Here is a 111,740-nt window from a genome sequence, read left to right on the forward strand (position 1 = left end):
AGCTCGGGAGCGGTCTCGAGCGGGATGAACGAGACGTTCATCACCCGCCCTTCCTGGGTGAGCACCAGCAGATCGTGCAGCAGCATGAACCAGCCCGCGACCGCCGGAGGCAGCGGCACCGCTCTGCCAGGTTTGTCGAGATCGTGCAGCTCGAGGATGTCGTCCTGGAAGTGCCGCAGGTGCAGCTCGGTGCGCAGCAGGGGGTACTGCTCGGTGCTCACCAGCGGGTGTCCTTCGACGCTCTGCGGAGGATGTGTGCTGGGAGCATGCCTGTCCGGCATCTGCCTGCTCCATTGGGGGTTCCACTCCAACACGTCGGACAGGGTGGTGCGCTTGAGCTTGCGCACGGGCTTGCCCGTGAGGTCCAGGACGACGCGGTTCAGGGTGTTGCGACGCATGATGCGGTTGAGGAGCTGCTCACTGGCCCAGGCCGGTAGCTCGCTCTCGTCGATGGCGGTGCGCAGCATTCCCTCGGCGACGTGGATGACCCGCTCCGCACAACTGGGGCATGGCACCTTGGCGTGGTCCAGCGTCTTCTGGCACTGCTCCTTCTGCTGGTGCGCGGCCTTGAGCGACTGCCAGAGATCCAGGGCGGTCCGAGCCGACAAGGTCAGGGCGAGCCTGGCCGCATAGGTGAAGATGGGCCCATCCTGCTCCGCGCTCCCCGTGCGGGACTGGCCGTCCGCTCCCTTCGCCCTTTGTTCGCCCCGCCCGTTCTCCGCCGATTGCTCTCGCAGGACGTCGAGGTACTCCGCTCGTACCAGGTCGCCGAGCCGCCCTCGGACATCGAAGAGGTCCGCGAAGTACTTCAGGTTGGGTGAGGCCTGGGTCCTGCCAGCCAGGTAGAGATCCTTCAGGAAGTCCGCGAGACACTTCGTGTCCTGGGCATCACCGCCGGCCAGGATGGGCGCGGCCCGGAACTCCCAGGCGGCCCTGGGGGTGACCGACGCGATCTGGATGCGATGGATGGGAGGAAGCACCCGGCGCATGGCGGCGGCGGCCTGGCGGCGGGCAATGGAAAGGGTCTCTTCTCGCGCCTTGGTCCCGAGCGGCGCGTGGCCGGACGAGGACAGCTCTGCCTGGAAGGTCCGCTCCAGGAAGAGCTGGAACTCGGCGCGCCCGGCGGCGAGGACGAACCAGAGCCTTCGACTGGCCACCATCCGCGTCAGCTTGAGGATGAGGTGCAGGTGCTGGATGCTGCGATCGACGTTGTCGATGGGCAGCACCAGCAGGACCCTTTTGTTCTCGCTGCCCTGACCGAAGCGCCGCGCGGCCAGGAGGCTGGAGACGGCATCCATGGCCTTGAAGAAGTTCTGGCGGAAGGTGGCGTAGATCTCCGCGGCCTTGATCTGCTGATCCGCGCGCTGGCGGGGATCCTGTCCCTGCGCCTGGATGTCCTCCCACATGAAGGTGGCATCCCGGACGAGCTTGTCGATCTTCCCATAGGGGTCATCCAGCCCCTCCTCGAGGAGCGAGGGAGGAGCCCATCGCTCCCGTCCTGGGACATTGCGACCGGAGTCCAGCGCATTGCGGACGCGGACCAGCAACGTGGCCAGCAGGTTGGCCTGCGCTGGGATGGGCTCCATGTCGAGGGCGTCCAACCAGACCAGGCGCTGATGGAGCTCACCGAGCTTGGTGCTCAGCAGCGAGAGCCGGGTGGGCTCCTTCTGTGGCTCGACCTTGAGGAACTCGTGGGGGACACGCAGGGCGTAGGAGGCCGACAGCAGGATGGTGGTCTTGCCAAAGCCCCGGTCTCCGGAGACGAGCGCGCTCGTGGCGAGCTGCTCCTCCTTCTCCTGGTGCTGGGGCGAATCGCCCGACACCGCCGTGCCGGAGGCCGAGTGCAGCCAGGTGATGAGCTCTTCCAGGGCGTCCTGGGTGGTCGGGAGGAGATCGTGCCACTTGAGCGCCGTGGCCTCGGGCCTGGGGCCCCGCTCGGTGCCAAACGCGCTCCGGGGCGAGCTGCTCGCAGTCGGATCCATTCCCGCGCCTCCTCCGTCTTCCATGAGACAGAGGTGGACCTGACGAAGTGCCGGAGAAAACGGCCCCAAGGGAGGAGCGACCGAGGTGGCGCGGAACTCGTTCGGATGGCCGCCGCCCCCTCCCTCGCGAACCCTTTCGTTTCCAGCTCCGAGGGGCCGCGCTTAACCTGCCGCCCATGACACCTTCCCTGTCTCGGCAGCGTTTCACCTGGAGCACCCTGCTCGCCCTCCTGGCCGCGAGCCTGCTCACCGCCTGCTTCGGCCGCGCCACCCACGACGATGCGGCCGCCAGCTGGTACGGAACCTGGAGCGTCGCGCCGCAGGACTACAACGAGCCGTTCCCTACCCCTCTCCCGCCGCTCGTCTTCAGCAACCAGACGATCCGACAGGTGCTGCGCACCTCGGCCGGCGGCAAGGAAGTGCGCGTGCGCTTCAGCAACGTGTTCGGCAAGGCTCCGCTCAAGATCGACGGCGCGAGCATCGCGCGGGCACAGAGCGGCGCCAGCATCGCGCCCGCTTCCAGCACCGAGCTCAAGTTCAACGGCCAGCCCTCCGTGTCCATCCCCGCCGGTGAGGAGCTGTGGAGCGACCCCGCGGCGCTCGCGGTGGAGGCGGAGACCGACTTGGCCGTGAGCCTGTTCCTCGCCTCGGACACCCCCGCGTCCACCCAGCACATGTTTGCCCTGCGGGACAACTATGTGGCCGCTGGCAACGCCCTGGCCACGGACACCCTCTCCAACCCCGAGACGCGCACTTCGTACTTCTTCATCACTGGCGTCGATGTACGGAGCAGCGCCAGGGCCAGCGTGGTGGTGGCCTTCGGTGACTCCATCACGGACGGGGTGGGTTCCACGCCCGGCAGCAACCGCCGGTGGACCGACTTCCTGGTCCGTCGCCTGCGGGCCGAGGGCAACATCGGCACCGTCAGCGTGCTGAACGCGGGCATCAGCGGCGGGCGGATCCTCACGGACGTGATGGGTCCCAAGGGCGTCGACCGCTTCGAGCGTGACGTGCTCGGCCAGAGCGGCGTCAGCCACGTCATCATCCTGCTGGGCATCAACGACATCGGCTTCGCCTCCTTCGTCCCGAACCAGGAGGTGAGCGTGGAGCAGATGACCGCGGGCCTCCAGTCGATGATCGACAAGGCCAAGGCCCGGGGCGTCAAGGTGCTCGTGGGCACGCTGCTGCCCTACAAGGGCGCGGCGGTCGCGGGCACCTCCTACTACCAGGAGGCCCACGAGCCCAAGCGGCAGGCCTTCAACGCCTGGATCCGCGAGAACAAGACGCTCGACGGGGTGATCGACTTCGCCGACATCATGAAGAACCCGGCCGACCCCCTGGCGATCCTGCCGGCCTATGACAGCGGCGACCGCCTGCACCCGAGCGATGCGGGCTACGAGGCCATGGCCAGGGCGATCGACCTCGCGCTGATCACCTCGAAGCCCTGAGGCCTCAGGCCTCCGCCACCGCGTCAGCCGGTCCCGCCAGCGCCGCGCGGATCTCCTCGCGCAGCGCCAGGAGCTCCGCGGGCATCGCCTCGGGCGCGAAGCCCGCGTCCATCTCCCGGGCCACGCCCTCCAGCTTGAGCCGCCACGCGGAGAGCTCCTCGACGGCGCTGTCCATCGGCCGTCCCCCCAGCACCTCGCGGCCCGCCCGAGCGATGCGCTGCGCCCGGGCCAGAGGGCCCGCGCTCGCCTCCAGCGCCGCCGCCGCGAGTGCCGGGTTCTCCGTGGAGGCCAACAGCTCGCGCAGCACCTCGCGCGCCAGCGCCTGCCCCTCCTTGGTGGGCACCGCGTAGATGAGCGGCCACAGGTCCGCCACGCCCGGCACCCGCCGCCCCGCCAGGGCCGCCGCCGCCGCGATGAGCCGCTGCACCTTCACCGCGCGCCGGTCCGACAGCCCGATTCCCGCCGCCCGCAGTGTGCGCAGTCCATGGGCCAGGTGGGGGCGCACCGGCGCCAGATCCGCCTCCTGCGCCGCTCGGGCCAGGACATCCAGAGACACCAGCGAGGCCGTGCGTGCCTCCGTGTCGCGCCACAGCGAGGCGCCTCCCGCCAGCAGCTCCTCCAGGCGCGGATCCGGCACGGACTCGACGAAGATGCGCGCCAGGAACCGGTCCGCGAACGCCGCCAGCGACTCCTCCTCGGGCAGCCCGTTGGAGGCGCCCACACACACGCGCAGGGGACACTTCATCCGGGTGTGGCCCCGACGGAAGATGCGCTCGTTGAGTACACCCAGCAGCGTGTTGAGGATGGCGGTGGAGCCGAGGAACACCTCGTCCAGGAAGGCCACGTCCGCCTCGGGCAGCATGCCGGCCGTCTCCGTCTCCACCAGCCCCTCGCGCAGCTTGCGCAGGTCCACCGGCCCGAAGATCTCCGACGGCTCGGTGAAGCGGCCGAGCAGGTACTCGAAATAGCTGCCCCCCAGGGCCCGGGCAGTGCGGCGCACGGCCTCGCTCTTGGCGGTGCCCGGAGGCCCGATGACGAGCAGGTGCTCGCCCGCCACGGCGGACAGGGCGACCAGCTCCACCATGGCCTCTCGCTCCACCAGGCCCCGGCCGGCGTCGGCGAGGGCATCCCGGAGCGAGGCGGCGGCGTCTTCGAAGGACAGGGACATGGACGCGCAGTGTATGAGGCCCGACGGGGGATTCGGAACGACGAGCCATACCCGAGGGGCGGTGGACCGGCCCCCGCCCCCGAGGGCTATGCTTCAGGGGTGATGCAACCTGTATCGAAGCTCGGAGTGTTGCTGGGGCTGCTGCTGTACGCGGGAGCGGCCCAGGCCGGAGAGTGGCGCGGGTACCTGTCGCTGGGCGCGGGGATGGCGCTGGACCACATGAGCGAGTGGGACGCCAAGGGCGCCGCCATCAACGCCTACTTTGGAGTGGAGGCTCCCGTAGGCCTGTCCCTGGGCATCTACGGCGAGGCGGCGGAGACATGGGGCCAGAAGCTCGATGAGCTGCAGCAGCGCTCCCCCGGGCGAATACAGCTCGACTATCGCCAGTACGGGCTGGAGGTCCGCATGCGGGTATTCCGCGAGCGGATGTTCTCGCCCTGGCTGGCGGTGCGGCTGGCCCGTAGCGAGTCCCACCCGCTGACACCGGACGAGTTCGGCCAACTGGTGCGCCAGGAGTTCCAGGCGATGAGCGCCGCGCTGCGCTTCGGCATCGATATGTGGCTGGGCAAGCACTGGGGCGCCACGGCGGCCACCTCGTGGCAGTGGTGTGACGTGCGCTACGAGCAGCAGGCCGCGCGCCAATGCGCCAAGCCCATCAACTCCATCCTCGTCGGGCCCACGCTGCGCTTCTGAGCCTTGCGCGCCCTTCCGACGCGCCGTGTCGAGCGCTAAGGTTCCGCGCATGAACCGCGAATACCACCGCTGGTACAGCCACCGTCTCGGAAGGGACATGGAGTTGCTGCTCTACGGGCACGCGGGCGAGCCGGTGCTGCTGCTCCCCACCAGCCGGGGCCGCTTCTACCAGAACGAGGACTTCGGGCTGGTGGGCGCCATCGCCGACCGCATCCAGGCGGGCCGCTACCTCGTGGTGTGCGCGGACGCCATCGACGAAGAGACCTGGCTCAACCGGCACATGCACCCGCACGACAGGGTGGCGCGGCACGCCGCCTGGGAGTCGTACCTCCTCCATGAGGTGGTGCCCCTGCTGATGAGCCGCAGCACGGGCGGGCGGCTGACGCTGGCCGGGTGCAGCTTCGGCGGCTTCCACACCTACAACATCGGCCTGCGCCACCCGCACGTGTTCCGCCGCCTCATCTCCATGGCCGGCAAGTTCGACACGGCGGACTTCCTCGACGGCTACCACGACGACAGCGTGTACTTCCATTCGTGTACGCAGTGGCTGCCGAACGTGTCGGACCACGCTCAGCTCTCCGCGCTGCAGCGGGTGGAGATGGTGCTGGCGGTGGGCGAGCACGACTTCTGCCGCCCCGCCAACGAGCAGCTCTCCAGCATGCTGTGGAAGAAGGACATCGGGAACCACCTGTCCGTCTGGAACGGTGGCATCCACGACTGGCCGACCTGGCGGCACATGCTGCCCACCTACCTGCCCTGGTAGCTCAGGGGCGCGCCAGGTCGAAGAGGAAGTCGAAGCTCGCGGAGTCGGCGTTGCCGCAGTCGGCCACCGTCACCTGGCCCTTGGAGGAGAGCACCACGCGACCCGCGAGCCGCGCCCGGGTGTTCTGCTCCAGCACCACCCGGCCCTCGAGCTGCTGAACGAGAGGGCCCTGGCGCACACGCGAGTAGCACCCCACGGTTGCCCACGCCGCGGTCACCACGGGCGAGTGGCCCGGGGCCGACGTGAATGCGGGGGACTCATCGCTGATCACCCGGTCGATCCGCGCCTCGCCGCCGATGGCCAGCGTCGCGGGCGCTCCCGCCGCGTCCAGGCCCGCCACATCCAGGTCGAGGAACAGGCAGAGGGTGGTCTCGTCATCGGCGAGCAGGGGCGTCGGGTCCTTGCTGCAGGTGCGGAGCTGCAGCGGATCCGTGCCCACCAGCTCCGAGTCGAACTCGGGGAAGCTCTGCTCGGTGCCACCCTCGGTGTTGGCCTGGAAGACCTTGGCCTCGGTGTCCGAGGAACCGCACGCGAAGAGCGACAGCCACAGCGGTACGGCGACCAGCGACAGGCGGGAGTGGATTCGTGTCATGCCCGCGACGGCTGCAAACCGGGTGCCCCTCTCGCGGCGCGGCGAGTCCCTGCGGAGAGGCTGTCCCCGTGGCCTCACGAGCCTCGAAATTCCGAGGCCCCGCGCCACTTCTCTACCGCGCGTCGCGCGCGACGAGGGCCAGCAGCAGCACCGTCGTGACACAGAAGATCTGGATGCCCAGAAGCGTCATGCCCAGGGCTTTGTGCAAAGCGGGTGCCGACCTCCCGAGGCGTGGAAACGGGGGGTGGTGTGGCCTGTGAGCCGCGCATCCCCGCGAAACCCCTCGGTGCGGGCCGGCCGGGACTCCGACAGGCCCGCCCCTACCCGCCGGGTTTCCGGGACACCGGCGCCATACCTCCGCTCAGGCGCCGCGACCGAGTCCCAGGCGGATGGCGCGCTCCACGGGGGAGTAGGCGCCATCCTCGCGATGAAGCTGAAACGGCTGAGCGGAAAGGAGCGGCGGCTGGGCCATGAAGCGCGGCCGGGTGCCGCGGTGCGGCTGGGCCGCGTGGACCAGGAAGGGATGACAGAGGTAGACGGTGCCTGCCTCTCCCGTGGCCAGCGCGACCGGGCGCTCCGCTGTCGTGTCGAGCCGCTGCGCCACCTCCATGAACGTCAACCCCGCCTCGCCCTCCGGCTCGAGCAGTCGGGCAATGTCCAGGTGGGAGCCCACTCGGATTCGGGTCGGCGCGTCGTCCTCGCCTACGTCCGAGAACAAGAAGAGCATCAACAGGGCGCGGTCTCGCGAGGCCACATTCGCCCGCCAGGAGAAGTAGGAGCTCGGGTCTTCTCCCGGGAAGCTGACGTCGATGTGCCACCCGTCATCCCCCGGAGCGTCGGGGCTCGGGAAGCGGATGGGAAACGTGCCGAGATCGCCGCGAGGCAGCCAGTACCCCGGCCCCACCAGCTCGTTGAAGGCGGCATGCAGCCGAGGGGTGTTCACCGCGCGGCGGAACGGCTCCTGTCCCTGGTAGCCCAGCCGGACGACGGCTTGGGTCCATGTCTTCGGGTCGCCCGGCTCGCACCCCGTGCCACGCCAGAGGAGCTCGCGGCCTTCATCCGCCAGCTCCCGGGGAAAGGCGTGCTCGAGCCGGAGGAAGCCCTGCTCGATGAACTGGCTGATCTGCGCATCCGAGAGTTCCGCCATCGTCTCATGCCTCCAGGGGGCGTAAGGTGCCCGCGCTCAAGCGGTGGAAGCGCCACAGCAGGGCGAGCGCCACGGAGATGAGGCCCCCGCACAGGCCCCACCAGATTCCCACGATGCCCTGGTTCAGCCCGAAGCCCAGCGCCAGCGAGAGCGGCAGGCCAATGCCGTAGTGCCCCACCATGTTGGCGAGGAAGGTGAAGCGCGTCTCCCCCGCCCCGCGCAGCACGCCAGCGCCCACGCCCTGCACCCCGTCGAACACCTGGAAGACGGAGCTGACGATGAGCAGCGGCACCACCAGCGGCACCACGTCCGGCTGCGCGCCGGCCAGGTCCGCCAGCGTCCGCGGGAAGAGGGCGAACACCAGTGCCGACAGCGCCATGAAGCCGGCGCCCCCCGCGAAGGCGATGAAGCCGCTGAGCCGCGCCTGGGGCGTGTTGTGCGCCCCCACCGCCCAGCCCACACGCACGCTGCCCGCGCTGCCAATGCCCAGGGCGATGGTGAAGGAGAGGCTCGCATAGGAGATGGCGATCTGGTGTGCCCCCATGCTCGCCGGGCCCAGCCTGAAGGCCAACGCGGCGGCGAGCGCGAACACGCCGATCTCCGCCGTGAGGTGGGCGCCGATGGGAATGCCGACCCGCGCGGCCTGCTTGAGGTCCGCCCCCACCGGGCGGCGCACGGGGAGCCCTCCCGTGAAGGAGATGGAGCGTACCGCGCTCAGGATGATTCCGAGCTGCAGCAGGGTACACAGCAACGTGGCCAGCGCCGCACCCTCGGCGCCCATGGCGGGGATGCGCCGCAGCGGGCCGAAGCCCTCGGGCAGGATGCCGCCGCCGAACACGAGCAGGATGTCGGCGCCCAGGTTGAAGACGTTGGCCACCACCGTGGCCACCACCAAGGCCCGGGTGCTCGCCGCCGACTGCAGGTAGGAGCGCACCATGAGGAAGGCCAGCATCGGCACGAGGCTGGGCGCGCGCCACAGCAGGTAGGCGCGCGTATCCGTCAGGTCCGCCTCCGCATATCCAACGAACGGCAGCAGGCTGGGAAGCGCCAGCAGCCCCCCCGCCAACACCACTCCCGCGAAGAGCGACATCCACCCGCCCTGCCACAACAGCGCCCGGGCCCGAGAGGAGTTCCGGGCTCCGAAGGCCTGCGACATGAGCGGGTCGAACCCCATCATCAGCCCCATGCCGAAGCCGCTGACGGCGAAGAAGAGGGCGTTGGCCAGGCCCACCGCGGCGAGCGCCGAGGTGCCCGCCCTGGCCACCACCAGCGTGTCGACCAGGCCCATGAGTGCCTGACCGCCCTGGGCGATGGCGATGGGGATGGCGAGCCTCAGCAGCTCGCGAAACTCCTCGCGAGGGGACTTCACGACGGTAGACATGGGCGAGCCGGCCTATAGCGTCTTCTGGCGCGGAATGCGCCTGGAAGACGACGGCCGACAGCTGTCCACCTTGACGGACAAAAAAACGGCCGGCCCGTCCCCCCGAGGACGGACCGGCCGGCCCTGCACCGAAGCCCGAGCGGGCTCCGGCTACGGAGTGAAGCTTGGCTGGAAGGACGTGCTGGCCAGCGGCACCTGCAGGTTGTCCACGTGGGCCACGCGCACGCCCGCGTCGCTGATGGCGTAAACGTAGTCATCGGCCATCACGCTGCGGCGCACGTTGGGCGTCCAGTACCAGGACCAGCCCCGGTAGCTATGCACCTGGTACTGGTCCGCCACGGAGATGGAGCCCAGCGGGGTGAAGCCCGTGGTGGTGTCCACCCGGAACACCTTCAGCTCGCTGCGGAAGCCGCTCCAGTAGTCCGGGCTGGGGGTGTAGTCCGAGAAGGGGATGGCCAGCAGCCCCTTGGCCGGGAAGTAGTTGAAGGCCTTGTGCTCGTAGAGCGCGTCGCTCCAGCCGTAGGCGGTGCCCACCACCTGCGTGAAGGTCTCCTGGGGGTTGGCCAGGTTGGACACGTCGAACATCGACAGCTTCACCGCGCGCGGGCTCGGGTCCGAAGGGTTCTCCGGCACGTGCATGCCGATGGTGATGAGGTGGCTGTCATCCAACGGGTGAATGTAGGTGGAGAAGCCCGGCACCTTCAGCTCGCCCACCTTGCGTGGATTCTCGGGGTTGGACAGGTCGAAGGTGAAGAGCGGATCCACCTGCCGGAAGGTGACGACGTAGCCCTTGTTGCCAATGAAGCGCGCGCTGAAGATGCGCTCACCCTTGGCCAGCTCCTCGCTCTGGCCCGCCTTCCGCAGGAAGCCGTCCCGCTCTCGGAAGGTGGTGAGGCGGTTGGTCGTCTCCGCGGTGCCCCAGGGGTTCTCCTCGGTACGCCGCCACGTGCTCAAAGTGGTGGCCACGCGCAGCACGCCCTCGTGCTCGTCCATGCTGAACTGGTTGAGCAGGTACCCGTCCACCCAGCCGCTGCCGGCGTAGCGCGTCACGCCCGGCTCGCGGATGTCGAACTTGTGCAGGTACGTGTAGTCCCGCTGCCCGTCCTCCGGCCACCACCACCAGTGGCGGCTGGCCATGTAGAGGGCGTCATGGCTCATGTACAGCTCGCCCGGCTCGGCCACCAGGCTGGTGCGGCGCACGGTGGACTCCTGCGCTCCGGTGTCCAGGTTCAGCGTGGCCACGGTGACGAAGCCCAGCTTGGCCGGCGTGTTGCTGCGGTGGAAGTCGCGGCAGTCATAGCCCACCTCCACCCGGGTGCCGTCCGGGCGCTTGCGCCAGCCCTTCGGCAGCCACTGGGCCAGCGAGCGGTCGCGGATGACCTGCTCGTTCTGGTCCATCAGCGCATCCACTGCCTTCTGCAGCCGCGCCTTGTCCTTCCAGAGATCCGGCTCGTAATCAGGCCACCAGCGCAGGCCGTCGGGGTAGCGGAAGTTGTCGTTGAGCACCAGCCGCACCGTGCCCGCCGTGCGGCGCGCGTTGGAGTAGCTGCCCGGCAGGTAGAGCTCATCCACCACCTGCGGCGAGGCCAGGTCGGCCACGTTCACCACCGTCACCTTGGTGGCGTTGCTGCCGTAGTAGCCGTAGCCGCCACAGCTCACGGGCGAGCACGGCGCGTCCATGCCTCCCCCCGGCTTGCTGCCACCGCTGCCCTGCTCCTGGTAGGTGACGGCGGAGAAGATGACGACGCGGTCCTGCTCGGCGAGGAACATCTGCTGCGGCCAACCCTCGAGCGTCAGGCTGCTCATGGCCTGGAGCGACTCGGCGGGCCAGGAGCGGTGCAGGTACAGCTTGTTGCCGGAGATGACGAAGATGCGCGTGCCGTCGTTCTTCACGAAGTCCGCCTCGTCCACCCCCTTCACCTGGTTGTTGGTGTCGGTGTAGTCGTTCGGCTTGCCACCCGGAGCGCCCGCGCCGCTGTCCTGGTTGGGGGGCGCGCCTGGCATGCCGGGAGCGCCGGCCTCGGGCATCCCGCCGTCATCGACGGGTATGCCACCGCCCCGGTCCCAGTAATCCATCATCCGCTTCTGCCAGGAGACCTGCGCGCGCATGTCGAGCACCGCGGTGTCCTCGATATAGGACTCCAGGTCCTCGCACGTGTCGAAGCTCTGCAGCCGCGCCTGCGTCTGCAGCGGCATGTTCCCCGGAAGGCCCTGCTGCTCCGGCCCGGTCTTGTCACTGTCACACCCCGCCACCACCAGGGCCAACCCAAGCCCTCCGAATCGCATCCACTTCATGGAATTCCTCCGTGTTCTCCGGCCCTGCCGAGCCGCCCTCGCCGGGGCGGCCGCGACCGCGTGTCGCGCCGACGTTGCCACCCGCGTGCCAGGAAGCGGCGCTGGGAAATTCAGGAGGTTGGAGGAGCCACGGCCTCTCAGAAAGTTGAGGGACGCGAGGGAAACGAGAGCGAAAAACCGAGAGCGCGCGGCATGACGCGCTGGAGCCGAGCCGCCAGCTCCGAGTCCACTCGCTCCAGGCGCAGCCCCATGCCGGTGGGCGCATGGAAGGCCGAGCCCTGACGCAGGGGGTTGGACCAGGCCACCTGCGCCTCCACGGTGGAGGCCTGGCGCTGGCCGGCCAGCGTCACGCGCAGCGACAGCCGGGTGCCCGTGCGCACCGGGGTCAGCGTGCGCACGAAGAGGCCCTCGGGGCTGGCGTCCGAGCTGAAGCCGGTGAGCAGGGGGCCGCAGCGCGAGGCGAATTCCACCACGGAGAAGAGCGGCACGCGCTCGGCGGCGCGCACCGAGAGCGCGGTGGGGCTGAGCTTCTGCATCACCCGCGTCACCAGCGTGTCGGGCGTCAGCCGCCTGCGCTCCAGCAGCGGCGAGCCGGTGAGCGCCCGCGCCCGTGCGTGGACCTCCGGGGGCTCCTCCACGCCGGCCACCAGCACCAGGGGCTTCCTCGGAAGGGCCGCGCGCAGCCGGTCCGCCAGCGACAGCCCGTCCTGGAAGGCGCAGGAGCGCGACAGGTCGAGGACGAGCCCTCCCAGGCGCGCGCCGTGCGCGGCCACGAGCGCCTCGGCCTCCTCGGCATGGCGCGCGTAGAGCAGGTGGAAGCCCTCGTTCTCGAGCGCTCCCCCGAGGAAGGCGCCCAGGGAGCGGCTGCCCTCCACCAGCAGCACGCCCAGACCCGGAGGCGCATGGCGCGCGTGCTCCCGGGAGGCGCGCACGGCGACCACCTTGGCGGTGAGCGCCTCCAGCTCCATCGGCTTGGGCAGGAAGTCATCCGCGCCCGCGCGCGAGCAGAGCATCACCTCATGGGGGGCGCTGGCGCTGGTGAGCATGACGACAGGCACGCCGCGAGCGGCCGGGTGCGCCTTCACGCGCCGGCACGCCTCGTCGCCCTGCATGCCCGCCATGCGCAGATCCATCAGCACCAGCGCGGGCACGCGCCGCTCCAGCTCGGCCAGGCACGCATTGCCACTCTCCAGGGGCACCGGCTCACAGCCCAGCAGGGAGAGGTGGTCACACACCATCTCTCGCGCCATGCGAGAGTCATCGACCACGAAGATCTCATCCCGCGAGAGCGCTGGTTCCATGGAACAGCCTTAGAGCTGATCCGCCGGGCGGACCATGTAAGGACCTGGGTGCTGTGCGCGGGAGGACGCCGCGAGCGTGCGCGGCGCGACACGGTGCGGCAAGACTGGTGGGCTTTCGGACAGTGGGCTCAGGCCGTGCGGCCGGAGAGCACCTGGGTGAGCTGACGTGCGACGAAGGCGCACTGCTCGAGGTTTCCCGCCTGGAGCGCGGCCTGACCGGTGTCCACCAGGCTTCGCACGGTGCCCACGGCGGCGTCCGCCTCGGGGCTGGGGTTCTCGCGCGCGCTGCGCTGGAGCAGGCGCGCCAGCTTCTCGCCGCGCTCCAGCAGCTTGCGGAACTTCTCCTCCGTCTGGCGCGCGTCCTCCTGGGCCCGGACGCTGGCGTACTCGGCCTGCTCCTGGGAGAGCTTCCGCGCCTCGGGCACCGGCAGGCTGGTGCGCGCCTCCAGCCGCACCTGCTCGGTCAGCCCCGTGCGCAGGTCCAACGCGCGCACCGAGAGGATGCCCTCGCTGGACAGAGAGAACGTCACTTCGATTTGCGACTCCGCGCGCTGGCCCACCTGCAGGTTGCGCAGCACCACCTCGCCCAGCTTGCGGCTGTCGTCCTGGTAATCTCCCTCGCCCTGGTAGATGGGGATGCGCGCCTCGGACTGGCCGGCCCGGCCCGGGAGGAACACGTCGCGAGCCACCACCGGCACCGCCGTGTTCTTGGTGATGAGCCGCTTCACGCGCCCGCCCAGCACCCCCACCCCCAGCGACTGGCCCGCCACGTCCAACAGCAGCGCCGCGCCCGACTGGCGCATCAGCTCGTCGGCCTGGACCGCGGCTCCCAGCGCCACCGCCTCGTCCGGGTGTACGTCCGTGGAGGGCGCGCGGCCGAAGAAGTCCGCCACCAGCCGGCGCACCAGCGGCACGCGCGTCATGCCGCCTACCAGCAACACCACGTCCACCGAGCGCGGATCCATCTTCGCGTCGCGCATCACCGCCTCGCAGACATTCAGGCAGCGGCGCGACAGCGGCTCGGACAGCGTCTCGAAGAAGGAGCGCGTGAGCACCGTCTCCACGCCCGTCAGGCGCTTGTTGCCCGGCAGGGTGTGGTCGCCCAGGTCCCCCACAGAGATGAGGGACTCCTCGAACTCGGTCAGCTCGCGCTTGGCCGCCTCCGCCGCCACCTTCAGCCGGCGCAGCGACGAGGCGTCCCGCGCCACCACCTCCCGCATCGACTCGTCCACCTGCGCCACCAGCCATTGGACGATGCGCTGATCGAAGTCCTCGCCGCCCAGCGACACGTCGCCGCCGGTGGCCCGCACCTCGAAGACGCCATCCTTCACCTCGAGGATGGACACGTCGAAGGTGCCGCCGCCCAGGTCGAACACCAGCGCATTGCCCTGGAAGCCGCGCGACAGCCCGTAGGCGAGCGCCGCCGCGGTGGGCTCGTTGACCAGCCGCAGCACCTCCAGGCCGGCGATGGAGGCCGCCTCACGCGTGGCCGAGCGCTGGTTGTCATCGAAGTTGGCCGGCACCGTAATCACGCAGCGGCGCACCGGCCGGCCGAAGTAGGCCTCGGCGTCCAGCTTCAGCTCGCCGAGGATCATCGCCGCCACCTGGGTGACGGGCAGCACCTTGCCCGCAAGGCGCACCCGCACATCCCCCGTGGGGCCGGGAATCAAAGGAAAGGGCACCTGCGCCTTGGCCTGCTGCACCAGCTCTGGCGTACACCGCCGACCCAGGAAGCGCTTGGTGGCCCACACCACCGCGTCGGGCTGTGCCTCTCCCAGGCGCTGGGCGGCGGTGCCCACCACGCGCTCCCCCTGGTCATCCAGGGCGACCACCGACGGGGTGAGCCGCCCTCCGGAGCGTGAGGGGATGAGCCGCACCCGGCCCGCCTCCACGGCGGCCGCGGCGCTGTTGGTGGTGCCGAGATCAATGCCAATGACGGGTTCTTGCATGGCCGGACGGGGTGCCACCGTAAGGAGCCTCCCACCCGCCGCCAAGACCTGCCCCGAAGGGAATGCCCGTCACAGGCTACCTCTCTTCCCCGGAGTCCATCTAGCCGTGCGATGGAGGATGGATCCACCGTCCGTACGGGCTTTTCGGAGATCCGTTGCCCGGACCCGGGGGCCGTGCTAAGGGCGCGGCCGCCATGGTGAACGTGTCCATCGCCCGCCGCTACGCCCGTGCGCTCCTCGATGTCGCCGCCGAAGGGCAGCGCATCGACGCCGTCGCCGAGCAGCTCCTCTCCTTCGTGACGGCCTTCGAGAAGAGCCGCGAGCTCTCGGACGTGCTCCTCAACCCCGCCTACACGCGCACCCAGCGCAGCCAGGTGGTGGAGGCGCTCATGAAGATGATGGGCACCGTGGAGCCCGCGCTGGCCAACACCCTGCGCCTGCTGGTGGACCGCAACCGCCTCATCTACCTGCCGGACATCGCCCGCGCCTACCGCGACATGGCCGATGCCCGCTCGGGCCGCGCCCGGGGCGTCGTCACCAGCGCCGCTCCCATGACGCCCGAGGCCCTGGAGGCGCTGCGCAAGAACCTCCAGCAGCTCACCCAGCGCAACGTCGTCCTCGAGACGCGCGTGGATCCGAGCCTGCTGGGCGGAGTCTCCGCGCAGGTGGGCAGCGTCCTCTATGACGGCAGCGTGCGCACCCAGCTGGAGCAGATGCGCCGCGAGCTCAAGCAGCTCTGACCCCCTGGGAAGGGGTCTCCCCAACACTTGGGGAGCCGACGCGTCAGGTCCTCTACACACCGGCGCTTCCCGCAAGGCCAGCATTTCCAGCAGGTCCCGGAACGGCTATACTCTTGCCGTAAGCCCGGACAGAAGTCTTTGATTCCTGGCCCACCTGCCCATGGCCCAGCCCGCTCTTCCGCGAATTCTTGCCGCCGCGCCGCCCTTCGCGGTGCCGGATGAAGCCAGGCCTTTTCTCCAGGCCCTACTGAACGCGCCAGGTTGGGCGGTGGGCTTCCTGGACCGGGAATTGAGGGTGCAGTGGGCCAATGACGCGCTCTCGGCGCTCATGGGCCAGCCGCTCTCGACGCTCCTGGGCCGGCCGCTGGCGGAGGCGTGGGCGGTGCTGGCTCCGGCGCTCTCTCCGCTCTGTGCGCGCGCGCTGGCGGGCGAGGCGGTCACCGGCGAGACGCTGTCGGGAGCCCTGAGCGGGCCATCCTCCACGGAGGGCATGCGCCACCTGCGGCTCAGCCTGATGCCGGCGATGACCGGAGGGCTGCTGGCCGGCGTCACCCTGATGGTCCAGGACGAGACGGAGCAGGTGCGGGAGGCGGAGCGGGCCCGGGAGGCCGAGACGCGCCTGAGCGCGCTGGTGGACCTCTCGTGCGACGGCTACCTCATCCACGATGGCAGCGTGGTGCTGGAGGCCAGCCGGGGCGGCGCCTCCCTGCTAGGCTGCACGCCGGAGGAGCTGAGCGGGCAGCCGGTGACGCGCTTCCTGTCACCCGAGTCGCGCGCGGCCTCGCTGGAGGCCCTGCGGCACATGCTGGAGGTGCCCTACGAGCTGACGGCGGTGCGCCGGACCGGCCAGCGGGTGCCGCTCCAGGTGCTGGCGCGCGAGGTGAACTACCGGGGACAACCCGCGCGACTGATGGCCATGTGGGACATCAGCGGGCGCAAGGCGGCCGAGGAGGCCGCGATGCGCACCGAGTACCTGCGCGAGCAGTTCCTGGGGCTGGTGGGGCATGATCTGCACAACCCGCTGAGCACGCTCCACCACGGGGTGCAGTCGCTGCAGCGCGACGGGAACCTGGTGGGCGAGCAGGCGCGCAACCTCTCCTACATGGCCAGCGCCGCCCGCCGCATGGAGCGCACCGTGCGCGAGATGCTGGACTTCACCCAGGCGCGGCTCACGGGCGGCCTGCGCGTGCAGCCCGCCCCGGTGAACCTGGAGGCGGTGGTGGACGCCGTGCTGGCCGAGCAGCGGATGACCCAGCCGGACCGCACCATCCTGGTGGCCACCGAGGGCGATCTGAAGGGCCAATGGGACGAGATGCGGCTGATGCAGCTCTTGTGCAACCTGCTGCAGAACGCCCTGTACCACAGCCCCAAGGGGGCCTCGGTCGCACTGGACGTGAAGGGCGCGTCCGACGGCGTCACCCTGTCGGTGCTGCACCAGGGCCCTGCCCTGCCCCCCGAGGACCGGGAGGCCGTGTTCGAGCCCTTCCGGCGAGGCAAGCGGGCCGGCGGAGGCGAGCTGGGGCTGGGGCTCTACGTCGCCCGGCAGATCGCCGAGGCGCACGGCGGGCGCATCAGCGTGGAGTCCTCGGCGGAGCGCGGAACGAGCTTCAAGGCGTGGCTGCCCCGACGGGTGACGGTTACCTATTAGCCCCCGTCCGGGCCCTTCCCCTTACCGAGGCGATAACGCCTCTCACACTTCCCCTGGCCGATCGCGTTGCGGCGCTGGGAGGTGCGTGGTAAGGGGGGCCCGTTTTCGCTTTCCTGGCGGCTGTGGGCCGCCCTACCCGAAGGACTCTGGACGCACATGGAAATCCGCGCCGACGAGATCAGCAGAATCATCCGGGAGCAGATCAAGGACTACGGCAAGAAGGTCACCGTCGCCGAGACCGGCTCCGTGCTCTCCGTGGGCGACGGTATCGCCCGCGTCTACGGCCTCGAGGGCGTGCAGGCCGGTGAGCTGGTGGAGTTCACCAACGGGGTGAAGGGCCTGGTGCTCAACCTCGAGGAGGACAACGTCGGCGTCGCCATCATGGGTGACTTCAAGGACATCCGCGAGGGCGACAGCGTCAAGCGCACCGCGCAGATCGCCTCGGTGCCCGTGGGCAAGGGCCTGCTGGGCCGCGTGGTGAACGCGCTCGGCGAGCCGCTGGACGGCAAGGGCCCCATCCAGGGCTCGGAGAACCGCCGCCTGGAGATCAAGGCCCCCGGCATCGTGAAGCGCAAGAGCGTTCACGAGCCCCTGCAGACGGGCATCAAGGCGCTGGACGCGCTGGTGCCGATCGGCCGCGGTCAGCGCGAGCTCATCATCGGTGACCGCCAGACGGGCAAGACGGCCGTCGCCATCGACACCATCATCAACCAGAAGAGCCAGGGCGTCTTCTGCATCTACGTGGCGATTGGGCAGAAGCAGTCCACGGTGGCGCAGGTGGTGGACAAGCTCACCAAGTTCGGCGCCATGGAGTACACCACGGTGGTGGCCGCCAACGCCTCGGACCCGGCGCCCATGCAGTTCTTCGCGCCGTACACGGGCGTGACGATGGGCGAGTACTTCCGCGACAACAAGATGCACGCGCTCATCATCTACGACGACCTGTCCAAGCAGGCCGTGGCCTACCGCCAGCTGTCGCTGCTGCTGCGCCGGCCGCCGGGACGCGAGGCCTACCCGGGCGACGTGTTCTACATCCACAGCCGCCTGCTGGAGCGCGCCGCGAAGCTGTCGGACGCCGAGGGCGCCGGCTCGCTCACCGCGCTGCCCATCATCGAGACGCAGGCCGGTGACGTGTCCGCCTACATCCCGACGAACGTCATCTCCATCACCGACGGGCAGATCTTCCTCGAGACGGACCTGTTCTTCTCCGGCGTTCGCCCGGCGATCAACGTCGGTCTCTCGGTGTCGCGCGTGGGCTCGGCGGCGCAGATCAAGGCCATGAAGCAGGTGGCAGGCTCCATGAAGCTGGAGCTGGCGCAGTACCGCGAGCTGGCGGCCTTCGCGCAGTTCGGCTCGGACCTCGACAAGGCGACGCAGGAGACGCTGGCGCGCGGCGCCCGTCTGGTGGAGCTGCTGAAGCAGGGCCAGTACGAGCCGATGCCCGTCGAGAAGCAGGTGATGCAGATCTACGCGGCGACGAACAAGGACGACGCGAACAAGCGCGGGTGGATCCGCCACGTGCCGGTGTCGGACGTGCCGCGCTGGATGCGCGAGTTCATCGAGTTCGTGGACGGCAAGCACCCGCAGCTGCCCAAGGACCTCGCCACCAAGCGCGAGCTGAGCGGCGACATCAAGACCGCGCTGAACAAGGCCATCGCCGAGTTCAACGAGGTGTTCCAGGCCACGGCGGGCGCCAAGGCCTAAGCACCGGCGCCTTCCCAGGCTGAAGTTCCATGAGGCCCCGCGCTCCCGAAAGGGAGGCGGGGCTTCGTGCTTCCGGGTGTTAGGCGCGCACCCGGGGGAGGATGGCGCGCAGGCTGCGGTCCACGCCACCCCGAGGGCCGAGCTGCTCCACGGCCTTCAGCTCGTAGGGCAGCGCGTTCTCGCGCGAGACGAACTGCACGTGCGCCCCGAGCGCGGCGGGCAGCGCCAGGTCCAGCTCGTAGATGTCGCCCGCCACCAGGGTGGCCTCGGGCTCGGTGCCCGTCTCCTTCCAGATGGAGCGCAGGGCCTCGTAGTACCGGCCTCGGCGCAGGTACACGGGACGGGGCAGCAGCCCCTTGTCGAAGGAGACCGTGTCCGGCACGGCCGAGAAGCGCGCGTCCACGGGCTGCGGCTCCTCGATGAGGTACTTGCGCGCATCGCCCAGCACCTTGAGCCGCTCGCGGCCCTTGGGGGCGAGCTTGGTGAGCTTGGCGTCCACCAGGTCGGTGTGCGCGTTGGTCACCACCCACACGGGCAGCTGCGTGGCGAGCAGCGCTTCCAGCACCTCCTTGGCCTCGGACTTGAAGGCCATGCCGGTGAGCTTGTAGGCCTCGCGGTACATCTCCTGGAGCGTCTCGTGGCGCTCGGAGGGGTCGGGCAGCACGCCGTAGCGGTCCATCAACTGGCGCGCCACGCAGTTGGACAACAGGTAGGGGTCCGCCGTGGCGGGAGCCACCACCCGACCGCCCACGTCCCAGCCGAAGGCCTGGGCGCCGGCGATGACCGCGGCCTCCTCTTCCTGCCAGGCCGCCTCCACGGTGCCCTCGTCCTGGCCTAGCACCCTGGCCAGGTGGCTCTTGTAGTGGCGAACGAAGGGGGCGCCCTCCGCGGCCACATCCGTGAAGGTCCCATCGAAGTCCAACACCACGCACCGAATGCCCATGCCTCTTACGCGCTCCTCACAAGTCGGGCGAATCGGATACCACGTCCTACCCTCTGCCGCGAAGAGGCCGGGGTGACGTGTACGGTTGGACGCGCCTCTCGACACACCGCGGCACGGACCTTCGCGCCTTGAGGCCCACCCCCGGAGAGCCGGTAGCGTTGGAACTCCAACAATCTGGAATGGAGGCCCGGCGTGGAACATGCCCCAAGCGCAGCGAAGCGGCGACGCCGGGCATGGCTGCCGTGGGCGCTGCTGGCGGGGACGGGCGTGGTGGTGGTGGGAGGGGGGTGGATGACCTCGCGCTCCATCTCCGCGCTGACGGCGCGCAACGCCCAGCTCGAGCAGGAGGCCATCGAGTCCGAGGCGCGGGTGGCCGAGCTCCAGGTGTTACGCTCCAGCATGGAGCGCCGGCTGCGGCTGTTGGAGCAACAACAGACGGGCGTCACCACCCAGCGCGACGGCGAGGCCCGGAAGGCGCGGGAGACGGAGGCGCAGATGCTCCGACGCGAGGCCGCCCGGCAGAGCCTGGTAACAAAGCTCAAGGACGAGCTGGCGGTGGGAGATGCCTGGCTCGACACCGTTCCCCCCGAGTCCCTGCGCCTGGAATTGTCCGAGCGGCTCCTCTTCGAGCCGGGCCAGTCGGCCCTGACGCCTCGAGGCGTGGAGGTGCTCACGCGCGTGGGGAACGTGCTGGCCGGAGTGGACGGGCACGCGGTGGCCATCGTCTCCCACACGGATGAGCTGCCACCGGCCGCCACCGCGGGCCCGGCGGGGACGAGCTGGGAGCTGTCCACCGCGCGCGCCACCACCGTGGTGCGCTCGCTCCTGGAGGGCCCCACGCGCATGGCTCCCGAGCGGCTGAGCGCCACCGGCCAGGCCTCCTTCCGGCCCGTGGTGCCTTCGGACTCGCCGCAGAACCGCCTGCGCAACCGGCGCCTGGAGCTGACGCTCTCGCCCATGCCCCTGCCTCCGGCGGCCCTGGTGGCGGCCACTCCTCCCGCCCCGCCCCCCGCTCCGGCCAAGGCGGAGGCGCGCGGCCAGGCGGGCAAGAAGACGGCGCGGCGCTGATCAACCGCTCAGCGGCCTCACGTCGTCGGGGCGGGCGATGCGGCGCAGCTCCGGGAAGAGCCACGCCCACAGCACCACCACGATGCCGGTGCCCACGCCTCCGAGCACCACTGCGGGCACCACTCCGAACCACTCGGCGGTGAGGCCTGACTCGAAGTCGCCCAGCTCGTTGGAGGCACCGATGAACACCATGTTCACGGCGCTCACCCGGCCGCGCATCTCCGGTGGGGTGGCCAGCTGCACCAGCGTCTGCCGCACCACCACGCTCACCATGTCCGCGGCGCCCATCACCCCCAGCGCCACGACCGAGAGGGCCAGGCTGCGCGACACCCCGAACACCACCGTGGCCAGCCCGAAGAGCCCCACGCACGCCAGCATCATCACCCCCGCGTTGCGCCGCAGGGGGAAGAGGGCCAGCGCGGCGGCGATGAGGGCCGCACCCACCGCTGGCGCGCTGCGCAGCATCCCCAGCCCCCACGGCCCGGTCTGGAGAATGTCCTGGGCGTAGATGGGCATCAGCGCCGTGGCGCCCCCGAGCAACACCGCGAACAGGTCCAGGGAGATGGCGCCCAGCACCACCTTCTGTCGCCACACGTAGCTCAGCCCCGCCAGCAGCCGCTGCCACGAGGGGGCGGCCTGCTCCATGCGCCCGGTGCGCACCCGCATCAGCGCCAGCATGGTGAAGGCCCCCACCATCATCACGGCGCACGTGGCGTACACGCCCTTGGCATGCACCACGTCATAGAGCAGCCCGCCCACCGTGGGACCGACGATGGTGCCCGCCTGGAAGATGGAGGAGTTCCACGCCACGGCGCTCGAGAGGTGCTGAGGGGGAACCAGGTGGGCCACGAGCGACTGGCCCGCGGGACCGGCGAACGCGCGCGCGGTGCCCACCAGCACCAGCACGACATAGAGCGGCCAGGTCTGGGTCACTCCGGCCCACGTGAGCCCGAAGAGCAGCAGTGCGCCCACCACCATGGTGGCGTAGCAGCACATGAGGATGCCGCGCCGGTCATGGCGATCCGCCGTGTCCCCCGTCACCAGTGACAACAGCAGGATGGGGAGGAACTGTGCGAGACCCACATACCCCAGGTCCAGCGCGCGGTGGGTGAGGCTGTAGACATGCCAGCCCACGGCCACCGACTGCATCTGCACGCCCAGCGTCATGAAGATGCGGGCCGCCTGGTAGAGACGAAAGTCGCGGTGCGCGAAGGCGGAGCGGGAGGGAGCCGCTGTGGCGCTGTCCATGCGCCCCACATATCCGCCATGGGCGCGCCCTACCAGCACCGCAGGGTGGGTGGCTTGCCTGCCTGGCCGGCGTTACGGTTTAAATATTCCCGGCAGTCCCCCGTCCGTGCGCCAGGCCGAACCATGGCGGCCCCCCTGCCCCAGGAGTTGGACCGTGCCGTCCATCCGAAACCTGCTGTGCGCCGTGCTCACCATCGGCGTTCTCCTGTCGGCCACGAGCGCGGAAGCGCGCTTCGGCAAGCGCTCCGATTCCAGTGAGTCCTCCAAGGACGACCACGAGCATGACGCCTCGGCGGTGGGCGACGACGACGACGATGACGACGATGACCACAAGAGCGAGCGCCGCCACAGCGACGCCCCGCGCTTCCGTAGCTCCTCGGGCTCGTTCTTGGTGGACCTGCTGTTCTCCATCCTTCTCGACTCGCGCCCCTCGCGCAGCTACTCGTCGCCCTCCGGCGAGGTGACGTCCTCGTCGTCCGAGGCGTCTCCACTCCTGCTGCGGGTGGGCGTGGACGGCGGGGCCTTCGGCCAGGGCGCCGGGCTGGGCGCCTACCTCGCCATCGAGGGCGACCGGATCGGCGTGGACGGGCGGGCCCTGGCGCTCATCCTCCCCACGGATGACGGCACCTCGGGCACCGACAACATCACCCTGACGAATCTGCACCTCACCGCTGCGGTGATCTCCCACCCCAAGGCGCGTTTCCGATTGGAGGGCGGCATCAGCAGCGCGCACGCCCCGGACCTCATCGTCGCGGGCCCCAGCATGGCCCTCTCGTTCGAGGGGTGCATCGTCGGCCCGCTGGATGTGGAGCTGCGCCTGCAGGGCACGCCCTACCCCTATCGACAGCTCGACGCGCACGCCGGACTGGCGCTCCACTTCAACACGCTGGTGGTGCGCGGCGGCTGGCGCGGCCTCTACCTGGACGACAACGGCCTGGTGGACGGCGTGGTGAATCGAGACGCCTTCACGGGCCCGTATCTCGGCCTCGGCTTCGCCTTCTGAGCCACCCCGCTCCCTGAATAAAGGGAGTAGGCAGCCGTCCATCCTCCTGACTTCGATACGAAGCCCACCCCCAGGAGCTGGTCGTGCTCGATTTCAGGAACCTGCTTTGCGCCGCGCTCGCCGCGAGCCTGCTCTTCTCCGCCTCGGAAGCCGAGGCCCGCTTCGGTAAGCGCTCCCCCTCCAGTGACTCCGAGAAGAAGGAGGACAAGGAGGACAAGGACGACAAGAAGCAGGAGCGGCGGAACCCCAGCCAGGTGCATGACGCCTCGGGCGTGGGCAGCCACTCTCCTCCTCCGCCGCCTCCCCCGCCGCCGCAGCAGCACGTCGTCATCGTCGAGCAGCCCGCGCCGACCTACTACGTGAGCCCGCCGCCGGACCCCGAGTACGCGGCGAGGGCCTCCGCTGTCATCGCCGAGCGCGAAAGCTCCGTCTACCGCTTCCTCCGCTTCGGCATCGGTGGCGGACCCATGGGCGGTGGCGCGGGATTGGACCTCTTCCTCGCCGTCGAGGGTGAGCGCCTGGGCCTGGACGGGCGCGTGACGGGCTTGAGCCTGCCCACCGATGATGGGACGGAGGGCACGGACGGCATCACCGTGGCCGGCGCGCACCTGACCTACGCCCTGGTCGCCGCGCAACGCCTGCACTGGCGCGTGGAGGCGGGCATCAGCACCGCCCGCGCCCCGAGCCTCATCGTCACGGGCCCCAGCCTCGGCACGTCGTTCGACGCACGGCTCGTCCACGCGCTGGACTTCGAGTCGCGCGTGCAGGTCACCCCGCTCCCCTACCGGCAGCTCGACGCCCAGGCAGGACTCGCCTGGAAGCCCTACCCGTGGGTGCTGCGCGCCGGCTGGCGGGCGCTCGTGCTGGATGACGCCGGCCTCGTGGACGGCGTGGTTCACCGCGACGTCTTCAACGGCCCCTACTTCGGCGTGGGCGTCTTCTTCTAGCCCCGTACCCCTCTCCCGACTCCCCCGGGAGAGGGCCCCAGGTCCGCCAGCCTTACTCGTCCGGCGAGGCGGACATCTCGATGCCGGAGGACGACATCGACATTCCGGATGAAGCGGGCTTCTTCCCACGCCGCTTGGGCGGAGGCGCCAGCTTCGGCTGCATCCCGAAGAGCCGCTCGTACGTCTCCGGCGTGTTGATGTTGACCACCACGCCCGGGTCCTTCACCGGCACGCGCCGCAGCTTCACACCCTGGAGCGCCGCATCCAGCTGCATGGGGCCTCCCGACATCAGTCGCTCCGCCGCCGCGCGAGAGAGCACCACCGGGTAGCCCGGCGCGCTCTCGAACTCAGGCCGCAGCCCTTCGTCCGAGTCCCCCACCACCTTGAGCAGGGACTTGAGCGTCGAGGCCCGCACCGCGGGCATGTCCACCGGGTGCAGGAGCACCACGTCCGCGCCCTCCTCCAGCGCGGCCGCCATGCCCGCCTGGATGGACGCCATGGGCCCCTCCTGCCACCGAGGGCTCTCCACCAGGTTCAGCGTCGGGTGCTGCTCCCGCACCGCCTCCCCGTCCTTGCCAATGACCCCCAGCACCGCGCAGCCCGCCTTGCCAAAGGTGGACGCGAGTGACTGGAGGAAGCTCCTCCCCCCCTCGTGCTCGATGAGCGCCTTGGGGTGGGACATCCGCCGGGCCTCGCCCGCAGCGAGGATGATCGCCACTGCCTTCATATCCACAGCCTCCTCACGCCCCATGCACACTGGGGGGCACCGTGTATGAGGCTGGTGCTTCCTCGCTAGATTGCAGCCCACCCTCAAGGGCGAGCCGTTCGGAAGCCTGCACTCCCGATGCGGCGATGTTCGATAAGAGGTGGGATGGGGTCGGTGCTACGTCTACGAGCCACCAGATGGCCGCTCCGCCCGGCTTCATCCCCCCCGCCGCCCGGCTCAGTGCAGCCAGGCGTGCTCGCCTTCCAGGGCCACCTGCCACCCTTCGGCCACCCCGGTCGTAACTTCCTGCCCGCCGAGCGCCTTGGCGGTCAAAACTTCAGCGATGGGGATCAGCGGCAGCCGTGACGCGACGCGGCAAAGCTCCGCCTCCGTCACCTCGCCGACCAGCTCCCCGCGTTCTTCATCCACCACCGGCAGCACCGCCAGTGCGTACCGCTGCATCACCTGTAGTGCAGCGAGCACCGTATCCCCTGGAAACAAGGTGATTGCACGAGAGATGAGGGACTCATCACGCCTGACGCACTTGGCCACGCCAACCTCCACGAGAGGACCCCGGTCTGGGTCTCCCAGTCCCTTCAAGCAATTCGCTTGCCGAGCGTGTGGGACTGTTGACTACTGGTCTGACACAACATCCGACAAGCTCCGGAGGATAATGGGGACAAGCTGATCCATTGATCGAACGAATCCGGACCGGAGCCTCCGCATGTCCGTCAAACTGAACCCGCCTTCTCCCAGCTCGCCGCGGCGAAGCTCGGACACCCAGGCGCCCCAGAAGAACGAAGTCACCCACCCCCTGGCCCGCCTCGGCCAGGGCCTGCAGCGCGTGGCACAGCAGGTCGACAAGGGCGTGGACCGGCTGGTCGACACCTTCGAGGCGAAGCTGCCCTCGCTGCCCAACCCCGCGGCGGCCGGCAAGGCCCCATGGGAGGGCATCACCCTCACCGGCAATCCGCTGCAGATCCCGCTCGACAAGCTGCTGAGCGTGGACCTGAGCCAGGTGCGCAAGGTGCTCGAGCGCGTGGTGCCGCAGAAGATCCGCGACGACGAGGCCAAGCAGCTGGTGGGGCAGACGCAGAACTTCCGGGAGACGCTGTCCAAGGTGCGCGCGCTGGCCACGGAGCTGGAGCTGGTGCCCCCCAGCCACCCGCGCCACGCCGAGGTGAAGGCGGCGCTGGCCAAGGCGGAAGGGGAGCTCACCTCCAAGTACGGCTACACGCGGACCACCGCGCCGAAGCCGGGCGCCATGTGGGTGGACCCTCAGTTCATGGGCAAGGAGCTGCCCGGCGGGCAGATGTCCGCCTCGCGGCTGCCCACGGGCACGCCGGTGACGAAGCCGCCCGAGCCGCTGGACTTCCTCTTCGGCGGCAAGCCGGACGGGGCCGCGCAGGCCAAGGCGTACCAGCAGGAGGTGGCCGCGCGCCGCGCCGAGCTGGGCATGCCGGTACAGGATGGCAAGCCGATCGGCGTCCACATGTCCCTGCAGGGCGGTGGCGGCAAGGGCAAGCGCTACGCGGCGATGCTCTCGGAGATGCAGCAGCTGGGCGTGGTGCCGGTGAGCCTGACGGGCACCTCGGCAGGCTCCATCGCGGCGGCGTTCGCGGCCACGGGCGCCTCGCCCAAGCAGATTGAAGACATCGCCAAGGACCCTCGGCTGCAGCAGCTCTACGACTTCGACCTGGACATGAAGGATGGCGGACTGCTCAACGGCAACAACGCCTATGAGCTGTTCGACCAGAAGCTGCGTGAGCTGACCGGCATCAAGGACCGCCCCGTCACCTTCGCGGACCTGAAGGTGCCGCTGCAGCTGGTGGCCGCCAAGGCGTACGACAGCGCGGCGCCCAACGGCTTCCCCACCAACAAGGACCGCATCTTCGTCTTCAGCCAGGAGACGACGCCGGACACCCCGGTGGCGCTGGCGATGCGCGCCTCCATGGCGATTCCGGGCGTGTTCGAGCCGGTGCAGGTGGTGGACCCCACCACGGGCCGCAGCATCCACCTGACCGATGGTGGCTCGCTGGACAACCTCCCCATGGGCTACGGCAAGCACAACCTGCCGCAGATCGGCGCGGCGCTGGTGAGCCCGGACGAGAACCACCCGTCCAACGCCGTCGGCACGGCGAAGCCGCTGCCCACCGGCCAGCTCGACACCACCAACCTGCTGTGGAGCGCCGTCAACGGCTACACGTTCCTCAAGGACAACGCGACGGGCGCCGCCGACTTCCGGGACCGCACGCAGCCGGGCGCCAACCAGTTCATGCTGAGCCTGCCCACGTGGAACTTGGACAACCCCAAGCAGAGCAACAGCATGCTGGGCTTCGGCTACGACGCGAAGGTGGACCCCGTCCTCGACACGCAGACGCGCCAGGTGACGCGCGACTTCCTCAAGGACTTCATGGACGACATGCGCGTACCGGGCTCGCGCGGCGCCAACGTCACCACGTCCATTCCGCAGAACCTGCGCTTCAACGAGCAGGTGACGGTGAACGGGCAGAACTACCAGATCTCCTATAATGGTGGAGACAACCTGGTGGCCCACAACACATCCACCGGCAAGAAGTCGGACCTGAAGCTGGGCCAGAAGAAGATCGAGGCCATGTACCTGGACCACCTGGCCTACGGCGACCTCAAGGCGCAGCTGGCCCACGCGGTGACCAACCCCCGCAGCGTCAAGCCGGACTGGCTGCCCTTCTAGGCACTGTCAGCAGCGAATGGGATGCTAGGGGTAGGGCCACGTCCCCATGGCCACGCCCCCTCCCAGGAGCCGCGCAGCAATGGAGCAGAAGCAGGAGTCCACCGTCCGCAACCTCTCCCACGGAGGCAGCGATGATGCCTCCGTGCTGCAACGGCACCTGGTCTCCGAAGCCAACGCGGCGCTGCGCAAAGGCGCCCTCGCCGCGCTCATGCCCGCAGTGACCGGCGCGACGGTCATCCCCGTCCTGATGTGGGCGGGGCTCATCCAGGGCATGCACGTGCCGGTGCTGTTCTGCTTGCTGTGCATCGTGTCGTGCAGCGCGCTGTACCTGCTGGCGCGCCGCGAGCGGGTGCATGGGTGGAGGGCCTGGGCCGTGCTGCTGCCCTTCGTGTCCCTGCCCACCGTCTTCTTCCTGATGAGCCACGCGCTCATGCCCTCGGGCGCCGCCACGTTCATCGCCGGCCCCATCTCGCACCTCTACTTCGTCACCCTGGCCGTCGCGGGCTTCCTCTTCGACTTCCGGCTCTCGGCGGTGGCCAGCGTGGTGGCCGCCGTCAGCTACCAGGGCTGCTTCCTGCTCGCTCGGAACGGGCTGCGGACCATCTCCGCGCCGGACCCGATGCTGGTGCAGGAGTTCACCAGCACCTCCATCAACAGCTTCAAGTCGCTGATGATCTTCTTCGGTGGGATTACCCTGGCGGCGCTCGCCGTGGTGACGCGGCGGCTGGTGGAGCGCGTGCTGCGAGAGGAGCGCCAGAAGAACCTTTTGAGTCGGCTCTTCGGGCAGTACGTCAGCGAGGAGGTCAAGGAACGCCTGCTCAAGGACCCCCACGCCCAGAGCGGCGAGCGCAAGGAGGTGGTGGTCCTCTTCTCGGATCTGCGCGGCTTCACCGAGTACAGCGAGACCGCCGCTCCCGAGGAGATCGTCGAGCGCCTCAACGCCTACTTCGATGCGATGGTGGGCGCCATCACCGAGCATGGCGGCATCATCGACAAGTTCATCGGGGATGCGGTGATGGCGACCTTCGGAGGGCTGGTGCCGCTGGAGAACCCGAGCGCCTCCGCGCTGGAGGCGGCGCAGCAGATGCGCCAGCGGCTGCACGCGCTCAACACGCGCTGGTGGCGGGAGGGGCGTACGGCCTTCGACACCGGCATCGGCCTGCACGTGGGCGAGGTGGTGCTGGGCGCCATCGGCAGCGAGCAGCGCAAGGACTTCACCGTCATCGGCGATGCCGTCAACACCGCCTCGCGCGTGGAGTCGCTGACGAAGCAGTACGGCCACCCCATCCTCGTCACCAGCGCGCTGTATTCCCGGCTGCCCGCCGCGTTGCAGGCCCGCTGCCGGGCTCTGGGAACAGCCCAGGTCAAGGGCCGCCGGGCGGCGTTGGAGCTGTACGGCCTGCCCGATGCCCACTCGGCGCCGGAGGTGCGCGGAGGGGAGGAGGCTCCACACCCCCGTGACACCCTGGTGACATAGGAGTGACAATGGGCCCGCGTGACGGCGGAGGCACGGGCTCCCTTCTATGCTCCCCTCACGGAGAGACCATGAACCCTCTGGATTGGAGCGGCACGCAGTTCCTCCTGATGTATGTGCCTCTGATGGTGGTGGGCTACGTGGTGGCGTGGGGACTGCGTCGGCCCTCCCAGCAGTCCGACGCGGCTCCGGACGCCATTGCCCAACGCCTGGAGCCCTACGAGGTCGCCCTGCTCAAGGGCTTCAAGACGTTTCGTGACGCGGTGACCGCCTCGCTCGTCCACCGCGGGGTGTTCCTGATCCAGGACGAGGAGCTGTTCCCCAGCACCAAGCCTCCCTCGGGCATGACACGCCTGGAGCAGAGCGTGCATCGGGCCGCGCGTGGGCGGAGCCTGGCGCGCTCCGAGCTGGCCAACATCCTCCAGACCGAAGCGGAGCCGCTGCGAGAGCAGCTCGTCCGCAAGGGCCTGCTGGTGGACGCGAAGGAGGCTCACGAGAAGCGGCGCGTGCCGGCCATCGTGTTCGGCGCCGTGCTGGCCCTGGGCGCCGCGAAGCTCGCCCTGGGGCTGGTGAGGGACCGGCCCGTGGGCATCCTGTTCTTCCTCCTCATCCTGGGCCTCATCGGCTTCGTGAGCATCTTCAAGATGAAGATCGGCCGGACTCCCCTGGGGGACAAGACGCTGAAAAGCCTCGTGTCCAAGCACGAGCCCCTGCGCACCACCGCCGCCACCGAGGGGAGCCTGCCCACGCTGAGCGGCACGGAGGTGGCGCTGGCGGTGGCCCTCTTTGGCACCTCGGCCATGGCCGCCAGCCAGATGGAACCCTTGCGGCGGTACCTGCAGCCCGCGAGCACGGGAGGCGCCAGCGTGGACAGTGGCGCGGACGGCTGCGGCACTGACTACGACAGTGACACCAGCCTCTTCAGCAGCAGTAGCAGCTGTAGCAGCAGCAGTGACTCCAGCAGCAGCTGTAGCAGCAGCAGCAGTGACTCCAGCAGCAGCTGTAGCAGCAGCAGCAGCAGTTGCGGAGGCTGCAGCAGCGGAGGGAGCAGCGATTGAAGCCGCTGTCGGGGGTGGGCCTCGGCTGGCGGCGACAGCTCGCGCACCGCATCGATCAGGACGCGGGGCTGGGCTTCGTGGAGGTGCTGGCCGAGCACCTGAACCCCACCGCGCCGCTGCCCGTGCCGCTCTTGCGCCTGAAGGAGCGCGGTGTCCCCGTGGTGCTGCACGCGGTCTCGCTGAGCCTGGGCGGCGCGGAGCCTCCGGAGGCGCGGCGCCTGGACACACTGGCGCGCCTCGCCGAGCGGCTGGGCGCGGTGTGTGTGAGCGAGCACGTGGCCTTCGTGCGCGCGGGCGGCATCGAGTCCGGTCACCTGCTGCCCGTGCCTCGCGGCGACGAGGCGCTCGACATCCTCGCGGAGAACGTACGCCTGGCCCAGGCGGCACTGCCCGTCCCCCTGGCGCTGGAGAACATCGCCACCCTGTTCGAGTGGCCCTCGCCCGCCTTCACGGAGGCGCAGTTCCTCTCCGGGCTGCTCTCGCGCACCAGCGCCCTGCTGCTGTTGGATGTGGCCAACCTGCACGCCAACGCGCTCAACCATGGCACCGACGCGGCGGCCGTGCTCTCCGCCGTGCCACGCGAGCGGCTGGCCTATGTCCACGTCGCTGGCGGCATGCGGCACGGAGGCCTGTACCACGACACCCACGCGCACCCGGTGCCGGAGGGCCCGCTGGCTCTGCTGGAAGCCCTCGCGGCGCGCCTGGGCCCCGTGCCGGCCCTGCTGGAGCGTGACGACCACTTCCCCCCTCCGGAGGAGCTGAGCGCGGAGCTCCAGGCCATCTCGGCGGCCCTGGCGCGCGGCGTGGCGACTTGGGAGGCTGGAACAACTCGCGCGCCTGGGCACGCGGTGGCGGCTCCCGGACTCACGGAGGCCCGGCCATGAGCACGCGGGAGGCGCGGGAGCGGCTGGCCGAGGCACAAGCAGCCCTGGCGCGAGCGCTCGCCCAGGGCACACCGGTTCCTCCTGGCTTCGACGCGGAGCGCGTCCACGAGGCGGCGCGCTCGCTGCTGGCCAAGCGCCGTCGGAGCGTCGAGCGCACGTGGCCCCGTCTCGCCGCCGCGCTCGGAGACTCCTTCCGCGCACGGTTCGATGCGTGGGCCCGGGAGAACCCCATGGCCCTGGAGACCAGCGCCCTGGCCGACGGAGGCCGGTTCGCGCAGGCGCTGCTCACGGTGAGCCCGTTCCCCGAGGACGCCCGCGAGGAGCTGCTCGCCTTCGAGTTGCGCTATCGCCTCACCGAACAGGGCCTCGTGGCGAGGCGAGGCTTTACACTGCGAACCTCACGGCTGGGCGCCTCGCGAGTGCTTGCCGCTCGGCTGCCGGGCGGGCGAGTGCTTCGACTGCGGCTCCCCTTCTGAACCCGGCGCCCTCGGCCCGGGATACTCTCACTTACCTGAACCGACTTGCGTCCCCCCCGGCGGGTGCCGCTACGGTCCGGCCTTCCACTCCACGGCAGAGACAGGGCGCGACATGGCGGATTCGTTCTGGGAGCAGCAGCAGCAACCACGCGAGCGGGCATCACGGATGCCTTGGGTGGTGGCGGTGCTGGTGGTGCTCCTGCTGGGAGTGTTCGTCTATTTCGGTCTGGGAGCGTACCGCGCGGCCCAGGCGCGCATCGCCACCGCCGAGTCCGAAGCCCTGAAGGCCCACGAACGAGCCAAGGCCGCCGAGCTCGCGCACAAGGCGCTGGAAGAGAAGTTGGCGGCGCTCGACGCGGAGCGGACGCGGCTGTCCACCGAGCGCGACCAGCTCTCCACGGAGCGAGATCAGCTCTCCACGGAGCGTGACCAGCTCTCCCAGGCGGTGCAAGAGAAGGAGGCGGAGCTGGCCCGCCTCAAGGCCACGTACACGGACCTGGAGGAAAAGATGAAGGCGGAGATCGCCGAGGGCGAGATCCGCCTGTCCCAGGCCGAGGGCCGCATCCAGGTGGACCTGGTGGACAAGATCCTCTTCGACTCGGGCGAGGCCAAGCTCACCGACCGCGGCGCCGAGGTGCTCTCGCGCCTGGGCACGGTGCTCGTGGGCGTGGAGGGCCGCAGCATCCAGGTGTCGGGCCACACGGATGACAGCCCTCCCTCGTCGCGGCTGGCGGCCACCTTCCCCACCAACTGGGAGCTGTCGGTGGCGCGCGCGGTGAACGTGGTGCGCTTCCTCCAGGAGAAGGCGAAGGTGCCGGCGCGTCGGCTGGTGGCGGCGGGCTACGGGGACACGCACCCGGTGGCCAGCAACGCCACCCCCAAGAGCCGCGCGCGCAACCGGCGCATCGAGATCCTCCTGATTCCGGACCTGCCCGCTGCCGCCTCCAAGGCCGCGGAGCTCACGAACACCGCGCCGACCGAGGAGAAGAAGTCGGAGACGGCCTCCGCGCCGAAGCCCGGAGGCCCTTGAGCCAGGAAGTCCTGGCTACTTCTTCTTCATGCTCTCGAGCAGCTTGCGGAAGGGCTTCTCCGCCGCGGTGACGGTCTTCTCCGGACCGGTGAGCTTGAAGAAGACGGCGCCCTCGGGACCCTCGACGATGGCGCCGAGCAGCCGGGAGCCGGGCTTGGGCGTGGCCGGGCCCATCATCGGCCCGCCGGAATAGGTGCCCTTCACTTCCACCGTGGTGACGGGCAGCCCGGCGATCTTCTCCTGCTTCGTCTTCGCGTCTTTCTCCGCCGAGGTGCCATCCGGCCGCTGGAACTGCGACACCCAGCGCTTCACGTTGGCATCCACGGCGCCGCCCTGGCCCTTGCCAAAGTGGAAGACGGCGAGCTCGGCGCCCTCTGTATCTCCCTTCGTCGCCGGGATGTTGTAGGTGACGATGCGCATGGGGCGCTCCTCGCCGACCTTCCACTCGGCGGGAGCAATCCACGACAGGCCCGAGGCATCTTCCGCCCGAGCTACCCCCGCGACCGCGAGGCTGACGACAACGACACTGAGCATTCGGTTCATGGCACTCCAAGCGTAAGTGAAGGCCCCGCAAGCTGCTCGACTGCCCGTTCAGGGAGCGGCAATCGAGGGAGCGCTCACCCGGAGCCAGGGATGCGCTCGCGCCGCAGCGGGCGCCAGCGGTAGGGACAGTCGCGCAGGTGCAGCACCGAGTCCAGCCGCGAGTGGCCCTTGAGTGCCCCGTCCTGCATGTACTCGCAATAGAGCTCCACCGGCCGCACGAAGCTCGCGTTCCACGGTCCCCGGTCGATGGTGAGCACGTACACGTAGCCGTCCGCCACGCCGAAGGCGTCGTAGCACTCCACCAGCGGCTCGTGCAGCGACTCCAGGCTCGGCCACACCGAGCCCAGGGGCGCGCCCGGCAGCGGTCGCGTGTCCAGCACGCCCACCAGCCGGCCTCCCGGAGAAGCCGCGCCAGGGTCCACCGCGAAGGTGAGCCGCTCGTCCTCGCGAGCCATCACCATGTCCGCCTCGCCGAACTCGTGGAACTTGAACTCGATGAGCGTGTTGCCGATGCGGCGCATCAGCGGATCATTCGTCTCGCTGCGCACGAAGTAGCCGCCGCGCCGCCAGCGCCCCTCCGCGTTGCGGTAGCGCACCGCCGCGCGGTAGCTCACCTGGTAGAAGTTGAAGCCCACCAGCCCCGTGAGCCCCTGCGGTCGCATCTCCCGCAGCGAGGACATCAACACCTGCACCCACGCAGTGCCCCGGTGCAGCTCCGGCTCCAGCGGCGCGGGCAGCAGCTTCTTGAGCACGTGCGGCGTCACCGCGTAGTTGAGCGAGAGCGCCTCCACCCACACCGTCTGCACCTGGGTGAGCCAGGGCACCGAGGGGCACTCCTCCATGCCGGCAGTGGAGGGGCTCACGTCCTGCGAGCGCTCCAGCGCCGCATGGACCTCGCGCAACACCGCGTGGCCCTCGGGCGTGGGCAACAACACGCCCACCTGCTCCGTCACCAGCCCTCGCCCGGCGAGCGCCACCAGGGCCCGCTCTCCCGCCTCGCGCGCCACGCCCGAGCCCTCCAGACGCCAGAGCAACGCCGCGCGCTTGAGCCCCAACGGCTCCATGGACAGGGCCACCAACACGGCCAGCTCGTGCGGCGTGGGCATCGTCATACGAGCCGGACCTCCGCGCCGCCCGCCGCCAGGCGCTTGCGCCGAGCCCGGTGCAGCAGCAGCCCGCCGATGAACTGGGTGACGAACCACAGCGCCCCGAGCACCGCGAAGCCCAGGTGCGGCACGCGCGCCAGCACCAGCGCGCTGAGCACGAACACCGCCGCGGCCGCGTACCAGGCGCGCCCCATGATGGCGCCCATGACGGAGAAGGCCATGGCGATGAGCACGCACGCCACCGAGGGCATGAAGAGCACCTCCAGCCCCAGCAGCCAGTTGCACAGCGCCACCAGCACATGCGCCGCCATGCACGTCGTCCAGATGGACCACACCTGGCGCTCGATGAACGTGCGCACCCCGGCCGCCTCGCGCCGCCGCAACCAGAAGATGGAGATCAGGTTGAGCGGAACAATCGCGCTCCACAGCAACGCGTAGGGCCCAGGGCTGCGGTAGCCCTGCGCGTAGAGCGCGTGCGTGGCCAGGAAGCCTCCGCCGTTGGTGAAGGCGTGGATCATCCAGATGACGCCCCAGTTCTGGAGCGCCGTGTCGTCCCTCGCCTGGGAGACGACGCGACGGATGAGCTGCAGGGCCTCGGCGGCTTCCTCTCGATTCATGCGCATTCGCGAGCCTACCCGAGAAAGCGGGTTTGCCTCATCGCATGTGACTCACTGCGTCACCGCCTCTTGCTTTCGGCACGATCTCGAACGTGCTACCAAACCCTGCCTTCTGTCGTTCCACCTCGGAGGGGGTTACCCACAATGAAGAAGCTGTTGCTCGTCGGGGCCATGGCCCTGGGCGGGGCTTCCTGCGCACCGGACATCAAGCAGGACGAGCCCGCCAATTTCGTGATCGCCCAGTTCGATCCGGCCGCAGAGACCCCTGTCGTCCCCACCCCGAATGATCTGGCGATCAACCAGGACACGGGCCTGGTGAACGCCCCCATCAACCCGTCGGCCTCCGCGGCCGAGCAGGAGTTCACGCGGGATTACCTCAACACGCTCAACGGCTTCCCGACGAGCGCGCCGGCCACCGCGAAGCTGGTGGATCTGGATCCGGCCACCATCAATGAAAACACGGTGCTCTTCATCGACCTCCTCAAGGGCACGGCCATCGCCAAGCCCGAGGTGACGCCCAAGGCGCGCGTGTACAACGAGGAGACGGACACGCTGGCCGTCCTCGCTCCCGACACGGGCTGGTCCAAGGGTGGCCAGTACGCGATCGCGCTCATCGGCGGTGAGAGCGGGCTGAAGGGCAAGAACGGCAAGCCCGTGGTGGGCTCGGCGGTGTGGGCGTTCGTCACCTCCGAGGAGCCGCTGGTCACCTGCGAGGACCTGACGGCGCCCGACTGCCGCGCCACCACGGGGATCATCCCCTCGGACGAGGAGGATCCGGCCGCGCGCATCGCGGACCAGACGGCCAGCGCGCTGCAGTTGGAGCGGCTGCGTCGCTCCTACAAGGACGTGTTGGACGGCATCGCCAACACGCGAGGCGTGGCCCGCAAGGACATCGTCCTCATGTGGACCTTCACCATCATGAACCAGCCGGAGCTCACGTTCGATCCGGCCAAGAGCGTCATTCCCTTCCCGAACGACATCCTGCGCCGGCCCTCGGGCAACACCGCGACGCTGGACTTCCCGGAGCTGCCGGCCGATGCCTCGGAGCTGCAGAAGCAGCTCTTCGCGGGCCTGGAGACGCTGGATGGCTTCTCCACCACGGCGCCCATCGTCTCGGAGAACGGCGCGGCCACCGGGGCGATCGACGTGGGCAGCAAGCTGGATCCGAACACCCTGGGCTTCACTGAGACGGACCCCACGAAGAAGAACGTCAACTTCGTCAAGCTGACTCCGGGCGGAACGGCCCCGAACGTGACGGTGTGCTTCAACTGCACGGGCACGGCGACGAGCGGGCCGCAGCAGCTGCAGTTCGTGCCGCTGGTGCCGTTGGATGAGAAGTCCCAGTACGCGGTGTACATGACGACGGCGCTCAAGGACGAGCGCGGCCGGCAGGTGGCGCCCGCGGGGGCCTTCGCGCTGGCGCGCCTGGCCAACCCGCTGGTGGCCGATGGCAAGAGCACGGTGTCGGCCCTGACGGACGAGCAGGCCCTGGGCCTCGAGCCGCTGCGCGCGGGTCTCAAGCCGCTCATCGACGGGCTGGTGGCACAGGGCCTGCCGCGCTCGAAGATCGCCCTGGCGTGGGCCTTCACCACGCAGAGCACGGTGTCCACGCTGCAGACGCTGCACGCGATTCCCTCGGTCCTGCCGGCTCAGGCCATGCCGGACTCGCCGACCTACCTGGTTGAGATCACCACCAACTTCAAGGCTGCCATGCAGGCCCGGGGCCTGCCCACTGGTAACCTCGGCAAGATCTTCGAGGGACAGATCATCGTTCCCTTCGCGCTCACGAACACGGGTGGCACGCTGAACCCCGACGCCACGAAGTTCCGGTTCGATCGCATCCCCTTCCTGCTGGCGCTGCCCGCAGCAACTCTCCCACAGGGAAGCCCTGGCTACCCGGTCACCATCTTCAGCCACGGCCTGACCGGCAACCGCAACAACGCGCTCGCCATCATCAACGGCCTGGCTGGCGCGGGGCAGGCGACGGTCGCTATCGACACCGTCTTCCACGGCGAGCGCACCAGCTGCGTGGGCCTCAGCGCGGCGGCAGGGCAGAAGGAGAACAACGGGACGCTGATCGACACGCCGGACAAGGCCTGTGCCAACGCCGCTACCCAGCGGTGCGAGACCAGCCCGACCAGCCCGAGCTTCGGCCGCTGTGTCGCGACCGAGGACACGTTCCGCGCCAGCTGCGGCGAGGACGTTCGTGGCCCCATCCCGGGGGACGTCTACTGCGGTCAGCAGGGCCAGGGCCGCTGCATGGCGGATGCGAAGTGCGAGGGTGGCAGCTTCAAGCTCAACCCCGACACCAATGCCCCGTACATCTCGGGCTGGAACCTGCTCAACCTCACCAACCTCTTCGCCACGCGCGACAACTTCCGCCAGCACACCATCGATCACGCCCAACTGACGCGAGTGCTCGCCGGCAGCGGCATTGACGCCGCGCTCGCCGATAAAAGTGCGGGGCCGATCGACGGCGACAAGATCAACTACCTGGGCCAGAGCCTGGGCTCCATCGTGGGCCCCCTGTTCACCTCCGTGTCGCCGAGCGTGAAGAACGCGGTGTTCAATGTGCCCGGTGGAGACCTGACCGGCGTCCTCATGACCTCGGGCGCCTTCGCGACCCAGCGCAACGGATTCCTGGCGGCCCTGGCCGCGAACCGCATCAACGTGGGCACCCCGGAATTCGATCAGTTCCTCGGGCTGGCCAAGATGATCCTCGACCCGGCCGACCCCTTGAACTACGCGTACCAGGTGGAGAACGGCACGGTGCCGGCCAGCCGCCAGGCGCTCTTCCACTACATCACGGACGACGAGGTCCTGCCGAACACGGGAACGCAGCTGCTCATTCGGGCGGCCAACGAGCGGGCCGCGGACAAGAAGGACGTGTCCGTGCTGCAGGTCAGCTCGGCGACTCCTCCGGTTGAGATGGGCAAGGTCAACCGCCACGGCTTCCTGCTGAACTTCGTGGATCCCGCCGTGACGGCCGAGGCTCAGACCAAGGCCATTACGTTCCTCAGCACCGGGGCCCTGCCGTAACCGCCCTCAGCGCGAGATAGAGAGAACAACTCCATGATGAAGAACACACTCTCCGTCGTCACCCTGCTCGCTGCCGGCGTCAGCCACGCCGCGGGCTTCTCCGTCGACACCCACAGTGCCCGAGCCACCGGCATGGCCTCCACGGCCAACGCCCTGATGGATGACTCGTCGGCGGTGGCCTACAACGCCGCCAACATCCTCGGGGTGGAGAAGCTCGACGTCACCGTAGGCGACGTGGCCATCATCCCGCGGCTCACGTTCACCCCCACGGATGGACAGAAGCAGGGCTTCAAGCCGACCGTCGTTCCCCCGCCACATGCCTTCGCCGTCTACCGCATCAACGAGAAGATGGCGGCCGGCATCGGCCTCTACGTGCCATTCGGCGCGGGTTCCAACTGGGTGGATGACTTCGTAGGCCGCACCATCGGCTACGAGTCGCAGGTGGCCACCTACTTCATCAACCCGACGTTCGCCTACCAGCCCATCGACGGGCTGCGCCTCGGCGTGGGCGTGAGCCTGGTGCGTGGCACGGTGTCCATCCGCCGCAAGCTCGACTTCGTCGCGAGCGAGGGCGCCATCGAGCTCGGTGGTGGTGGCTGGGGCTTCGGCTACAACGTCGGCGCCCAGTACGAGGCCGTGGACAACTTCCTGAGCATCGGCGCTTCTTTCCGCGGCCCGAGCAAGGTGAACTTCGACGGCAAGGGCGACTTCCAGGACGTGCCCGACGCGTTCGCGGCACAGCTCCAGGACCAGCCCGTGAAGGCCGCCATCACCCTGCCCGGCACGGCGCGCGTAGGCCTGGCCCTCACGCCGCTGGAGCGGCTGAAGGTCGGCCTCGACGCGAACCTCGTGCTCTGGTCGAGCATCGATCGGTTCGGCGTCGAGTTCGAGAACCCTGCGCTCACCAGCTTCGCGCCCAAGCAGTGGAAGAACACGTGGAACTTCCACGTGGGCGCCGAGTACGGCGTGACGGAGGCGCTGGCCGTGCGCGTGGGCCTGGCGTACGACCCGTCGCCGAGCCCCGCCGAGACGCTGACTCCCGACCTGCCGGACGCCAACCGCTACAACGCGGCGGTGGGCGTGGGCTATTCGTTCAGCCCTGTGCGCGTGGACGTGGGCTACCAGTTCGCCTACCTGGATGACACCGCGAGCACCTCCCCGGCCATGCCGGGCACCTACGGCGGCATTGGTCACGCCGTGGGCCTGACCCTCGGCTACTCGATGAAGTAACGAACACTCCCGCACCGGGGCAGGGCCTAAGCGCCCTGCCTGGGTGTTCATCGCCACAGAAACTCGACGCCCGGGCCTCTCACTCGAGAAGCCCGGGCGTTGTTTTTGGGCCCATAGCCTGGGCCTTCGCTATTTTACAACTGGACAGCCAGTCACCTCCGCCATCCGTGATTAGTAGTTGAAGCGAGCAACATATATTCCACCACCAACGACCTCTGACTCACTCCATGCGATGACAGGAAAGCCGTCGGCATTGAGTTGAAGTGATAGACCGTAGGCAGACGTGTAACTGCCCGGCTTCGCACTCAATGCACCTCCGAGCATTTCCCATCCTGCGCCTGTCCACCTTCCAATGTGGACATCAAAAACATCACTACCTCCCGTCCAGGCAACCACGGCACGTCCCTCTGAATCCAACTGGAGAGAGTTTACGTCCACGACGATTGAACTCACGTTGAGATTACCTCCCAATGCTGTCCATTGGCTTCCCGTCCATCGATGTACGTAAAGCCCTCCCCTGGAACCGCTACTCTCTTGAAAACTCACGACAGGCTGACCAGCCGAATCCAGTGCAAGAGAAGTACGATGAACCGGAGTCATTCCTGGATTGACGCTGATTGGGCCTCCCAGCATCTCCCACTCCTCTGCGTTCCATCTGCTCACATACAGCGCCTCAAAGGAGTCATCGCCCATCTCCGTCCAACTCACTACAGGGCTGTCTGCAGAATCCAGTCGGAGTGAGACATCCCTTACAGGTGTATTGCCCGGCTTTGCGCTGAGTGCATTACCGACACTTGCCCAAGTAGTGCCACTCCAACGCCATACCTGAAGATTCAGAGTCGAACCATCATCTGCCGAAAATGCAACGACAGGATTGCCGCTACCATCCATCCGCAGCGATGACAGTGACGATATCGCACTGCCAGGGGACGCACTCAATGCTGTCCCGACGGACTCCCAATTACTCCCGGTCCACCGCTTGACATATATATACCGAACGGTTTTCGTTTCACTCCACGCTATGACAATCTCCCCATTGCCTGTCATCTGAAGAAGCGGACTAGCAAGAGTGCTTCCTGAGGTGACATTCAACGATCCTCCCAACTGCTCCCATTCACTCCCCGTCCAGCGCCTGACATAGCCATAGCCTCCAACCACATACGCCACAAGCGGCATGCCGGCAGCGTCCAATTGAAGGCTAGGCTGCCCTGCAACCATTGAAGGCACCTGCGGCACGGACCCTATGAAATAGAAGTCCGGCACACTCCAGTTCCAAACATCCTGAGGAACTTGGAGAGCATTTCCAGCCAAGTCTCGCAAGCCGCTCGTCAAGTTGAGGTCAACCTCTGCTGGAAGACCCATTCTCATTGAAGGAGCGACCTGGAAAAGCTGGGCATCCGCTGAGAGCGTCACATTCGTCGCGATATCGGCCCCGTTCACGCTCATTCGGACCGAGGTGCTGTTGACGGAACTCGGGTCCAATGGCTCGGAGAACGCCACTTGAACGGGGCGGCTGGCGGAAACACCCTCCGCGCCTGGCTCAGGAGTACGGATGACGACTTGGGGAGGCGTGCGGTCCACCACGACGTTCCGAGCAGCACTGGTGAATGTCTGCGCGGCTCTCCGCGCCCTCGCTACCAGCGCGTAGTTGCCTTCCGCTTTCGTCGTCGTATCCCAGCGGAAGGTGTATGGCGCGGTCAGGGTTGCCAGCAACTCGTCGCCTACGAGCAACTCCACTACATCTGGCGTCCCGCTCGTTACCTCAACGCTGACGTCTACTACGCCGTTCGTGTAGGTCGTCCCTGCTGGGGCCAGGACTCGCACGCTCAAATCCGGCAGGCTCTCGTCGGGTAAGCCTCCATCCGGGTTTGGGTTCCCTGCATCGGGAGTCTCGACGGGGTCGATTCCAGGCAGGCTGATGCAGCCGGATGCAGCGAGGAACAGCATCACTGCGAAGGATGAAGCTCGGTTTCGGTTCATGGTGACTCCTGCTCAATGCAGCAACCGTTCCGATGGGCTGCCCAGAAACCGCTCTACCTTCCCCCCACTCCACCTCGGGACCTGCTCAACGAAACTCCCTGCAATCACTGGAACTTACGATCTTTCGGCCTGTGTCCCGCAGTTCCCCTGAGGCGTCCGCCACTCCGTCCACACCACCGGACCCGTCTCCAGGCGCGGACTGGGCGTCCATGAATGAGACTCCTTGGCGAGAAGCCCTCCTGGCTTCGTTGCCTCGTCACCGTTCGGACGTCACCTCCGGAATCCATCCGCGACGGGTGAGTCCTGGGGCGATACCGTGGCGCCCCGATGAGTTCATCCAAGCCCGGACGTAACGACCCGTGCCCCTGTGGCAGCGGCAAGAAGTACAAGGTGTGTCACGCCGCCGAAGACCGCGCGCGTGACGCGCCTCCTCCCGCGACTCCCCATCCGCTCGCCAAGGACCTCCGGGCCGCCATGGATCTGCTCGGGGACCCGGATGTCTCCAAGCTGTCTGGCGCGCTCGACCACCTGGGCAAGCTGCTCTCCGCGTGGGGCCCCGCTCCCGGACTGCGCTTCGACTCCGCTGCCTTCGAGACCCATATCAGCAAGGCGCTCGAGGCCCTGCCCGATGCCGTCGAGCAGAACCCCGCCCAGACCCGCCGCGACCTCTTCATCGGCGCCGCGCGCGTGTTCGGCACCCGCGATTTCCTGAACTCCTTCCGCAACGCCCTGCTCCAGCGCGCCTCCGAGCCTTCCCGCACTCCCGAGGAGCGGTTGGCTCTGTCCGTCGGCGTGCTGCTCGCCTCCGCCTCCGAGAAGAGCAAGCAGTTCCGCCCCGAGGACATCCCCGTCCTCGATGTCATCTTCGACGTCCAGTTCCGCGAGTGGAGCACGCACCGCCACGAGCTCGCCAGCAAGCTGGATGCCCTCGTCCGCGCCGCCGAGGAGGAAGAGGAGGCGAAGCTCACGCCCGCGGGCGAGGAGGCCCTGCGTCAGGCCAACGAGGGCAACGTGGAGGCCCTCGTCCAGCACATCCAGTCGGATCCGCGCCTCTTCGAGCGCATCAACCGCGAGGCCAAGGAGCGCGCCGCCCGCGTCGAGGCCAAGCTGCGCGAGCCCGCCACCCCGCCCCTCTTCGCCCCCGAGGAGGAGTTGTGGTTCACCTGCGTCCTCTGGGAGCCCCTCGGCGCCGTGAAGCGCGCCGCCTCCGACGCCGGCACCCGCCGCGCCGCCGTGGAGAACCTCATCCGCGCCGTGAAGGGCGCCCTCGATGCCACGCTCCTCGATGGAATGCTCGAGCGCCTGCGTCAGAAGGCGAAGGACCCCGCGCTGGATGACGACGCCCGCGCCTGGTTCACCGACCTCTCCATCGCCCTGGAGGCCGAGCCCTCCCGTATGGTCATGGCCGCCCTCTTCACCGCCAGCCAGGAGGCCCAGGGCCGCTCCGCCGAGGAGATGGTCATGCTCGCCGACATCAAGGCCAAGCCCGTCTGGACGCCCGAGGACTTCGAGCCCTATCGCCAGCTCCTGGAGACCCAGGGCCTGCCCGCTGCCGCCGAGCGCATCCGCCGCAGCCAGGACTGGCTCCGCGAGCACCCCGTCTCGCTGGCCTGATCAGACGCGCAGATCGCCGTCGTGCAGATCCCGCCCGGAGAGGAGCCGGGCGGTCCGCTGCAGTCGCTCCGTGCCCACCCGCGTCAGCGCGCCGCGCATGCCCGGCTGGCTCAGGATGAGCCGCTCGAAGGCCTCCCGCTCCAGCCGCAGCACCACGCTGCCGTCCTCCGCTCGCACCGTGGCCGACACCGGCTTGCCCAACAGCAGGGAGATTTCTCCGAAGACGTCTCCCTCGCGCATCTCCGGGTACGCCTTCTCCCGCCCGTCCGGCAGCACGTGGTACGGCGTGCAGCGCCCGCGCAGCAGCAGGTAGAAGGCATTGCCCACCTGCCCCTGCTCGAGGATGGCCTTGCCGGCGGCTACCTTCAGCAGCTTGAACTCCCGCGCCACCGCCTGCTTCTGCTCCGGCTTGAGCGGGGCGAACACCGGGTTGCTGCGCAGCAGGTTCTCCACCATCCGTTCCCGGTAGAAGGCCTGCACCACCTGCCCCACCACCGGGTAGCGCTTCACCACCGGCGACAGCTTCGCCCGCGTGCATTCCAGGAGCACCACCGGCTCCATCGCCACCACGCTCGCCAGCCGCGGGCCCTCCGAAATCAACGCCAGCTCTCCGAAGAAGGCCCCCTCTTCCAACTGCCCCACCTTGCGCTTCTCTCCACCCTGGAGCTCGCGCACCACCTCCACCTTCCCCTGCACCAGCGCGAACATCGAGGCCCCGGGCTCGCCCTCCTTCACCACCGTGTGGCCCGGAGGGAAGGCGCGCACGTCCAGTTGCTCCACCACCGCCGCGAACGCCTCGCGCCCCAGCTTCGAGAACAACGGCACCACCGGCATGCCCGCCGCCGGCCCGTGCCCGTCCGGCACCAGCTCGAACTCCGCCGAGTGCGTGGCCGGCCCGTGGTGGCTCGCCTTGTCCGGCCCGCGCCACCCGTACAGGTCCGCCAGCGAGCGCTGCGTCCGCGTGTGCCCTGGTTCCAGCTTCAGCAGCGCCTTGCACGCCACGATGGCTCGCAAGAGGTGCCCGCCTCGCGCCCACGCCAGCGCCGCCTCCTCATAGGCGTCCACCGCCTCCGCGCGCCGGCCGAGCCGCTCGCGCAGCTCGCCCACGTGCTGGTGGCTGACCCCATCGTCCGGATCCGCCTTCACCACCTGCTCGTACTCGGCGAGCGCCGCCTCCACCTGGTCCAACGCCGCCAGGCGCGCGGCCTTCTCCCGGTGCCGCTGGAGCGTGTCCGTCACAACGCCCTACGCGCTCAGCGCCCGCACCCGGGCCGCCAGGTTCCGAGTGAAGAGGCGGTAGATGCGCAGCGCCGCCCCCTCATGCGTGTCCAGGTAGTGCTGGAAGCCCGCCCGTGTAATGCGCAGCGCCCGCACCGCCGTGCGCGCCCGAACATGCGCCGAGGTGGGCCCATCCTGGATGAGCGAAATCTCGCCCAGGTACGCCCCCGGCCCCAGCGTGTTGAGCCGCTTGGCGTCCGGCTCCGGGCCGCTGAACACGTCCACCGTGCCCTCCAGCAGCACGAAGAGCCCCGAGCCCTGGGCGCCCTTCTCCAACACCGTGGCCCCTTCCGGAATCAGCACCTGCTGCGCCACCCGGTACAGGTCCTTCATGTCCTCCAGCGAGAGCTCGCCGAAGATGGGAATGGCCTTCAGGTAGCCGTAGCCGCTCGTGGCCGGAGTGATTCGCGCCGCCGGCGGCACCGAGGGCGCCGTCGAGCTCGCGCCCGGCAACTGCGCCAGCACCTCGTCCGCCTCCGCGTCCCGGCCTACGCGCCGCAGCAGCCGCGCCTGCTCGGCCAGCACCGCCGGATCCTTGCGCGCATCCTCCGAGGCCCGCAGCGTGTCCACCAGCAGCGCCAGCGCGCGCCGGGGCTGCGACTCGTTGTCCAGCAGGGTGCAGATGCGAAGCACCGACTCGAGGTGCCGCGGATCATCCAACGGCACCCCGCAGAGCGCCTCCACCTCGGCGTGGACGTTGCCCAGCTCGCGGTACACCGCCGCCGCCTCCAGCGGCCGGCCCAGCCGCGCCAGGCACTGCGCCATCGACTCGCGCGCGCCCAGCCCGCGGTAGAGCTCCAGCGAGCGCTCCAGCGCCCCGCCCCGCTCGAAGGCCGCCGCCGCCTTGGCGATGTCTCCGGCGCGCATGTACGCCTCGGCCGCCTCCACCTGATTGCCGCCCTGCTCGTAGAGCGCCGCTACCTCCGCGTCCGGGCCCAGGCTCTCCGAGAGCCGCGCCGCGCCGGTGAAGTCGCGCGCCTTGCGCAGCACCTCCACCAGCCCCTTGCGCTCCTCCGCCGTGGCCGCCGCCGCCTCCCGCAGCAGCCGCTCCCGCTGGGCCGCGCTCAGGTCCTCGTAGAGCTGAACGGCCGTCTCCACCTCGTCGCGCGTGGCCAGCCACTGCACCACCTGGTAGGCGCTCCCACCGGGCGCGCCCGGCTGCCCGCTCTCATCCACGCTGTTGGACTCCGCCGGGGTTGGCTCCATGTCGTCTTCCTCTACCACGCCGGGCGATTGGCGAAGTGCCAGAATCCCTCGGCCCGAAAGTCCCACGACCGTACCGACTGGGCGAGCCCCAAGCTACCACAGCGCTTCGGAGATGGTCCGCACCAGTACGTAACCCTCCCACCTTCACCGCGCCCTCCGAAGCGCCTACCCCGCGCGGCTGAAGAGCAGGAAGTACTGGTTGGGGAGGAAGCCGTGCTCCTCGACGAAGCGGTAGCCCGCGGCCTCCATCTCCTGGCGCAGCTGCTCCGGCGGCAGCCGGTGCTCCTCGGGCGGCCCCATGGGCTGGCCCTTGCGGAAGTCGATGACGGCCACGCGGCCCTTCGGCGTGAGCATCCCCTGGAGCTTCCGGAAGTACGTCACCCGGTCCGAGATGTGGTGGTACGTGTTGACGACGAGCACCAGGTCCACCGGCTCGGGAAGCTGGGGGCTGGCGGGCGCTCCGAGCACCGGCTTCAGGTTGCCCAGTCCCTCTCGCCGCGCACGCTCTCCCAGGTAGCGCGCCATGTCCGGCTCGATGTCCACGCCGTACACCACCCCCTGGTGTACCGCCCGCGCCAGCCGCACCGCGAAGTACCCCGTGGCCGAGCCCAGGTCCGCCACCTTCGCCTCCGGCGGCAGCGCGAGCGCGGAGATGACCTCGTCCGGCTTCTGCCACGCATCCCGCGCCGGATCCTCGAAGCGCTGGGCCCACGCCTCCGCGTCCTCGAAGCGGTGGGGCATGGCGCCGTGGTGGCTCACGGAGTGCTCCGCGTGGCCGCCCTCGGGCGGGGCGTGCGCGCATGAGACCGCGAGCAGTGGTACCAGCAGCGACCCGAGGAGACGGGGACAAAAGGCGTTCGGCACGAAATCCTCCAGGGTGGACGGGGCGCGCATTCTCGCCTCCCGGGAGCGCGCCAGGCGAGCAGGCAATCGGCCTGCTGACTCCTCCGGCAATGCGCCACACCCGTTCTCACAGCCCAAGAGGATCATCCGTGGTACCCCAACCGTCTCCCAGCGGTATCGTGCGGGGCGCCGTTCGCCTGGAGCCCACCGAGATGAAGACCCTTCCCCCCTGCTGGAGATTGCTGCTGGCGCTGGTGACCTTGCGCGCCACCGCCGCGCTGGCCCACGGCGGCCTGCCCGAGACGACCAATGTTTCGCTGCGCCGTGGCAATGACAGCGATCTCATCGTGGGCGCCAGCTTCGGCGCGGTCATCTCCCGGGACAGCGGGCAGACATGGCGGTGGATCTGCCCCGAGGGCATGGGCATCGGCGCCTGGCGTCCGGAGCGCTACTTCTGGCTGACCGACGGGGACATCCTCGCCGCCACTGGCAACTCGCTGGTGCGCTCCTCGGACGGGGGCTGCACGTGGAGCATGCACCCGACCTTCAAGGACACCTGGGCCACCAGCCTCGCCGTCCACCCGACCGACGAGCGCATCATGTACGTCACCACGGGCAAGCCCTACGTGGCCAACAGCGTCTACCGCTCCGAGGACGGCGGCCAGACGTGGACGCCCATGGTGACGCCGAACGCGGAGACGCGCTACTCCGTCGTCCGCATCGCCCCGTCCGACCCCCGGCGGCTCTATGCCTCGGGCCTGGATGGCAGTGGCATGTTCCTGCTGCGCAGCGACGACGCGGGCCAGAGCTGGACGCGCCTGCCCCAGCCCCTGCCCCAGTTCCAGACGCCGTATGACTTCATCATGGTGATGGTGAGCGAGGCCTCGCCGGACGTGCTCTGGGCCAAGGTCTCCGCCCAGGGCTACAGCTACCTGCTCAAGAGCACCGATGGCGGCGCCACCATGACGCAGGTGCTGGAGGTGGCCGACATCCTCATCGGCGCGGAGGTCTCCGCGGACGGCAACACCGTGTGGGCCGCCACCCCCGTCTACCTCTACCGAGGCCGGGAGGGCGAGGCCATCGCTCCCCTGCCGCTGCCCAACGGCAACGCCTGCGCGAAGCGCTCGGGGGATGTGCTCTATGGATGCGGCTCGAGCTGGGTCCACGAGTGGGCCCTGGCGCGCAGCCGCGACGAGGGCACCACCTGGGAGCCCCTCTTCCGCCTCAAGGACATCGCCGGCTCCCACGTCTGCGGGGAGAGCACCCCCGTGCAGCAGGCCTGCCCCTCGCGCTGGCCCCAGGTCGCCGCGACGCTTGGCTCGAGTGTCGCCACCGACGGGGGCGTCCCCTCCGGCTCGGATGGCGGTACCAACGGGCCGGGGGACGGCACCTCCCCGCCTCCGCCCGCCGCGAAGGGGGGATGCAGCACCGCGAGCGGCCTGGCGCCCTCCGCCCTGTTACTCCTAACCCTCGGTCTGAGCCGCCACTCCCGGCGGCGCCAGGCCCGGAGAGACTGACCATGACGACGAGACAACGCATCCTCTGGAGTGTCTGTGCTTCCACGCTGCTGCTGGGCTCTGCCTGCGGCAAGGAAGAAGAGCCCACCGACAAGTGTGGCGAGCCGCTCTACGGTGGCTCCGCCACGGACGAGGCGTGGATGACGATGGTGGACGCGCAGAGCAAGGCGGCGGACGCCTCGCGCGCCGTCTCGCTGATGTCGCCGACCGAGGGGGAGACGTTCGCCGCCGACGCCGCGGCGCCCCGCTTCTCGTGGACCTCGCCGCTGCGCGCCTCCCTGGAGCGCGACACGCCGAGCCGCTACGCCCTGGCGCACCCGCGCGCCTCCAAGGGCGTGTTCTCGTGGCTGGGTGAGTTGCTGGTGCCCACCGCCGAGGCGCACCTGCCGCCCTTCACCGGAGACATCTACTTCGTGGAGGTGAGCGTGCCGGGCCGGGAGTGCCCGCTCCAGGTGCTCACCTCGGAGCTGGCGTGGCAGGTGGACGCCGAGTCGTGGAAGACGATGGGCGACGCGGCCGGCAAGGACCTCAAGCTCCAGGTGACGAGCGCCTACCTTCAGGACAACCGCCTCAAGGAGGGGCCCTTCCGGCTGGCGACACCGCGCGTGTTCCGCCGGGCGGCCGCCACGCCATGACGCGCACCCGACTGCTGCTGGCCGCGCTGGCACCGCTCGCCTTCGGCGCGTGCGCGGAGAGCACCTCCACCGGGCCGCTGGAGGTGCCGGAGCTGGAGTACGGCTCGGACACGGCCTGGCCCGCTCCCGAGTCGCTGCCTCCGGTGGGTCCCGCCGGGCGCCTCGTCATCACCAACAGCCTGGATGACACGCTCAGCCTGCTGGACCTGGACACGATGGGCTCGGCGAGCTGGGGGGAGCTGGCGCGCATCCCCGTGGGGCTCAACCCCGTGGAGCTGGAGGGGCCGCACCACACCGCCGCCTCTCCCGACGGCGCCTTCTATTACGTGGGCATCTCCAACTACGTGCCGGGCGGAGGCTCGGGCCCCCACGGCGCGCACGGCGCCGGCACGGCGGATGGCTACTGCCTCAAGATGGATGCGCGCACCAACCGGCTCGTGGGCTCGGTGCGCGTGGACCGCAACCCCGGCGACGTCATCCTCAGCAAGGACGGGCGCACGCTGTACCAGACGCACTTCGACCTGCTGAAGATCGCCGACGCGGCCCGGCGTGGCGTCACCGACGAGCGCCAGATGGACTCGCGCCTGGCCATCCTCGACGCGGAGACGATGACCCGCAAGGCCATGGTGCCGGTGTGCCCCGCGCCTCACGCGGTGCGCCTGTCGCCAGATTCTCGCCGCGCGTACATCGCCTGCTGGTCCGACGAGGTGGCCGTGGTGAACCTGGAGGATCCGAGCTACCCGGTGACCCGCGTGGACGTGGCCATCAACGCCGGCTCCGCCGTCACGCCCCGGCACGAGCCCTACGCGCTCACGGTGTCGCCCACCACGGGCGCGGTGTGGGTCAGCTCGCTGGCCAGCCACTCGGTGCAGTACATCGACCCCGTGACGCTCACGGCGGATCCGACGCGGACCGTCATCCTGGATGGCTCGCCGATGTTCGGCACCTTCACCGCGGACGGGCGCATCCTTTATATGCCGTACCAAAGTGTCGAGGCGATCGCGGTCATCGACGCGGCCACGGGCACCAAGAGCGACATTCCGCTGGCGCCCAGCGGCTGCATCAACGTCCACCAGGTGGAGCTGACACCGGACGAGCGCCACGGGCTCGTCGTCTGCGAGGGAGACCACGTGGGCCCCGGCACGCTGCACGTGGTGGACCTGGCCGAGCGCACGGTGGTGAAGACGGTGCGGGTGGGCCTCTATCCGGACTCGGTCGCCATCCTCCGGGGGACGCCATGAGGTGGGGACTGCTGGTAGCGGGGCTGTGGGTCGCGGGCTGTGGCGGTAGCGGTGCCACCCCGGCGGCGGACTACGGCGAGGAGCTGTTCCAGGACTCGCGCCTGTCCGAGAGCCAGTTCAACAGCTTCTCGTGCGCCACGTGCCACGCGACCACGGCCACGCCGGAGCCCGGTCGCATGAACGCGGGCTACGCGCTCCACAACGTGGCCTCGCGCCCGAACTGGTGGGGCGGCTACGAGACGCGGCTGCTGGACGCGGTGAACTTCTGCTACGTGAACTTCATGCGCGGGGTGACGCCGCTGGCGCCCGAGGACCCCAAGTCGCGCGCCCTCTACGAGTACCTGGTGCGCCTCAGCCCGGACCCGGAGGCGGCCGCCCTGCCCCTCACCGTGGTGAAGGACATCACGGACGTGCCGAGGGGAGACATCGGGCGCGGCGGTGAGGTGTACCGAGCAGCCTGCCAGACGTGTCACGGCGAGCTGCACACGGGCAAGGGGCGGATCGCCGCGAACGCCTCCGTGCTGCCCGAGGTGGTGGGCGACTACGACGCGCTCTTCCCGGGCGTGCCCAAGCAGCTCGTCGTCATCGAGAAGGTGCGGCACGGGCAGTTCTTCGGCGTGGGAGGCAACATGCCGCCCTACAGCCGAGAGGCCCTGTCGGACGCGGACCTGGGCGCGCTGCTCACGTACCTGGGGCTGTAAAGCGTCGGACCGTGGACTCCCAGCCCTCCGGGGGGCTGGGAACCGTCCACGATCGGACCTAACTTGCACGCCATGAGCCTGCGCTCGCCCATGCAGCTCACGCTCTTTGAAGTGCCGGGGGCCTCCCGCCCTGTGCCGGAGCGCTCCCGGTCTCCCCGGCCCCCGGCCGCTCCCTCTCCAACCGAGCGCTCGGTGCCCGCCCGGGCCGAGGCCCTGCCCCGCGCCGCCGGGCTGGCGCACCAGCTCTCGGAGCACCTGGGCCTGCCGGTCCACCTCACCCTCACGGACAACCGCGCCACCCTGGTCAGCTTCCGCCGCCGGCCCGAGGGGGTGCGGGTACGCGTACACCACCTGTTCCTCGACGCGCCCGAGGCCGTGGTGCGCGCCATGGCCGCCTTCGTGGGCCGGGACGAGGCCCGGGCCCGCGCCGTGCTGGAGGCCTACGCTGGCGAGCAGCGCTCCCGCGTGCGGCGCACCCGCAAGCCGGGCGCTCCGCTGAAGGCCCGGGGCCAGTGCTTCGACCTGCGAGCCCTCTACGAGCACCTGAACGCCACGTACTTCGAGGGCCACATCCAGGCGGACATCGGCTGGGCGCGCCGGCCCGGGAACAAGCGCCGGAAGACGATCCGCCTGGGGGTGTACGACGCGCGGCTGCGGGAGATCCGCGTCCACCCCGCGCTGGACCAGCCCCACGTGCCCGCTTTCGTGGTGGAGGCCGTCATCTTCCACGCCATGCTGCACCAGCTCTTCCCCGAGGCGCCGGACGGCAGCCACCCCTCGCACTCTCCGGAGTTCCTCGAGCGCGAACGTGCCTTCCCCCTGCTCGACTCCGCCCGGCGGTGGCAGCGCGAGCACCTGCGCACCCTCCTCCGTGGGTAGGCCCGAGCCTGGTCTTTCCTCTGGGTGAAGAAACCCCAGACAGCAAGGAACTTCTCGTCACGAACCGACTTCAGGGGTTGGCTCCAGGCACCGGGCCGCTGCATGCTCCGGGGTGCATGCGTTACTTCAGCGTGAACGAAGCGAGCCGGCTGATCCCTCTGCTGAACCAGACCTTCGAGAAGGTGCGCCCCTGGGTGGAGCGGGCGCAGCAGCTCGGCGAAGAGCTGGCGTCGCTGCGGAGCCAGGGCACGCGCGACGCGCACACCGAGGTGCTCCGCGAGCAGCATGACGGGCTCATCGAGCGGATCCGCGCGGAGCTGCGGCAGCTCCAGGACATGGGCATCGAGGTGAAAGCAGCCGACGGGCTGGTGGACTTCCGCGCCCAGCTCGGAGGACGGACCGTGTACCTGTGCTGGCGCTACGGCGAGAGCGCCATCGCCCACTGGCACGAGCTGGAGACGGGCTTCGCGGGACGCCAGCGCATCGAGGACCCGGAGGTATTCGCTCCCACCTACCTGAGCTGACGCCGAGGGCCGCCGTCAGGACGAGGAGAGCCCCTTGCGCAGCAGCACCAGCTTGTTGCGCGCCGAGAGGATCTGCTGGCGCAGCGACTCGGCCTGGCGGCCGATGTCCGAGAAGTCCTGCTCATCGGCGAGCTGCGTGACCGCCTGGGCCTCGTCGGCCACCTGTCCCATGCGCTCATGGAGGACATCCAAGCTGCCGGAGAGCTCGGTGTTCTGCTCAGGAGTCTTGGCCTCGGCGCGCTTGGTGGCGAAGTCCTGCATGCGCTGGTTGAGCTCGGCGGCGCTCTGGCCCAGGGCGCCGTAGCGCTCAAGCACGGACTTGAAGGTCTCGGCGCGCTGTTGGAGTTCCTGGGCGCGGGCGTTGACGGCCTCGGCCTGGGTGTGTTGCCGCTCGCGAGCGGAGGACACGGCGTTGACGAGGGCGCTCACGCTCTCGTTGAGGACGCGGTCCTGCTCGGCCACGTCGCGGAGCAGCTTGGAGGCGCGCTCCAGGCTCTTCTCGGAGTTCAGCGGGGCCTTGCGCAGCTGGTCCGCCAGGGACTCGAAGCGGCGCAGTTGATCCTCCAGGGCCTCGGCGGCGGTGGTCAGCTCGGACGCGGGCGGCTTGTCGCGCTTGCTCATGGGGCAGGCACCATGGCACGGCCGGGGCGGGTTGCCACGCCTGGAGATAGGAGAAGATGCTCGGAGCGTCTCCCATGGACATCTCCCACGGAGGGCGGCGCATGACAGCACAATTGACCCTTTCCATCTTGCTCCTGGTCATCTCCACGGCGTGCAGCACACCACGCGTGGTACGCCTCGACACGGGACGAGACGCCCCCCTCATCCACACCCCTCGCACGGACGAAGCTGCTGCGGTGGAAATGGAGGAGGTGGATTTCACCCAGGCCCTCGCGAAAGAGGCCCGGCAGTGGAGGCCCCCACCCAACCCCGAGCGAGCCGCCCGGGAACTCTTCGACGTCCCGCCGCGCAGTGGCTGGTACGGCTACACCCAGCGCCACGGGGTCGTGCCCTTGAGCGAACAGCCTTCCACTTCGCAATGGGCCCAGGTGGACGTGGCGCTGACGCAGGAATACGTGCGGTGGTGCGAGGCCACGAGCAAGCCTCGGGACTGCCTGAGGCTGCTGCTCAACAGCCCCGTGCTCAACGGAGATGGCCGCTATGCCCTCGCCATGTCCTTCGCCATGGAAGAGGTGCTGCCCGAGATGATGGCCGCCTTCAAGGACATGGCCGACCCCCAGACGATCAAGGCCGCCATCCTCTGGACGATGACCGTCTACGCCGCGATGTGGCTGGCGCCCGAACCCGTGTTCTCCAAGGGGCTGGCGACGGTCGTGACGGCCAGCTTCATCTGCTACATCGGCGTGGACACGTTCTGGACACTCATCCAGGGCTGGAGGCGACTGGTCGAAGCCGCCGACCATGCCACCTCGCTGTCGGCTCTCCGCGCGACGGGTGAGCGGTACGGCAAGGTGATGGGGCAGAACGCCGCGCGGGCCTTCGCGCTTCTCCTCACTGCGGCCATCGGTCAGACGGCCTCCAGTTTCTCGGCCAAGGTGCCTACGCTGCCAGGCTCGGCCCAGGCGTCAGTGGCGGGTGCGGCACAGACACGAATCCGACTGACCGCCGTGGCGCAGGTGGAGACCGTGGCTGTGTCTCCCCATGCGGTCACGATGGCCCTTGCCCCCGACGCGGTCGCCGCCACGGAAGAAAGCCTGCGCGGCACAGCTTCCGGCCCGGTGGAGAAGGAAGGCCCGTGGCACCACATCGCCACCGACAAATGGGCAGATGCCACCCACAGCGGAGGCCCATGGACACCAAAGTTCCAGAGAATCTTCGATCGGGCGGGTATGTCCCTGAACGATCCTGCCAACCAAGTCCGCATCCACGGACACAGAGGCCCCCACCCACAGGAGTACCACGAGCGGATCTACGAGCGACTGGAGGAAGCAACCAAGGGCTGTGGCAGCATCCAACAGTGTCGAAAGGCGCTGACGGCGGAACTCCACCGGCTGGCGAAGCAGATCTCGACCGAAGGCACCACGCTCAACAAGCTGGTGACCCGGAGCCAGTGACCCCAGGTGGCCAGCATGGCGATGAAATACTTCAAGCTCTCCCAGGACGTTGACCGCGCTGGCGGGTGGGATCTGGGCAACCCCACGGACCCACAGGGCCGGGAGGTGGAAGACCCGTGGAGGTTCCGGGAGGGCATGCCGGTTGCGCCCCCGGGGATTTTGAAGATCCCCATCGGCCGTCCGGGCAAAGCCCTCGACTTCACGCTCGCGGGATTCAGCCTCCCAGTCGTTCACGCCAAGGTCGCTTCCCTTTTCATGGAGCTGGCTCCTGGCGATGTTCAGCTTCTGCCGGTGGACATCCCAGGGCAGCCGGATCAGTTCTGCCTCCTCGTGGCCACACGGCTCATCCGGTGCATCGATGACACGGCCTCCGAGGAGGTGGAGTATTGGACGCCAGAAGATGGGCGACCGGAGAAGGTCGGACAGTATCGGGACGTCTACGGTATGCGGATCGACCCCGCGAAGGTGAGCGACGCCAAGGTCTTCCGTACCTGGGGCTGGACCGTGGCACTGATCGTCTCGGAGCAGGTCAAGGAAGCCCTGGAGCGCATCGGGACCACGGGGGCGAAGTTCAAGCAGGTGTAGCTAGGCGACCTGTTCTCGGAGCCCTGCCCACCGCCCGAGCCCAAGCGGCCCTGGCTCGCCTGCTCGCCGCAAGGGCATTCCAGGTACGCGGGGACTGCCTAGTTTTCCTCGGGGCACACATGCCCTGAGGAGGAAGCAAGGGAATGCCCAGGAGCTATAGCTTCGACCACTACACGGCAGTGAAGCCGGACACGAGCAAGCTTGGCACGGCGGACGACCGTCAGACGCCGGTCAAGAGCGAGACGCCCATGCCCGAGCAGGAGGGGATTCATTACGGGCAACGCCACGCGGAGACGATCGCCCGGTTCCAGGCGCGACACCTGGAGCGGGAGACCGAGCACCGGCTGGAAGAGGAGGCATCGCAGCTGGATGACGCGCCTCCGGACAACGTGAGCCTGTCACGGGATGAGGACTCCGAGCCCGTGGAGGCTCAGGTGGCCGAGGAAGAGCCGCCCTCGATGGAGGCCGCCACGGTGGAGGAGCCCTCGGAAGCTTCCGAGCCCCAGCAGGTGGACACCGAGCAACCCCCGATGGAGGCCGCGGCGGAGGAGAAGCGTCTGGAGTCCTCCGAGACCGTGACCCCGGAAGCCGCGCCCGTCGCGGTGCGAAAGCCGGTCCGGAAGCGTCCCGCCCAGCGAAAGACGGCCACGCGCGCGGGCGCGAAGAAGCGCGCGGAGCCGAAGCGGGCGCAGTCCACCTCCAAGGCCAAACCGGGCAAAGTCACCAAGCGAGCAGCCGTCGCCAAGAAGCCCACCGCGTCGCGAACCCCGAGCAAGGTCACCCGTGGCGCCAAGCAGGTCGCCCGCACGGGAGCGGCACGCACGGCCCGTCAGGCCAAACCCACCACCGCCAAGGCAAAACCCAAGCAGGGTGCCACACGGCGACCGACGAAACGGCGCTAGCCCCACAGCCGTGCCCTCTCACCCAAGAGGGCGCACGGCACGACAGTGACACTTCGTGCGGGTCAGGCAGGTCGTTCAGTCAACCTGACAGATTGGCCTCACAGCTTCCAACCTGCCTCTGCCCAAGTGTCCACTAAGCGCTATACTCGCACCCCGGCCAGGGACTCCACACCCAGCGGGGACGCCATGACCCGAAGCGAGCGAAGCGTCAGTCGCCTTTCCAACACCGTTGCCCTGCTGCTCATCGCGGCGTTCGCGGCGGCCTGCACCTCCGACACACCCACCATCACAGGCGTGAGCGTGCAGGCCGACTCCCCCCGGCTCCGGCCCGGGAGCACGGTCCGCCTGGTCGCCACGGTCAGCGGCAGCGGGCGCTTCGATGCGGGCGTGTCCTGGGCCATCGAGTACGGCGGCGGCACGCTCTCCAGCGAAGAGGGCGCGGAGGTGACCTACCTCGCTCCCGAGAGCGAAGGCTCCTGGGAGGTCGTCATCCGAGCCACCTCGCGGGTGGACCCCACCGTATCGGGCACCGCGAAGCTCGCGGTCTCCTCGGAGCGCGTCGCCGACCTGCTCATCACCGCCGTGCCCACCACGCTGCCCCCGGGCGGCACGGCGTCCGTGGTCGCGTTCGTCGATGGGCTCGGGGTGTTCAACCGGGACGTCACCTGGAAACTCATCGAAGGGTCGGGGCAGTTCCACCAGATGGACAACCGCTCCGCCGAGTTCCAGGCGGCCGAAGACTTCACCGGCCAGGTCATCCTCGAGGCCTCCTCCAACGAGGACCCCAGCCGCAAGCAGACGGTGACCCTCACGGTGGAGCGCCCGCTGACCGACAGCCTCTCCACGCGGATCCGCGCGCCCGGGTGCGAAGTCGACCGGGGCGCGTGGGGGTGTACGGGAGTGCCCGCCCATGACAGCAGCACCCTCCTCGCCTCCATCACCTCGGCCCATGAGTTCAACGCGCTCGCGCGCATCCCCGGAACGGACCTCCAGGCGCCCCTCGCGTACAGCACCGCCGACGCCGCCTACAGTGGCGCGCTGGACCTGCGCTCACTGAACCGGGGGCAGTACCCGCTGGAGGTGGCCGTCTCGGACACGCAGGGCCACACGCTCATCACCCCGGCGACGTTCGTGCTCGACCGTCCCCCTCGGCTGGAGGTGACGGAGCCGGCCACGTGGCAGATGGTGGGCTCCTCCCTGCGCATCCGCGCCACGTGCGGCGATGACTCCACGGAGTGCAGCCTGACCGCCAGCGTGCTGGATTCTCCGGGCACCGCTCGGCCCACCGCCCTGGGAACCCTCGACACGACCCTCGAGCTGGCCGCCGCCGAGCGCAACCCCGTGCCGCTGCACATCATCGCGGAGGACTCCCTGGGGCAGACCACCTCGCGCACCTTCTCCCTCTTCGTGGCGGACCCTGCCTTGGAGGCCGTGGCGAGAGTCCCCGGGCAGCTCGTGGACGCCGACGCCTCCCGGCTCCTCTTCACCACCGGCGGCGGCCCCAACACGGCCGCGACCGGCCTGGCGCTCATCGACCGGACCTCGGGCCAGCTCCAGACGTTGCCGATGCCCACCCAGAGCGTCATCAGCCAGGCCCGGCTGACCACCTCCGCGGCGCTGTTCCTCTCCGAGTCCGTGCCCGCCTCCGGGCTGGGCCCTCGGCTGTACCTGTATCGCAATGACGGGTTTGGCCATTACCTCCTCTTCCCCGTGGAGACGGACCGGCAGCTCCTGTCGTTCACGGCGCGGGGAGACCTCGCCCTCTGGATGACCCACCCGGACAACGAGCTGCTGCTGCGCCATCTCGTCTCCGACGCCACGGTGCGCGTGGCGGTGGCGGGCGTCTCCGAACACGACGTGGCGGAGAACGGCCTGGTCGCGTTCATGGACCCCAGCTACGACATCGTGACCTACCGGGACAACGTGACGCGCCGCCTAACGGATGATCCGGACGACCGCGTGCGCAATGGCGGCCCGCTCACGGACGGAAAGCTCGTGGTCTACAACAAGGTCACGGTCTGCTGTGGCACCCCGACCCTCACGGTGGCGCTCCACACCGGCGAGCAGGAGATCCTCCTGACGCCGCCGCGCCCCCTGGGGCCGACGTATACGCCGGGGCGCAGCTACGCGGTACACGCGGGCTGGGTGGCCTACATTGACCTGGGCTCCAACGGGCAGCGCCAGGTGTGGCTGCGCAGCCCGGAGGGCGAGACACGCCAGGTCACCGACTTCAGCACCGCGACCACGATCGAGGCGCTCGGCCCGGAGGGACGGCTCGCCGTGCGCAACGTCGTCAACGGCAAGGCGAACCTGCACGTGAGCCGCGCCGATGGCACCCTACAGGACCTCGGGCCCGTGGAGGGGCGCGCCCTCTGGCTGCAGGACGCCTGGCACGTTCTCTGGGCCGACACCCTGTTCCGGGTGCGGTAGGCCCGGCTCAGGCGAGCCGCTTGCCCTGGGTGCGTGTAGCGCGCGACGAGGGTCCACGCGTCTTCACGAGGACTGGGCGGGCGCCAGCCGGAGCGTGCCCTCCAGCGGCGCCCCGAGGCTGAGCATCAGCTGCGCCAGCGACTGCGCCGCCAGCTCGGCCGTGTTGCCCAGGCGCACCAGCATGTCGCCTACCTCGTCCGGTGAGCGCGCCAGCGCCAGCGTCTGCAGCCCCACGTCCCCTTCCCACAGCTCCATCGCCGAGGTGCGCGCTTCCCGCTCGAACTGCGCCGGGTCCAGGTTGTTGCGCTCACACACCCGCATGCGCGCCAGGTTCCGCCACAACATGACTTCCTGGTCCGCCAGCCGCAGCTCCACGTGCCAGCGGCCCTCCAGCCCCTCGGCCTCCCCGCGCAGCCCCTTGGCCAGCGCCGCCACCGTGGCCGGCGTGAGGTGGCTGAAGACGACCGACAGGTCCCCGCGCGTCTGCTGCCCGGTCGAGTCGATGACCACGTACCAGAGCACCATCCGGCCGGTGAAGCGCGCCGAGGAGCGGACCTCCACGCTCCCATCGTCATACTCGGCCGACCACTGCGCGTTCACCACGCGCTCGGCATCCAGCCGCCGGAACTGCCGCAGGAAGCCCAGCTCCGCGCCCGGGCTGCGCTGCTGCGTGAAGACCGCCACCCGGCCCGAGCGCAGCACCCCACGCTCCGGCTCCGCCAGGGGCACCTCGCCCGTGGCCACGAAGTGCCCGTAGGCCTCGAGCGCGCCCGGCCGCGACAACTCCAGGTCCGCCGTCCGCCCCAGCGAGCGCTCCAGGGGCATCAGCGTGTTGCCGCCACCCGCGTTGCCCAGCGGCTCCAGGCCCGCGAACGGATCCTCCACCTGCCCCGCCGTGGACGTGGTGGTGACGCGCAACGTCTGGGCCCCGAGCCGGCTCACCTCGTGGAGCTTGCCCTGCTCTCCGGGCCGCTCCGTGCCAGACACCTCCCAGCGCAGGGTGCTGCCCTCCGGCAGCGTCATCGGCTCCCGCAAGTCCAGCGGCGGCAGCGCGCCGGCGCGCAGCTCGGCCGCCACCGTGACGGTGGTCTCCAGGTAGCAGGCCGGGGGAACCTCCTTCACCCACGACACGCCGGCCGTGCTCCCCGCGTTGAGCAGCAGCACATAGGTGTCCTGCAGGTCCTCGCTCACCAGCGTCTCGGGCAAGGTGGCCGGCAAACCGCCCTCGGAGCCGGCCGGACCACCGGTCGCCTCCTCGAACGCCGCCGCGCTGGTACCTGGCAAGACTCTGTCCACCGCCATGAGCTCCCCCACAGAGAGGCTGAAACGGAGCGTGCCCCCTGGACCTATCACGCTCCCCCGGATGCTGTCCGCTCATCCGGTGGTTCTGGAAGTTCCCTCTCGCCTGCCCCACATCCAGGCATGACGCGGGTGCTCGCGGCTCCCACCGCGCGCACGCAGCTTACAAGGCACAGGTCCACCGAGGTGACACGCGCATGGATTCTCTATTCTCCGTCCTGGTGACGGGTGCTACAGGCCAGCAAGGGGGCGCGGTGGCCCGTCACCTGCTCCGGCGGGGCTACCACGTCCTGGCCCTTACCCGTCGCATGGACTCCCCCGCCGCCCGAGCCCTGCAGGCCCAGGGCGCCGAGCTGGTGCAGGGGGACTTCGAGGACCGGGACTCGCTCGAGGCCGCCGTCCGCCGCGCCGACATGCTCTTCGCCATGGCCACCCCCTTCCAAGCCGGCATCGAGGCCGAGGTGCGCCACGGCCTGCACCTCATCGATGCGGCCCGGCACGTGGGCGTCAAACACTTCGTCTACTCCTCGGTGGCCGGGGCGGACCGGCGCACCGGCATCCCCCACTTCGACAGCAAGCACGAGGTGGAGCGCTACCTGCGCCACGCGAACCTGCCCTACACCATCATCGCCCCCACCTTCTTCATGGAGAACTTCACCGGCTCCATGTTCCGCGAGGGCCTCCAGGCCGGGCAGCTCGCCCTGCCGCTGGCTCCATCGCATGGACTGCAGTTGGTGTCCGTGGAGGACCTGGGTGCCTTCGTCGGCCGGGTGCTCGCTTTCCCCGAGGACTTCCTGGGCGAGCGCATCGAGGTCGCCTCGGACGAGGTGACGGGGCACCAGGCCGCCGACCTGCTCTCGTACGTGAGTGGCCACCGCATCCACTACCACCAGCTACCGCTGGAGCTGGTGCGCGAGCAGAGCGAGGACCTGGCCCGCATGTACGAGTGGATCGACCGCGTGGGCTACCACGCCGACATCCTCACCCTGCGCCACGAGTTCCCCGACGTGGGCTGGCACACCTTCGAGGAGTGGGCCCGGGGCCAGGAATGGCACTTCATCGGCGCCGCGGCCCGTCTGGACATGGGCTCCAGCGCACACTGAACCGACCCCTGGGAGACTTCCTCCCAGGAGTCGGGCTTTTGTGGGGGCTGGGCGAGCCGCTCAATGCAGCAGCACGCGCTCGTGGGGAGGAAGCCGCTCGTAGCGAGACTTGATCAGCCGCTCCTCCTCGGGCAGCCCCAGGCCACGTCGGATGTCCGACCCTCTCCAGGGATGACCGAAGAGCGGGCCGAGCAGACACACGTCCAAAGCACCCGCCATCAACGGCACCAACCCCAGCAGCGCCACCGCTCCGCCGCGCGAAGAGCCCGATGAGAGCCCTCCGCAGACCAGCCCGGCCCCGGCCAGGATGCGGATCCAGCGCCCCGGGCGCGAAGCCATGAACCCCACGAGCATGAACCACCTCCTGCTCGAAGATGGGCACGCATGAGGGCTGCTTCAGTAGCCCCCCCAGCGCTTCCCGCGCGCCTGCCCGTCCGCCCACCGCCCAGGGAGGCTCAGGCGTCGAAGTCCACCCGACGCACCTCGTCATCGCCGAGCGCCGCCTGGTAGACGTGCCACGCGGTCGCGAGATCCTGGAAGGGCAGCCCCACCATGCCGAACACGGTGAGCTGCTCGGAGGCGGTGCGGCCCGTGCGCAGGCCGGAGATGATCTCTCCCAGCTCCGCGTGGATGGAGGACTCCGCGGGCCCCGCGCCGCCCACCAGCCCGCTGGAGGCCGCCAGTCCCCGGTGGTCGCACACGAAGGTGGCGCCGCGCAGCAGCCCCGCGGGCAGCTCCACCTTCTCCGACTCCTCGGCGCCCAGGGCGGTGATGTGCAGACCCGGGCGCAGCCACTCCGCGGAGAGCGAGGGCTGACCCGCGACGCTCGACACCACCACGATGTCCGCCTCCGCCACCGCTTCGGCCACCGAGTGTACGGGCTGCACCGGGAGCGAGAGCTGCTGGTACATGCGCGTGGCGAACGTGGCGGCGCGCGTGAAGTCCACGTCGTAGACGAAGGCCTGCGCCAGCGTGCGCACCAGCCGCAGCGACTTGAGCTGGAGCACCGCTTGATTGCCAGCGCCGATGAAGGCCACGCGGGTGGCATCCACGCGGGCCAGCACATCCGCCGCCAGCGCGCCCACCACGCCACTGCGCACCGCGGACAGGTGCCCCGCGTCCATCACCGCCAGGAGCGCCCCGGTGGCCAGGTCATGCAGCTGGAGCACGCCCGGGCTCGCGGGGGTGCTCGAAGGGAAGCGGCCATGGACCTTCACCGAGTACGCGGGCACTCCTGGAAGGCTGCCGGGAAACATCACCATGGCCGTCCCCTCGGCGTGCAGGGGGACGCGGGTCCGCTGGGGCGCCACCGTTCGCGCCAGCGCATCCGCGCGGAACGCCTCGCGCATGTCCGACAGCAGGGTGAGGGCCTGGAGGTTGCGAGCCACATCGGAGCGGGAGAGGAGGAGCGTGCTCATTGTCCACCACCCTACCCGAGCGCCCTCCGAGTCCCCATTCCCGCGTCACATCTGGCCTGGGCGCTGTCCGTGAAGGAACGGAAGTGACCCCTGCCCGTCTTCCAGGGCGAGCAGGCGTGGGAGGCGTCTCCCCGGAGGCTCTCGGGGGCCCCGGTCACCCCAGCCCAGGCCTGTCCGCCCTCGCCAGGGGGGCGGTGGGCGCGGTCGTCCTGTCGTGTTCAAGGTGAAACCTGGGCGTGAGCACGAGTGGTCGCGGAGGTAGACATGCTGGAGCAGGAGCCACGTCCCCAGGCTTCGGAGGCAATGAGGGACCCGGAGGAACCCCACCGGCTGGCGGCCTTCCTGCGCGCGCACCGCGAGGAGCTGCTCGCCGACTGGAAGCGCTCTACCCATGCCATGCACTCCCGGCATGCGGACGGCGCCACCCTGGAGGACCACATCCCTCCCCTGCTGGACGGCATCACCGAGGCGCTGGCGCACGAGGCGCATGGCATGCCGCTGCAGTTGCCGGCCGTGCTGTCCGACGTGCATGCCTTCTCGCGCCTGGCCCAGGGCTTCACCATCCATGAGCTCACCTATGAGTACGGGCTCCTGCGCCGCTGCATCCTCCACCGCCTGGAGGCCGCGGCGGTCCACCCGGCGCCTGGTACCCTGGCACTATTGGACGAGCTGATTGATCAAGCGGTGACGCGCTCGGTGCAGAGCTACACCAAGATGCGAGAGCGCACGCTGAACTCGCTCGACCGGATGATGCAGGCCACGCTGGACAGCCCGGATGTGGACACCCTGCTGCACCGACTGCTCACCTTGCTGATGGAGTCGGCCCTGCAGGTGGACTCGGCCACCATCCTGCTGCGCGAGGACGGCACGCTGAAGATCCGCGCGGCGACGGGGCTTGGGGCCGAGCAGACGGTGGGCCAGCGCATCCAGGTGGGCGAGGGCTTCGCCGGACAGGTCGCCGCCCAGGGCCATCCGCTGTCCATGCGCCTGGCGCCCGCAGCCACGGCACAGAAGGAGCAGCTACCAGGCCCCCCGGGCCTGCGCGCGCTGTACGGCGTGCCGATGCTGGATGAAGAGCGGCTCGTCGGTGTGGCCTACATGGGCTCGCGGACGGCCTATGCCTTCTCCGAAGCGGACGCGCTGGTGTTCCGCATCATGGTCAGCCGGGCCACGACGCTCATCGTCCAGGCGCAGCTGCGCGCCCGGGAGCTGGCGGCGAGAGAGGAGGCCGAGCGCTCGCTGGCGATGATCGACGCGCTGCTGGCCGCGGCCCCCGTGGGCATCGCCTTCCTGGACCGGAAGATGCGCTACGTCCACATCAACGAGACCCTGGCCGGCCTCAACGCCGTGCCGGCGAAGGACCACAAGGGGCGCACCGTGCGCGAAGTGCTGGCGCCCTCCATCGTCGACATCGTCGAGCCCTTCCTTCGCCAGGTGTTGGAGACGGGCAAGCCCTCGAAGGAGTTCCAGTTCTCCACGCCCGCCGAGCTGGGCCGGGTCCTGGAGCGCACCTGGTTGAGCAGCTACTTCCCGGTGCGCACCCAGGCAGGGGAGCTCCTGGGCGTGGGCGCGGTGGTGATGGACATCACCCCGCACAAGCAAGCGGAGCAGGCGCTCGAACAGGGCCTGGTCTTCCGCGAGCAACTGCTGGCGGTGCTGGGCCATGACCTGCGCAACCCGCTGTCGGCCATCAGCGCCTCGGCCTTCGTGCTGGCGCGGGCCTCGGGGCTGGAGTCACGCGAGCGCCAGGCGGTGGAGCGCATCCGCCGCAGCAGCGCGCGCATGGCCCGGCTGATCAACGACATCCTGGACTTCGCGCGCAGCCGGCTGGGCGGGGGCATTCCGGTGAAGGCCCAGCGCATGAACATGGCGGAGGTGTGCCGCACCACGCTCGAGGAGCTGCAGGTCATCTTCCCCGAGCGCCAGCTGCTCCTCGAGGTGATGGGAGACACCTCGGGGCAGTGGGACCCGGACCGGGTGGCGCAGGTGCTGGGCAACCTGGTGTTCAACGCCCTGCAGCATGGGCAGATGGACACGCCGGTGCGCACGCGGGTGCGCGGCGAGGGCGCCGAGGTGCTGCTGGAGGTCATCAACCAGGGCGAGCCGGTGCCGGAGGACATGCTCCCGCGCCTCTTCGATCCCTTCAAGCGGGGCCCGGAGGACCAGCGCCCGCACGAGGGCCCTGGCGGCTCGCGGAGCCTGGGGCTGGGGCTCTACATCGTCCGGCAGATCGCCCTGGTACACGGTGGGGACGTGGAGGTCCACTCCAGCGCCGAGGCGGGCACGCACTTCACCGTGCATTGGCCCCGCGCGTGCCAGTAGGCGCGCCTAGCGGGCGTTGGCCGAGAGGGCCAGGGAGTGCAGGGCCTCGGCGAGCATCTGGGTGCCGAGGCCCAGGTGCTCCAGGGAGATGAACTCATCGGGCGCGTGGCCGGTGTAGACCTGCCCTGGCAGCCCGGGCCCGAAGTCCACGCCGCGCGGGAAGAGACGGGCGTAGGTGCCGCCGGCGATGGAGATGGGGGCGATGTTCGAGCGGATGTTCTGGTGGCGCTTGTAGATGTCCATCAGCGTGAGGACCAGCGGGCCGGAGACGTCGGCCACGTGCGGCTCGCCCACGTAGCGCCCCGGGCCCTCGACGATGCGCCCGTCCGACTCCTGGGTGATGCGGGACACGGCGTGGTTGAGGGCCTGGTGGAAGTCCTCGTCCCCCTCCTCGCTCCGGGGCCGGCGCAGGTTGACGCCCAGGGAGACCTTGCCCTCCTTCACGCGCAGCAGCGTGGCCGCGACGATCATCGGCCCCATGAGCGGATCCTTCCCGGTGAAGCCCAGACGGTCGCCGTGGTGGTCCCCGTCGAAGCGGCGGGCCACGGCGCGCAACATGGCGGCGATGCCGTTGTCCACCAGGGGCAGCTTCTCGGCGATGGCCGACAAGTCCCACAGCGCGTTCTGTCCCTGCTCGGGAGCCGAGGAGTGGACGGCCTTGCCCTGGGTGGTGATGACGATGCGCATTCCCCCACCGGCCAGCCCCACCAGCGGCGCGCTGCGCACCTCGGCCTTGAGGGTGGAGCGCTCCTTGCGGACGGACTCCACGGCGGCCTTGGCGGCGGCCAGCGCCTGCTCCAGCGAAGTGCCCGAGGTGGGCACCAGGCTGAGCATGGCGGCGCCGGGCACCTGGGTGAGGAACTCCCCGGCGGAGGCATCCACGGCCACCAGGGTGCCCTCGCCCTTGGCTTCCGACTCCAGGGCCGCCTCCAGGGTGAGGGCGACGAAGCCCGACTGGGCGACGACGACGGGGTACTCCGAGTCCACGGAGACGGCGTGGGTAGGCAGCACCTCGGTGCGGGTGTACTCCTGCATGCCCTTCCAGTCGCTCTCCTCGCCGTTGCCGATGATGAGGAGCACCTTGCCCTTGTGGGGCTTGAGCCCCATCTCCTTGGCCATCGCCAGCGAGACGAGCCCCATGGCGATGGGCCCCTTGTCGTCCATCACCCCGCGGCCATAGAGGCGGCCATTGCGCACCTTGGCCTCGAAGGGGTTGGACTTCCACTCGTGCGCGGGCGCGGGCACGACATCGCCGTGGAAGATGAAGCCCAGGTGCGGGGCACCCTCGCCCCAGGCCAGCTCGAACACGTCGTTCTGGCCCACGGTGCGAAAGGCGAAGCCGTGGGTCTGGGCCCACTTCTGCAGGAAGCGACCCATGGCGGCGATGCCGGGGCTCTTGGCGGCAGGCTGCTCGCTGCTCACCGTCTTGAAGCGGACGAGCTGCTGCGTGAGCGCCACCACGTCCCCGAGCCCGCAGGCGCTGACGTACAGGGCATAGCGCTGGGTGAGGGGAATGCCGGGCAGCGCCTCCTCGGAGAACTGGGCGGTGCGCTTCGCCCCCGCGAGCTGACAGTTGGGAGGCTTCGGCTCGGCCTCCTTGCCCTTCTCCTTGCCCTTGCCCTTGGTGTCGCCCTTGGGCGCCTTGGGTACCTCGGCCTGCACGCCCTGCTTGCGCAGCCGGTCCTGGAGCTTCTGGTTCTCACGCTCGATTTCCCGGAGCTGCGCCGGGGTGAGCTTGGGCCGGGAGCCCTGGGCGAGCGCGGGTGCGGAGGCGAGGAGAACGAGACCGAGACAGAACAGATCCAGGCGCATGCGCGCTCCACCCTACCTCAAGAGGATGAAAACGGGCGGCCAGGTGGCTAACACTGAGGCATGTTCTTCACCTCACCCAAGAAGCTGAAGATCCCCACGCCGGAGGAGGCGCTGCCTGGCCGCTCCGAGTCGATGCCCGTCCCCGAGAAGCACTTCGTGCTGGGCACCCCGCTAAAGGGGCCCTTCCCTGCCGGCTCGCAGTACGCGCTGTTCGGCCTGGGGTGTTTCTGGGGCGCCGAGAAGAAGTTCTGGCAAGTGCCGGGCGTGTACAGCACGCAGGTGGGCTACGCGGCGGGGCCGACGCCCAACCCCACGTACAAGGAGGTGTGCTCGGGGATGACGGGGCACAACGAGGTGGTGCGCGTGGTGTTCGACCCGGCGAAGGTGAGCTACGAGACGCTGCTGCGCACCTTCTGGGAGAACCACGACCCGACGCAGGGCATGCGCCAGGGCAACGACGTGGGCACGCAGTACCGCTCGGGCATCTATTATTACGACGAGGCGCAGAAGCGCGCGGCGGAGCAGAGCCGGGACGCATACCAAAAGGCACTGGCGGGGGCGGGCTACGAGGCCATCACCACGGAGCTGCTGCCGGCGCCGAGCTTCTACTTCGCTGAGGACTACCACCAGCAGTACCTGGCGAAGAACCCGGGCGGCTACTGCGGCCTGGGCGGCACGGGAGTGAGCTGCCCGGTAGGCGTGGGCATCTCCAGCAGCTAGGGCTTCTTCTTCTGGGAGAATGCCAGGCCCCGAGCGGCCAGTGCATTCTCCAGAATGCCAATGGCCTTGGGACCCACGCCGTGAAGCCTGGCCAGCTCGGCCTTGCTCAGCTGGGTCACCTGGCTCAAGCGCGTGATGCCTATGACCTCGAGAGCGCTGCGCGCGGGGTTGCCGATCTTCGGCAGGCTGTCGTCGAGCTCGGGCTTCTTCATGGAGCTACTGCTCCTTGGAGGTGTGGCAGTTGCCGCAGCCGAAGGCGCCGGGCGGGGGATTCTGAGGATCGAACGGCGCGCCGAGCAAGGCGGCCATCTCGGGCGTCACCTTCTCGCTCATGAACTTCACCCACTCGGGCTTCTCCTTCATGAGCGCGCCGAACTCGGCGTGGGTGGACGGGAGCGAGAGAATCTCCGGGTTGGGCATCTCGAAGCCGCGCTCCCGGGCGTTCTTGCCGTGGCAGGTCTTGCAGCCGAACTCGGCGAACTCCTTGGGGTCGAAGGCTTGGAACACCGGCCGCATCCTCGGCACGACGACCATGGCCATGAACTTGCCGCGCTGCTCCTTCGGCAGGTCCTTCCACGCCAGCTGTTGAGGGGCGGCGGCAGCGGGGGGCTCGGCGGCCTGGGGTGCGGGCGCCGGAGGCGGACTGGCCGGAGCCGTCGTGGCCGCGCTCTGGCTGGCACAGGAGAGCGCACCAGCGCCGGTCAACCCAACGAGCGCGATGAAGACGAGGGAGCGGTGATTCAAGGAGTGTCCTTCCCGTTGAACTCGACAAGCCCCCAGAGGGCTTGGGCTCCAGCATCCCAGGGCTCGAGTAGCACAGCAACACGGTGAGTGCCCGAGCCGGCCATGAGCCACCATGGCCGGCCTGGGTTGAGTCACTGGCGGTTCTGCATCCGCTGGCGCATGGCTTCGTGCCGGCGCTGGTGCTCCTCGCGCTCCTGGGTGATGAGTTCCTGGGCGCGCGCCTTCTGCGAGTCGCTCAGGAGCTTCTCCGCCTCCTGGTAGAACGCGGCGTCATTGGCTCGCAGCTCGGTGATGAGGGGCTCCAGTTGCTGCATCCGCTCGCGCATCGCCTCGAAGTCAGGCGGCGGCCTGTTCATCCGCTCGGTGTCGCTGGGAGGCGGCCCCGACGGGCGCGGCGGACGCAGCGCCTCCAGCTGCTCTACGATCGGCGCGTTCTTCTGCTCCAGCGCGGCCTGCAGCGCTTCCAGTTGGGCCACCTGCTCAGCCGTCAGGGCCAGCTCTTGCGGGTTCTTCAGCAGCAGTTCCAGCGACGAGGGAGGTTTGCCCCGTCCTCCCCCGGGTCCATGGGGGCCCTGTGCGCCCGCCAGCAGCGGGACCACCAGCACCAGTACGAGTGGCATCAGCTTGAGGGACATGATGGTCTTACTCCTGTGGGTATGCGTCCGGGGCGGCCCTGCCTTGCAGGTTCCCTGGCGCGACAGGGTTCAATGTGTCCCCAGCCCATGTCCCGCGCATGACGCCCATATTTCGGTATGTTTCTCGCACTCTGGGCGCCTGGGTGCTTAACAAGTGACGAAGGCTGCGCATCTTCGCGCAGGGCCCGAGTCGGGCTTTCGAGCCCCCCAGCGGCGCTCCCGCCAAACCTGTCTGACTGTCTGACAGGTTTGCCCAGCGCCGCCGCGAGCTGGCACAGAAGAGCTCTTCAGGCTCATCACCTTCTGAACGGAGCGGTCTTGAGTCAGGTCAATCTCGAGGGCAGGGAAATCGCGAACGAGCGGCTGGTGCTCGACTCGGGGGCCATCTACTTCCTTGGCCCCAACCTGACGCTCCGCAACTGCGCCCTGGTGCTAAAGGTGTCCGCGCGAAGTTTGATCATTCCCCAAGCGGACTTCATCGACTGCACCATCGACATCCCCAAGGAACTGAAGAACTTTCGTTGGGAGCACGCCTCTCTGAAAGGTTGCCGGTTCACCGGGCGCATGAGCGGCAATGACTTCGGGCGGTGGCCTTGGTCCGAGAAGGCGTATGGAAGTATCGAGGGGTGTGACTTGACTGCGGCACACCTGGACGCATGTCGGTTCCTTGGGTGCGACGCCAGCACGATGCGCTTTCCTTCCTGGCCGTACTTCACCCTGCTTGACCCGGTGCGCAGATACCGCGAGCTGAGGGCAGCCGCGTGGCCTGGGGACATTGGCTCCATCGTGGTGGAGAGCTTCGCGGAGTGGCCGGCTTCGAGCATGGCCATCACGTACTCTGCCCTGGAGCTGGCCAAGCGGCGCGGCACGACTCCGGAGGCCATCAGGGCCGTGCTGGAGGAACTCGACGGCGTGAAGTACTGAGAGGCTTGCTCAGTACTTCAGGCTCGCTCACGGCCAGCGGTCGAGCACGCCTACTTGTACCTGTCGCGGCAATCGCGCTGCGCCGGGCTTTGAGCCGGGGGACTTCATCATGAGCCCCGTATGGTCCCACAGGCTCAAGCAGACCGGCACGCGGCGGCCATCCGGAAGCAGGAGCTCGGAGTAACGACCCAGCACGGCTTCCTTCCCGTACTTGATGAGGCCCTCCGTCCACAGCTGCCCGTAGACAAGGGTGCCCTCGGGGAGGGTGTAGGGGCGGTTATTCCAAATGCGAACCAGCCGGCCGGTGACCTTTCCCGCGTGGTAGACGCCCAATTGCTGGTCGTTGCCAGGCTGGTTGATGTCGATGATGAGGTGGTACTCCTCTACGCTGAGCCTCAGGTCCTTCATGGTCTCGATGGCTTGCTCGGGGCAGTCCTCGGGCAGCGGCCGGAGCTGGGGCGCGGCGCACCCAACACCGAAGGTGGCGCACAGCCATGCGGCGACGGCCATGTTGGGCCGGGAGTTGCGGAGGGTGGACACGAGCGAGCTTCCTTTCTCGGATTCAGCGGTGGAGGTGCTGGTGGGCGCGAGCCACGCCCACCACGTGGTGAAGAGGGAGAGCCCCAGTAGAACAGGCCCCACCCCAAGGGCGACTCTCCGCAGCACCTTCTTGCGGCGGTCAGCCTGCGCTTCGGCGGTGGCCAACTCCGCCTCCACCTCCTGGATGGCGGCGGCGAACTGCTCGAGGGCTTGTTCGCGGGAGAGTTCCATCTTCTGCTTCGGGGTTTCCCGCGCCCTGCGCTCCGCCGCCTGTTTCTGCAGCCGGCGCTCCTCCACTTCGTCCTGGGTAACAGGAGCAGGGCCCTCGGCAGGAAGCCTCAGCGGCACCTTCCAGCGCTTCCTGGAGCGCTCCTTCGCCGCGTCCCACAGCGCCTGGAGCAGAGCTTCGGCGCTCTCGTGGCGATCCTCCGGCCGCTTCTCGAGCAGCTTCAGGACGATGCGGCTGAGCGACTGGGGGACCTCGGGATTGAGACGATGCGGCGCTCGGGGAATCGCCGTCTCGATGGCCACCAGCAGTTCGTCCGCGGGCATCCGCGCATCAAAGGGCCAGCACTCCGTGAGGGCTTCATAGAAGAAGACGCCAAGCTGGTAGAGGTCTCCCGCCGCGGCCGCGTCAAAGCGGGCGCCCTGCTTCCAGGCCTCCTCGCGGATGAAGCTGATGCACTCGGGCGGCAGCGCATGGGGCGTCCCCGGTGCCAACCCCACGGTAAGGGTAGAGCCGCCTGGCAGGTACGCACTGCCCATGTCCACGAGCACCGGCTTGTTGTCCGTGGCGCTGACGATGACGTGCTCGCCCTTGAAGTCCCGGATGAGGATGCCCCTGGCGTGCAGCCGGGCCACCACTCGCACTACCTCGATGAAGACGTCCACCAACTGGGCGGCGGAAGGGCGGGTGCGCTCGCGCCACCGGTCGAACGGCTCGCCCAGCACGTGGTCGGTGACGATGTAGAGGTAACCCCTGGTGGGGTGCGGCCACCGGTCCACGGCACGAAGGTGAGGCAGGCCCGGGTGGCTGGCGTTGGCCATGAGGATGGCGCCCTCATGGCGCATGCGCCCGTCCACCTGCCGCTCTTCCAAGACCCTCTCGGGAGTCTCCTGCGGTGGAGCGGGTGCTGGCCTTACCGCCATCTTCAGGGTGAAGAAGTCCCCGTCTCGCTCGACCTTGAAGACGTGGCCGAAGTTACCGCTGCCCAGCGACTCCACGATTCGCCAGGGGCCCACCATGTTCCCCGGCTTGAGGTGGTCGGGGTGAAAGGCGTTGGTTGTCATGGGCACGGGCTTCCTAATGCGGCAAGAGGTTGAGAGAAAGGCGACGCTGACCACTTGCGTCCACGAGTTCCAGGCTGAACTCCCTGCCATTGCTCCACGGCACACTCTGCGCTTCCACCACCAGCAGGTCTGTTTCACCTGGCCCCAATTGCGACGGCTTCATCCGCAGGGAGAGCACCTTCACCGAAGCGCCTGCGGTGTTGCGGAGGTGTACCTGCCCCACCAGCCAGGGCTTCTGGTTCGGGAGGTTGCGCAGCTTGAGGGTCACCAACGTCGAGAATTGGCCCGGGTAGCCATGGCTATCCAACACCTCCAGACCGCTGGAGTTCGCCGAAGCTACCGTCCTGGAAAACCCGACGGGCAGCATGTTCTTGTAGAGCCACCCGGAGAGCGCGAGGCCCACGGGACCGCTGCCGGCGCTGCGGGCCTTGAGTTCCTCCAGCTCCGCCTCTTTCTGGGCGAGGGCCGCCAGCAGGGCTTCCGGGGTGTTGGCCCGGCGGTCCACCTCCACACTCCCATCCATCACCTTGTCCTGGGTGACGACCGCGAGGACAGCCTGGGCCGGGAGGGCGCGATCCTTGAAGCCGATCTTCACGATGAGCCGCTCGCCCGAGCCGAGGTCCGCGAAGGGTTCGAGGGTCAGGATGCGATCGCCGACATCGGCCCATTTGAAGCGCGTGCGGTCCACCACGAGGCTGTCGCGATCCAATGGGCCGTTGAAGGCCACCGTGGTGAGGTTGCCGGCGGCCACGTAGAGTTCGGGGAGGGGCTCGGCGGGCGTTGCAGGCAGCCAGGTGCGCCGAGCCTGACGCTCGCGGGTGGGCGGTTGAGACTGGGCGGCGGCGGTGCTCGCCACCAACAGGCAGAAGCTGGGCAGCAGCCACGTTGTGGGTAGGGCCAAGGGAGCAGAACCTCCAGGGTTCTCACCCTAGCATGGCGCGCATCGGGCGGCCTGGGCTCACCCTGGCAGTGCCTGTGAGTCCCCGACGCGTCGGGCTATGATTCAGGCCACACGCCCTTGGGGGGATTCATGGCGGAACAGCTTTGGTCGGACGACTTGCTGGAGCGGCCGCGGCAGCAGTGTGACCCACTGGCGGACGAGGCCGTGAGCGGCCTCTTCCAGAACGGGCAGGTGCCCGCCGCCAATACCCTCATGAAGCAGTTGGTGGCCAACGAACAGGTGCTGCCCGAGCAGCTCCCCGCGGGCCTGCGGGGTTACTTCGAGCAGAGTGGACGCCTGCCTCCCTGGGTGGACCTGGGGCTCCTGCGCAAGGGTGAGGAGCTGTTCGGCCGGTATGGTCCGCAGATCGTCCTCTCCCTGCTCTGCTCGTCCCTGCCCTCCTGCTACGCGGCCGCCAAGGGCGTGCAGGTGCTGCACCTCACCGCCCGGCTGGAGACGGACCCGTACCGCCGCATCCTCGAGACGTCCCAGATGATCATCGACGTGATGGCGCCGGGCGGTCTGGAATCCGGAGGGCTGGGGCTGCGCTCGGCGCAGAAGGTGCGCCTGATGCACGCCGCCGTCCGTCACCTCATCCGACGGAGCGGTCAGTGGAACGCCGAGTGGGGGCAGCCGATCAATCAGGAAGACATGGCAGGCACGCTGCTCACCTTCTCCAGCCTCATCCTCCAGTCGCTGAAGCGCATGGGCTGCGACTTCACGCCGGTCGAGTCCCAGGCCTACTACCACGCGTGGCGAGTGGTGGGCTTCGTCATGGGGCTCGATGAGCGGTTGATGCCGACAAGTGCCGAGGAGGGTGAGCGCCTGATGGCCACCATCCAGATCCGGCACTACCGCGCCTCCGCCGAGGGCCAGGCGATGACACGCGCCCTGCTGGAGATGATGCAGCACATGCTGCCGGGCAACGCCTTCGACGGCATGCCCGCCACGCTCACACGCTACCTGGTGGGCGATACCACGGCGGACCTCCTCGGCGTTCCTCCCTCGGACTGGGAGCGCATCACCGTGGGGCCGCTGCGGATGCTGGGATGGGTGGTGGACAAGAAGGTCGACATGAAGCCCCCCGTGGTCGCGAAGCTGGTGAGCCTGGTGGGGCGGCGGATGCTGGACGGGCTCGTGTGGATCAACCGTGGGCCAGAGCGGCTGCCCTTCCGCATTCCCTCCGCGCTTCGGGAGTCCTGGGGTGTGCAGGGCTGGGAGCGGGCATAAGTCGAGTGGATACGGCTACTCCCCTCGCTCGAGCCGGTCGGCGAAGTAGCTCCGCGTGGAATCGGCCACGGGCAATGCGCGGATGGCGGCCTGCGTCGCCGAAACGTCGTAGGCGACACGACGGAAGGTCACGAGATCTCCGTCATAGAGCGCCCAGGAGGCGCGCGGGTCTCGATCCCGGGGCTGCCCCACGCTCCCTGGGTTGATCACCACCTTCTTGCTCCACAGCCCTCCAATCATCGTCGTGCCCAACGGCACGTAGAAGATCGTGTTGGGCCCCACGAAGGTATAGGTGCGGTTCCAGTCCTGGGAGATGCCGAACAGCTCGCGGTTCTCGTACGTTGTGAGCACCGCGGGGACATGGGTGTGACCACAGAAGCCGTGCGGCGTAGCGAACCGCCCGAGCAACTCCACGAGGAACTGATCGAGCTGGGAGTTGAGCATCAGGAAGTGGTTGCGGTGCCCCGGCCAGACATACCTCAGGGTCGGCTCCTCGGGAGCGCCGTGGACCCAGGTGATCTTCCCCTCGATGCGCAGCGCCAGCGCCTCGGCCTGGCCATCGACAAGGGCCGATCGCATCCGCTCCCACGGCTCGAGCCCCTCCAGCGCGCGCGCGGACCAGAGCGCCATCTCCCGCGCATCCTCCTCCATGCCCTCGTCCCCGGGCACCGCCGTCTCCAGCTCGTGGTTGCCCGCGAGGATCAGCCCCGCGACCTCGTGGACGCGCGCGAAACACTCCCGAGGAAAGGGGCCGTACCCGACCGTATCGCCCAGACAGACGATGCGATCGGGCTTCTGGGTCTCGACATCCCGAAGCACGGCCTCCAGCGCGGCGAGGTTGCCGTGGATGTCGCTGAGGATCGCGATGCGCGGCATTCGCCTGCTCCGTCTTACTGAGACATTGGGTGCGTGAGGTCGAACTGGGTGATGCACGCCCCCGGGATGGAGGCGCCGCGCGCAGGGACTCTAGTCTACGGATCAGCACCCACGAAACGCCCGCGCCCGTCCAACCAGAAGGTCAGACGGGCGCGGAGTTCTTCTCAGACAGCGGCGCGGAGGCCGCCCGCCGCTACTGGCAGATGTCGCGGTCGTTCAGCGGGTTGATGTGGCCCTCGGCGTAGCCCGTCATCGACCGGGCGTAGAGGCCACCATCGAAGCTGCCGTTGCTGAAGCGCACGTCGGCGTAGGGCGCCAGCAGCGTGCCCCAGAAGCCGATGCCGTTGGCGTTGATGGCCGCCGTGTCCACGAAGTTGAACAGCACCCCGCGCTGGTCGATGCCGCCCGCGAACGAGTGGCCCAGCCCCGAGAACGTGGCCGTGGAGCCCGAGATGTTGATCACCGCCAGCGAGCCGCCCGGCGCGTCGATGGACAGCAGCACCGCGCCGGTGAAGGCGCTCGCCGGCACCTGGAACACGTTCACGTTCGGATCCGTGCCGCGCAGCATCACCCCACCCCAGGACTCGCGCACCGTGGTGCCGTTGACCGGCAGGTTCGCCAGCCGCGAGGACAGCACGCGCAGCCGCGCGCCCTGGTAGACGAAGTCGATCGGCGAGCCCTGGCTGATGGTGCCCCGCGACATCGTCACGCTGTTGGCCGAGAGGCTGCCGCCGTGCCACGCGTCACCCCAGACGGCGCCGTTGCTGAGCGTCAGGTTGCCACCGGCCACCAGCGCGTTGGCCGTGTTGCCGTCCGCCAGGCCCACGCCCACCGAGAAGTTGTTCATGCGGATGTTGCCACCGGCGGCCACCTTGCCCTGCACGTCGGTGCCCTGGGTGTAGTCGTTCAGCACGAACAGGTTGTAGTCGCTCAGGCGCACCCCGAAGCAGGCCCCGCAGGGACGGCCCGGCGGCGTCAGGTCCACCACCGTGTGCCGCGTGGTCGCCGTGGCGCTGTTGCCCGCCTCATCCGTCGCGACCAGGGTGATGATGTGCGTGCCAGCGCCCACCGAGGTGCCCGCGGGCGGCGTCTGCGTGAGGGTGAGGTCCTCGCCGGACGCGCAGTTGTCCACGACATGCGAGGCGGCGATCACGCTCGGCAGCGTCGAGCGGCACGTCCCGTTCACCTCGGAGACGGTGGGCGCGGGCGGGATGATCGTCGGCGCCTCCTCGTCGCGCACCGTGATGGTGAAGGTGCAGCTGGCGGTGTTGCCCAGGCGGTCGGTCACCGTGCAGATGACCGGCGTGACACCCGCCGGGAAGCTGCTGCCCGAGGTGTGGTCGCACGAGACCGTGGCTCCACCCACGGGAGCCTGGGCCACCGGCGCCGGGAACGAGGCCTGGGCGCTGCACAGGCCCGGCTCCGTGGGCTTCACGATGCTCTCGGGGCAGGTGATGGAGGGCGGCTGCGTGTTGCGGATGGTGATGACGACCGTATCGGACGCCGTCTCACCGCGGCTGTTGGTCACCACCAGGGTGATGGTGTGGACCCCAGGCGACAGCATGACCGTCGTCGTCGGAGAGGCCGTGTCGGCCAGCACCAGCGTGCCCTCCTGCCAGCGGTACTGCAGCGGCGCGCCCGCATCGTCCGTGCTGGAGCCCGAGCCATTCAGCGTGACGGGCGTCGCCCACGCCGTGGCATCCAGCGTCTGGTCCGGGCCCGCGTTGGCCACCAGGAAGCCGCCGTCGGTGATGCGCACCTTGCCCGCCAGCGTCATGATCTGCCCGGTGGGCGCGCTGCGCGTCACGACGTTGAGCCCGAAGTCACTGGTGAAGTGGCTGTGCGAGGGAGAGTTCACGTCGCTGTCGAGCAGCCCGAACTCGCTCTGCCCGTAGGCCGACACCGTGTACGGCGGCGAAGCGTTGCCCGTGGAGACCACCTCGATGGGCAGGAACTTGAACCAGTTGCGCTGCGTGAGCCCCGCGCCGCCACCGCCCTCGGCGAGCGCCAGCAGGCCGCCACCGCCGTTGACGAAGGTGGCGATGTCCGCCTTGTGGGCGTTGAGCACATCGAGCTCCGCCTGCGTCAGCGTGCCGCCGAAGTCCGAGGCCACGCCGATGGCGCTGTAGCGCTGCGACAGCGTCTGCCACCACGAGGGCGACTGGGCGGCGAGCTGCGCCCCGTTCGCGTGGATGAAGCCACTGCCCTCGTTCAGGCCGATGGCGATCAACCCGTTCTTGCCCACGCGGTGGCCCGAGGGCACGGCGATGCGCGACTCCACCCAGAGCATCGGCAGGGTGCTGCCGTGGCGCACGTAGGTGACCGCCTTGCTCAGCAGGCGCCGCGCGCCCGCATCGTCCTGAGCGTGGAAGTCCGGATCATGGCCCGTGAGGAAGATGGGACCGGAGGTGATCTCCACCGCGGCGCGCGTGCTGGAGAGCGCCTGCTCCCCCGCCTGCGTCTCTCCGCAACCCCCAAGCCCCAGCCCCAGACAGGCCACTACCAGCGCCAACAAGCCTGCGGCGTTCTTCCGAGTCGTTTGATGCATTCAGCAGCCCCCTCTTACAGCGTGGTTTAACTATTCAGCCACGACTGAATCCCCGAAGCAATGGGGACGAGGGGTACCCTTTAGTACCTACTTGGTCTCGGATTTCGAGAAAGCAGGGGTCAGGACCTGCGGCGCCTGGGCGTTGGCGCGCTCCAGGTGGGGGCCAAGCTGGCCCGTGGCCATGAGGCCCAACATGCGGAAGTCGGAGATGAAGGACCAGAGCGGGTACTTGAAGCTGGCCGGCCGGTTCTTCTCGATGCCGAAGTGGCTCACCCAGGCCATGCCGTAGGAGGCGACGAGGGCCGCGGGCACCAGCGAGGCCTTGCCCAGCACGGCGGCGGCGATGCCCAGGCCCACGCCCGCGGAGGTGCCCACGAAGTGCATCCACCGCGTGGCGGGGTTCGCGTGTTCACGCAGGTAGAACGGCCAGAACTCAGCGTAGGTGCGGATTCGCTCGGTCATGGAATAGTTATGACGCATGGCCGACTGGAAGCCCAAGCCCAACCTCACGGTGGACTTCAAGCGCCTGTCCCTCAGCGCGGAGGAGGGCTTCGTCCTCTCCCGCCTGGATGGGCACACCTCCGCCAGCCAACTGCCCGCACTCACAGGGCTTCCGCCCGAGCGGCTCCAGGCCATCCTCGCCCGCCTCCTCGCCCAGGGAGCACTGCAGCCAGCTCCCACGGAGCCCAGTGCCCCACCGCCCGTGGCCGCGCCTCCCCCGGAGCTCCCGACGTTGGACGCGCTCCCCGAGGAGCTGTCTTCCGATTCCGAGGCGCCCGAATCGTCCGAGGAGCCCTCGGAGCCAGAGCCCTCCGAGGACGAGAGCGCCGAGGCGCAGGGCAACTACCGCAAGCTCTTCGAGACGCGGCTGCACCCCCTCACCGAGGATGAGCGCAAGGCGCGGGCCCACGGCGCGGACGAGCCCGAGCTGTCCGCCTTTTGCTTCGACCCGGTGCCGGGCGTCATCAAAGCGGTGATGGAGAACCCGCGCACGGGGCTGGCGCACGCGCGGCTCATCGTCCGGCACCACCGCAACCCCGTGGGCCTGGAGGCGGTCTGCGCGCGCGCGGCCTTCGCGGCGGACGGTGGGGTGCGCCGCTGGTTGGTGCGCAACCCGCAGCTGCCCTCGGGCCTGTTCCGGCGCCTGTGGAGCAACCGGCGGCTGATGGAGCTGCACAAGACGACGGTGGACCGCGACATCCCCGAGGGCACGCGGCGCACGGCGCGCGAGCTGCTGCGCCAGCGCTTCAACACCGGCCCCTCCGAGGAGAAGGTGGAGCTCATCCTCAACACCGAGGGCCGCACGCTCGCCTCGCTCACGGGACTGGCGGTGGACGGCAAGACGGCGGCGCTCCTGTGCGGGCGCACCTACCGCTCGCCCATGCTCATCCAGAACATCGCCCGGTGGAGCGCGGCGCCGCCGGCCCTCATTGCCCACCTGCTCAAGCAGGAGGCGGTCCGGCGGCAGCCGCAACTCCGGCTGCTGCTGCAGCGTCACCCCAACGCCCCCGCGGACGCACGCCGCGGGGAGCGCTGAGGCTTCACCCGCGTCTTACTGGCAGTCGCGCGTCTCGAAGTAGCCGATCAGCGGGTGGCTGCCCTCGGCCGCGGTGTCCCGGCCCACCAGGCACTTGCCGGCGGGCACGGTGACAGCGGAGCCGCCGCTCTCGAGCTTCAGCTCACCCGACACCACCTGCAGGCCGCCGGGGAAGCCCGTCGTGGTGTTGGCCTCCACGGGGCGGAAGCTCGGCGCGTTGCCGCCGCTCAGCCGCACGCGGTAGCTCTGGTCCTCATAGAAGGAGGGCACCTCCTCCGTCGGATCCGCCCGCAGCGGCGAGAGGAAGAACTTCGCGGCCAGGTCGAACTCCGGCAGCACGCGCACCAGCGGCAGGCCGTCGGCGCCCTTGGAGAGGTTCAGGTCGAAGTGCCGGTTGGACAGCGGGTTCAGGTCCGCGGTGAAGAGCTTGGTGCCGTTGAGGCTCACGTAGCTCTGCGCATCGCCCAGGCCCACGTGGCCGATGACGAAGTCCTCCTTGCCCTCCTGAGCCTGGAACTCGAAGGACATGCCGGACAGCGAGTACACCATCTGCTGGCGGGCCAGCGACGAGGTGCCGCCGTACGGGGCCCGGTACTCGGTGCTGCCCAGGTTCAGCGCGAAGCCCACCGTCTTGTCCTTGGCGTTCATGCGCAGCTCGGACAGCGGGTTGGCCTTCGCCGAGGAGAAGGCGTGCGTGGCGCCATCCGCCTCCACCTCGAGCTGGATGGCGTCGAGGATGCCGGTGCTGAAGGTGACGTCCTGCTCGCCGTTCTCCGTCAGCCGCAGCTCCACGCGGCCCGCCATGACCTTCGGAAGCCCCTGCGCGGCCGACGGGTCGAGGAACTTCACCGCGTCCTTGGCGCCGCCCAGGTCCACCACCACCGCCACCGTCTTCTTGCCGAAGCTCAGCACCATCGGCTCGGCGCGGTCGGGCCCGAGCAGCAGGCCCAGGTCGATGCCGTCGTCATCCGTGGAGGTGGCGCGCAGGCGCAGCTCCAGCTTGTCCACGGCCAGCGCGCAATCGGGATCCACGGGGGCCGCGCCAGTGGTGCATACGTCATCGCCCTTGAGCAGGAAGATGGTGGAGTCGCCCTGCGTCTCCTCGACGTTCGCCTCGGTGAAGATGCGCTCGCGCAGGTACTTCTCCAGCAGCGCCGCCTGGGCGTCCACCGCCGCCGGGTCGGTCGGCACGGGGCTGGTGGGCAGCTCGTTGGAACAGTCGCCGTCCGGCTCGGCGCAGGTGCTCGGGCTGCCGGTGAGGGGCACCTGGGCAAAGCTGCCCTGGAAGATGGAGGCGGCGGCGCCCAGGCTCTCGAAGGAGGACATCTCCGCCATCACCCGCGCGCTGGCGCTCACCGCGCGGACCATCTCGCCACTCCGGGTCGCCGTGGCCTCGGAGACCTCTTTCGCGCTCGGGGCGTCGCTGCAGCCGACACCGCCCAGGGCGACCAGCGTGGTACCGATCAGCCAGAACTTCGTCTTCATGCGCTCTCCTTGGTGAAACGGGGCGTGGCGGCTGGAGCAAGCGTTACGCCAACGAGTCGACGGCGTAACCTCGCGACATCCCATGCCCCGTGAGCAGCATGTTAGACCGCACCCTGACAGCCCTGTCAGGAGGCCGGGTCGAACGAGCGACCCTCGAGCGTCTCGACGGCGGCGCGGATCTCCAGCGGGATGGAGATCTTCTCGTACGAGGGGTAGCGGATGGTGACGATGACACCACCGCCCCGAGTGTAGAGGGTGCCCTTGTCGGCGTCGGCGATGGCGTACTCCATGGTGATACTGGTGCGGCCCATGCGCGACACGCGCGCACCCGCGATGAGGTTGGCCGGGAAGACGACGGGCTGCAGGTAGTCGGCGTTCGTGGCGGCGAGGATGGGGCCAACGCCTGAGTGCCCCATGTTCACCAGGCCGATGCGGGTGAAGTAGGTGATGCGGGCGGACTCGAACCAGACGAAGTAGCGCGCGTTGTTGACGTGCCCGTAGGCGTCCATCTCGCTCCAATGGACGGGGAAGCGCAGGGTGATGGGGAAGTCCTTGAGGGTGTCCGACATGGGGCACCATGCTAAAGGCATGGACATGACACGTCACCGATTGGTTCTGCCTGTGTTGGGTGCCGCGGTGTTTGGCATCGCCGCGCTGAGCTGGGCGCGTGAACCCGTGGCGGCGGTCCGCTACCGGGTCTCCACGCGCGAGGCGCCTCGTCACCTCATCGCCGAGGGCAAGGGCTCGGCCACGCTGCTGCTCAACGCCTCCACGGGGGCCAGCGCGGCGTCCGTGACACTGCTGGAGCTGGGCCCCGGCGCCGCCGTGCCCGAGCACACGCACGAGGCGAGCGCGGAGATCCTCTATATCGAGGACGGCGCGGCGGAGATGGCGGTGGACGGGCAGAAGCTGAAGGTGGAGCGGGGAGACGCGGTGTACATCCCGGCGGGGGCCAAGCACTCGGCGCGGGTGGTGTCCGAGGGGCCCATGCGCGCGGTGCAGGTGTACGCCGGCCCGGGCCCCGAGCAGCGCTTCACCCAGGGCCCGCGCGTGGACACGAAGGACAAGAAGGACGGGAAGTGACGACTCCGGAGAGCGGTACCGCGACGAAGCCCCAGCGTCGCCTGGGCATGGTGCGCTGGCTCCACCCCGCGCAGTTCATGCGCACCAGCCTGGATGCGATTGTCGCGGCCGTGTTCGGCGCTCGGGCCGACCAGCGGCTCGTCGAGGCGATGGTGCGTCCGCAGGAGCCCTACTTCGACTACTCGCAGATCGAGGACGAGCAGGGCCACTTCTGGCTGGACTACGTGGCGGACACGGGCGACGGGTGGGATCCGACCTACTGCATCGCCCGGCTGCTGGCACTACCGACGCTCCAGGTGGGAACCCAGGGCGGGGCGCCAGAGGTCCTCCCCCGTGGACGCGTGCTCGTCTCCGGAGGCGACTGTGTGTACCCGGGCGCGAGCCGCGAGGTGTACGAGGAGCGGCTGATCCAGCCCTATGAGTCGGCGATGCGGCGCTCGCACCCACCGAGCCCGGACCTGTTCGTCATCCCAGGCAACCATGACTGGTACGACGGGCTGGCCTCCTTCCTGCGCCTGTTCTGCGCGCAGCGCTGGGTGGCGGGCCGGCGCACGCGACAGACGCGCAGCTACTTCGCCCTCAAGCTGCCGCGCGACTGGTGGCTCATCGGCACGGACGTGCAGCTCAACAGCGACATCGACGTGCCGCAGGTGGAGTACTTCCGGCAGGTGTCCGCGCTGATGGGGCCCGAGGACCGCGTCATCCTCTGCAACGCGGAGCCCTCGTGGATCCACGCGGTGGCCACCAAGAAGCGCCGGGGCTACCTGGAGAACAACCTCGAGTACCTGCAGGAGAAGGTGCTGGGCAAGCGCATCAGCGTCTTCATCGCGGGAGACCTCCACCACTACCGGCGACACGCGAACCCCGAGGGGCGTCAGAAGATCACCGCCGGTGGCGGGGGCGCCTTCCTGCACCCCACCCACGCGCCCGCGGCGAAGACGCTGCTCGATGACTACACCGTGCAGACGAGCTTCCCGGACGAGAAGACCTCCCGGAAGCTGGCGCGCAAGAACCTGATGCTCATCCGATACAGTCCGCTGCTCGGGTTGATCACCGGCGGGCTGTACCTGCTGCTGGCGCTGGCGGCGTACGCGGAGGTGGGGCACCTGGGCCTCTCGCGCTTCCCCGAGGTGCTGTCGGCGGTGGGCCACTCCATGGTGAGTCGACCGTGGACGCTGGTGGTGGGAATGGGCACCATCGCCAGCCTCGGCGCCTTCGCGGACGTGGCATTCGGGCGGCTGCGCTGGTGGATGGGCTCGCTTCACGGGTTGGCCCACATCGTCACGGCGTTCTTCTGCGCGTGGGCGGCCACCTACTTCACCGTCAGCGTGCTGGGCCTCTGTCCGGAGCTGATGCCCGATGGCATGCGCTGCGTGGGAGGCTGGCCGCACCTGGCGGGCAAGTTCCTGCTGTCCTCGGTGCTCACCTTCCTGGGTGGATTCCTCGTGGGGCCCTTCGTGCTGGGCACCTATCTCTGGGTGAGCGTCAACGGCTTCCGCGCCCACTCGAACGAGGCGTTCGGCTCCCTGGCGGTGCCGGACTGGAAGAACTTCCTGCGGCTGCGCATCGGGCCGGACGGAGCGCTCACCATCTACCCCGTGGGCGTGGAGCGCGTGCCGCGCAAGTGGAAGCCGACTCACGCCGGGCCCTACGCCCCCGCGTACGAGTCGGATGATCCGAAGGCCACGGCGCCCGTGCTCATCGAGCCGCCGATCCGCATCAAGTGAGGAGGTTGCGGGCCAGGCTTCCCAGCGTGGCCACCGCGGCCTCGATGCGCGGCGACCAGGGCTGGCTGCAGCTCATGCGGATGAAGTGCGAGTAGCGCTGCGGCTGCGCCGAGAAGATGGGCCCTGGGGCGATGCTGATGCCCGCCTCCAGCGCTCGCTCGTGGAGCTTCAGGGCATCCACCGTGGTGGGCAGCTCCACCCACAGCAGGGAGCTGCCCGTCGGCCGCGTCACGCACGTGCCCTCGGGGAAGTGCTCGGCGATGGCCTCGGTGGTGCGCTCCAGCTGCGCGGACAGGTGGCGCCGCAGGGTCCGCAGGTGCCGGTCATAGCCTCCGCTCTGGAGGAAGCGGGCGATGGCGAGCTGGGGCAGCGTGGGCGTGGCCACTGTCTGCGCGAACTTGAGCAACTCCACCCGCTCGCGGTAGCGGCCGGGCGCCACCCAGCCCACGCGGTAGCCTGGCGCCAGCGTCTTCGAGAAGGAACCGCACAGCAGCACCAGCCCCTCTTTGTCGAACGCCTTGCACGTGCGCGGGCGCTCCGGGCCGAAGTACAGGTCTCCGTAGATGTCGTCCTCGATGAGCGGAATGTCACGCTCGGTCAGCAGGGCCACCAGGCGACGGCGGTGCTCCTCGGGCATGCAGCTTCCCAGCGGGTTGCTGAAGCTGGGCACGGACAGCACCGCGGCCACGCGCCGCTTGTCGAGCGCGGCCTCCAGCGCCTCCAGCTCCATGCCGTGCCGGGGGTGGCTGGGAATCTCCAGTGCGCGCAGCCCGAGCGACTCGATGGCCTGGAGGGTGCCGTAGTAGGCGGGAGACTCGATGGCGATGGTGTCCCCGGTCTTCGCCACGGCGCGCAGGCTCAGGTAGACGGCCTCGGAGGCGCCGCACGTGGTGATGAAGTCATCCGGGCCGAGCGCGCATCCCCACTCCAGTGAACGGCGGGCGATCTGCCGCCGCAGCTCCAGGCAGCCGGGCGGCATGTCGTACTCCACCGCGAGATCGCTCGCCTCGCGCGACAACAGCGCCAGTTCGCGACCGAGGCGTTGGGTAGGCAGCAGCTCGGGCGCCGGGACGGAGGCTCCCAGCTGCACCACGCGCCGGTCACTCGCGGCCCGGTACACGCGCGCCACCAGGGCGGAGACGCTCACGGGGTTGGCGGTGGTGGCGGGACGGGAGACCTGCGGCTCGGCGGGCCGAGGGCGCTCACGGCGGCGCACGTAGTGGCCGGACTGCGGCCGCGTCTCGACGAGGCCCAGTGACTCCAGATGCACGTACGCCTGGAGCACGGTGGAGATGCTCACCCGCTCCTGCGTGCTGAGCTGCCGCACGGAGGGCAGGCGATCTCCGGCTCGGAGCGTCCCCGCGGTGATGGCGTCGCAGATGCGCTCGGCCACCTGCTCGTACAGCTTCGACTTCTGCGCCGCGCTCATCATGTGCCGCTCCGTTCCGTTCCCGAGCCGCGCTCCAGCCTTCATGGATAACGCCCACCCCTCGCACTGCCCAGGTACAGTGGGGCGCCTTCTGAACCGGTACAGTTCATCCTACCTCAACTGTACTGGTCACAATCGTCCCGGACTGAATCTGTTCTCCTTCTCCCGTGAGGCGCATCTTGGAGCAATCCGGAGGTAGACGATGACGGGCTCTGTTCTTGAAGGTCTTCGGGCGATGGCGTCGAGACTGCCGTGGGCGCGACGCGAGGACTCCTGCACCTGCGTGGTGCTGCCAGGAGGCACGCTGTGGAGTCACCGGCCGCGCGCGGGCGGGCTCACCCTCACCTGCAATGAGGGGTGGATCTGGCTCACGCAGGAAGGAGACACGGAGGACCACGTGCTCGCGGCGGGCAGCTCCCTGCGGCTGGACAAGCCGGGGCTCGTGGTGGTGCAGGCGCTGAGGTCGGCGCGCTTCTGCGTGTGCCAGAAGCCTCGGGGGCAGGTGGGAACGCCGCCCGCCATGAACTGGGCCGCGCGATGATGGAGCGGACACAGCGAATGGAGGGGCTGCTGCTGGGCACGCTGGCCGTGGCGGCGTTCAGCCTCTCGCTGCCGGCGACCCGCGCGGCGGTGCCCGAGCTCGGAGGGACGGTGGTGGGGCTGGGGCGAGCGGTGGTCGCGGCCGCGCTGGCGGGGGCGTTGCTCTTGGTGCGGCGCGAGCGGCTGCCCGAGCGTCGGCATTGGGCGCGGCTGGGACTGGTGGCGCTCGGCGTGGTGGTGGGCTTTCCCCTGCTGTCGGCGCTGGCGCTGCGAGACATGTCGGCGGCGCATGGGGCGGTGCTGGTGGGGCTGCTGCCGGGCGCAACGGCGGTGGCGGCCGTGCTCCGCGCGAAGGAGCGGCCGTCCCTGGGGTTCTGGATGGCTTCGGCCGCGGGGCTGGTGTGCGTGCTGATCTTCGCGGTGGCGCAGGGCGCGGGCGGGCTCACGGCGGGAGATGGGCTGGTGCTGCTCGCGGTGGTGGCGGGAGCGCTGGGCTATGCGGAGGGAGGTGCGCTGGCGCGGGAGCTGGGCGGCTGGCGCGTCATCTGCTGGGCTCTGGTGCTGGCCGCTCCGGTGCTCGTTCCGGTGGTGGCGCTCTCCGTGGGCGCTTCCGTGTCCCAGGTCAGCACTCGCGCGTGGCTCGGCTTCGGGTACGTCTCGCTGGTGAGCATGTTCCTGGGGTTCTTCGCCTGGTATCGGGCGATGGCGCTCGGGGGCGTGGCGCGGGTGGGGCAGCTTCAGTTGCTCCAACCGTTGCTCACGCTGCTGTGGTCCGCGCTGCTCCTGGGAGAGGAGGTGGGGCGGGACACATTCGGTGCTTCGCTGCTCGTGCTGCTCTGTGTGCTCGCGGGGGTGCGCAGCCGGGTGCGACAGTTGCCGGCCCCTGTGGTGCGCTGATCCGTGAGCCACCCTACCCAGGGGGCTACCCACGCCGTGTCAGACCTGTATAGTAGGGTCCTCACATCCGCCTGAAGAGGCAGGTGGATGCTCTACGTACAGGGAGGCGGCGATGGCGACAGCCAACGGTGGCGACGTGATGCTTCAACTGCTCCAGGGATTCCAGGAGTTCCAGCATGGATTCCAGGAACTCAGTCAAGGAGTCCAGGAACTCAAGCAGGGATTCCTGGGGCTCGGGCAGGAAGTCCAAGAACTCCGGCAGGAAGTCCGGATTTCATTCAAGCGACTCGGCGATCGGGTTGGCGCGCTTGAGGGACGGATGGAATCCCTTGAGGGACGGATGGAATCCCTTGAGGGACGGATGGAATCCCTTGAGGGACGGATGGAATCCCTTGAGGGACGTGTGGGCTCACTTGAGGGACGTGTGGGCTTACTCGAAGGTCAAGTGGGTACCCTTCAGCACTCGAACCAGCAGATCCTGGGCTACATCAAGCGCATTGGGAAGATGCTAGGCAAGGTCGCTCAGGACCGCGATGCGCTGACCGAGCGCGTGGATGATCATGAGCGGCGCCTGATCATCCTAGAGAAGTAGCCGGTCTCCTTGACGGGTCAGCGCTCGAAGACGACCTGCCCCCCCACCACCGTGAGCATCACCTTCACATCGCGGATCTCCTCGGGAGGAATCCGGGTGATGTCGCGCTCCAGCAGCGTGAAGTCCGCCAGCTTCCCCTCTTCCAGGGTGCCCTTGTCCTGCTCCTCGAAGGAGGCATAGGCACTGCCTGAGGTGTAGGCCCGAAGCGCGTCCTCGACGCCGATTCGCTGCTCGGGCACCCATCCGCCCGGGTGCTCGCCATCCAGCGTGCGGCGGGTGACGGCGGCGTAGATGCCTTCCAGCGGCGTGGGCGGTGCCACGAACCAGTCACTGCCAAAAGCCAGCCGCGCGCCCGTGTCCCGCAGCGAGCGGAACGCATACGTCGTCTTCGCCCGCTCGGGACCGATGACCCTCTCCGCCCAGCGTCCGTCATCAATGGCGTGGTAGGGCTGCATGCTGGCGATGACACCCTGCGCGGCAAAGCGCGGCACGTCCTCGGGCGCGATGTGCTGCGCGTGCTCGATGCGGAAGCGGCGATCCCTCGGGCCGTTCTCCGCCGCCACACGCTGGAAGATGTCGAGCTGGAGGCGAATCGCACGGTCTCCAATGGCATGCACCAGCACGTGCAGCCCTGCCTTGTCCGCGCCGGAAGTCCACCGATAGAGGTCCTCTGGTGTGTTCACCAGCAGCCCCGTGTCGTTCGGCGCGTCGGTGAAGGGCTCCAGGAAGGCTGCCGTGTGCGAGCCGAGCGAGCCATCCACGAAACCCTTGAGCGCGCCGATGCGCAGCCACGCATCTCCCCGCCCGCCCTGGGCCACGGTGTCCCGCAGGCGCTCCCAGGTATCCAGCGGCATGGCGACATAGATGCGCGTGCGCAGCGCTCCCGCGGCGTGCGCGCGCTCGAAGACCGCCAGGTCCTCCCACGTCCCCATCCCCATGTGCTGCACCGAGGTGACGCCGTTGGCGGCCACGTGGCGCATGGCCGCGTCCAGGGCCCGAGCGCTCAGCTCCGGCGCGGGTTCAGGTACCACACGGCCCACCAGCGCCATGGCCTTGTCCTTGAGCACGCCCGCAGGCTCGCCTCCCGGGCCTCGGACGATGGTGCCTCCCTCTACCTCCCGCGTCGTGGCCGTCACTGCCGCCGCACGAAGGGCCGCGCTGTTGGCCAGGCCCATGTGCCCGTCCAGCCGGCTCACCCAGACCGGATGCTCGGGCGTCACGGCGTCGATCCAATCGCGGCGGGGCAGCTCGCCGCCCCAGTTCTCGTGGTCCCAGTCTCCTCCCGTAATCCAGGTGCCCGGAGGCACCGTGGCGGCGAACGCCTGGATGCGGCGGATGAACTCCTCCGGCATCTTCGCATCCCGGAGCTGCACCGAGGCGAGCCGGAAGCCCGCATCGAGGAAGTGCAGGTGGGCATCATTGAAGCCCGGCACCAGCAACCGTCCCTGTGCATCGATGACGCGGGTGTCAGCGCCCACCTGCCGGAACACCTCGGCGCTGGAGCCTACCGCCACCAGCCGCTCCCCACTCACGGCGAGAGCCTCGGCCCACGGCTGCCGGGAGTCTCCCGTCCACACCCGCGCATTGAGCACCGCGAACGTCACCGGCTCCGAGGAGACAAGGCGCGTTGTCATGGACACTCTCCCTCAGTGAATGAGCCGGTGTACCTGCTCGAGCATGGCCGCGCAGAGCAACCCTCCATAGGTGCCCAGCACGTAGCCGAACACGGCCAACAGCACTCCCACCGGCGCCAAGGCCGGGTGGAAGGTGGCCGCAACCACCGAGGCCGACGCGGTGCCTCCCACGTTCGCCTGCGAGCCCACCGCCGCGAAGAAGATGGGCGCCTTGAGCAGCCGCCGCACGCCCATTGTCACCGCCGCATGGAAGGCCATCCACAGCCCGCCTACCGCCACCAGCGCGGGAGCATCCAGCAGGCGGCGGAACTCGGCCTGCGCGCCAATCGTCGCCACCAGCAGGTAGAGGAACACCGAGCCCAAACGGCTGGCGCCCGCGCCCTCCAGCTTCCGCGCCGGGGTGAACGACAACACCACGCCCACCGTCGTCACCAACAGCACCACCCACGTGAAGCCCGTCACCACGCTGCCCAGGTCCGGCAGCTTCGCGGCGAGCTCCGTACACGCCACCGTTACTCCGAAGGCGATGGCCAGCATCCACAGCAGGTCCGCCAGCCCCACTGGCCGCGCGTTCTCCGCCTGAAGGCGCTCCACCTCCTGCCGCACCGCATCCAGGGAGCTCCGGTCCGCGCCCAGGCGCTCATCCATCTGCTTCTCACGGCCCGCGAAGGACAACAGCACCGCCGTCCAGATGTTCGAGACGCCCACGTCCACCACCACCAGCATGCTCAACGTGCTGTCGAGCGCCCCCACGCTCTGGCCGATCGCCACGAAGTTGGCGCTGCCGCCAATCCACGAGCCGCTCAGCGCCGCCAGTCCCTTCCAGGCCTGGTCTCCCAGCTCCGCCGGCACCAGCCACCCGAGCGCGAGGTACGCCAGCGGCCCGCCCAGGATGATGCCCACCGCTCCCGCCAAGAAGAGCACCACCGCGTTGCGCCCCAGCCGGGCAATGGCTGGCAGGTCCACCGAGAGCACCAGCAGCACGAGGCTCGCCGGCAGCAGGTACACCCGCACGAAGCGGTACAGCTCCGACTGGAGGGGAATGACTCCCAGGTTGGAGAGCACCGTGGGGACGAAGTAGATGAAGACGAGCAGCGGCACCGTGCGGAAGAAGCGCTGGAGCAGCGGGTGTCGCTCGGCGAGGAACAGCAGGCCGAGCACGCCCAGCAGCACGGCGAGCACCACCATCGGATCCTGAATGAGGGCCGACTTCACGCGCTCGCTCGCGGCTCCACGCCCAGCCCCGCACCCGCGCCCAGTTGGATGCGCCCCTCCACCACCGGGTGCCCCCGGAACGGGTCCTCGGAGAGGAGCAGGTTGCCGTCCAAGTCCAGCCAGTCCGCCAGGGGCCCCAGGTGCGCCGCCGCCGCGATGCCCACCGAGGTCTCCACCATGCACCCGATCATCACCTTCAGCCCACACGCGCGCGCCACATCGATGATGCGCAGCGTCTCGCGGATGCCTCCGGCCTTCTGCAGCTTCACGTTCACGCCGTGGTAACCCTCGGCCAGCTTCGGCACATCCGCGGCCCGGATGAGCGCCTCGTCCGCCACCAGCGGCAGCGGTGAGCGCGCGCGCAGCCACTTCGCGCCTTCCACGTCCGCCGCTGGCAGGGGCTGCTCCACCAACTCCACGCCCTGCGTGGCCATCCACTCGATGTACTTAAGCGCCTCGTCCGGCTTCCAGGCCTCGTTGGCGTCCACGCGAATCACCTTGGGCGTGGCGGCCCGCACCGTGCTGAACACCTCGCGCACCCGCTCCGCGCCGAGCTTTACCTTGAGGACCGGGTACGGCTCGGCCTCGCGCACCTTGCGCTCCAGCGTCTGCGGGTCATCGATGCCGATGGAGAAGGAGGTGATGGGCATGCGCGTGGGGTCCACGCCGAGCATCCGATACAGCGGCACGCCCAGCGTCTTGCCCGCCAGGTCATGCAGGGCGATGTCGAGCGCCGCCTTCGCCGCGCCGTTACCGGGCATCGCCTCCTGCACGGCCTCCGAGGCGTCCCGGAAGTAGCGCACGTCCCGCTCCAGCGCGGGGGCCAGGGTGCGCAGGGCCTCCAGCACCGTCTCCGCCGACTCGCCGTAGCGCACGTTGGGTGCGGCCTCGCCCAGGCCCACGTGCTCTCCCGAGCGCAGCTCCACGAACACGTTGCGCTTCGAGGTGCTGGTGCCTCGCGAGATGGTCCAGGCGTGACGCAGGGGCAGCTCGATGACGCGGGACGTAAAGGCAGCGGACATGGGCGGCGGGCTCTCCTGTGGGCATCGCCCTCTAGCACGACTTTCCCGCCGGACGCGGCATCGATCGGGGTACAACGCCCCCGTGCGCCCCCTGCCTTTCTGCCTCGCCCTGCTCGCCCTGGGTTGCAGCCACGCCGCCGGTCCTGCCCCCACTGCTCGCCCTCGTGAGGCCGAGGAGCTGCGCACGCTGCTCTCCGAGCTCGTCGCAGTGGACACCTCCAATCCGCCCGGCAACGAGACCGCCGCCGCCCAGGTGGCCGCGCGGTGGCTGCGCGAGGCCGGCATCGAGGTGGAGATCCTCGAGCCCGCCCCCGGCCGAGGCAACCTGCTGGCGCGGCTCAAGGGCACCGGTGGCGGACGCCCCATCCTCGTCCTGGCGCACCTGGACACCGTCCCCGCGAAGCGGGAGGAGTGGGCCACCGACCCGTGGACGCTCACCGAGCGCGACGGCTTCCTCTATGGGCGCGGCGTCCAGGACAACAAAGGCATGGCGGCCGCCAGCGTGCTGGCGCTGCGGCGGCTCAAGCGCGAGGGCGTAAAGCTGTCGAGAGACGTCGTGCTGTACCTCGGCGCGGATGAAGAGGTGGGCTCCGGCCACGGCCTGGACTGGATGCTGGAGCACCGCCCGGAGCTGCGCGAGGCCGAGTTCGCCCTCAACGAAGGCGGTCTCACCGAGCTGAGCGCGGACCGGCGAGAGGTGCGCTTCGTGGCCCTCCAGGCCGCCGAGCGCGTCTCGCGGAACGTGAAGCTCAAGGCCACCGGCCCCGGTGGGCACTCCTCCGCGCCTCCCGCCGACCCCAATCCGCTGGTGCGCGTCTCCGCGGCCGTGGCCCGCATCGGCGCGCTCTCCTTCCCCGCCCGGTTGACGCCCGCCGCTCGGCTCCACATCCAGGGCCGAGCGCCTCGAACGCCGGGCGAGCTGGGCGAGGCCTTGAAGCGCATCGCCGCCGCTCCGGACGCGCCCCCTCAGGAGGCCGTGGACACCGTGGTCCGGTTGGATCCCGCCTTGGCGGCGGTGATGCGCACCACCTGCGTGCCCACTGTCTTCCAGGCCGGCACCCGCTCCAACGTCATCCCCGCCACCGCCGAGGCCACCATCAACTGCCGGCTGCTGCCGGACGAGGATGCCCCCGCGCTCCACGCCCGCCTCGTCGCCGCGGTGGCCGACCCCTCCATCCAGGTGGAGATGGACACGCGCCCTCCGAACTCGCCCATGTCGCCCGTGGGGGACAACCTCATGTTCCGGGCCGCGAAGAGCGCCGCCGCGCGCGTGTGGCCGGGCGTACCCGTCATTCCACGCCAGTCCACCGGCACCACCGAGTCCGCCGAGCTGCGCCGCGCGGGCATCCACGCCTACGGCATCGACCTCTTCGCGCTCACCCCCGAGGACGCGAGGACGGCCCACGCGCCCAATGAGCGTGTCCCCTCGGCCTCACTCCAGCCAGGCGGCCAGTTCGTCTACCTGCTGCTGCGCGAGCTGACGCGGTAAGGTCCGTTACCCGTTCGAAGGTGGAGTCCCCCGTGCGAACTCGCATCATCTGTCTGTTGCTCACCGCCCTCCTGACGGCCTGCGCGGGCATGTCGCGCTCCTCGGGCGGCTCGGAGGAGAAGGAGGGTCCCGTGGCTCGGCTGTGGCGGATCAACGCGGCGCAGCGCGACTTCGAGCGCCTCACCCGCGAGGGCACCACCCTCGCCAGCGATGGGGCCCTGGAGCTGGACGCGGCGGCCAGGCCTGGCGCCACGCCGTTCCCCTCGGCGGGCCAGCCCGACGCTCCCGTCATCGCGACCTACCGCGTCGGCACCGCCGTCCTCGCCGAGCAGCCCATCGCCGAGGGCTTCACCAGCGCCGTGCCCTCCCTGGAGGCGCTCACCCCGCCGGGCACCTGGGTGCGCGTGACGCTCTCCGCGCGCGTGGAAGGCACCTGGACGAAGGACTATGACTTCGGCCCGTGGGCCTTCGACAAGGGCACCGTGTCGCGCCGCAGCGTGAGCGGCCAGGAGGACAGCCACGGCAACGTCCTCACCGACACCCTCGTCCTCAAGCAGCCCGCTGACGCCGTGCGCATGACGGTGTGGCTCTACTCCACGCAGCCGGAGGTGAGCCCCCGCGTCCGCGCCCTCTCCCTGGCGGTGAGCGACAAGGAGCGCACCCCGGTGGATGGTCCCTCGGACGGGGCCACCTGGGGCACCGTGCTGGAGGTGCCCGGCCTCTCGCAGATGATCTACCCGAACGGTGGGCCCGTGTGGTGCTCGCCCACGTCCACCACCATGGTGCTGGGTTACTGGGCCCGGAAGCTGGGCCGGCCGGAGCTCGCCCACACCGTACCCACCGCCGCCGAGCACACCTATGACGAGGTGTACGCGGGCACGGGCAACTGGAGCTTCAACACCGCTTATGGCTCGGCCATGGGAGGCGGAGCCCTCCACGGCATGGTCGCCCGGTTCGACTCCTTCGCCCAGGTGGAGCGCTTCATCGCCGCCGGCATCCCCGTCATCATCAGCATCGCCTACAAGCCGGGCACGCTCACCGGCGGCGCCTCCTACAGCTCCAACGGGCACCTCATCGTCGTGAAGGGCTTCTCGCCCCAGGGAGACGTGGTGGTCAACGACCCCGCCTTCCCCAGCGATGACAAGGTGGAGATGACGTACAGGCGCGACGAGCTGTGGCGCGCCTGGCGTCACTCCGGCGGCGCGGCGTACCTGTTCTGGCCCCAGGGGACTTCCCTGCCCGAGGGCGCCCTGAGCGCCGTACCCTGAGGCCCCCTCGGAGCGAGCGCTCCCCGCTCAGGGGAGCGTGAGGATCTCCACGCCCTGCTCGGTGACGACGAGCGTGTGCTCGAACTGCGCGCTGCGGCTGCCATCCGCGGTGACCGCCGTCCACCCATCGTCCCACGTGCGGTGTTGCCAGTGCCCCAGGTTGATCATCGGCTCGACGGTGAACGTCATCCCCGGCCGCATGATCGTGTTCGCGTCCGCCTCGTAGTAGTGCGGAATCTGCAGCGGGCTGTGGAAGCGCTCGCCGATGCCGTGGCCACAGTAGGCGCGCACCACGCTCATGCCGTTCTTCGTGGCGTGGTCCTCGATGGCGCGGCCGATGTCGCTGATGGGCCGGCCCGGCTTCACCGCCGCGACGCCCAGGTCCAGGCACTCGCGCGTCACCCGCACCAGCCGCTCGGAGTCCGGATCCACCTTGCCCACGAAGAAGGTCGCCGAGCAGTCGCCGTGTACGCCCTCCAGGTAGATGGTGATGTCCAGGTTGACGATGTCCCCCTCCTCCAGCGCGCGGCTGTCGGGGATGCCGTGGCAGATGACCTCGTTGACCGAGGTACACAGCGACTTGGGGAAGCCGTGGTAGTTCAGGGTGCTCGGGTAGCCGCCCAGCTTGATGTAGGCCTCGTGGGCAATCGCATCCAGCTCGTCCGTGGTGATGCCCGGGCGCACCGCGGCGCCCGTGAGTTCGAGCACCTGCGCGGCGGCCTTGCCCGCCCGGCGCATGCGGGCAATCACATCCGCGCTCTTCACCTCGGAGACTTCGGCTGCGCGCGAGGGCCGACCCGACTCGGCGTAGTCCGGGCGGAGGATGTGCGTGGGGACGCTGCGAACCGGGCTGAGGGTGCCGGGGCGAATGCCATGCCGAGGGGCGTCGAAGCCTCGCTTGCGGGCCTCGGCGGCGTCCGCGCCCCGGTGGCACTTCTTGTACTTGGAGCCGCTGCCACACCAGCAGGGATCATTGTTTCCCGGCAGGACGGCAGGAGGGTGTCGAGCGACGTGGGTGTTCATCGGGCCTGTCTATAACCCGCGAGCGCACAGGGACGCACGGCTCTTGGAAGGGGGGCAGGCACACAGGCCGGGGCCCACCCCCCTCCCGGGGGTACTTCAGGACAACCGGTGGATTACTGGATGACGGTCAGCGAGGTGTCATCCACGAAGAAGCTCGTCTGCAGCGACGAGTCCTCGGTGGCCTTGAGGTTCAGGCGGATCGTCTGCCCCTTGTAGGCCGACAGGTCGAACGAGCGCTCCACGAAGGTGGTGCCCTTGTTCAGGTTGCTGTAGGTGGCCAGCGTCGCCAGCACCGTGCCCGCGCTGTTCTGCACCTCGACGAAGAACTTGTCGTACTGCGTCGAGGTGGTCCCCTCGGCGGTGGTGATCTTCAGCCAGAACTTGAGGTTGGCCGAGCACGCCGTCGCCGGGATGGAGAGCTGCTGGTACACGTTGTGGGTGGTGGTGACGCCCTTGGCGCCCAGCAGCGCGCGCCAGTTGCCCGTGCGGGCCGTGCTGGCGTTGTTGGCGATGACGCCCGAGGGGGCCGTCCAGTTCACGTTGCCGCTCTCGAAGCCCGGGTTGAGCAGCAGCTGCTGGGTGGTGGTGCAGGTGGCGGCGTTGTTGACGGTGACGGACACGCTGGCCGAGTTGGCGCTGTTGCCCGCCGCGTCGAAGGCCCGGGTGCTCAGCGCGTAGGCGCCGTTGGCCACGCCCCCGGTCGCCCAGGAGATGCTGTACGGGGCCGAGGTGTCGGAGCCGATGAGGGTGGCACCCGCGTAGAAGTCCACGCGGGTGACGCCCACGTTGTCCGAGGCGTTGGCGCTCACCGTGGCCGTGCCGCTGAGCGTGGCGCCCGCGGTCGGCGCGGTGATGGCCGTCGACGGCGGGGTGGTGTCGCCGGCGCCGCCGCCCACCGCGAAGACGAGGTCATCCCGGTCGTCATAGCCGCCGGTGCCGCAGGAGCCCGCCGTGCCGTTGTAGCGGAAGGCGCCGCGGATGGCCTGAAGGTTGCCGGAGGGCAGCGTGTACGTGGCGGTCAGCGTCTGCAGGCCACCGGCCGTCGGCTGCAGGGTGCCAATGAAGGTCCACGAGGGGTTGTTGGCGTCGGCCGCGTAGTACAGGTCCAGGAAGTCCGAGGTGAAGCCGGAGTAGGCCCACACCTTGGCCTCGATGGTGACCGACTTGCCGGGCGCGAAGTCCGAGCCGTCGCTGGTGGACACCTTGAGCGCCTCGAGCGACTCGTCGCTCTGGTAGGAGCCGCTGGTGCCGTCGGCGCAGGAGTTGTTGATGGTGTTGGGCGCGTTCACCTCGGGACCGAGGCCGCCGCGACCCTTCACCAGGGTGCCGGTGGAGCACAGCGCGCCCACGGTGCCGCACTTGGGCGCCTTGAGCGTGGCGTCGTACACGGCGAAGCCCGGGTTGTTGATGGAGAAGCTCACTGCGGCGCTGGAGCCGATATTGCCGTAGGCGTCATAGGCGCGGGCGAAGATGCTGTGAGCACCGTTGCCCGCCGAGGTGGAGTCCCACGCCACGGTGAAGGGCGCGCTGGTGTCGTGGGCCACCACGATGCCGTCCACCACGAAGTCCACGCGGGTGACGCCCACGTTGTCCGTGGCGTCCGCCGAGAGCGTGGCGCTGCCGATGAGGGTGGCGCCGGCCGTGGGCGCGGTCACCGTGGCGGTGGGGGCGACGGTGTCGCCGCCGCCGTCCGGCGGAGGAACGAAGGCCGAGTAGAGCATCACGTTGGGCGAGCCCGTGCCGGGGTTGCCCACCACGCCCGGAGTGCCGTTGGTCACCAGCGCGTCACGCACCTGCTGCGGCGTGGAGCTGGGGTAGCGCTGCAGGTACAGCGCCGCCGCGCCCGCCACGTGGGGGCTCGCCATCGAGGTGCCGCTGATGGTGTTGGTGGCGCCAGTGCCCGTGTGCCACGCGGAGGTGATGTCCGAGCCCGGCGCGAAGATGTCCACGCAGGTGCCGTAGTTGGAGAACGAGGAGCGCGCGTCCGTGTTCGTCGTGGAGCCCACGGTGATGGCGGTAGGCGTGCGCGCCGGAGACTTGGTGCAGGCATCGCCGCTGTCGTTGCCCGCCGCCACCGCGTACGTGACGCCCGCGGCGATGGAGTTGGCCACCGCGTCATCCACCGTCTGCGCCACGCCGCCGCCCAGGCTCATGTTCGCCACGGCCGGCTTGATGTGGTTGGCCGTCACCCAGTCCACGCCGGCGATGACGCCCTCCCACGTGCCCGAGCCGCCGCAGTCCAGCACGCGCACCGGGTGCAGCATGACGTTCTTCGCCAGGCCGTAGGTGGTGCCGCCCACCGTGCCCGCCACGTGCGTGCCGTGGCCATTGCAGTCCGCCGCCGTGCCGCCCGACGTGACGGAGTCGTACCCGTTGCCGATGCGGCCGGTGAACTCCTGGTGGCTCAGGTGGATACCGGTGTCGACGATATAGGCGTGAACGCCCGTGCCGTTGACGTTGTAGTTGTAGTTGCTGTCGAGCGGCAGGTTGCGCTGGTCCACGCGGTCCAGGCCCCAGGTGGCGCCCGTCTGCGAGCCGCTCAGCTGGACGATGCCGTTCTCCTCCACGTACTTCACCCGGGGGTCCTCCGCGAGCCGCCGCGCCTGGGCCTCCGTCATCCGCACCGAGAAGCCCCGCAGCGCGTGGCTGTAGGTGCGCATGAGCTGCCCGCCGTGCGCCATCGCCAGCGCGTTGGCGGACGCCGAGACGTTGGCGATGCCGATGCCCTGCGCCTCATCGAATACGACGATGTACTCGCCCGGTACCGCCTGGGGGGCGTGCAGGAACTTGCGGCTGCTCATGAGGGAGACGGTGTCCGGCGTCGTCTGCTCGGCCTCGGGGCCGCACGCGGCCAGACCGAAGAGGGCGAGCAGGGGAACGGCTCGACGAAAGTGCATACGTATTCCTTTGTGGGAAGGGGACCGACGCGCCTTTATGGAATTGCTGCTCTTGGGCGCAAAGGCAGTTTAACGGCCTTTCCGACAAAAGATGCTTCTATCGTCTCGAATCAGCCTCGTACGCCGGTGCTGCATGTCATGCAGTAGCGGGACTCCGGCACGGCGCGCATGCGGTAGCGGCCCATGGCTCCGCCGCAACGGGAGCACTGGCCGAACGCGCCGTCCTCCATCCGCGCCAGGGCCTCGTCGATGGCCCGCAGCTCCTGGTGTTCCTGCTCGGACAGCCCCGCGCCGAGGCCCTCCACCGGTGGCTGCTCTTGCTCACCGCGGGCCTTCAGGCGGGCGCGCCGCTTCAGCAGCGCCTGTCGTGCTTCGTTCACCCAGACGTCCATGATGTCTCTCCGCTCAGCACCTACGCACTGGAGTCCGCCGCTTCCCCTTTCAGGAAACGTGCCTCTCCGTGGTGCTGGGGACCCTGGACTCGAGGGACGCAGGATTTGCGCTGGCTCAGCGCTGTCACTGCACCGGGTGCGTCGGGCTCAGGGCTTGGCCGGCGCGGGCTTCGCCTTCTGGCGCTCCTTGCCCAGCTTCTGGGCCCGCTCCTCCACCGCCTCGAAGGTGTCCATCACCCCGTCCTTCTGGCCGAAGCTCGCCAGCCAGCCAGGCACCGAGCCTCCCGGATCCACGCTGAACTTGTAGACCACGTGCGCCTTGCCCTCGCCCTTGGGCGTCACGTGCCAGGTGCCATCGTTGTGCTTGAGCCGCACCACGCCCTCACGCACGGGCACCACCGCGTCCGCCGACGTCCAGCGCTGGACGAACTCGCCCGTCCCGTCCTCGGCGATCTTCTTCTCGTCCACCACGTGCAGCACGTAGTCGCGCGCGCTGACCACCGGGAAGTTGAGCTTGGCGTAGGCCATGCGCGAGCCGTCCTCCGCCGTGGAGACGATGCGCGACTCCTTCACGTACGGCATCCACAGCCGGAACGAGCCCGCGTCGATGAGCGCCGTCTGGATGTCGTAGGCGTTGGCCTCCAGGTCTCCCTCCGCCCAGACCTCCTTGCCTACGCCGCTGGAGCGGGCGCGGACCTTGATGACGACGTCGTCATCCTCCACGGTCTCCCACTTCTCCTCGGCGCTCGCCACGCCGCCGACCAGCGCCACCGCCAGCGCCCCGCACCACCACAGCCTCTTCACGTTGGACATGCTTGGCTCCTCGAGATGCGTGGGGCACTCGCCAGACCGGCACACGGAGTGTGTGCATGGCTGCATAGCTTAGCCGGAAGGCCCGACTCGGCTCGACATTTGACACCGGGCAGGGCAGGAAGCGGCCCATATGAGTGGCTATCTGCCAGGACCTCCGCCCGAGCGCGGCATCTTCTGCAACCGCACCCTGAACATGCGCGCCATCAAGGCGATTGGCTACGACATGGACTACACGCTGGTCCACTACCAGGTGGAGGCCTGGGAGCGTCGCGCGTACGAGCACATCCGCCTGGGGCTGCTGGCCCAGGGCTGGCCGGTGGACCACCTGTCCTTCGACCCGGTGCTGTCCATCCGCGGGTTGATCATCGACACGGTGAAGGGCAACCTGCTCAAGGCCAACCGCTTCGGCTTCGTGAAGAAGGCCCTGCACGGCACCCGGCCCATGGACTTCGAGTCCCAGCGCGCCGAGTACGCCCGCACCATCATCGACCTGTCTGAGAAGCGGTGGATGTTCCTCAACACCCTGTTCTCGCTCTCCGAGGCCTGCATCTACGCGCAGCTCGTGGACCTGCTGGACGCGGGGAAGCTGCCGGGGCCCATGGGCTACTCGGACCTCTACGAAATCGTGCGCCGCACGTTGGATGCTGCCCACATGGCCGGCAAGCTCAAGGCGGAGATCGTCGCCGACCCGGAGCGCTACGTGCTGGCCGACCCCGAGACGGCGCTGGCGCTGCTGGACCAGCGCAGCGCGGGCAAGAAGCTGCTGCTCATCACCAACAGCGAGTGGGCCTACACCCTGCCGATGATGCACGCGGCGTTCGATCCGTACCTGCCCTCGGGCATGACGTGGCGCGAGCTGTTCGACGTGGTCATCGTCAGCGCGCGCAAGCCGGAGTTCTTCACCACGCGCTCGCCCCTGTTCGAGGTGGTGGACAAGGGCCCCGAGGCGCTGCTGCGGCCGCACGCGGGAGCGCTCAAGACGGGGGTGCCTTACTTTGGCGGCAGCGCGGTGGAGCTGGAGCGGCACCTGGGGCTGAGCGGGGATGAAATCCTGTACGTGGGCGACCACATGTTCGGCGATGTGCATGTGAGCAAGAACGTGCTGCGCTGGCGCACCGCGCTCATCCTGCGCGAGCTGGAGGACGAGGTGCGCGCGGTGGCCTCCTTCCGCGCCACCGAGGCGAAGCTGGCCGAGAAGATGGTGCTCAAGGAGCGGCTGGAGGCGGAGACGTGCCAGCTGCGCCTGGAGCTGCAGCGGCGCCGGCTGCAGTACGGTCCGCGCTCGCAGGTGCCGGAGGAGCAGTTGCTGTCGCGGCAGGCCGCCATCCGCGTGGAGTTGGATGCGCTGGACGCGGAGCTGGGCCCCATGGCTCGCGCGGCCAGCGAGCTGTCCAACCCGCACTGGGGACTGCTCACGCGGGCGGGCAACGACAAGAGCCACCTGGCGCGGCAGGTGGAGCGCTACGCGGACATCTACACCTCGCGCGTGTCCAACTTCCTGTTCGCCACGCCGTTCGTGTACCTGCGCAGCCCGCGCGGCAGCCTGCCGCATGATCCGAACGTGCCCGGCGGCACGCCCGTGTTCCCCTCCACGGACAGCACCAGCGGCCCCAACCCTTAGGGCCTGCTCAGCTCGCGCGGCTCGCCGCTTCCTGACGCCGGGAGCGGCGGGCCTCTCGTTGGAGCTTCAGGGAGAGCTGCTTCAGCAGCGGCAGCATGTGCGGCTGCATTCCCTTGGGAGCGTAGACGTAGCCCTCCTTGAGGAGGCGCCGGTACGGAGCCGTCAGGCGAAAGCCGGGCGTGAAGATCCCCGCGTCCACGAGGGATTGGAGGAATTGCTCGGGCGTCATGGCCCGGATCTCCCTTCGCACCTGGGCCCGCTCCCTGGCCGCGGCCAGATGCCTGGAGTGCAGGGTCCATCGCACCTTCTTCCCAGGATTCTTCCGCTTCTCGGCCATGGGACACCTCCTTACGCTGCATCCTCGAAGAGAAGAGGCGGCGTCACCTCCAGGGTAGGAATGAATGTACCCACGATACAGGTAGGATTACAAATCGATATCTGAATATGGGTCTTCTTGTAGATGCCCGCTCCCTCGTAGACCGGCTCGCCTTCCAGGAAGGCACACCGAACGCTGTCGTAGGGAGTTCCCCGAGCGATCATCCGCAGCAGGTACCAGTTCAGCACCGTGCAATCGAGGTATCGAAGCTCCCGGTCTGGCGTGCGGCCCCGGTTGACCGGCAATGGAAGCCCTTGCGCTCGCGCTTGCGCGGCGAATTCACGGTGAGCGTCCGCGAGATCTTCCGTAAAGCGCGTGTCGAGCAGATCGAAGCAGCGGCCAAGCTGTAGGACGGCTCCCACCACCGCCGGCCGCTTCAGCTTCCCGCGCCGCCGCTGCTCCTCCGCGAAGCTCAGCGCCCGATCCGGCCCGTACTCCCAGAAATACACGCCTGACCCCAACCAGTCGTACGCGTTCGTGCTGGGCCGGAACGGTTCGCCTCGAAGCAGCCGCTCCACCGTGGACTCATCACACCCGTGGTACCCGATGACCGTGCGCGCATACCGCAGCATGGTCCCCTCCTCCCGCCCTCTCCGACACCCGGAACGGAGGAGACCCTACTGGGTAGGGGTGACACACCCCAACCCGCCCTACTGCTCCAGCCGCCACAGCGAGCGCAGGTCCGGTGGCAGGTTGCTCGCCACGTCATCGGCCTCGCCTTCGCTGATCTGCTCCTGGAATGCGCGGAACACCGCCCGCACCAGCGTCTCCACCTCCTCGGGTGACTTGCGGAGGTCTTCCGCCACCGTCTGCAGGAACTCTTCCCGGCCAAACCGGTGCGGGCGCGCTGGTCGCTTGTCGGGCGGCGGCAGGAATTCGACCAGCCGACGGGGCAACTGCGCCTCCAGGTCCCTCGCCTCCTTGGGGAGGATCCGCCGCTCCAGTGCGCTCAACACGGAGATGGCGGCACACTCGGCCAGCTCGGGCTCCATTCCTCCGCTCTGGCTCAGATGCCGGATGAACGCGGCATAGGTCGAGCCGACGTGGGACTCGTGCCGCTGCACGCGACGCTCCATCACTTCCTGATCGCTCGTAGGACGTGCCATCTGCGCCTCCCTTTCTCCCCTCAACCTGCGCACGCCTCCCATGTCCCCGACGCGAGCGCCCACCCCGCGAACGGGCCACACCGCCCCCGCTCCTCCGCCCGGCCCCTGATCAGTCTCCAAGATGGAACGCACATCTACCTACCCGGGCAACCCATCGAAAGTATTTGGATTTTCCTGGTGAGTGGCAGGCGAGCGAGCAGCCGTTCCAGGGCTGATCAGCCCGCCCCGTCCAGGCGATGTCAGACGCCTCCAGTATGAGTTGTCCCGTGAGCCACTCGACCCGTCAGAACGCGACGCACGTTCTTGAGCAGCGCAACCTCCTGGGCGGAACCGACCTGGTTCCCATCCTCGGAGGAGGCAAGCGCAAGCGTGCCCGCCAGTTCCACGTCGCCTCCGAGCGTCGGTTGGGCTTCGCCGCCGCGCTGGCCCTCGTGGTGGAACACGGTCGCCAGAAGGCCCGGGAGACCGGCGTCACCTCGATGACCCGCTGCCCCCGCTGCGACCACGTCGGCCCCACTGCCACGGACTTCGGCTACCGCGTCATTCGCGGCGAGCGCCGTCCCCAGTCCTGGTGCCGTGGCTGCCGAGGCCAGCACCTGGCTCCCGCCAACCCCAACGAGCCGCTGAAGATGTCCACCTCCCAGGCGCCCAAGCCCGCCGCGCCCGAGGAGGGTTGGCTCTTCCCGCCCGAGACGCTGCGCGCCCGCCCCCGCAAAAAGGGTGGCAAGCGCTAGCACCTCTCGGAGAGCTCCCCTGCTCGGCCACCATAGGCACGCACCGGGGCCCTTGCCCCATCGCCGGTGAGGGGATGGAAAAGCCATGGAGTCGTCCCTACCTCTCATTCCAGGAGGGCAACATGGCCGTGCGGACGAAACTGGCAGGAATCAAGAACAGACGGCGTGTGGATGCGCGCTCGGCGCAGCCCAGCCAGCAGGCCAGCAAGGGAAAGAAGACGTTGCCTCGGGATGAGGCGGCACTGTTGCGGAGGGAGAAGGCCCTCGAGCGCGTGACGCTCGGCCCCGCCGCGGAAGTGCATGAGCCCAAGAGCCACCGGCGCAAGACATCGCTCCAGGGCCGCAAGAAGGCTCCCAGCCAGATGCGCGTGAAGCGGGCCGGAGGCCCCGCCAAGCGGCTGCCCATCCACGGCGGATGAGTTTTCTGTCCCCCAGCACCCCAGAGGCCGGTGTGCCATGCGTCCGTGAGAGGGTTCTCGCGGCGTATGGCCCCGGCCTCACGTTTGTGCATCCTCCGCTCGGCGCGTCGGCCGCAGGTGCTCGAAGGCGCAGTAGGAGAGCAACACCAGCACCGTGAAGATCGCCGTGATGCCCAGCAGTTCTGGGTGCTCGCGCGGCTCGCGCAGGTGCGTGACGATGGCGCCCAGCAGCGGCCGTGGGTCCGTCAGCACGTCCCAGCTGTTCCAGCGCTCCACCCGCCCCAGGTAGATGCCATAGCCGCACAACACGGACACTCCGGCCACGCCCACCCAGGCGCCCACGCGCCCCACGCGCTCCTCGAGCAGCCGCTTCCACACCTCCAGCGAGAGCAACCCCAGCAGCCAGCCCGTGGCGGCGAAGAGCGCCAGCAGTGCCACGTCGAACCACAGCGGAATGCCGTGCCGAGGCCGCAGGTGGATGAAGTCCGTCAGCAGGTACGGCGCGTTGGGGAACACCAGCAACCACGCTCCGCCCAGGGGCACCAGGCTCCACCACCGCGCGGCGCCGCGCGCCTGGAGGAAGCTCGCCACCAGCGACAGCGCGTAGGGCACCCAGGCCAGGAAGAGGTTCCACAGCAGCCAGACGAAGGTGCCGCGCTGGCTCCACTCCAGCCGGGCCTCGAGCACCCCGACGCACGCCGCGGTGCTCAGCAGCGCGGGCCACAGCCCATGACGGTGGAGGAAGCGAAAGAAGGGCTGGCGCATGAGCGGTGTCCTGGCCGCGGAGCGTGGCTGGGGAGCCACGTCCCGGAACGCGGAGTGAGAGGTTCTCGTGTCTTCCAGGGCATCGGAGCCCATGCCCCTGACACGGAGCAAGAGCGGGGCCAGAGGCGAAGGCTCCGGTTCCCCACGGTGTGGGACTTTGTCGCCAGGCCTTCTCGGCTTCTGAGAGCCGCCACGCAACTTCCCGAACCCCCTGCCGATAATCCTTCTGTCTCTCTGATGTTCCAGGGCGGGACGCGGCAGTGCGCCACCCACTCCGAATGACTCCGGAGTGTGGGACTTCTCCATCGGGGAGAGGCTCAGGGTGAGGGCAAACTCCCGCGTGGCACCGCGTTCGAGTCCTGGGTTTCGCGTCCCGCGGTGGTGGGCTTCCGGAGTCCACCGCCGTGGGACGTGTGCTTTTGGCGGCGGGCCCTGGCGTATGGTGCGCCCGCGCGCATGCCTCGCCCCCTTCTGCCCCCCGCCCTCTCGCTGGATGCCGACGTGGCCCGAGCCTGGCTCGTCAGCCACATGGGCCTGGCCGCTCCCTCCTTTCCGCCCGGCGCCGAGGGCACCCGCGCGGTGCTCAAGACGCTGCGCTGCATCCAGTTGGATCCGCTGGATGTCATCGGTACCAACGCGGACCTCGTGGCCCTGGCGCGCGTGGAGGGGCTGGTGCGCGGGGACGTGTACCGGCACCTGATGCCGGGCCACGCCTTCGAGCACTGGGCCAAGGAGCGCTGCATCCTCCCCGCCTCCGCGTTCCCGTACTACCGCGAGCGCACGCGGGAGACGCCGTGGTGGCACCTGGCCACGCGCCTGGAGCGGCTGCCCGCGCAGGTGCTGGAGAAGGTGCTGGAAGAGGTGACGGCGCGAGGCCCCGTCACCGCCGCGGAGCTGACCGACCATGGCGCGGTGACGCCCCTGGACTGGAGCGGGTGGAAGGGCACCGGCAAGGCCACCTCCATGGCGCTGGAGGTGCTGTGGACCCGCTGTCAGGTGGTGGTGAGCGGGCGCGGTCCGGGCGGCAAGCGCTACGACGTGCCCGAGCGCGCGCTGCCCGAGGCTGCTCGCCAGCGGGTGCCGAGCGGGGCCGAGGCCTTCGAGCGCTGGAGCCTGCTCGAGCGCGTGGAGGCCGCCGGGCTGCTCTCGCGCGCGGCCGGGCCTCATTGGTCCGTGCTGTCGAAGGTACGCACCTCGGAGCTGCCCGACGCGCTGGTGCGCGAGGGCTTGCTGGAGGAGGTGTCGCTGCCCGGCTCGCCCCGCCGCTACCTGGTGCCCGCCGGCTTCCGCGAGCGCCCCGTGCTGGAGCCCGACGCGCGCATGCGCATCCTCGGGCCGTTGGATCCGCTGCTGTGGGATCGAGGGCTGGTGAAGCTCGCCTTTGGCTTCGAGTACACGTGGGAAGTGTACAAGCCCGCGGAGCAACGCCGGTGGGGCTGGTACGTCTGTCCACTGCTGCACCGGGGCCGGCTGGTAGGCAGGCTGGAGGCGCGCGTGACGGAGGGGGTGCTGCGGGTGGAGAAGCTCTGGCGCGAGAAGGGCGTGAAGCTGGATGACGCCGCGCTGGACGAGGCGCTCGCCCGCCACGCGAAGGCCTGCGGGGCCACGAAGGTCCGCCGGCCTCGGGCCCGCGTGAGCTGAGACTCTCGGCGAACCAGACATGAACTCCGGGGCCCGCCTGGCCCGCTGCCCCCTGGCAAATGGACCGAACCATCCCCAACTGAGTCGCTGGGAGGTCTCATGCCAGAAAAGACACAGGCGTTTCGGGCGAAATCCGCCAAGAAGAAGGGCACGACGATGGCGCTCAAGGCCACGGATGTGGGCGTGGCCGAGGGCATGAGTTCGCACCAGGCAAAGAAGAAGGGAGGCAAGGACCTGGGCGAAGTGGAGTTCTCGGACCGCAGCGTCAGTCCGCGCAGGCCCCCCGGCCGAGGGCTGACGGCCAAGAGCCGCAAGCTGCCACTGCCAGAGCTGGGCAGCAGCACCTCGCGCCGCAAGACGCTCCCGTCGGAGGCCGCCGCGGGCTACCGCAAGGAAGGCACGCGCAAGCGCACCACGGGCCGGGGTGACGCCTCGCCCCTGAAGGCGAGCAAGAAGCTCACCCGGCCGAGCCGGAAGCTCTCGCGCTAGGGCGGACGCGGAGACGGAGGGGCCGGAGCAGCCCCCCCGCCAGCGTGAGCAGACCGAGCAGTGCTGGGCCTCGCGTACTCGCGCAGCCTCCCGCCTCGGGAGCCACGGGCGTGACGCAGGGCGTGAAGCAGCGACAGGCCTCGGCGCCCTCGGGCTCGAGCCGCGCGCACAATCCCCCGGTGCCGCACGAGGCGTCGTCCGTGCAGAGTGCGCCGTAGTCTCCTTCCTGGAGCGCGGGGAGGAGACAGCGGCCCGGCGCGCCCTCCAGGGAGACGCACGTGAGGCCCGAGGGGCAGTCCGTGTCGCGTGTACACGTCTCGCGGCAAAGGGCCTCGGGCGGCAGCGTGGCACCGGGAGGCTCGGGCGACTCAGAGAGGAAGGGATGCAGGAAGCCCGCCTGGAGCGCGTCCACGCGCACGTTGAAGGCCTGCGCGCGGCAGGCCACGTCCCCGCTCGCGGTGATGCCGGCGAGCACCTCGCGCGTGCCGTCGCTCACGAGCACGGGGCCTCCGCTGTCCCCGACGCAGCTCATCGCCGGCGCGGGGCCCGCCTGGAAGGCACTGGCCGCGACCTCCGTCACGGTGAGCCGACCCTGGCGACGGCGGCCCGCGGGGGCCTGGGCATCCTTCGTGTCCCCGAAGCCGAGCACCCGCGCGGAGGCACCAGGAGCGAGCGTGAAGCGCCCCGGCTCGGGCAACGGGAGCGGTGTCACGGAGACTGGAGTGGCGAGCCGTAACAGCGCCGCGTCGAAGGCGTGGGTGGCGGGCACGTAGTCCGGATGCCGCACCGCTCGCGCGACCTGGACGAAGCGCCCCTGGGGCTCCGGGAGCAGCTCCGCGCCGAAGAAGACTTCGTAGGGGCCCTCCGTGCCGAAGACATCGAGACAGTGCGCCGCCGTGAGCACCACGTCCGGCGCGATGAGGGCTCCGGAGCACAGCAGCGTCAGCGGATCTCCCGTACACCGCGTCCGCCGCGCCACCAGCGCCACCACCGCCGCGTCTCCGGGCGCGTCCTCGCCGTTCACCACCTCTTGCGTCACCGTGGCCGGTGTCGCGGGCTCCACCGTGGGGGCGCAGCCCGTGGCCACGCTCAGGAGCCACATCCCGCATATAAAGGATGCGGGGCATGCCCCCCGTGGCGTCATTGCGTGGGCGGCTCGAGGTCCGCCGCGGCCGAGTGCTTCGCGGCCTCGTCTTTCAGCAGGCGCAGCCGGTCCTGGTGCCGGCGGATGAGCGTGTCCAGCCGCTGCCGCTCCCGCTCGTCGCCCTTCTGCGCCGCCGCGTCTCGCTCCCGCGTGAGCCGTTCCACGTCCCGGGACAGCAGCAGGGTGATGCGCTTCGTCTTCTCCAGCTTCCACTGCGCCGTCTGCGGCTGCTCCGGCTCGATCGCGTCATTCACCTGCGGCAGTGGGTGGGCGGACTCGGGCTCGGGCACGACGTCGCCCGGTCGGATGGGCACCACCGTAGCGTTCGGTGGCGGCGGCACCGCGGCGGTTGGCGCCGCAGGCGTCGGCACGGAGGGCGGCGCGGGGACACGCGGCGCGGGCGCGGGGGTCCGCACGGTCGGTGTCGCTCCCGGAGTCGGAGGCGCCACGGGAGCCACCGGTTCCGGAGCATCCGGCGGCAGGGCCGGTGCGGGCCAGAGCGCCACGCCCAGCACGGCCCCCATGAGCACCACGGCGCCAGCAATCGGGAGGAGGAGTCGAGGGGAAACGTTCATGGCGGGAAGGCCCGCGAAGCGTATCCCAGACTCAGAGCCGAAGCTTCCACCCGCCGTCCTGGAGCTCCACACGGAGGATGAAGGGTTCCTCGCGCACGGCCCCATCCCGAGCCACCTTCGCTCGGACGAGCACCGCGTCGGCGGAGCGCCCATCCACCTCCGCGCCCACCACCTCCACCAGCTCGAAGCCGTGCGCGTTCAGCTCCCGCACCGTGTCCGCGCAGGGCTGGGCGCTCCCTCCCGTGGCCAGCAAGGGCCCGAGCACCGCGCAGTCCCCGTCCGGCAGCGCGGCGAAGAAGCGCCGCACGGACGCCTCCGCCGCCTGGGTCTTCTTCTCGGCCGGGGAGGAGCAGGCAAGCGTGGCGAGCGCCAGCAGGAGCCCCGAGGCCCTCGCCACCCTACCTCCTGGAGAGCGAGCCATGGCGCGCGTCAGTAGCAGTTGCCGGCGAACATCTCGTCGTCGGTGGCCGAGACGAACTGGTCGTCGCAGTAGCCGCTGGCCAGCATGTGGCCGTTGCGCACGCAGCCGTCGTGGTTGGTGGCGTCCAGCGTGTACTGCGTGTCGCCGCCGCAGCCGCCGCCGCAGCGCCCGAAGCAGTTGCCCATCACCTTGGGGCGCGACCAGTGGTCCGGCTCGCCGCACTTCCACACGCCAGCGCTCAGGTAGAACTCATCCCCGCTGCACGAGGTGTGGTCGCCAAGCTGGGCGATCTGCTGGTTGATGGCCAGGTCGAAGCCACCCTTGTTGCAGTCGTGCTTGGCGTACGAGTACCAGTTGTAGGAGCCGCCGCAGCTGCCCGTCCAACTGCCGTTGCACTTCGCGTAGCTGCACAGCATGGTGTAGCCGCGGCCCTGCTCGCCCATCACCGTGCGCTGCATGGCCACCGTGCTCGGGTGCTGCGCCCACAGGCTCACCATGCGCCGCAGGTACTTGCTCTCGGGCGTCGCCGCGTCACCGGCCGGCAGCTCCGCGTTGAGCGCCGCGGACACCGCCTCCAGCACCTTGCGGTCCTCGTCCGTCAGCTGCGTGTTCTGCCCGTTGCCCGCCGCGAAGCCATCCAGCGTGGAGACGCCGTTCTCCGCGTCCACCAGCGCCGTGAGCGCCAGGCCGTTGAGGCTCACCTCGATGCGGAACACGCCCGGCTCCACCTCGCGCGAGGAGAGCGTCGTCGCGTCCTGGCCCTCGGCGCGGAAGGTGCCGTGTGTGGTGCCCTGGGCCACTGTGAGCGACAAGCCCTCCGAGGGCTGTGCGCCTTCCGGCTCCACCGACGTGCCGCTCGGGCTGCCACAGGCAAACATCACCACTGCCACCACTGCTCCAAGCATCTTTCTCATACGACGAGACCCTCCCGGCCCAGGCTCTCTCGGAATGTGAGAAAGTGCGGGTAGTCACGTGTAGCGGATGTATCAGGGAGTGCGCAAGTCGGGGTGCGTCAACGCCCCCTCATCCTCCGGGTTTGCGGAAGACGGGCAGCGGCCCGGCGGCGCGCTCCAGGCCGGTGGGGCCTTCGGGGAGGGACTCGTGCCCGCCGATGACCAGCAGGCCTCCGGGGGCCAGGCGCTCCACGAGCCGGGCGAGTACCTCGCGCTGGAGCGGCGGCGCGAAGTACGTGAAGGCCACGTTGCGGCAGAGCACGAGGTGGAAGGGAGCGTCGGGCATCTCCGCGCGCAGGTCCTGGCGCTGGAAGGTGGGCGCCTGGCGGAACTCGGGCGCGAGGCACTGTTCCCCCTCGGGCGTGAGCGTGAAAGCCTGGGAGGCCCACTCGGGCGGCAGCTCGCGCAGGGTGCCGGAGGGGTAGCAGCCCCGGCGGGCGCGCTCGAGCAGGGCCTCGTCCGCATCGGTGGCGAGGAGCTCCAGCCGGAGCCCCGGCACCTGAGGCGCGAGGCCGAGGTGAAAGAGGACGGCAACGGTGTAGGGCTCCTCGCCAGAGGCACAGCCGGCGCTCCAGACTCGGAACACTGTCTCGCCACGGGCCTTCGCATCACGCAGGAGCGCGGGGAGGAGCTGCTCGCGCAGCACGTCGAAGACGTGGTGGTCCCGATAGAAGCGGGAGATGGTGACGCGGCAGAGCGAGTCGAGCACGGCCCACTCGGCGGGGTCCGCCTCCAGGCGTGCTCGGTAGGCGGCAGCGCCCTCCAGCCCGAGCGCCTTCACCCGACGGCTGATGCGCTTGCACACCTGCCCTCGCACCCGGCGAAAGCCGTCCCAGCGCAGCCGCAGCCGGGGAGCGGCCCACTGCAGCAGTTCCACGCACTCGCGGTCGGTCATGGCTCGTGCCCTCAGCTGCCCGCCGGCGGCTGCAGGGGCAGCTCCAGGATGAAGGTGGCTCCTTTCCCAGGCCCGTCACTGTGGGCTCGCAACGAGCCGCCCAGCTCCTCGGCCGCCAGGGCGCTGAAGTGCAGGCCGAAGCCGTGCCCGTCCTCGCGCGTGGTGAAGCCGTGCTCGAAGATGCGCGTGAGCAGCTCCGGCGCGATGCCCGTGCCCTGGTCACACACCTCGATCCGAATGCGCGCGGAGGAGGCGTGCCCCACCTTCAGCGTCAGGCACCGCTGCTCCCGCTCCACCGCATGCATGGCATCCTTGGCGTTGCTGATGAGGTTGGTGAGCACCATCACCACCTTGTGCTTGTCCGTCACCACCAGCGGCACGGGCTCCAACCGCCGCGCCACCTTCACCTCGTGGCGGCTGAGCGTGGCGGAGTTGATGTTCAGGGCATCCTCCACCAACTCCGCCACCGCAACGGACTCGATGAGCCGGGGTGAGCGAGCGTAGCTCTGCTGCTGGTTGACGATGGTGCCGATGTGGCTGGTGTATCGATCCATGTCATCGAGCAGCACGCGAAGCCCCTCGCGCTCCTGCTCCAGGTTCCGCCCGAGCTCCCCCAGGTACGGCAGCAGCTTGCGCCCGCGCTCGTCCTGGTTCACGAAGGTGCTCAGCTCCGCCTGGTGCTCCGTGAGCAGCGCCGCCACCCGGCTCACCTGCTCCAGGCGCAGCGCCTCCAGTCGCTCCCGGACCACCATCGCCGTGGTGTTCACGCTGTTGAGCACGTTGCCCACGTTGTGCAGCACGTTGGTGGCCACCTCTGCCATGCCCGCCCGCCGCGCCACATCCACCAGCTTGCGGTTCACCTCCTTGAGCTCGCGGGTGCGCGCGTCCACCCGCTGCTCCAGCCCCTCGTTCGCCTGGCGCAATGCCTCCTCGCGCTCCTGCACCTTGTCGGCCATCAACCGGAAGGCGCTGGCCAACTGCCCCAGCTCGTCCCCACGCGCCGTGTCCAGCCGCACATGGAAGTCCCCCTTCGCCACCCGGTCCGTCGCCTCGGTGAAGGCCAGCAGCGGACGGGTGATGTGCTGCCTCAGCACCCAGTACATGATGGCCAGCTCCAAGAGCAGTGACGCCACGCCGAACAGCAGCACGTAGCGCGCGGCCTGGAGCGCGGGCCGCGTCACCTCGGCCTCCGGGAGCACCGTGACGAAGTTCCACCCCGGGCCCCGCAGCCGCGCGGCGGCGAGGTACTCCCCGGACTCGGGGAGCTCCAGCACCGTCTCCTTGGAATCCCGGCGCGTCACCCGCTCGAAGATGACCCGCAGGTGGGCGCGCCGCTCCTCCGAGTCGAGGGCGCTGGCCCCGGCACCCGCGGGCGGCTTGGGCTGCAGGAGGTTGTAGCTCTCGGTGGCCCCCTCCAGTTGCAGGTCCGGGTGGGCGATGAGCTGCCCGTCATCGCGAAAGAGGACGTTGTAGGCGCCGGGCAGGTGCTGGTTGACGGTGCGGTCCATCAGCTCCGCGAGCAACACGTCGTGCCCCATCGTCGCAATGTGACGTCCGCCCACATCCAGCGGCGTGGACACCGAGACCATCCAGCTCCGGGCGACAGGGTCCGGGTAGGCGGCACACCAGCGTGTCTCCCGCGCTGGGTTGTTCGCGGGGAAGCTGAGCACCATGAACTCCAGCGTGAGCGGAGTGAAGGTGGACTCGGCCTCCTTGTACCAATTCGGGCTCTCGGGCCAGAAGAGGACCAGGGGCCCCTCGGGCAGGGTGATGTACGTGTTCGTGAAGCGCGAGTGGAAGGCGGGCCCGTACTGCGTCAGCACGTCATAGGAGGCCAGGATGCGCCAGCGCAGCTCGTCGCCCAGCGCAACGCCCTGGGGAATCACCACCGCTGGCTGCCGGGTACCATCGAAGGTCTCCGGCCGGTTGCGCACGGTACCGTCCGGGAACTTCACGAAGAGACTGTCGAAGCGGGCGTCCACGTCCTGCCCCGGCGTGCTCTGGAGCTTCTCCGCCAGGGCCTTGTTGAGCAGGCCGTGGTTGTCCTCGGCCAATATGAAGATGCCCTGCTCGCGCTGGAGGCGCTCGTGGACGTGGCGCTCCAGCTGGGTCAGCGCCTCGGTGCGCAGCGTGCTCACCAGGTGCAGGTAGCTGAAGAAGGTAGCGAGCGCGATGATGGCCGCGATGCGCACGCCCATGGAGATGAGCGTGGAGCGGGCCAGGGACGTGTGTGGGCGAGGGATGGAGGGCATAGGCGGAGGGGCCATTGTCCTTTGAGCCCCTCCCCTCTCACCAGCCGCCCCCCCTTCACCTTGGGTCAGCTTGACGGAGGGAGGAAAGCGAACACCCGCGCCGGGGCGCCGCTGCCGTCCTTCACGAACAGCGGAGAGATGACGAGGAAGGCCCCCGTCGCGGGCAGCGCCGAGAGATCCGCGAGGTTCTCGATGTGGTAGCCGCCGCCCGGCAGGAAGTCCCGGTGCTGCTCGAAGGTCGCGTTGGGCCCCGGATCCGTGGAGAGGGTGTCGATGCCGATGCCCCGCACCTTGCGCTCGCGCAGCAGGCGGCTGGCGGCCACGGAGAGGCCGGGGTAGTGCATGACACCGGCCGCATCCGTGTTGCGGTAGCGCTGCTCGTCGGGCCAGCGCGAGGCCCAGCCGGTGCGGATGAGCACCACGTGCTCGGGCCGCAGCGGGCCATGCTGGCGCTCCCAGGCTTCGAGGTCCGCCGGAGTCACCTCGTAGTCCGGGTTGCTGGCCACCTGCGCGGTGACATCCACCACGGCGGCCGGGCCCCGGAGAACATCCGCCGAGAGCTTGTCCACGGGAGCCGCGCCCGTGGCGAAGTGCGCCGGCGCGTCCACATGGGTGCCGATGTGCTCACCGAGCTCGAGCTGGCGGATGAAATACCCGTCACGCTCGACGGTCCCCTGTACCTTCACTCCCAGGCGCGTGCCTCCTGGGAACACGGGCATGTCCGAGGTGAGCGGGTGGCCGATATCGATGACCCGGGCGCGCGCGAGCCAGTCGGCTGGGGCTTCGCGATGGGCGGTGCCCGAGGTGGCACATGCGCCCAGCAGCAAGGCCATGGGGAACGGCAGGAGCTTCCTGTATCCGGTCTTCATGCGGAGAACCTCGTCGGGACGGTGGAACCGCCCCGACGGTACCTGACGTTCGACGCTCCCGGAGCCCGTTCCGACTGGCGATGTTGGCGCGGAGGCCGCTTCTCCCGGGGATTTTCCGGCCCCGGCGCTACGCCTTCCCGCCGTGGTCGAAAAGCCCGAGCGGAGCGCCTGTCGGGTCGACGATCATCGCGATGCGGCCGATGTTGGGAACCTCGACCAGCGGTACGAGAACCTGCGCGCCCAGCTTCGCCGCCTTGTCCCGCGCGGTTTCGATGCGATCGACGACGACATAGGTGAACCACTGCGGCGGCATGTTCTGGGCCTTCTCGATGTCCGCCACCGCCCCCTCCGGCGTGTCATCCACGCCGAAGACGCTCATGCCGCCCTGGAAGCTCCGCGCCTGCCAGCCGAAGACCTTGCTGTAGAAGGCCTTGGCCCGCTCCACGTCATTCGTGCTCAGCGTCTCCCAGCAGAACTCGCCGGCCTTCGGCATCGCCGGCTCCGGGTCGCCGTTCAGATCCTGGTACGCGATGATGACCGCGTTGTCCGAGTCCATGAGGACGGCGAAGCGCCCCATGTTCGGGATGTCCTTCGGACCGTGGGCGACCTGGCCCCCGTTCTCCTGTGCCCGCTTCGCCGCCGCGTCCACGTCCTTCACCGACACGTAGCTCATGAAGATCGAGGTCGGGGACTCTCCCTTGCGGATCTCCCAGATGCCGCCGATCAGCTT

Annotated in this window: 100 protein-coding genes (2 of these 100 cut by a window edge); 46 read left to right on the forward strand and 54 right to left on the reverse strand. The window is 69.4% G+C overall.

Annotated features, from left to right (window positions below; translation table 11 throughout):
* Positions 1–1,982, reverse strand: partial view of a hypothetical protein gene (locus SYV04_RS26835; protein WP_321548761.1) — the 5' portion only. Its footprint begins 814 nt before the window's first position; the window shows 1,982 of its 2,796 coding nt (coding positions 1–1,982); the start codon lies at positions 1,980–1,982; its stop codon lies beyond the left edge, outside the window.
* Positions 1,983–2,158: 176 nt separating this feature from the next.
* Here SYV04_RS26835 and SYV04_RS26840 point away from each other — a divergent pair, with 176 nt between their 5' ends.
* On the forward strand, positions 2,159–3,430 hold the full coding sequence (locus tag SYV04_RS26840; protein WP_321548762.1) for an SGNH/GDSL hydrolase family protein: 1,272 nt from the start codon (positions 2,159–2,161) through the stop codon (positions 3,428–3,430).
* A 4-nt stretch (positions 3,431–3,434) separates the two neighbouring features.
* Here SYV04_RS26840 and SYV04_RS26845 read toward each other — a convergent pair whose 3' ends face one another.
* On the reverse strand, positions 3,435–4,598 hold the full coding sequence (locus SYV04_RS26845) for an AAA family ATPase (RefSeq protein ID WP_321548763.1): 1,164 nt from the start codon (positions 4,596–4,598) through the stop codon (positions 3,435–3,437).
* Positions 4,599–4,700: 102 nt separating this feature from the next.
* On the opposite strand from SYV04_RS26845, the gene SYV04_RS26850 reads away from it, so the two are divergent.
* Together SYV04_RS26850 and SYV04_RS26855 are read left to right on the forward strand one after the other, a co-directional pair.
* The gene (locus SYV04_RS26850; RefSeq protein WP_321548764.1) at positions 4,701–5,291 is read left to right on the forward strand and encodes a hypothetical protein; all 591 of its coding nucleotides are present in this window, start codon (positions 4,701–4,703) and stop codon (positions 5,289–5,291) included.
* 49 nt (positions 5,292–5,340) lie between these two features.
* Complete coding sequence (locus tag SYV04_RS26855) at positions 5,341–6,054, forward strand: esterase family protein (RefSeq protein WP_321548765.1); 714 nt, start codon at positions 5,341–5,343, stop codon at positions 6,052–6,054.
* Between the two features lies 1 nt (position 6,055).
* On the opposite strand, the gene SYV04_RS26860 is transcribed toward SYV04_RS26855, so the two are convergent.
* From SYV04_RS26860 to SYV04_RS26885, 6 genes are all read right to left on the reverse strand, one after another.
* Complete coding sequence (locus tag SYV04_RS26860) at positions 6,056–6,646, reverse strand: hypothetical protein (protein ID WP_321548766.1); 591 nt, start codon at positions 6,644–6,646, stop codon at positions 6,056–6,058.
* 361 nt (positions 6,647–7,007) lie between these two features.
* Positions 7,008–7,793, reverse strand: coding sequence for a phytanoyl-CoA dioxygenase family protein (locus tag SYV04_RS26865; RefSeq protein WP_321548767.1), 786 nt, complete (start codon positions 7,791–7,793; stop codon positions 7,008–7,010).
* A gap of 4 nt (positions 7,794–7,797) precedes the next feature.
* On the reverse strand, positions 7,798–9,174 hold the full coding sequence (locus SYV04_RS26870) for an MATE family efflux transporter (protein ID WP_321548768.1): 1,377 nt from the start codon (positions 9,172–9,174) through the stop codon (positions 7,798–7,800).
* 150 nt (positions 9,175–9,324) lie between these two features.
* Positions 9,325–11,469 (reverse strand): beta-propeller domain-containing protein, encoded by a 2,145-nt coding sequence (locus tag SYV04_RS26875; protein WP_321548769.1) that lies wholly within the window; start codon positions 11,467–11,469, stop codon positions 9,325–9,327.
* A gap of 137 nt (positions 11,470–11,606) precedes the next feature.
* A complete protein-coding gene (locus SYV04_RS26880; protein ID WP_321548770.1) occupies positions 11,607–12,770 on the reverse strand; it encodes a TIGR02266 family protein in 1,164 nt (387 codons plus the stop codon).
* A 128-nt stretch (positions 12,771–12,898) separates the two neighbouring features.
* Positions 12,899–14,719, reverse strand: coding sequence for an Hsp70 family protein (locus tag SYV04_RS26885; protein ID WP_321548771.1), 1,821 nt, complete (start codon positions 14,717–14,719; stop codon positions 12,899–12,901).
* Positions 14,720–14,913: 194 nt separating this feature from the next.
* Here SYV04_RS26885 and atpH point away from each other — a divergent pair, with 194 nt between their 5' ends.
* The 3 genes from atpH (at position 14,914) to atpA (ending at position 18,811) form a co-directional block, all read left to right on the forward strand.
* Positions 14,914–15,459: an ATP synthase F1 subunit delta gene (gene atpH, locus SYV04_RS26890; protein ID WP_321548772.1), complete on the forward strand. Its 546-nt coding sequence runs from the start codon at positions 14,914–14,916 to the stop codon at positions 15,457–15,459.
* 160 nt (positions 15,460–15,619) lie between these two features.
* Complete coding sequence (locus tag SYV04_RS26895) at positions 15,620–17,107, forward strand: sensor histidine kinase (protein WP_321548773.1); 1,488 nt, start codon at positions 15,620–15,622, stop codon at positions 17,105–17,107.
* Between the two features lie 156 nt (positions 17,108–17,263).
* Entirely contained in the window at positions 17,264–18,811 is a 1,548-nt protein-coding gene (atpA, locus tag SYV04_RS26900) for a F0F1 ATP synthase subunit alpha (protein ID WP_321548774.1), read from the forward strand.
* A gap of 79 nt (positions 18,812–18,890) precedes the next feature.
* Here atpA and SYV04_RS26905 read toward each other — a convergent pair whose 3' ends face one another.
* Positions 18,891–19,754, reverse strand: coding sequence for an HAD family hydrolase (locus SYV04_RS26905; RefSeq protein ID WP_321548775.1), 864 nt, complete (start codon positions 19,752–19,754; stop codon positions 18,891–18,893).
* A gap of 192 nt (positions 19,755–19,946) precedes the next feature.
* On the opposite strand from SYV04_RS26905, the gene SYV04_RS26910 reads away from it, so the two are divergent.
* On the forward strand, positions 19,947–20,822 hold the full coding sequence (locus SYV04_RS26910) for an OmpA family protein (RefSeq protein WP_321548776.1): 876 nt from the start codon (positions 19,947–19,949) through the stop codon (positions 20,820–20,822).
* On the opposite strand, the gene SYV04_RS26915 is transcribed toward SYV04_RS26910, so the two are convergent.
* Positions 20,823–22,070 (reverse strand): MFS transporter, encoded by a 1,248-nt coding sequence (locus tag SYV04_RS26915; protein ID WP_321548777.1) that lies wholly within the window; start codon positions 22,068–22,070, stop codon positions 20,823–20,825.
* A 154-nt stretch (positions 22,071–22,224) separates the two neighbouring features.
* Here SYV04_RS26915 and SYV04_RS26920 point away from each other — a divergent pair, with 154 nt between their 5' ends.
* Both SYV04_RS26920 and SYV04_RS26925 read left to right on the forward strand, forming a co-directional pair.
* Complete coding sequence (locus tag SYV04_RS26920) at positions 22,225–23,073, forward strand: hypothetical protein (RefSeq protein ID WP_321548778.1); 849 nt, start codon at positions 22,225–22,227, stop codon at positions 23,071–23,073.
* 83 nt (positions 23,074–23,156) lie between these two features.
* Entirely contained in the window at positions 23,157–24,020 is an 864-nt protein-coding gene (locus SYV04_RS26925) for a hypothetical protein (protein WP_321548779.1), read from the forward strand.
* A 52-nt stretch (positions 24,021–24,072) separates the two neighbouring features.
* Here the strand turns inward: SYV04_RS26925 and SYV04_RS26930 are convergent, their stop codons facing one another.
* Positions 24,073–24,747 carry a nucleotidyltransferase family protein gene (locus tag SYV04_RS26930; protein WP_321548780.1) on the reverse strand — a complete coding sequence of 225 codons (675 nt, stop codon included), beginning with the start codon at positions 24,745–24,747 and terminating at the stop codon, positions 24,073–24,075.
* Positions 24,748–24,963: 216 nt separating this feature from the next.
* Positions 24,964–25,278 (reverse strand): CBS domain-containing protein, encoded by a 315-nt coding sequence (locus SYV04_RS26935; protein WP_321548781.1) that lies wholly within the window; start codon positions 25,276–25,278, stop codon positions 24,964–24,966.
* Between the two features lie 172 nt (positions 25,279–25,450).
* On the opposite strand from SYV04_RS26935, the gene SYV04_RS26940 reads away from it, so the two are divergent.
* The 6 genes from SYV04_RS26940 (at position 25,451) to SYV04_RS26965 (ending at position 32,361) form a co-directional block, all read left to right on the forward strand.
* Positions 25,451–27,439 carry a patatin-like phospholipase family protein gene (locus SYV04_RS26940; protein WP_321548782.1) on the forward strand — a complete coding sequence of 663 codons (1,989 nt, stop codon included), beginning with the start codon at positions 25,451–25,453 and terminating at the stop codon, positions 27,437–27,439.
* Between the two features lie 79 nt (positions 27,440–27,518).
* Positions 27,519–28,916, forward strand: a complete 1,398-nt coding sequence (locus tag SYV04_RS26945; protein ID WP_321548783.1) for an adenylate/guanylate cyclase domain-containing protein — start codon at positions 27,519–27,521, stop codon at positions 28,914–28,916.
* A gap of 68 nt (positions 28,917–28,984) precedes the next feature.
* Positions 28,985–29,971 (forward strand): TIGR04222 domain-containing membrane protein, encoded by a 987-nt coding sequence (locus SYV04_RS26950; protein ID WP_321548784.1) that lies wholly within the window; start codon positions 28,985–28,987, stop codon positions 29,969–29,971.
* Entirely contained in the window at positions 29,968–30,855 is an 888-nt protein-coding gene (locus SYV04_RS26955; protein WP_321548785.1) for an MbnB/TglH/ChrH family RiPP precursor modification enzyme, read from the forward strand. Before SYV04_RS26950 ends, SYV04_RS26955 begins: the two co-directional genes overlap by 4 nt.
* The gene (locus SYV04_RS26960; RefSeq protein WP_321548786.1) at positions 30,852–31,331 is read left to right on the forward strand and encodes an SCO6045 C-terminal-like domain-containing protein; all 480 of its coding nucleotides are present in this window, start codon (positions 30,852–30,854) and stop codon (positions 31,329–31,331) included. Before SYV04_RS26955 ends, SYV04_RS26960 begins: the two co-directional genes overlap by 4 nt.
* A gap of 112 nt (positions 31,332–31,443) precedes the next feature.
* A complete protein-coding gene (locus SYV04_RS26965) occupies positions 31,444–32,361 on the forward strand; it encodes an OmpA/MotB family protein (RefSeq protein ID WP_321548787.1) in 918 nt (305 codons plus the stop codon).
* Between the two features lie 15 nt (positions 32,362–32,376).
* Here SYV04_RS26965 and SYV04_RS26970 read toward each other — a convergent pair whose 3' ends face one another.
* The 3 genes from SYV04_RS26970 to SYV04_RS26980 form a co-directional block, all read right to left on the reverse strand.
* Positions 32,377–32,904 (reverse strand): hypothetical protein, encoded by a 528-nt coding sequence (locus SYV04_RS26970; protein ID WP_321548788.1) that lies wholly within the window; start codon positions 32,902–32,904, stop codon positions 32,377–32,379.
* Positions 32,905–32,978: 74 nt separating this feature from the next.
* Complete coding sequence (locus SYV04_RS26975) at positions 32,979–34,016, reverse strand: DUF2071 domain-containing protein (RefSeq protein WP_321548789.1); 1,038 nt, start codon at positions 34,014–34,016, stop codon at positions 32,979–32,981.
* On the reverse strand, positions 34,013–34,627 hold the full coding sequence (locus SYV04_RS26980; RefSeq protein ID WP_321548790.1) for a hypothetical protein: 615 nt from the start codon (positions 34,625–34,627) through the stop codon (positions 34,013–34,015). The genes SYV04_RS26975 and SYV04_RS26980 overlap by 4 nt, the downstream gene beginning before the upstream one ends.
* 144 nt (positions 34,628–34,771) lie before the next feature.
* Between SYV04_RS26980 and SYV04_RS26985 the strand changes: the two genes are divergently transcribed.
* Positions 34,772–37,666: a hypothetical protein gene (locus tag SYV04_RS26985; RefSeq protein WP_321548791.1), complete on the forward strand. Its 2,895-nt coding sequence runs from the start codon at positions 34,772–34,774 to the stop codon at positions 37,664–37,666.
* Positions 37,667–37,699: 33 nt separating this feature from the next.
* Positions 37,700–38,896, forward strand: a complete 1,197-nt coding sequence (locus SYV04_RS26990) for an OmpP1/FadL family transporter (protein ID WP_321548792.1) — start codon at positions 37,700–37,702, stop codon at positions 38,894–38,896.
* Between the two features lie 171 nt (positions 38,897–39,067).
* Here SYV04_RS26990 and SYV04_RS26995 read toward each other — a convergent pair whose 3' ends face one another.
* On the reverse strand, positions 39,068–40,876 hold the full coding sequence (locus SYV04_RS26995) for an Ig-like domain-containing protein (protein WP_321548793.1): 1,809 nt from the start codon (positions 40,874–40,876) through the stop codon (positions 39,068–39,070).
* A 327-nt stretch (positions 40,877–41,203) separates the two neighbouring features.
* On the opposite strand from SYV04_RS26995, the gene SYV04_RS27000 reads away from it, so the two are divergent.
* Positions 41,204–42,490, forward strand: a complete 1,287-nt coding sequence (locus tag SYV04_RS27000; protein ID WP_321548794.1) for a YecA family protein — start codon at positions 41,204–41,206, stop codon at positions 42,488–42,490.
* On the opposite strand, the gene SYV04_RS27005 is transcribed toward SYV04_RS27000, so the two are convergent.
* The 3 genes from SYV04_RS27005 to SYV04_RS27015 all read right to left on the reverse strand — a co-directional run bounded on the left by SYV04_RS27005 (position 42,491) and on the right by SYV04_RS27015 (position 45,733).
* Positions 42,491–43,729, reverse strand: a complete 1,239-nt coding sequence (locus SYV04_RS27005; protein ID WP_321548795.1) for a cyclic nucleotide-binding domain-containing protein — start codon at positions 43,727–43,729, stop codon at positions 42,491–42,493.
* Positions 43,730–43,735: 6 nt separating this feature from the next.
* Positions 43,736–44,974, reverse strand: coding sequence for a cyclic nucleotide-binding domain-containing protein (locus SYV04_RS27010; RefSeq protein ID WP_321548796.1), 1,239 nt, complete (start codon positions 44,972–44,974; stop codon positions 43,736–43,738).
* A gap of 165 nt (positions 44,975–45,139) precedes the next feature.
* On the reverse strand, positions 45,140–45,733 hold the full coding sequence (locus tag SYV04_RS27015; protein WP_321548797.1) for a class I SAM-dependent methyltransferase: 594 nt from the start codon (positions 45,731–45,733) through the stop codon (positions 45,140–45,142).
* A gap of 296 nt (positions 45,734–46,029) precedes the next feature.
* On the opposite strand from SYV04_RS27015, the gene SYV04_RS27020 reads away from it, so the two are divergent.
* The 6 genes from SYV04_RS27020 (at position 46,030) to SYV04_RS27045 (ending at position 51,314) form a co-directional block, all read left to right on the forward strand.
* Complete coding sequence (locus tag SYV04_RS27020) at positions 46,030–47,334, forward strand: WD40/YVTN/BNR-like repeat-containing protein (protein ID WP_321548798.1); 1,305 nt, start codon at positions 46,030–46,032, stop codon at positions 47,332–47,334.
* Between the two features lie 2 nt (positions 47,335–47,336).
* Positions 47,337–47,969, forward strand: a complete 633-nt coding sequence (locus SYV04_RS27025; RefSeq protein WP_321548799.1) for a hypothetical protein — start codon at positions 47,337–47,339, stop codon at positions 47,967–47,969.
* Positions 47,966–49,210 (forward strand): YncE family protein, encoded by a 1,245-nt coding sequence (locus tag SYV04_RS27030; RefSeq protein ID WP_321548800.1) that lies wholly within the window; start codon positions 47,966–47,968, stop codon positions 49,208–49,210. The genes SYV04_RS27025 and SYV04_RS27030 overlap by 4 nt, the downstream gene beginning before the upstream one ends.
* Positions 49,207–49,911: a c-type cytochrome gene (locus SYV04_RS27035; RefSeq protein WP_321548801.1), complete on the forward strand. Its 705-nt coding sequence runs from the start codon at positions 49,207–49,209 to the stop codon at positions 49,909–49,911. Before SYV04_RS27030 ends, SYV04_RS27035 begins: the two co-directional genes overlap by 4 nt.
* Positions 49,912–49,983: 72 nt before the next feature.
* On the forward strand, positions 49,984–50,790 hold the full coding sequence (locus SYV04_RS27040; protein WP_321548802.1) for a hypothetical protein: 807 nt from the start codon (positions 49,984–49,986) through the stop codon (positions 50,788–50,790).
* A 116-nt stretch (positions 50,791–50,906) separates the two neighbouring features.
* Complete coding sequence (locus SYV04_RS27045) at positions 50,907–51,314, forward strand: DUF2203 domain-containing protein (protein WP_321548803.1); 408 nt, start codon at positions 50,907–50,909, stop codon at positions 51,312–51,314.
* A 15-nt stretch (positions 51,315–51,329) separates the two neighbouring features.
* Here the strand turns inward: SYV04_RS27045 and SYV04_RS27050 are convergent, their stop codons facing one another.
* Entirely contained in the window at positions 51,330–51,935 is a 606-nt protein-coding gene (locus tag SYV04_RS27050) for a hypothetical protein (RefSeq protein ID WP_321548804.1), read from the reverse strand.
* A 101-nt stretch (positions 51,936–52,036) separates the two neighbouring features.
* Here SYV04_RS27050 and SYV04_RS27055 point away from each other — a divergent pair, with 101 nt between their 5' ends.
* The 4 genes from SYV04_RS27055 to SYV04_RS27070 all read left to right on the forward strand — a co-directional run bounded on the left by SYV04_RS27055 (position 52,037) and on the right by SYV04_RS27070 (position 57,306).
* Positions 52,037–53,389, forward strand: a complete 1,353-nt coding sequence (locus SYV04_RS27055) for an AHH domain-containing protein (RefSeq protein ID WP_321548805.1) — start codon at positions 52,037–52,039, stop codon at positions 53,387–53,389.
* A gap of 15 nt (positions 53,390–53,404) precedes the next feature.
* Complete coding sequence (locus SYV04_RS27060; protein WP_321548806.1) at positions 53,405–53,974, forward strand: imm11 family protein; 570 nt, start codon at positions 53,405–53,407, stop codon at positions 53,972–53,974.
* Between the two features lie 143 nt (positions 53,975–54,117).
* On the forward strand, positions 54,118–54,876 hold the full coding sequence (locus tag SYV04_RS27065; RefSeq protein WP_321548807.1) for a hypothetical protein: 759 nt from the start codon (positions 54,118–54,120) through the stop codon (positions 54,874–54,876).
* Positions 54,877–55,062: 186 nt separating this feature from the next.
* A complete protein-coding gene (locus SYV04_RS27070; RefSeq protein ID WP_321548808.1) occupies positions 55,063–57,306 on the forward strand; it encodes a hypothetical protein in 2,244 nt (747 codons plus the stop codon).
* 63 nt (positions 57,307–57,369) lie between these two features.
* Here the strand turns inward: SYV04_RS27070 and SYV04_RS27075 are convergent, their stop codons facing one another.
* A complete protein-coding gene (locus SYV04_RS27075) occupies positions 57,370–58,602 on the reverse strand; it encodes a hypothetical protein (RefSeq protein WP_321548809.1) in 1,233 nt (410 codons plus the stop codon).
* 200 nt (positions 58,603–58,802) lie between these two features.
* Here SYV04_RS27075 and SYV04_RS27080 point away from each other — a divergent pair, with 200 nt between their 5' ends.
* Entirely contained in the window at positions 58,803–59,708 is a 906-nt protein-coding gene (locus tag SYV04_RS27080; RefSeq protein WP_321548810.1) for an NmrA/HSCARG family protein, read from the forward strand.
* Positions 59,709–59,768: 60 nt separating this feature from the next.
* On the opposite strand, the gene SYV04_RS27085 is transcribed toward SYV04_RS27080, so the two are convergent.
* Entirely contained in the window at positions 59,769–60,062 is a 294-nt protein-coding gene (locus SYV04_RS27085) for a YgaP-like transmembrane domain (protein ID WP_321548811.1), read from the reverse strand.
* 101 nt (positions 60,063–60,163) lie between these two features.
* Positions 60,164–61,126: an ornithine cyclodeaminase family protein gene (locus SYV04_RS27090; protein ID WP_321548812.1), complete on the reverse strand. Its 963-nt coding sequence runs from the start codon at positions 61,124–61,126 to the stop codon at positions 60,164–60,166.
* A gap of 264 nt (positions 61,127–61,390) precedes the next feature.
* On the opposite strand from SYV04_RS27090, the gene SYV04_RS27095 reads away from it, so the two are divergent.
* Positions 61,391–63,448: an ATP-binding protein gene (locus SYV04_RS27095; RefSeq protein ID WP_321548813.1), complete on the forward strand. Its 2,058-nt coding sequence runs from the start codon at positions 61,391–61,393 to the stop codon at positions 63,446–63,448.
* Between the two features lie 6 nt (positions 63,449–63,454).
* On the opposite strand, the gene SYV04_RS27100 is transcribed toward SYV04_RS27095, so the two are convergent.
* Positions 63,455–65,260 carry a Sapep family Mn(2+)-dependent dipeptidase gene (locus tag SYV04_RS27100; protein WP_321548814.1) on the reverse strand — a complete coding sequence of 602 codons (1,806 nt, stop codon included), beginning with the start codon at positions 65,258–65,260 and terminating at the stop codon, positions 63,455–63,457.
* A 60-nt stretch (positions 65,261–65,320) separates the two neighbouring features.
* Between SYV04_RS27100 and msrA the strand changes: the two genes are divergently transcribed.
* On the forward strand, positions 65,321–65,980 hold the full coding sequence (gene msrA / locus SYV04_RS27105) for a peptide-methionine (S)-S-oxide reductase MsrA (RefSeq protein ID WP_321548815.1): 660 nt from the start codon (positions 65,321–65,323) through the stop codon (positions 65,978–65,980).
* On the opposite strand, the gene SYV04_RS27110 is transcribed toward msrA, so the two are convergent.
* The 3 genes from SYV04_RS27110 to SYV04_RS27120 form a co-directional block, all read right to left on the reverse strand.
* The gene (locus SYV04_RS27110; protein WP_321548816.1) at positions 65,977–66,192 is read right to left on the reverse strand and encodes a helix-hairpin-helix domain-containing protein; all 216 of its coding nucleotides are present in this window, start codon (positions 66,190–66,192) and stop codon (positions 65,977–65,979) included. The genes msrA and SYV04_RS27110 overlap by 4 nt on opposite strands.
* Before the next feature lie 4 nt (positions 66,193–66,196).
* Positions 66,197–66,724 carry a hypothetical protein gene (locus SYV04_RS27115; protein WP_321548817.1) on the reverse strand — a complete coding sequence of 176 codons (528 nt, stop codon included), beginning with the start codon at positions 66,722–66,724 and terminating at the stop codon, positions 66,197–66,199.
* Between the two features lie 131 nt (positions 66,725–66,855).
* Entirely contained in the window at positions 66,856–67,359 is a 504-nt protein-coding gene (locus tag SYV04_RS27120; RefSeq protein WP_321548818.1) for a Spy/CpxP family protein refolding chaperone, read from the reverse strand.
* Between the two features lie 318 nt (positions 67,360–67,677).
* Here SYV04_RS27120 and SYV04_RS27125 point away from each other — a divergent pair, with 318 nt between their 5' ends.
* On the forward strand, positions 67,678–68,283 hold the full coding sequence (locus SYV04_RS27125) for a hypothetical protein (RefSeq protein ID WP_321548819.1): 606 nt from the start codon (positions 67,678–67,680) through the stop codon (positions 68,281–68,283).
* 27 nt (positions 68,284–68,310) lie between these two features.
* On the opposite strand, the gene SYV04_RS27130 is transcribed toward SYV04_RS27125, so the two are convergent.
* Positions 68,311–70,113: a serine/threonine protein kinase gene (locus SYV04_RS27130; protein WP_321548820.1), complete on the reverse strand. Its 1,803-nt coding sequence runs from the start codon at positions 70,111–70,113 to the stop codon at positions 68,311–68,313.
* A gap of 13 nt (positions 70,114–70,126) precedes the next feature.
* A complete protein-coding gene (locus SYV04_RS27135; RefSeq protein ID WP_321548821.1) occupies positions 70,127–71,014 on the reverse strand; it encodes a DUF2381 family protein in 888 nt (295 codons plus the stop codon).
* A gap of 129 nt (positions 71,015–71,143) precedes the next feature.
* Between SYV04_RS27135 and SYV04_RS27140 the strand changes: the two genes are divergently transcribed.
* The gene (locus SYV04_RS27140) at positions 71,144–72,283 is read left to right on the forward strand and encodes an oxygenase MpaB family protein (protein WP_321548822.1); all 1,140 of its coding nucleotides are present in this window, start codon (positions 71,144–71,146) and stop codon (positions 72,281–72,283) included.
* 15 nt (positions 72,284–72,298) lie between these two features.
* Here the strand turns inward: SYV04_RS27140 and SYV04_RS27145 are convergent, their stop codons facing one another.
* The 3 genes from SYV04_RS27145 to SYV04_RS27155 all read right to left on the reverse strand — a co-directional run bounded on the left by SYV04_RS27145 (position 72,299) and on the right by SYV04_RS27155 (position 76,169).
* Positions 72,299–73,159, reverse strand: coding sequence for a metallophosphoesterase family protein (locus SYV04_RS27145; RefSeq protein WP_321548823.1), 861 nt, complete (start codon positions 73,157–73,159; stop codon positions 72,299–72,301).
* Positions 73,160–73,352: 193 nt separating this feature from the next.
* Positions 73,353–75,707, reverse strand: a complete 2,355-nt coding sequence (locus tag SYV04_RS27150; protein ID WP_321548824.1) for a choice-of-anchor A family protein — start codon at positions 75,705–75,707, stop codon at positions 73,353–73,355.
* A gap of 87 nt (positions 75,708–75,794) precedes the next feature.
* Positions 75,795–76,169 carry an Mpo1-like protein gene (locus SYV04_RS27155; RefSeq protein ID WP_321548825.1) on the reverse strand — a complete coding sequence of 125 codons (375 nt, stop codon included), beginning with the start codon at positions 76,167–76,169 and terminating at the stop codon, positions 75,795–75,797.
* A 16-nt stretch (positions 76,170–76,185) separates the two neighbouring features.
* On the opposite strand from SYV04_RS27155, the gene SYV04_RS27160 reads away from it, so the two are divergent.
* On the forward strand, positions 76,186–77,244 hold the full coding sequence (locus SYV04_RS27160) for a hypothetical protein (protein ID WP_321548826.1): 1,059 nt from the start codon (positions 76,186–76,188) through the stop codon (positions 77,242–77,244).
* Between the two features lie 15 nt (positions 77,245–77,259).
* Here SYV04_RS27160 and SYV04_RS27165 read toward each other — a convergent pair whose 3' ends face one another.
* A complete protein-coding gene (locus SYV04_RS27165) occupies positions 77,260–78,729 on the reverse strand; it encodes a hypothetical protein (RefSeq protein ID WP_321548827.1) in 1,470 nt (489 codons plus the stop codon).
* 125 nt (positions 78,730–78,854) lie between these two features.
* Positions 78,855–79,298 (reverse strand): acyl-CoA thioesterase, encoded by a 444-nt coding sequence (locus tag SYV04_RS27170; protein WP_321548828.1) that lies wholly within the window; start codon positions 79,296–79,298, stop codon positions 78,855–78,857.
* A gap of 25 nt (positions 79,299–79,323) precedes the next feature.
* Here SYV04_RS27170 and SYV04_RS27175 point away from each other — a divergent pair, with 25 nt between their 5' ends.
* Positions 79,324–79,812: a cupin domain-containing protein gene (locus SYV04_RS27175; protein WP_321548829.1), complete on the forward strand. Its 489-nt coding sequence runs from the start codon at positions 79,324–79,326 to the stop codon at positions 79,810–79,812.
* Between the two features lie 47 nt (positions 79,813–79,859).
* A complete protein-coding gene (locus tag SYV04_RS27180) occupies positions 79,860–81,539 on the forward strand; it encodes a metallophosphoesterase (protein ID WP_321549045.1) in 1,680 nt (559 codons plus the stop codon).
* Here SYV04_RS27180 and SYV04_RS27185 read toward each other — a convergent pair.
* Positions 81,532–83,013: an aminotransferase-like domain-containing protein gene (locus SYV04_RS27185; RefSeq protein WP_422723978.1), complete on the reverse strand. Its 1,482-nt coding sequence runs from the start codon at positions 83,011–83,013 to the stop codon at positions 81,532–81,534. The two genes, SYV04_RS27180 and SYV04_RS27185, sit on opposite strands and share 8 nt — an antisense overlap.
* 190 nt (positions 83,014–83,203) lie before the next feature.
* On the opposite strand from SYV04_RS27185, the gene SYV04_RS27190 reads away from it, so the two are divergent.
* The 3 genes from SYV04_RS27190 (at position 83,204) to SYV04_RS27200 (ending at position 84,997) form a co-directional block, all read left to right on the forward strand.
* Positions 83,204–83,509, forward strand: coding sequence for a DUF2917 domain-containing protein (locus SYV04_RS27190; RefSeq protein ID WP_321548830.1), 306 nt, complete (start codon positions 83,204–83,206; stop codon positions 83,507–83,509).
* The gene (locus SYV04_RS27195; RefSeq protein ID WP_321548831.1) at positions 83,506–84,405 is read left to right on the forward strand and encodes a DMT family transporter; all 900 of its coding nucleotides are present in this window, start codon (positions 83,506–83,508) and stop codon (positions 84,403–84,405) included. The genes SYV04_RS27190 and SYV04_RS27195 overlap by 4 nt, the downstream gene beginning before the upstream one ends.
* Before the next feature lie 112 nt (positions 84,406–84,517).
* A complete protein-coding gene (locus SYV04_RS27200) occupies positions 84,518–84,997 on the forward strand; it encodes a hypothetical protein (protein WP_321548832.1) in 480 nt (159 codons plus the stop codon).
* A gap of 17 nt (positions 84,998–85,014) precedes the next feature.
* On the opposite strand, the gene SYV04_RS27205 is transcribed toward SYV04_RS27200, so the two are convergent.
* From SYV04_RS27205 to SYV04_RS27215, 3 genes are read right to left on the reverse strand one after another with little or no spacing between them, the layout of a single operon-like run.
* Complete coding sequence (locus tag SYV04_RS27205; protein ID WP_321548833.1) at positions 85,015–86,631, reverse strand: amidohydrolase; 1,617 nt, start codon at positions 86,629–86,631, stop codon at positions 85,015–85,017.
* Between the two features lie 12 nt (positions 86,632–86,643).
* Positions 86,644–87,846 (reverse strand): DUF819 family protein, encoded by a 1,203-nt coding sequence (locus SYV04_RS27210; protein ID WP_321548834.1) that lies wholly within the window; start codon positions 87,844–87,846, stop codon positions 86,644–86,646.
* The gene (locus tag SYV04_RS27215) at positions 87,843–88,868 is read right to left on the reverse strand and encodes a dipeptide epimerase (protein ID WP_321548835.1); all 1,026 of its coding nucleotides are present in this window, start codon (positions 88,866–88,868) and stop codon (positions 87,843–87,845) included. Before SYV04_RS27215 ends, SYV04_RS27210 begins: the two co-directional genes overlap by 4 nt.
* Positions 88,869–88,950: 82 nt before the next feature.
* Here SYV04_RS27215 and SYV04_RS27220 point away from each other — a divergent pair, with 82 nt between their 5' ends.
* Together SYV04_RS27220 and SYV04_RS27225 are read left to right on the forward strand one after the other, a co-directional pair.
* Positions 88,951–90,357, forward strand: coding sequence for a M20/M25/M40 family metallo-hydrolase (locus SYV04_RS27220; RefSeq protein ID WP_321548836.1), 1,407 nt, complete (start codon positions 88,951–88,953; stop codon positions 90,355–90,357).
* A 32-nt stretch (positions 90,358–90,389) separates the two neighbouring features.
* Positions 90,390–91,625: a peptidase C39 family protein gene (locus SYV04_RS27225; protein WP_321548837.1), complete on the forward strand. Its 1,236-nt coding sequence runs from the start codon at positions 90,390–90,392 to the stop codon at positions 91,623–91,625.
* A gap of 27 nt (positions 91,626–91,652) precedes the next feature.
* Here the strand turns inward: SYV04_RS27225 and map are convergent, their stop codons facing one another.
* The 4 genes from map to SYV04_RS27245 form a co-directional block, all read right to left on the reverse strand.
* A complete protein-coding gene (gene map / locus SYV04_RS27230; RefSeq protein ID WP_321548838.1) occupies positions 91,653–92,648 on the reverse strand; it encodes a type I methionyl aminopeptidase in 996 nt (331 codons plus the stop codon).
* Between the two features lie 113 nt (positions 92,649–92,761).
* Complete coding sequence (locus SYV04_RS27235) at positions 92,762–95,545, reverse strand: S8 family serine peptidase (RefSeq protein ID WP_321548839.1); 2,784 nt, start codon at positions 95,543–95,545, stop codon at positions 92,762–92,764.
* Positions 95,546–95,655: 110 nt separating this feature from the next.
* Complete coding sequence (locus SYV04_RS27240; protein ID WP_321548840.1) at positions 95,656–95,937, reverse strand: TraR/DksA family transcriptional regulator; 282 nt, start codon at positions 95,935–95,937, stop codon at positions 95,656–95,658.
* A 147-nt stretch (positions 95,938–96,084) separates the two neighbouring features.
* Positions 96,085–96,750 (reverse strand): START domain-containing protein, encoded by a 666-nt coding sequence (locus SYV04_RS27245; protein ID WP_321548841.1) that lies wholly within the window; start codon positions 96,748–96,750, stop codon positions 96,085–96,087.
* 130 nt (positions 96,751–96,880) lie between these two features.
* On the opposite strand from SYV04_RS27245, the gene SYV04_RS27250 reads away from it, so the two are divergent.
* Positions 96,881–98,371 carry an HAD-IG family 5'-nucleotidase gene (locus SYV04_RS27250; protein ID WP_321548842.1) on the forward strand — a complete coding sequence of 497 codons (1,491 nt, stop codon included), beginning with the start codon at positions 96,881–96,883 and terminating at the stop codon, positions 98,369–98,371.
* Positions 98,372–98,378: 7 nt separating this feature from the next.
* Here the strand turns inward: SYV04_RS27250 and SYV04_RS27255 are convergent, their stop codons facing one another.
* The 3 genes from SYV04_RS27255 to SYV04_RS27265 form a co-directional block, all read right to left on the reverse strand.
* Positions 98,379–98,708, reverse strand: coding sequence for a hypothetical protein (locus tag SYV04_RS27255; RefSeq protein WP_321548843.1), 330 nt, complete (start codon positions 98,706–98,708; stop codon positions 98,379–98,381).
* Positions 98,709–98,719: 11 nt separating this feature from the next.
* Entirely contained in the window at positions 98,720–99,319 is a 600-nt protein-coding gene (locus tag SYV04_RS27260) for a hypothetical protein (protein ID WP_321548844.1), read from the reverse strand.
* Between the two features lie 78 nt (positions 99,320–99,397).
* Complete coding sequence (locus SYV04_RS27265) at positions 99,398–99,853, reverse strand: DUF2267 domain-containing protein (RefSeq protein ID WP_321548845.1); 456 nt, start codon at positions 99,851–99,853, stop codon at positions 99,398–99,400.
* A gap of 236 nt (positions 99,854–100,089) precedes the next feature.
* Here SYV04_RS27265 and SYV04_RS27270 point away from each other — a divergent pair, with 236 nt between their 5' ends.
* Both SYV04_RS27270 and SYV04_RS27275 read left to right on the forward strand, forming a co-directional pair.
* A complete protein-coding gene (locus SYV04_RS27270) occupies positions 100,090–100,587 on the forward strand; it encodes a hypothetical protein (protein ID WP_321548846.1) in 498 nt (165 codons plus the stop codon).
* A 122-nt stretch (positions 100,588–100,709) separates the two neighbouring features.
* Entirely contained in the window at positions 100,710–101,006 is a 297-nt protein-coding gene (locus SYV04_RS27275; RefSeq protein ID WP_321548847.1) for a hypothetical protein, read from the forward strand.
* Between the two features lie 78 nt (positions 101,007–101,084).
* On the opposite strand, the gene SYV04_RS27280 is transcribed toward SYV04_RS27275, so the two are convergent.
* A complete protein-coding gene (locus SYV04_RS27280; protein WP_321548848.1) occupies positions 101,085–101,771 on the reverse strand; it encodes a DUF1361 domain-containing protein in 687 nt (228 codons plus the stop codon).
* 456 nt (positions 101,772–102,227) lie between these two features.
* On the opposite strand from SYV04_RS27280, the gene SYV04_RS27285 reads away from it, so the two are divergent.
* Together SYV04_RS27285 and SYV04_RS27290 are read left to right on the forward strand one after the other, a co-directional pair.
* On the forward strand, positions 102,228–103,412 hold the full coding sequence (locus SYV04_RS27285; RefSeq protein ID WP_321548849.1) for a winged helix-turn-helix domain-containing protein: 1,185 nt from the start codon (positions 102,228–102,230) through the stop codon (positions 103,410–103,412).
* Between the two features lie 99 nt (positions 103,413–103,511).
* Positions 103,512–103,901, forward strand: coding sequence for a hypothetical protein (locus tag SYV04_RS27290; protein ID WP_321548850.1), 390 nt, complete (start codon positions 103,512–103,514; stop codon positions 103,899–103,901).
* Here the strand turns inward: SYV04_RS27290 and SYV04_RS27295 are convergent.
* From SYV04_RS27295 to SYV04_RS27330, 8 genes are all read right to left on the reverse strand, one after another.
* A complete protein-coding gene (locus SYV04_RS27295; protein ID WP_321548851.1) occupies positions 103,870–105,003 on the reverse strand; it encodes a S1 family peptidase in 1,134 nt (377 codons plus the stop codon). The two genes, SYV04_RS27290 and SYV04_RS27295, sit on opposite strands and share 32 nt — an antisense overlap.
* A 38-nt stretch (positions 105,004–105,041) precedes the next feature.
* Positions 105,042–105,620 (reverse strand): hypothetical protein, encoded by a 579-nt coding sequence (locus SYV04_RS27300; protein WP_321548852.1) that lies wholly within the window; start codon positions 105,618–105,620, stop codon positions 105,042–105,044.
* A 31-nt stretch (positions 105,621–105,651) separates the two neighbouring features.
* On the reverse strand, positions 105,652–106,017 hold the full coding sequence (locus tag SYV04_RS27305) for a hypothetical protein (protein ID WP_321548853.1): 366 nt from the start codon (positions 106,015–106,017) through the stop codon (positions 105,652–105,654).
* Between the two features lie 32 nt (positions 106,018–106,049).
* The gene (locus tag SYV04_RS27310) at positions 106,050–106,955 is read right to left on the reverse strand and encodes a hypothetical protein (protein WP_321548854.1); all 906 of its coding nucleotides are present in this window, start codon (positions 106,953–106,955) and stop codon (positions 106,050–106,052) included.
* Positions 106,956–107,064: 109 nt separating this feature from the next.
* A complete protein-coding gene (locus tag SYV04_RS27315; protein WP_321548855.1) occupies positions 107,065–107,889 on the reverse strand; it encodes a CheR family methyltransferase in 825 nt (274 codons plus the stop codon).
* An 11-nt stretch (positions 107,890–107,900) separates the two neighbouring features.
* Positions 107,901–110,156: an ATP-binding protein gene (locus tag SYV04_RS27320; RefSeq protein WP_321548856.1), complete on the reverse strand. Its 2,256-nt coding sequence runs from the start codon at positions 110,154–110,156 to the stop codon at positions 107,901–107,903.
* Between the two features lie 50 nt (positions 110,157–110,206).
* The gene (locus SYV04_RS27325; protein WP_321548857.1) at positions 110,207–111,010 is read right to left on the reverse strand and encodes a cyclase family protein; all 804 of its coding nucleotides are present in this window, start codon (positions 111,008–111,010) and stop codon (positions 110,207–110,209) included.
* A 127-nt stretch (positions 111,011–111,137) separates the two neighbouring features.
* Positions 111,138–111,740: the 3' portion of a VOC family protein gene (locus SYV04_RS27330; protein ID WP_321548858.1), read on the reverse strand. 165 nt of this gene lie beyond the right edge of the window; the window shows 603 of its 768 coding nt (coding positions 166–768); its start codon lies beyond the right edge, outside the window — the gene reads right to left on this strand; it ends in the stop codon at positions 111,138–111,140.

The organism is Hyalangium ruber (assembly GCF_034259325.1).
In the GTDB taxonomy this organism is placed as follows: Bacteria; Myxococcota; Myxococcia; order Myxococcales; family Myxococcaceae; genus Hyalangium_A; species Hyalangium_A rubrum.

What these genes read in the sequence shown, in the direction of transcription:
- SYV04_RS27110 (WP_321548816.1), bottom strand. Translation starts at nt 66,192, where the DNA reads ATGAAGAAGCCCGAGCTCGACGACAGCCTGCCGAAGATCGGCAACCCC.
- SYV04_RS27100 (WP_321548814.1), bottom strand. Translation starts at nt 65,260, where the DNA reads ATGCGCCTGGATCTGTTCTGTCTCGGTCTCGTTCTCCTCGCCTCCGCA.
- SYV04_RS27085 (WP_321548811.1), bottom strand. Translation starts at nt 60,062, where the DNA reads ATGCTCGTGGGGTTCATGGCTTCGCGCCCGGGGCGCTGGATCCGCATC.
- SYV04_RS26965 (WP_321548787.1), top strand. Translation starts at nt 31,444, where the DNA reads ATGGCGGATTCGTTCTGGGAGCAGCAGCAGCAACCACGCGAGCGGGCA.
- SYV04_RS27205 (WP_321548833.1), bottom strand. Translation starts at nt 86,631, where the DNA reads ATGACAACGCGCCTTGTCTCCTCGGAGCCGGTGACGTTCGCGGTGCTC.
- SYV04_RS27175 (WP_321548829.1), top strand. Translation starts at nt 79,324, where the DNA reads ATGACACGTCACCGATTGGTTCTGCCTGTGTTGGGTGCCGCGGTGTTT.
- SYV04_RS27240 (WP_321548840.1), bottom strand. Translation starts at nt 95,937, where the DNA reads ATGGACGTCTGGGTGAACGAAGCACGACAGGCGCTGCTGAAGCGGCGC.
- SYV04_RS27280 (WP_321548848.1), bottom strand. Translation starts at nt 101,771, where the DNA reads ATGCGCCAGCCCTTCTTTCGCTTCCTCCACCGTCATGGGCTGTGGCCC.
- SYV04_RS26855 (WP_321548765.1), top strand. Translation starts at nt 5,341, where the DNA reads ATGAACCGCGAATACCACCGCTGGTACAGCCACCGTCTCGGAAGGGAC.
- SYV04_RS27275 (WP_321548847.1), top strand. Translation starts at nt 100,710, where the DNA reads ATGGCCGTGCGGACGAAACTGGCAGGAATCAAGAACAGACGGCGTGTG.
- SYV04_RS26905 (WP_321548775.1), bottom strand. Translation starts at nt 19,754, where the DNA reads ATGGGCATTCGGTGCGTGGTGTTGGACTTCGATGGGACCTTCACGGAT.
- SYV04_RS26880 (WP_321548770.1), bottom strand. Translation starts at nt 12,770, where the DNA reads ATGGAACCAGCGCTCTCGCGGGATGAGATCTTCGTGGTCGATGACTCT.
- SYV04_RS26895 (WP_321548773.1), top strand. Translation starts at nt 15,620, where the DNA reads ATGGCCCAGCCCGCTCTTCCGCGAATTCTTGCCGCCGCGCCGCCCTTC.
- SYV04_RS27255 (WP_321548843.1), bottom strand. Translation starts at nt 98,708, where the DNA reads ATGGCCGAGAAGCGGAAGAATCCTGGGAAGAAGGTGCGATGGACCCTG.
- SYV04_RS27140 (WP_321548822.1), top strand. Translation starts at nt 71,144, where the DNA reads ATGGCGGAACAGCTTTGGTCGGACGACTTGCTGGAGCGGCCGCGGCAG.
- SYV04_RS27035 (WP_321548801.1), top strand. Translation starts at nt 49,207, where the DNA reads ATGAGGTGGGGACTGCTGGTAGCGGGGCTGTGGGTCGCGGGCTGTGGC.
- SYV04_RS27095 (WP_321548813.1), top strand. Translation starts at nt 61,391, where the DNA reads ATGCTGGAGCAGGAGCCACGTCCCCAGGCTTCGGAGGCAATGAGGGAC.
- SYV04_RS27070 (WP_321548808.1), top strand. Translation starts at nt 55,063, where the DNA reads ATGACCCGAAGCGAGCGAAGCGTCAGTCGCCTTTCCAACACCGTTGCC.
- SYV04_RS27025 (WP_321548799.1), top strand. Translation starts at nt 47,337, where the DNA reads ATGACGACGAGACAACGCATCCTCTGGAGTGTCTGTGCTTCCACGCTG.
- atpA (WP_321548774.1), top strand. Translation starts at nt 17,264, where the DNA reads ATGGAAATCCGCGCCGACGAGATCAGCAGAATCATCCGGGAGCAGATC.
- SYV04_RS26980 (WP_321548790.1), bottom strand. Translation starts at nt 34,627, where the DNA reads ATGAATCGAGAGGAAGCCGCCGAGGCCCTGCAGCTCATCCGTCGCGTC.
- SYV04_RS27190 (WP_321548830.1), top strand. Translation starts at nt 83,204, where the DNA reads ATGGCGTCGAGACTGCCGTGGGCGCGACGCGAGGACTCCTGCACCTGC.
- SYV04_RS27155 (WP_321548825.1), bottom strand. Translation starts at nt 76,169, where the DNA reads ATGACCGAGCGAATCCGCACCTACGCTGAGTTCTGGCCGTTCTACCTG.
- SYV04_RS27130 (WP_321548820.1), bottom strand. Translation starts at nt 70,113, where the DNA reads ATGACAACCAACGCCTTTCACCCCGACCACCTCAAGCCGGGGAACATG.
- SYV04_RS27170 (WP_321548828.1), bottom strand. Translation starts at nt 79,298, where the DNA reads ATGTCGGACACCCTCAAGGACTTCCCCATCACCCTGCGCTTCCCCGTC.
- SYV04_RS26870 (WP_321548768.1), bottom strand. Translation starts at nt 9,174, where the DNA reads ATGTCTACCGTCGTGAAGTCCCCTCGCGAGGAGTTTCGCGAGCTGCTG.
- SYV04_RS26975 (WP_321548789.1), bottom strand. Translation starts at nt 34,016, where the DNA reads ATGACGATGCCCACGCCGCACGAGCTGGCCGTGTTGGTGGCCCTGTCC.
- SYV04_RS27195 (WP_321548831.1), top strand. Translation starts at nt 83,506, where the DNA reads ATGATGGAGCGGACACAGCGAATGGAGGGGCTGCTGCTGGGCACGCTG.
- SYV04_RS27160 (WP_321548826.1), top strand. Translation starts at nt 76,186, where the DNA reads ATGGCCGACTGGAAGCCCAAGCCCAACCTCACGGTGGACTTCAAGCGC.
- SYV04_RS27145 (WP_321548823.1), bottom strand. Translation starts at nt 73,159, where the DNA reads ATGCCGCGCATCGCGATCCTCAGCGACATCCACGGCAACCTCGCCGCG.
- SYV04_RS26930 (WP_321548780.1), bottom strand. Translation starts at nt 24,747, where the DNA reads ATGAAGGCAGTGGCGATCATCCTCGCTGCGGGCGAGGCCCGGCGGATG.
- SYV04_RS26940 (WP_321548782.1), top strand. Translation starts at nt 25,451, where the DNA reads ATGTCCGTCAAACTGAACCCGCCTTCTCCCAGCTCGCCGCGGCGAAGC.
- SYV04_RS27235 (WP_321548839.1), bottom strand. Translation starts at nt 95,545, where the DNA reads ATGCACTTTCGTCGAGCCGTTCCCCTGCTCGCCCTCTTCGGTCTGGCC.
- SYV04_RS27310 (WP_321548854.1), bottom strand. Translation starts at nt 106,955, where the DNA reads ATGAGAAAGATGCTTGGAGCAGTGGTGGCAGTGGTGATGTTTGCCTGT.
- SYV04_RS27080 (WP_321548810.1), top strand. Translation starts at nt 58,803, where the DNA reads ATGGATTCTCTATTCTCCGTCCTGGTGACGGGTGCTACAGGCCAGCAA.
- SYV04_RS27315 (WP_321548855.1), bottom strand. Translation starts at nt 107,889, where the DNA reads ATGACCGACCGCGAGTGCGTGGAACTGCTGCAGTGGGCCGCTCCCCGG.
- SYV04_RS27180 (WP_321549045.1), top strand. Translation starts at nt 79,860, where the DNA reads ATGGTGCGCTGGCTCCACCCCGCGCAGTTCATGCGCACCAGCCTGGAT.
- SYV04_RS27285 (WP_321548849.1), top strand. Translation starts at nt 102,228, where the DNA reads ATGCCTCGCCCCCTTCTGCCCCCCGCCCTCTCGCTGGATGCCGACGTG.
- atpH (WP_321548772.1), top strand. Translation starts at nt 14,914, where the DNA reads ATGGTGAACGTGTCCATCGCCCGCCGCTACGCCCGTGCGCTCCTCGAT.
- SYV04_RS26985 (WP_321548791.1), top strand. Translation starts at nt 34,772, where the DNA reads ATGAAGAAGCTGTTGCTCGTCGGGGCCATGGCCCTGGGCGGGGCTTCC.
- SYV04_RS26850 (WP_321548764.1), top strand. Translation starts at nt 4,701, where the DNA reads ATGCAACCTGTATCGAAGCTCGGAGTGTTGCTGGGGCTGCTGCTGTAC.
- map (WP_321548838.1), bottom strand. Translation starts at nt 92,648, where the DNA reads ATGAACACCCACGTCGCTCGACACCCTCCTGCCGTCCTGCCGGGAAAC.
- SYV04_RS27270 (WP_321548846.1), top strand. Translation starts at nt 100,090, where the DNA reads ATGTCAGACGCCTCCAGTATGAGTTGTCCCGTGAGCCACTCGACCCGT.
- SYV04_RS27200 (WP_321548832.1), top strand. Translation starts at nt 84,518, where the DNA reads ATGGCGACAGCCAACGGTGGCGACGTGATGCTTCAACTGCTCCAGGGA.
- SYV04_RS27300 (WP_321548852.1), bottom strand. Translation starts at nt 105,620, where the DNA reads ATGAACGTTTCCCCTCGACTCCTCCTCCCGATTGCTGGCGCCGTGGTG.
- SYV04_RS27290 (WP_321548850.1), top strand. Translation starts at nt 103,512, where the DNA reads ATGCCAGAAAAGACACAGGCGTTTCGGGCGAAATCCGCCAAGAAGAAG.
- SYV04_RS27090 (WP_321548812.1), bottom strand. Translation starts at nt 61,126, where the DNA reads ATGAGCACGCTCCTCCTCTCCCGCTCCGATGTGGCTCGCAACCTCCAG.
- SYV04_RS27185 (WP_422723978.1), bottom strand. Translation starts at nt 83,013, where the DNA reads ATGAAGGCTGGAGCGCGGCTCGGGAACGGAACGGAGCGGCACATGATG.
- SYV04_RS26845 (WP_321548763.1), bottom strand. Translation starts at nt 4,598, where the DNA reads ATGTCCCTGTCCTTCGAAGACGCCGCCGCCTCGCTCCGGGATGCCCTC.
- SYV04_RS27060 (WP_321548806.1), top strand. Translation starts at nt 53,405, where the DNA reads ATGGCGATGAAATACTTCAAGCTCTCCCAGGACGTTGACCGCGCTGGC.
- SYV04_RS27260 (WP_321548844.1), bottom strand. Translation starts at nt 99,319, where the DNA reads ATGCTGCGGTATGCGCGCACGGTCATCGGGTACCACGGGTGTGATGAG.
- SYV04_RS27325 (WP_321548857.1), bottom strand. Translation starts at nt 111,010, where the DNA reads ATGAAGACCGGATACAGGAAGCTCCTGCCGTTCCCCATGGCCTTGCTG.
- SYV04_RS27045 (WP_321548803.1), top strand. Translation starts at nt 50,907, where the DNA reads ATGCGTTACTTCAGCGTGAACGAAGCGAGCCGGCTGATCCCTCTGCTG.
- SYV04_RS27065 (WP_321548807.1), top strand. Translation starts at nt 54,118, where the DNA reads ATGCCCAGGAGCTATAGCTTCGACCACTACACGGCAGTGAAGCCGGAC.
- SYV04_RS26915 (WP_321548777.1), bottom strand. Translation starts at nt 22,070, where the DNA reads ATGGACAGCGCCACAGCGGCTCCCTCCCGCTCCGCCTTCGCGCACCGC.
- SYV04_RS26960 (WP_321548786.1), top strand. Translation starts at nt 30,852, where the DNA reads ATGAGCACGCGGGAGGCGCGGGAGCGGCTGGCCGAGGCACAAGCAGCC.
- SYV04_RS27150 (WP_321548824.1), bottom strand. Translation starts at nt 75,707, where the DNA reads ATGCATCAAACGACTCGGAAGAACGCCGCAGGCTTGTTGGCGCTGGTA.
- SYV04_RS27030 (WP_321548800.1), top strand. Translation starts at nt 47,966, where the DNA reads ATGACGCGCACCCGACTGCTGCTGGCCGCGCTGGCACCGCTCGCCTTC.
- SYV04_RS26945 (WP_321548783.1), top strand. Translation starts at nt 27,519, where the DNA reads ATGGAGCAGAAGCAGGAGTCCACCGTCCGCAACCTCTCCCACGGAGGC.
- SYV04_RS27050 (WP_321548804.1), bottom strand. Translation starts at nt 51,935, where the DNA reads ATGAGCAAGCGCGACAAGCCGCCCGCGTCCGAGCTGACCACCGCCGCC.
- SYV04_RS27020 (WP_321548798.1), top strand. Translation starts at nt 46,030, where the DNA reads ATGAAGACCCTTCCCCCCTGCTGGAGATTGCTGCTGGCGCTGGTGACC.
- SYV04_RS26865 (WP_321548767.1), bottom strand. Translation starts at nt 7,793, where the DNA reads ATGGCGGAACTCTCGGATGCGCAGATCAGCCAGTTCATCGAGCAGGGC.
- SYV04_RS27010 (WP_321548796.1), bottom strand. Translation starts at nt 44,974, where the DNA reads ATGGAGCCAACCCCGGCGGAGTCCAACAGCGTGGATGAGAGCGGGCAG.
- SYV04_RS26885 (WP_321548771.1), bottom strand. Translation starts at nt 14,719, where the DNA reads ATGCAAGAACCCGTCATTGGCATTGATCTCGGCACCACCAACAGCGCC.
- SYV04_RS26875 (WP_321548769.1), bottom strand. Translation starts at nt 11,469, where the DNA reads ATGAAGTGGATGCGATTCGGAGGGCTTGGGTTGGCCCTGGTGGTGGCG.
- SYV04_RS27245 (WP_321548841.1), bottom strand. Translation starts at nt 96,750, where the DNA reads ATGTCCAACGTGAAGAGGCTGTGGTGGTGCGGGGCGCTGGCGGTGGCG.
- SYV04_RS26995 (WP_321548793.1), bottom strand. Translation starts at nt 40,876, where the DNA reads ATGAACCGAAACCGAGCTTCATCCTTCGCAGTGATGCTGTTCCTCGCT.
- SYV04_RS26860 (WP_321548766.1), bottom strand. Translation starts at nt 6,646, where the DNA reads ATGACACGAATCCACTCCCGCCTGTCGCTGGTCGCCGTACCGCTGTGG.
- SYV04_RS27165 (WP_321548827.1), bottom strand. Translation starts at nt 78,729, where the DNA reads ATGAAGACGAAGTTCTGGCTGATCGGTACCACGCTGGTCGCCCTGGGC.
- SYV04_RS27040 (WP_321548802.1), top strand. Translation starts at nt 49,984, where the DNA reads ATGAGCCTGCGCTCGCCCATGCAGCTCACGCTCTTTGAAGTGCCGGGG.
- SYV04_RS27295 (WP_321548851.1), bottom strand. Translation starts at nt 105,003, where the DNA reads ATGTGGCTCCTGAGCGTGGCCACGGGCTGCGCCCCCACGGTGGAGCCC.
- SYV04_RS26840 (WP_321548762.1), top strand. Translation starts at nt 2,159, where the DNA reads ATGACACCTTCCCTGTCTCGGCAGCGTTTCACCTGGAGCACCCTGCTC.
- SYV04_RS27055 (WP_321548805.1), top strand. Translation starts at nt 52,037, where the DNA reads ATGACAGCACAATTGACCCTTTCCATCTTGCTCCTGGTCATCTCCACG.
- SYV04_RS26950 (WP_321548784.1), top strand. Translation starts at nt 28,985, where the DNA reads ATGAACCCTCTGGATTGGAGCGGCACGCAGTTCCTCCTGATGTATGTG.
- SYV04_RS27265 (WP_321548845.1), bottom strand. Translation starts at nt 99,853, where the DNA reads ATGGCACGTCCTACGAGCGATCAGGAAGTGATGGAGCGTCGCGTGCAG.
- SYV04_RS27120 (WP_321548818.1), bottom strand. Translation starts at nt 67,359, where the DNA reads ATGTCCCTCAAGCTGATGCCACTCGTACTGGTGCTGGTGGTCCCGCTG.
- SYV04_RS26990 (WP_321548792.1), top strand. Translation starts at nt 37,700, where the DNA reads ATGATGAAGAACACACTCTCCGTCGTCACCCTGCTCGCTGCCGGCGTC.
- SYV04_RS27320 (WP_321548856.1), bottom strand. Translation starts at nt 110,156, where the DNA reads ATGGCCCCTCCGCCTATGCCCTCCATCCCTCGCCCACACACGTCCCTG.
- msrA (WP_321548815.1), top strand. Translation starts at nt 65,321, where the DNA reads ATGTTCTTCACCTCACCCAAGAAGCTGAAGATCCCCACGCCGGAGGAG.
- SYV04_RS26970 (WP_321548788.1), bottom strand. Translation starts at nt 32,904, where the DNA reads ATGAACCGAATGCTCAGTGTCGTTGTCGTCAGCCTCGCGGTCGCGGGG.
- SYV04_RS27215 (WP_321548835.1), bottom strand. Translation starts at nt 88,868, where the DNA reads ATGTCCGCTGCCTTTACGTCCCGCGTCATCGAGCTGCCCCTGCGTCAC.
- SYV04_RS27250 (WP_321548842.1), top strand. Translation starts at nt 96,881, where the DNA reads ATGAGTGGCTATCTGCCAGGACCTCCGCCCGAGCGCGGCATCTTCTGC.
- SYV04_RS27000 (WP_321548794.1), top strand. Translation starts at nt 41,204, where the DNA reads ATGAGTTCATCCAAGCCCGGACGTAACGACCCGTGCCCCTGTGGCAGC.